General features: G+C 66.5%; 102 protein-coding genes and 10 tRNA genes. 38 read left to right on the top strand and 74 right to left on the bottom strand.

The window, feature by feature from the left end; genetic code table 11:
• Positions 1-89 precede the first annotated feature (89 nt).
• Positions 90-368, bottom strand: a complete 279-nt coding sequence (locus AC3WVS_RS24115) for a hypothetical protein (protein WP_010814264.1) — start codon at positions 366-368, stop codon at positions 90-92.
• A gap of 443 nt (positions 369-811) precedes the next feature.
• Between AC3WVS_RS24115 and trxA the strand changes: the two genes are divergently transcribed.
• The 6 genes from trxA to AC3WVS_RS24085 all read left to right on the top strand — a co-directional run bounded on the left by trxA (position 812) and on the right by AC3WVS_RS24085 (position 7519).
• Positions 812-1138 (top strand): thioredoxin TrxA, encoded by a 327-nt coding sequence (trxA, locus tag AC3WVS_RS24110; RefSeq protein WP_010814265.1) that lies wholly within the window; start codon positions 812-814, stop codon positions 1136-1138.
• A gap of 179 nt (positions 1139-1317) precedes the next feature.
• Complete coding sequence (gene rho / locus AC3WVS_RS24105; RefSeq protein ID WP_010814266.1) at positions 1318-2580, top strand: transcription termination factor Rho; 1263 nt, start codon at positions 1318-1320, stop codon at positions 2578-2580.
• A 126-nt stretch (positions 2581-2706) separates the two neighbouring features.
• The gene (locus tag AC3WVS_RS24100) at positions 2707-3558 is read left to right on the top strand and encodes a M90 family metallopeptidase (protein WP_492320621.1); all 852 of its coding nucleotides are present in this window, start codon (positions 2707-2709) and stop codon (positions 3556-3558) included.
• Between the two features lie 201 nt (positions 3559-3759).
• Complete coding sequence (locus AC3WVS_RS24095; RefSeq protein WP_010814268.1) at positions 3760-4020, top strand: type B 50S ribosomal protein L31; 261 nt, start codon at positions 3760-3762, stop codon at positions 4018-4020.
• Between the two features lie 246 nt (positions 4021-4266).
• A complete protein-coding gene (locus AC3WVS_RS24090) occupies positions 4267-6054 on the top strand; it encodes an ArnT family glycosyltransferase (protein ID WP_011615638.1) in 1788 nt (595 codons plus the stop codon).
• A gap of 112 nt (positions 6055-6166) precedes the next feature.
• Entirely contained in the window at positions 6167-7519 is a 1353-nt protein-coding gene (locus tag AC3WVS_RS24085; RefSeq protein WP_492320620.1) for an MATE family efflux transporter, read from the top strand.
• A gap of 86 nt (positions 7520-7605) precedes the next feature.
• On the opposite strand, the gene AC3WVS_RS24080 is transcribed toward AC3WVS_RS24085, so the two are convergent.
• From AC3WVS_RS24080 to gltX, 7 genes are all read right to left on the bottom strand, one after another.
• Positions 7606-7682: transfer RNA gene (locus tag AC3WVS_RS24080), tRNA-Asp, on the bottom strand.
• A gap of 63 nt (positions 7683-7745) precedes the next feature.
• Positions 7746-7821 (bottom strand) — tRNA-Glu (locus AC3WVS_RS24075).
• A 105-nt stretch (positions 7822-7926) separates the two neighbouring features.
• Positions 7927-8002: transfer RNA gene (locus AC3WVS_RS24070), tRNA-Ala, on the bottom strand.
• Positions 8003-8200: 198 nt separating this feature from the next.
• Positions 8201-8277, bottom strand: a tRNA-Asp gene (locus AC3WVS_RS24065).
• A gap of 63 nt (positions 8278-8340) precedes the next feature.
• Positions 8341-8416 (bottom strand) — tRNA-Glu (locus AC3WVS_RS24060).
• 66 nt (positions 8417-8482) lie between these two features.
• Positions 8483-8558: transfer RNA gene (locus AC3WVS_RS24055), tRNA-Ala, on the bottom strand.
• Positions 8559-8831: 273 nt separating this feature from the next.
• Positions 8832-10232, bottom strand: a complete 1401-nt coding sequence (gene gltX, locus AC3WVS_RS24050; RefSeq protein WP_492320619.1) for a glutamate--tRNA ligase — start codon at positions 10230-10232, stop codon at positions 8832-8834.
• A gap of 246 nt (positions 10233-10478) precedes the next feature.
• Between gltX and AC3WVS_RS24045 the strand changes: the two genes are divergently transcribed.
• Positions 10479-11399: a patatin-like phospholipase family protein gene (locus tag AC3WVS_RS24045; RefSeq protein WP_058697198.1), complete on the top strand. Its 921-nt coding sequence runs from the start codon at positions 10479-10481 to the stop codon at positions 11397-11399.
• A gap of 73 nt (positions 11400-11472) precedes the next feature.
• On the opposite strand, the gene AC3WVS_RS24040 is transcribed toward AC3WVS_RS24045, so the two are convergent.
• The 5 genes from AC3WVS_RS24040 to AC3WVS_RS24020 form a co-directional block, all read right to left on the bottom strand.
• Positions 11473-12153, bottom strand: a complete 681-nt coding sequence (locus AC3WVS_RS24040) for a C40 family peptidase (protein WP_492320618.1) — start codon at positions 12151-12153, stop codon at positions 11473-11475.
• 388 nt (positions 12154-12541) lie between these two features.
• The gene (locus AC3WVS_RS24035) at positions 12542-14203 is read right to left on the bottom strand and encodes an ABC transporter ATP-binding protein (RefSeq protein ID WP_492320617.1); all 1662 of its coding nucleotides are present in this window, start codon (positions 14201-14203) and stop codon (positions 12542-12544) included.
• Positions 14200-15336, bottom strand: a complete 1137-nt coding sequence (locus tag AC3WVS_RS24030) for an ABC transporter permease (protein WP_492320616.1) — start codon at positions 15334-15336, stop codon at positions 14200-14202. Before AC3WVS_RS24030 ends, AC3WVS_RS24035 begins: the two co-directional genes overlap by 4 nt.
• Complete coding sequence (locus tag AC3WVS_RS24025; RefSeq protein ID WP_010814276.1) at positions 15333-16382, bottom strand: microcin C ABC transporter permease YejB; 1050 nt, start codon at positions 16380-16382, stop codon at positions 15333-15335. The genes AC3WVS_RS24030 and AC3WVS_RS24025 overlap by 4 nt, the downstream gene beginning before the upstream one ends.
• Positions 16383-16421: 39 nt before the next feature.
• Positions 16422-18323, bottom strand: coding sequence for an extracellular solute-binding protein (locus AC3WVS_RS24020; protein WP_492320615.1), 1902 nt, complete (start codon positions 18321-18323; stop codon positions 16422-16424).
• Between the two features lie 211 nt (positions 18324-18534).
• On the opposite strand from AC3WVS_RS24020, the gene fabI reads away from it, so the two are divergent.
• Complete coding sequence (gene fabI / locus AC3WVS_RS24015) at positions 18535-19323, top strand: enoyl-ACP reductase FabI (protein WP_010814278.1); 789 nt, start codon at positions 18535-18537, stop codon at positions 19321-19323.
• A 97-nt stretch (positions 19324-19420) separates the two neighbouring features.
• On the opposite strand, the gene AC3WVS_RS24010 is transcribed toward fabI, so the two are convergent.
• From AC3WVS_RS24010 to AC3WVS_RS24000, 3 genes are all read right to left on the bottom strand, one after another.
• Positions 19421-20671, bottom strand: coding sequence for an MFS transporter (locus AC3WVS_RS24010; RefSeq protein ID WP_492320614.1), 1251 nt, complete (start codon positions 20669-20671; stop codon positions 19421-19423).
• Between the two features lie 160 nt (positions 20672-20831).
• Positions 20832-21002 carry a hypothetical protein gene (locus AC3WVS_RS24005; RefSeq protein WP_492320613.1) on the bottom strand — a complete coding sequence of 57 codons (171 nt, stop codon included), beginning with the start codon at positions 21000-21002 and terminating at the stop codon, positions 20832-20834.
• The gene (locus AC3WVS_RS24000) at positions 20999-21133 is read right to left on the bottom strand and encodes a hypothetical protein (protein ID WP_013957262.1); all 135 of its coding nucleotides are present in this window, start codon (positions 21131-21133) and stop codon (positions 20999-21001) included. The genes AC3WVS_RS24005 and AC3WVS_RS24000 overlap by 4 nt, the downstream gene beginning before the upstream one ends.
• Positions 21134-21359: 226 nt before the next feature.
• Here AC3WVS_RS24000 and AC3WVS_RS23995 point away from each other — a divergent pair, with 226 nt between their 5' ends.
• Positions 21360-21611, top strand: a complete 252-nt coding sequence (locus tag AC3WVS_RS23995) for a DUF1488 family protein (protein WP_010814281.1) — start codon at positions 21360-21362, stop codon at positions 21609-21611.
• A gap of 135 nt (positions 21612-21746) precedes the next feature.
• On the opposite strand, the gene AC3WVS_RS23990 is transcribed toward AC3WVS_RS23995, so the two are convergent.
• The 7 genes from AC3WVS_RS23990 to AC3WVS_RS23960 form a co-directional block, all read right to left on the bottom strand.
• Complete coding sequence (locus AC3WVS_RS23990; RefSeq protein WP_492320612.1) at positions 21747-22196, bottom strand: potassium channel family protein; 450 nt, start codon at positions 22194-22196, stop codon at positions 21747-21749.
• An 11-nt stretch (positions 22197-22207) separates the two neighbouring features.
• Positions 22208-23257, bottom strand: coding sequence for a DUF2955 domain-containing protein (locus AC3WVS_RS23985; protein ID WP_492320611.1), 1050 nt, complete (start codon positions 23255-23257; stop codon positions 22208-22210).
• Positions 23247-24374 (bottom strand): HlyD family secretion protein, encoded by a 1128-nt coding sequence (locus AC3WVS_RS23980; RefSeq protein ID WP_492320610.1) that lies wholly within the window; start codon positions 24372-24374, stop codon positions 23247-23249. The genes AC3WVS_RS23985 and AC3WVS_RS23980 overlap by 11 nt, the downstream gene beginning before the upstream one ends.
• Before the next feature lie 20 nt (positions 24375-24394).
• Positions 24395-25939: an efflux transporter outer membrane subunit gene (locus AC3WVS_RS23975; RefSeq protein WP_492320609.1), complete on the bottom strand. Its 1545-nt coding sequence runs from the start codon at positions 25937-25939 to the stop codon at positions 24395-24397.
• A gap of 17 nt (positions 25940-25956) precedes the next feature.
• Positions 25957-27060, bottom strand: a complete 1104-nt coding sequence (locus AC3WVS_RS23970; protein ID WP_492320608.1) for an AI-2E family transporter — start codon at positions 27058-27060, stop codon at positions 25957-25959.
• A 254-nt stretch (positions 27061-27314) separates the two neighbouring features.
• Positions 27315-27391, bottom strand: a tRNA-Arg gene (locus tag AC3WVS_RS23965).
• 51 nt (positions 27392-27442) lie between these two features.
• Positions 27443-28702: a GGDEF domain-containing protein gene (locus AC3WVS_RS23960; RefSeq protein WP_492320607.1), complete on the bottom strand. Its 1260-nt coding sequence runs from the start codon at positions 28700-28702 to the stop codon at positions 27443-27445.
• 409 nt (positions 28703-29111) lie between these two features.
• On the opposite strand from AC3WVS_RS23960, the gene AC3WVS_RS23955 reads away from it, so the two are divergent.
• A tRNA-Pro gene (locus AC3WVS_RS23955) sits at positions 29112-29188 on the top strand.
• A 97-nt stretch (positions 29189-29285) separates the two neighbouring features.
• Here the strand turns inward: AC3WVS_RS23955 and AC3WVS_RS23950 are convergent.
• A complete protein-coding gene (locus AC3WVS_RS23950) occupies positions 29286-30029 on the bottom strand; it encodes an exonuclease domain-containing protein (RefSeq protein WP_492320606.1) in 744 nt (247 codons plus the stop codon).
• A gap of 177 nt (positions 30030-30206) precedes the next feature.
• A complete protein-coding gene (locus AC3WVS_RS23945; RefSeq protein WP_492320605.1) occupies positions 30207-30725 on the bottom strand; it encodes a hypothetical protein in 519 nt (172 codons plus the stop codon).
• A 612-nt stretch (positions 30726-31337) separates the two neighbouring features.
• Between AC3WVS_RS23945 and infA the strand changes: the two genes are divergently transcribed.
• From infA to AC3WVS_RS23930, 3 genes are all read left to right on the top strand, one after another.
• Positions 31338-31559 (top strand): translation initiation factor IF-1, encoded by a 222-nt coding sequence (gene infA, locus AC3WVS_RS23940; RefSeq protein ID WP_008641674.1) that lies wholly within the window; start codon positions 31338-31340, stop codon positions 31557-31559.
• A 245-nt stretch (positions 31560-31804) separates the two neighbouring features.
• Positions 31805-32281, top strand: coding sequence for a SixA phosphatase family protein (locus tag AC3WVS_RS23935; RefSeq protein WP_492320604.1), 477 nt, complete (start codon positions 31805-31807; stop codon positions 32279-32281).
• A 341-nt stretch (positions 32282-32622) separates the two neighbouring features.
• On the top strand, positions 32623-33465 hold the full coding sequence (locus tag AC3WVS_RS23930) for a GNAT family N-acetyltransferase (protein ID WP_492320603.1): 843 nt from the start codon (positions 32623-32625) through the stop codon (positions 33463-33465).
• 57 nt (positions 33466-33522) lie between these two features.
• On the opposite strand, the gene ppx is transcribed toward AC3WVS_RS23930, so the two are convergent.
• The gene (gene ppx, locus AC3WVS_RS23925; RefSeq protein ID WP_492320602.1) at positions 33523-35055 is read right to left on the bottom strand and encodes an exopolyphosphatase; all 1533 of its coding nucleotides are present in this window, start codon (positions 35053-35055) and stop codon (positions 33523-33525) included.
• A gap of 154 nt (positions 35056-35209) precedes the next feature.
• Here ppx and ppk1 point away from each other — a divergent pair, with 154 nt between their 5' ends.
• Complete coding sequence (gene ppk1, locus AC3WVS_RS23920) at positions 35210-37336, top strand: polyphosphate kinase 1 (RefSeq protein WP_081050189.1); 2127 nt, start codon at positions 35210-35212, stop codon at positions 37334-37336.
• A gap of 96 nt (positions 37337-37432) precedes the next feature.
• On the opposite strand, the gene phoR is transcribed toward ppk1, so the two are convergent.
• The 11 genes from phoR to AC3WVS_RS23865 form a co-directional block, all read right to left on the bottom strand.
• Entirely contained in the window at positions 37433-38815 is a 1383-nt protein-coding gene (phoR, locus tag AC3WVS_RS23915; protein WP_492320601.1) for a phosphate regulon sensor histidine kinase PhoR, read from the bottom strand.
• A 133-nt stretch (positions 38816-38948) separates the two neighbouring features.
• The gene (gene phoB, locus AC3WVS_RS23910; protein ID WP_492320600.1) at positions 38949-39656 is read right to left on the bottom strand and encodes a phosphate regulon transcriptional regulator PhoB; all 708 of its coding nucleotides are present in this window, start codon (positions 39654-39656) and stop codon (positions 38949-38951) included.
• A gap of 27 nt (positions 39657-39683) precedes the next feature.
• Positions 39684-40388 (bottom strand): phosphate signaling complex protein PhoU, encoded by a 705-nt coding sequence (gene phoU, locus AC3WVS_RS23905; protein ID WP_018309301.1) that lies wholly within the window; start codon positions 40386-40388, stop codon positions 39684-39686.
• Positions 40389-40435: 47 nt separating this feature from the next.
• On the bottom strand, positions 40436-41224 hold the full coding sequence (gene pstB / locus AC3WVS_RS23900) for a phosphate ABC transporter ATP-binding protein PstB (RefSeq protein WP_013957282.1): 789 nt from the start codon (positions 41222-41224) through the stop codon (positions 40436-40438).
• Between the two features lie 52 nt (positions 41225-41276).
• Complete coding sequence (pstA, locus tag AC3WVS_RS23895) at positions 41277-42176, bottom strand: phosphate ABC transporter permease PstA (protein ID WP_492320599.1); 900 nt, start codon at positions 42174-42176, stop codon at positions 41277-41279.
• Positions 42173-43141, bottom strand: coding sequence for a phosphate ABC transporter permease PstC (gene pstC / locus AC3WVS_RS23890; protein WP_011615657.1), 969 nt, complete (start codon positions 43139-43141; stop codon positions 42173-42175). The genes pstA and pstC overlap by 4 nt, the downstream gene beginning before the upstream one ends.
• Before the next feature lie 118 nt (positions 43142-43259).
• Positions 43260-44291, bottom strand: coding sequence for a phosphate ABC transporter substrate-binding protein PstS (pstS, locus tag AC3WVS_RS23885; protein WP_492320598.1), 1032 nt, complete (start codon positions 44289-44291; stop codon positions 43260-43262).
• A gap of 231 nt (positions 44292-44522) precedes the next feature.
• Positions 44523-45866, bottom strand: a complete 1344-nt coding sequence (glmM, locus tag AC3WVS_RS23880; protein WP_492320597.1) for a phosphoglucosamine mutase — start codon at positions 45864-45866, stop codon at positions 44523-44525.
• Positions 45867-45924: 58 nt separating this feature from the next.
• Positions 45925-46791, bottom strand: coding sequence for a dihydropteroate synthase (folP, locus tag AC3WVS_RS23875; RefSeq protein WP_492320596.1), 867 nt, complete (start codon positions 46789-46791; stop codon positions 45925-45927).
• Positions 46792-46922: 131 nt separating this feature from the next.
• Positions 46923-48809: an ATP-dependent zinc metalloprotease FtsH gene (ftsH, locus tag AC3WVS_RS23870; protein ID WP_492320595.1), complete on the bottom strand. Its 1887-nt coding sequence runs from the start codon at positions 48807-48809 to the stop codon at positions 46923-46925.
• Positions 48810-48962: 153 nt separating this feature from the next.
• Positions 48963-49628 carry an RlmE family RNA methyltransferase gene (locus tag AC3WVS_RS23865; protein WP_010814316.1) on the bottom strand — a complete coding sequence of 222 codons (666 nt, stop codon included), beginning with the start codon at positions 49626-49628 and terminating at the stop codon, positions 48963-48965.
• A 297-nt stretch (positions 49629-49925) separates the two neighbouring features.
• On the opposite strand from AC3WVS_RS23865, the gene AC3WVS_RS23860 reads away from it, so the two are divergent.
• Positions 49926-50429 carry a YhbY family RNA-binding protein gene (locus AC3WVS_RS23860; RefSeq protein WP_010814317.1) on the top strand — a complete coding sequence of 168 codons (504 nt, stop codon included), beginning with the start codon at positions 49926-49928 and terminating at the stop codon, positions 50427-50429.
• An 87-nt stretch (positions 50430-50516) separates the two neighbouring features.
• On the opposite strand, the gene AC3WVS_RS23855 is transcribed toward AC3WVS_RS23860, so the two are convergent.
• From AC3WVS_RS23855 to gloB, 15 genes are all read right to left on the bottom strand, one after another.
• Positions 50517-51020 carry a DUF4149 domain-containing protein gene (locus AC3WVS_RS23855; protein ID WP_010814318.1) on the bottom strand — a complete coding sequence of 168 codons (504 nt, stop codon included), beginning with the start codon at positions 51018-51020 and terminating at the stop codon, positions 50517-50519.
• Positions 51021-51074: 54 nt separating this feature from the next.
• The gene (greA, locus tag AC3WVS_RS23850) at positions 51075-51551 is read right to left on the bottom strand and encodes a transcription elongation factor GreA (RefSeq protein WP_492320594.1); all 477 of its coding nucleotides are present in this window, start codon (positions 51549-51551) and stop codon (positions 51075-51077) included.
• Between the two features lie 248 nt (positions 51552-51799).
• A complete protein-coding gene (gene carB / locus AC3WVS_RS23845; RefSeq protein WP_492320593.1) occupies positions 51800-55048 on the bottom strand; it encodes a carbamoyl-phosphate synthase large subunit in 3249 nt (1082 codons plus the stop codon).
• Positions 55049-55137: 89 nt separating this feature from the next.
• Complete coding sequence (gene leuE, locus AC3WVS_RS23840) at positions 55138-55809, bottom strand: leucine efflux protein LeuE (RefSeq protein ID WP_439670747.1); 672 nt, start codon at positions 55807-55809, stop codon at positions 55138-55140.
• A gap of 38 nt (positions 55810-55847) precedes the next feature.
• Complete coding sequence (gene carA / locus AC3WVS_RS23835; protein WP_492320592.1) at positions 55848-56984, bottom strand: glutamine-hydrolyzing carbamoyl-phosphate synthase small subunit; 1137 nt, start codon at positions 56982-56984, stop codon at positions 55848-55850.
• A gap of 334 nt (positions 56985-57318) precedes the next feature.
• Positions 57319-57729: a RidA family protein gene (locus AC3WVS_RS23830; protein WP_010814323.1), complete on the bottom strand. Its 411-nt coding sequence runs from the start codon at positions 57727-57729 to the stop codon at positions 57319-57321.
• A gap of 48 nt (positions 57730-57777) precedes the next feature.
• Positions 57778-58203: an acyl-CoA thioesterase gene (locus tag AC3WVS_RS23825; RefSeq protein WP_492320591.1), complete on the bottom strand. Its 426-nt coding sequence runs from the start codon at positions 58201-58203 to the stop codon at positions 57778-57780.
• Positions 58200-59888 carry an AMP-binding protein gene (locus AC3WVS_RS23820; protein WP_492320590.1) on the bottom strand — a complete coding sequence of 563 codons (1689 nt, stop codon included), beginning with the start codon at positions 59886-59888 and terminating at the stop codon, positions 58200-58202. The genes AC3WVS_RS23825 and AC3WVS_RS23820 overlap by 4 nt, the downstream gene beginning before the upstream one ends.
• Before the next feature lie 59 nt (positions 59889-59947).
• Positions 59948-61117, bottom strand: a complete 1170-nt coding sequence (locus AC3WVS_RS23815) for an acyl-CoA dehydrogenase family protein (RefSeq protein WP_492320589.1) — start codon at positions 61115-61117, stop codon at positions 59948-59950.
• 6 nt (positions 61118-61123) lie between these two features.
• Positions 61124-61975, bottom strand: coding sequence for an enoyl-CoA hydratase family protein (locus tag AC3WVS_RS23810; RefSeq protein ID WP_316150529.1), 852 nt, complete (start codon positions 61973-61975; stop codon positions 61124-61126).
• A 32-nt stretch (positions 61976-62007) separates the two neighbouring features.
• Positions 62008-62811, bottom strand: coding sequence for an SDR family NAD(P)-dependent oxidoreductase (locus tag AC3WVS_RS23805; protein ID WP_492320588.1), 804 nt, complete (start codon positions 62809-62811; stop codon positions 62008-62010).
• The gene (locus tag AC3WVS_RS23800) at positions 62808-65162 is read right to left on the bottom strand and encodes a bifunctional salicylyl-CoA 5-hydroxylase/oxidoreductase (RefSeq protein WP_492320587.1); all 2355 of its coding nucleotides are present in this window, start codon (positions 65160-65162) and stop codon (positions 62808-62810) included. Before AC3WVS_RS23800 ends, AC3WVS_RS23805 begins: the two co-directional genes overlap by 4 nt.
• Positions 65163-65333: 171 nt before the next feature.
• Positions 65334-67226: a propionate--CoA ligase gene (locus tag AC3WVS_RS23795; RefSeq protein WP_492320586.1), complete on the bottom strand. Its 1893-nt coding sequence runs from the start codon at positions 67224-67226 to the stop codon at positions 65334-65336.
• A gap of 186 nt (positions 67227-67412) precedes the next feature.
• Positions 67413-69104: a transglycosylase SLT domain-containing protein gene (locus tag AC3WVS_RS23790; RefSeq protein ID WP_492320585.1), complete on the bottom strand. Its 1692-nt coding sequence runs from the start codon at positions 69102-69104 to the stop codon at positions 67413-67415.
• 141 nt (positions 69105-69245) lie between these two features.
• Positions 69246-70046, bottom strand: a complete 801-nt coding sequence (gene gloB / locus AC3WVS_RS23785) for a hydroxyacylglutathione hydrolase (RefSeq protein WP_492320584.1) — start codon at positions 70044-70046, stop codon at positions 69246-69248.
• A 12-nt stretch (positions 70047-70058) separates the two neighbouring features.
• Here gloB and AC3WVS_RS23780 point away from each other — a divergent pair, with 12 nt between their 5' ends.
• The 7 genes from AC3WVS_RS23780 to AC3WVS_RS23750 all read left to right on the top strand — a co-directional run bounded on the left by AC3WVS_RS23780 (position 70059) and on the right by AC3WVS_RS23750 (position 74695).
• Entirely contained in the window at positions 70059-70859 is an 801-nt protein-coding gene (locus tag AC3WVS_RS23780) for a methyltransferase domain-containing protein (RefSeq protein ID WP_010814333.1), read from the top strand.
• 78 nt (positions 70860-70937) lie between these two features.
• Positions 70938-71375, top strand: a complete 438-nt coding sequence (gene rnhA, locus AC3WVS_RS23775; protein ID WP_010814334.1) for a ribonuclease HI — start codon at positions 70938-70940, stop codon at positions 71373-71375.
• Positions 71376-71424: 49 nt separating this feature from the next.
• Positions 71425-72165: a DNA polymerase III subunit epsilon gene (gene dnaQ, locus AC3WVS_RS23770; protein ID WP_492320583.1), complete on the top strand. Its 741-nt coding sequence runs from the start codon at positions 71425-71427 to the stop codon at positions 72163-72165.
• A gap of 88 nt (positions 72166-72253) precedes the next feature.
• Positions 72254-72328, top strand: a tRNA-Val gene (locus AC3WVS_RS23765).
• A 273-nt stretch (positions 72329-72601) separates the two neighbouring features.
• Positions 72602-73306, top strand: a complete 705-nt coding sequence (locus AC3WVS_RS23760) for a hypothetical protein (protein WP_492320582.1) — start codon at positions 72602-72604, stop codon at positions 73304-73306.
• Position 73307: 1 nt separating this feature from the next.
• Positions 73308-73952, top strand: coding sequence for a hypothetical protein (locus AC3WVS_RS23755; protein ID WP_492320581.1), 645 nt, complete (start codon positions 73308-73310; stop codon positions 73950-73952).
• 113 nt (positions 73953-74065) lie between these two features.
• On the top strand, positions 74066-74695 hold the full coding sequence (locus AC3WVS_RS23750; RefSeq protein WP_492320580.1) for a hypothetical protein: 630 nt from the start codon (positions 74066-74068) through the stop codon (positions 74693-74695).
• Here AC3WVS_RS23750 and AC3WVS_RS23745 read toward each other — a convergent pair.
• Complete coding sequence (locus tag AC3WVS_RS23745) at positions 74692-75297, bottom strand: cysteine hydrolase family protein (protein WP_492320579.1); 606 nt, start codon at positions 75295-75297, stop codon at positions 74692-74694. The two genes, AC3WVS_RS23750 and AC3WVS_RS23745, sit on opposite strands and share 4 nt — an antisense overlap.
• Before the next feature lie 320 nt (positions 75298-75617).
• On the opposite strand from AC3WVS_RS23745, the gene AC3WVS_RS23740 reads away from it, so the two are divergent.
• The gene (locus AC3WVS_RS23740; RefSeq protein ID WP_492320578.1) at positions 75618-77618 is read left to right on the top strand and encodes a sensor domain-containing diguanylate cyclase; all 2001 of its coding nucleotides are present in this window, start codon (positions 75618-75620) and stop codon (positions 77616-77618) included.
• A gap of 113 nt (positions 77619-77731) precedes the next feature.
• Here the strand turns inward: AC3WVS_RS23740 and AC3WVS_RS23735 are convergent, their stop codons facing one another.
• The 6 genes from AC3WVS_RS23735 to AC3WVS_RS23710 form a co-directional block, all read right to left on the bottom strand.
• Complete coding sequence (locus AC3WVS_RS23735) at positions 77732-79459, bottom strand: ABC transporter substrate-binding protein (protein ID WP_492320631.1); 1728 nt, start codon at positions 79457-79459, stop codon at positions 77732-77734.
• 120 nt (positions 79460-79579) lie between these two features.
• Entirely contained in the window at positions 79580-79888 is a 309-nt protein-coding gene (locus AC3WVS_RS23730) for a DUF2160 domain-containing protein (protein WP_492320577.1), read from the bottom strand.
• Positions 79889-79929: 41 nt separating this feature from the next.
• Complete coding sequence (locus tag AC3WVS_RS23725) at positions 79930-80760, bottom strand: carbohydrate ABC transporter permease (protein WP_414217155.1); 831 nt, start codon at positions 80758-80760, stop codon at positions 79930-79932.
• Positions 80753-81637 (bottom strand): carbohydrate ABC transporter permease, encoded by an 885-nt coding sequence (locus AC3WVS_RS23720; protein WP_492320576.1) that lies wholly within the window; start codon positions 81635-81637, stop codon positions 80753-80755. The genes AC3WVS_RS23725 and AC3WVS_RS23720 overlap by 8 nt, the downstream gene beginning before the upstream one ends.
• Positions 81634-82740 (bottom strand): ABC transporter ATP-binding protein, encoded by a 1107-nt coding sequence (locus AC3WVS_RS23715; protein ID WP_492320575.1) that lies wholly within the window; start codon positions 82738-82740, stop codon positions 81634-81636. The genes AC3WVS_RS23720 and AC3WVS_RS23715 overlap by 4 nt, the downstream gene beginning before the upstream one ends.
• A 1-nt stretch (position 82741) precedes the next feature.
• The gene (locus AC3WVS_RS23710) at positions 82742-83872 is read right to left on the bottom strand and encodes an ABC transporter ATP-binding protein (protein ID WP_492320574.1); all 1131 of its coding nucleotides are present in this window, start codon (positions 83870-83872) and stop codon (positions 82742-82744) included.
• Positions 83873-84030: 158 nt separating this feature from the next.
• Between AC3WVS_RS23710 and AC3WVS_RS23705 the strand changes: the two genes are divergently transcribed.
• Positions 84031-84801, top strand: a complete 771-nt coding sequence (locus AC3WVS_RS23705; RefSeq protein ID WP_492320573.1) for a DeoR/GlpR family DNA-binding transcription regulator — start codon at positions 84031-84033, stop codon at positions 84799-84801.
• Between the two features lie 91 nt (positions 84802-84892).
• On the opposite strand, the gene purU is transcribed toward AC3WVS_RS23705, so the two are convergent.
• Entirely contained in the window at positions 84893-85759 is an 867-nt protein-coding gene (gene purU, locus AC3WVS_RS23700; protein ID WP_492320572.1) for a formyltetrahydrofolate deformylase, read from the bottom strand.
• A gap of 96 nt (positions 85760-85855) precedes the next feature.
• A complete protein-coding gene (locus AC3WVS_RS23695; protein WP_492320571.1) occupies positions 85856-86755 on the bottom strand; it encodes an NUDIX hydrolase in 900 nt (299 codons plus the stop codon).
• A gap of 56 nt (positions 86756-86811) precedes the next feature.
• Here AC3WVS_RS23695 and glpK point away from each other — a divergent pair, with 56 nt between their 5' ends.
• From glpK to AC3WVS_RS23675, 4 genes are all read left to right on the top strand, one after another.
• A complete protein-coding gene (gene glpK / locus AC3WVS_RS23690) occupies positions 86812-88383 on the top strand; it encodes a glycerol kinase GlpK (protein WP_492320570.1) in 1572 nt (523 codons plus the stop codon).
• Positions 88384-88423: 40 nt separating this feature from the next.
• Positions 88424-90028: a glycerol-3-phosphate dehydrogenase/oxidase gene (locus AC3WVS_RS23685; RefSeq protein ID WP_492320569.1), complete on the top strand. Its 1605-nt coding sequence runs from the start codon at positions 88424-88426 to the stop codon at positions 90026-90028.
• A gap of 78 nt (positions 90029-90106) precedes the next feature.
• Positions 90107-90484, top strand: a complete 378-nt coding sequence (locus AC3WVS_RS23680) for an MliC family protein (RefSeq protein WP_492320568.1) — start codon at positions 90107-90109, stop codon at positions 90482-90484.
• Positions 90485-90553: 69 nt separating this feature from the next.
• Positions 90554-90934: a hypothetical protein gene (locus tag AC3WVS_RS23675; protein WP_492320567.1), complete on the top strand. Its 381-nt coding sequence runs from the start codon at positions 90554-90556 to the stop codon at positions 90932-90934.
• A gap of 55 nt (positions 90935-90989) precedes the next feature.
• Here AC3WVS_RS23675 and AC3WVS_RS23670 read toward each other — a convergent pair whose 3' ends face one another.
• The 6 genes from AC3WVS_RS23670 to AC3WVS_RS23645 form a co-directional block, all read right to left on the bottom strand.
• Positions 90990-91271, bottom strand: coding sequence for a hypothetical protein (locus AC3WVS_RS23670; RefSeq protein WP_010814354.1), 282 nt, complete (start codon positions 91269-91271; stop codon positions 90990-90992).
• Positions 91272-91348: 77 nt separating this feature from the next.
• Positions 91349-91573 (bottom strand): hypothetical protein, encoded by a 225-nt coding sequence (locus tag AC3WVS_RS23665; protein ID WP_010814355.1) that lies wholly within the window; start codon positions 91571-91573, stop codon positions 91349-91351.
• A 113-nt stretch (positions 91574-91686) separates the two neighbouring features.
• Entirely contained in the window at positions 91687-92109 is a 423-nt protein-coding gene (locus AC3WVS_RS23660; protein ID WP_492320566.1) for a YXWGXW repeat-containing protein, read from the bottom strand.
• Between the two features lie 110 nt (positions 92110-92219).
• Positions 92220-92423 (bottom strand): hypothetical protein, encoded by a 204-nt coding sequence (locus AC3WVS_RS23655; protein ID WP_010814357.1) that lies wholly within the window; start codon positions 92421-92423, stop codon positions 92220-92222.
• Between the two features lie 67 nt (positions 92424-92490).
• Positions 92491-92895 carry a lysozyme inhibitor LprI family protein gene (locus tag AC3WVS_RS23650; protein ID WP_492320565.1) on the bottom strand — a complete coding sequence of 135 codons (405 nt, stop codon included), beginning with the start codon at positions 92893-92895 and terminating at the stop codon, positions 92491-92493.
• A 59-nt stretch (positions 92896-92954) separates the two neighbouring features.
• Entirely contained in the window at positions 92955-93416 is a 462-nt protein-coding gene (locus tag AC3WVS_RS23645; RefSeq protein WP_492320564.1) for a CopD family protein, read from the bottom strand.
• Between the two features lie 306 nt (positions 93417-93722).
• On the opposite strand from AC3WVS_RS23645, the gene yfiR reads away from it, so the two are divergent.
• Genes yfiR through yfiB form a run of 3 tightly spaced genes read left to right on the top strand, consistent with a single transcriptional unit; the run spans position 93723 to position 96114 of the window.
• The gene (gene yfiR / locus AC3WVS_RS23640) at positions 93723-94322 is read left to right on the top strand and encodes a regulatory sequestration protein YfiR (protein ID WP_492320563.1); all 600 of its coding nucleotides are present in this window, start codon (positions 93723-93725) and stop codon (positions 94320-94322) included.
• Positions 94319-95584 carry a diguanylate cyclase DgcN/YfiN gene (dgcN, locus tag AC3WVS_RS23635; protein WP_492320562.1) on the top strand — a complete coding sequence of 422 codons (1266 nt, stop codon included), beginning with the start codon at positions 94319-94321 and terminating at the stop codon, positions 95582-95584. Before yfiR ends, dgcN begins: the two co-directional genes overlap by 4 nt.
• Before the next feature lie 8 nt (positions 95585-95592).
• Positions 95593-96114, top strand: a complete 522-nt coding sequence (gene yfiB / locus AC3WVS_RS23630; RefSeq protein ID WP_492320561.1) for an outer membrane lipoprotein YfiB — start codon at positions 95593-95595, stop codon at positions 96112-96114.
• A 16-nt stretch (positions 96115-96130) separates the two neighbouring features.
• On the opposite strand, the gene AC3WVS_RS23625 is transcribed toward yfiB, so the two are convergent.
• From AC3WVS_RS23625 to acs, 6 genes are all read right to left on the bottom strand, one after another.
• Entirely contained in the window at positions 96131-96406 is a 276-nt protein-coding gene (locus AC3WVS_RS23625; RefSeq protein WP_010814363.1) for a hypothetical protein, read from the bottom strand.
• A 51-nt stretch (positions 96407-96457) separates the two neighbouring features.
• Entirely contained in the window at positions 96458-97306 is an 849-nt protein-coding gene (locus tag AC3WVS_RS23620; protein ID WP_492320560.1) for a D-amino acid aminotransferase, read from the bottom strand.
• Between the two features lie 125 nt (positions 97307-97431).
• Positions 97432-97923 carry a GNAT family N-acetyltransferase gene (locus AC3WVS_RS23615; RefSeq protein WP_492320559.1) on the bottom strand — a complete coding sequence of 164 codons (492 nt, stop codon included), beginning with the start codon at positions 97921-97923 and terminating at the stop codon, positions 97432-97434.
• 350 nt (positions 97924-98273) lie between these two features.
• Positions 98274-98364, bottom strand: a tRNA-Ser gene (locus tag AC3WVS_RS23610).
• Positions 98365-98449: 85 nt separating this feature from the next.
• Complete coding sequence (locus AC3WVS_RS23605; RefSeq protein WP_492320558.1) at positions 98450-100501, bottom strand: VC_2705 family sodium/solute symporter; 2052 nt, start codon at positions 100499-100501, stop codon at positions 98450-98452.
• A gap of 102 nt (positions 100502-100603) precedes the next feature.
• Entirely contained in the window at positions 100604-102586 is a 1983-nt protein-coding gene (gene acs / locus AC3WVS_RS23600) for an acetate--CoA ligase (protein ID WP_492320557.1), read from the bottom strand.
• A 293-nt stretch (positions 102587-102879) separates the two neighbouring features.
• On the opposite strand from acs, the gene AC3WVS_RS23595 reads away from it, so the two are divergent.
• From AC3WVS_RS23595 to murI, 4 genes are all read left to right on the top strand, one after another.
• The gene (locus AC3WVS_RS23595; protein WP_492320556.1) at positions 102880-103839 is read left to right on the top strand and encodes a DMT family transporter; all 960 of its coding nucleotides are present in this window, start codon (positions 102880-102882) and stop codon (positions 103837-103839) included.
• A gap of 105 nt (positions 103840-103944) precedes the next feature.
• Entirely contained in the window at positions 103945-104487 is a 543-nt protein-coding gene (locus AC3WVS_RS23590; protein ID WP_340521633.1) for a TIGR00645 family protein, read from the top strand.
• A gap of 200 nt (positions 104488-104687) precedes the next feature.
• Positions 104688-106211 (top strand): fumarate hydratase, encoded by a 1524-nt coding sequence (locus AC3WVS_RS23585; RefSeq protein WP_010814713.1) that lies wholly within the window; start codon positions 104688-104690, stop codon positions 106209-106211.
• 98 nt (positions 106212-106309) lie between these two features.
• Positions 106310-107119: a glutamate racemase gene (gene murI / locus AC3WVS_RS23580; RefSeq protein ID WP_340521636.1), complete on the top strand. Its 810-nt coding sequence runs from the start codon at positions 106310-106312 to the stop codon at positions 107117-107119.
• A gap of 27 nt (positions 107120-107146) precedes the next feature.
• Here murI and AC3WVS_RS23575 read toward each other — a convergent pair whose 3' ends face one another.
• A complete protein-coding gene (locus AC3WVS_RS23575; protein ID WP_492320555.1) occupies positions 107147-109447 on the bottom strand; it encodes an AAA family ATPase in 2301 nt (766 codons plus the stop codon).
• 485 nt (positions 109448-109932) lie between these two features.
• Here AC3WVS_RS23575 and AC3WVS_RS23570 point away from each other — a divergent pair, with 485 nt between their 5' ends.
• From AC3WVS_RS23570 to AC3WVS_RS23560, 3 genes are all read left to right on the top strand, one after another.
• Positions 109933-110592, top strand: coding sequence for an energy transducer TonB (locus AC3WVS_RS23570; RefSeq protein ID WP_492320554.1), 660 nt, complete (start codon positions 109933-109935; stop codon positions 110590-110592).
• A 62-nt stretch (positions 110593-110654) separates the two neighbouring features.
• Positions 110655-111383 carry a MotA/TolQ/ExbB proton channel family protein gene (locus AC3WVS_RS23565; protein ID WP_492320553.1) on the top strand — a complete coding sequence of 243 codons (729 nt, stop codon included), beginning with the start codon at positions 110655-110657 and terminating at the stop codon, positions 111381-111383.
• 21 nt (positions 111384-111404) lie between these two features.
• On the top strand, positions 111405-111818 hold the full coding sequence (locus tag AC3WVS_RS23560; protein WP_010814707.1) for an ExbD/TolR family protein: 414 nt from the start codon (positions 111405-111407) through the stop codon (positions 111816-111818).
• Positions 111819-111942 lie beyond the last annotated feature (124 nt).

Here is a 111942-nt window from a genome sequence, read left to right as displayed (position 1 = left end):
CGAAAGCGTCAGGATGCAACGGAAACAATACGGGCGCCGCCGGCCTGGGCGGCTGGCGGCAAGTGTGATGCAGGGGCAGGCGGAACGGCTCAGTCCGAACCGCCTTCCAGCCGGGCGCGGATCTCGCGCGCGGTCTCGAGCAGGCCCTCATAGCCGGAGCGCGCATGCTCGGGCAGGTCCGGGTCGCCCACCAGGGTACCGAGGGTCTCGATGATGCTGTAGACCAGGCCGCGTGCGGCACCGCTGGCGATGCTGTTGGTCTCCACGGCGCTGCTGATATGGTCCAGCGCATCGCTCAGGTGGTCCACGTCCGGCGCCTGGCCGGGCTCGGGCTCGGGCTGCGAAGGCTTGCGGGGATCGGTGTTCATGTCGATGACCTAGTCAGTGGCGCAGGATGCAAGATTGGTCCGCTGGCGCCGCCCGCGAACCGCTTTCTATTCTACGCGCACGCCACACGCAATCGGCACCGCGCGGCGCGCACAAGTGCATTCTATGACACACCCTCCCGCACGCCGCAAGCGATTACCCGAATCTCTCGGCGCCATAGAAAATAAGCATTTCAATGAATCCCCCGCTTGCAGCAGAATCATTTCCGTGCCGGCGCGCTTTCGAGTGTTTGCCAGGCCGGTCTTGAAAATCGGCAAACTGGTAACATATCGGCAGCACCGGGCGCGGCAGCGGCCCCCACAGCCTGTTTGCGGGCTGCGGAGGCAGCCCGACGGGTCCGCGCAATCTCGTGTAAGGTAACGGTTCGGCCCTCCGAAGTCTCCAGCCTTCAACATAAACAGAGCGAAACCAGAGGTTTTCCGCCATGAGCGAACAAATCAAGTATGTGAGCGACGCCTCCTTCGATGCTGACGTCCTCCAGTCCGACAAACCCGTCCTGCTCGACTTCTGGGCGGAATGGTGCGGCCCCTGCAAGATGATCGCGCCGATCCTGGACGAAGTCGCCAAGGACTACGGCGACAAGCTGCAGATCGCCAAGATCAACGTCGATGAAAACCAGCAGGTGCCGGCCAAGTTCGGCATCCGCGGCATCCCGACGCTGATCCTGTTCAAGAACGGCGCAGTCGCGGCCCAGAAGGTCGGCGCGCTGTCCAAGTCGCAACTGACCGCCTTCCTCGACGGCAACCTGTAAGCTGCGCGCCGGGACCTGACCCACGGTCCCGGTTTTGTCACGATCCGACGTGCGTGCGCCACATCCTGGCGCGCCGGTCGGATTGTGCTAAGATGCCACCAACAACTCCCCGAGCGTTCGCTCATTTCCCCCCTTCCCTTTAGGTCTCGCCCGTCCGGGCCCATCTGTACCCCTCGTCTATGCACCTGACAGAACTCAAATCGCTTCACGTGTCTGCGCTTCTCGAAATGGCGGCTACGCTCGAGATCGACAACGCACAACGGATGCGCAAACAGGAACTGATGTTTGCGATCCTGAAGAAGCGCGCCAAGATGGGCGAAACCATCTTTGGAGACGGCACGCTGGAGGTGCTGCCCGACGGCTTCGGCTTCCTGCGCTCGCCCGAAACCTCGTATCTGGCCAGCACGGACGACATCTACATCAGTCCGTCCCAGATCCGCCGCTTCAACCTGCACACCGGCGATTCGATCGAGGGTGAAGTGCGTACGCCCAAGGACGGCGAACGCTACTTTGCACTGGTCAAGGTGGACAAGGTCAACGGGCAGCCGCCCGAAGCGGTCAAGAACCGCATCATGTTCGAGAACCTGACGCCGCTGCACCCGAACCGGCCGCTCACGCTCGAACGCGATATCAAGGCTGAAGAGAACATCACCGGCCGCATCATCGACATGATCGCGCCGATCGGCCGCGGCCAGCGTGCGCTGCTGGTGGCATCGCCCAAGTCCGGCAAGACCGTGATGCTGCAGCACATCGCCCACGCGATTGCCAACAACCATCCGGAAGCGGACCTGTTCGTGCTGCTGATCGACGAACGCCCGGAAGAAGTGACCGAGATGATGCGATCGGTGCGCGGCGAAGTGGTTGCGTCGACCTTCGACGAACCGGCCATCCGCCACGTCCAGGTTGCCGAAATGGTGATCGAGAAGGCCAAGCGCCTGGTCGAACTGAAGCGCGACGTGGTGATCCTGCTGGACTCGATCACCCGCCTGGCGCGGGCCTACAACACCGTGGTGCCGGCCTCGGGCAAGGTGCTGACCGGTGGCGTGGACGCCAACGCGCTGCAGCGCCCGAAGCGCTTCTTCGGTGCCGCGCGCAACCTGGAAGAAGGCGGTTCGCTGACCATCATCGCCACCGCGCTGATCGAAACCGGCAGCCGCATGGACGACGTGATCTATGAAGAGTTCAAGGGCACCGGCAACATGGAAGTGCACCTGGAACGCCGCCTGGCCGAGAAGCGCGTCTACCCGTCGATCAACCTGAACAAGTCGGGCACGCGCCGCGAAGAGCTGCTGATCAAGCCGGAAATCCTGCAGAAGATCTGGATCCTGCGCAAGTTCATCTCCGACATGGATGAAGTGCAGGCGATGGAATTCATCATGGACAAGATGAAGGCCACGAAGAACAACGCCGAGTTTTTCGATATGATGCGCAGAGGCGGCTGAGCCCTCGCTGCAGCGTCAACGCAGCATCGCCGCAAGGCGGACAGGAAGGCGTGCCACGGCACGCCTTTTTTTGTTGCCCGACCTTTTTTGTTGCCGGACCATTTCACAGCGCACCGCGCTACGCCCATGCTCGGCAAACTGACCTCATTCCTGCGCACCCGCTCGCGGGCCCGCAAGCTGGAGCACTACGCCATCCCCGATGCGCTGTGGGCGCGCACGGTCGCCACGCTGCCGTTCGTGCAACGCTACGGCAGCGAAGACCTCGCGGCGCTGCGCGAGCTGGCCACGCTGTTCATCGCTGACAAGGAATACTCCACCGCGCACGACCTGCCGCTGGCCGACGACATGGTGGCCAGCGTTGCCGTGCAGGCCTGCGTGCCGATCCTGAAGCTGGGGCTGCCTTGGTACCGGGGCTGGCACGGCATCGTGCTCTACCCGGGCGAGTTCATCATCCGCCGGACCGTGCAGGACGAGATCGGCCTGGTGCACGGCGTGGTCGAGGAAGCCAGCGGCGAGGCCTGGGAGCACGGGCCGGTGATCCTGTCCTGGCCCGACGTGCACACCCCCGGGGCCGGCATCGACAGCGACCACGAACTGCCGGCCGATACCTACAACGTGGTCATCCACGAGTTCGCCCACAAGCTGGACATGCTCGACGGCGAGCCCGACGGCGTGCCGCCCTTCTCGCGCGTGCTGCACCCGGACATCGACGCGGAAGCCTGGGCCGAGACCTTCCTGACCGAGTACGACCGCTTTGCCGAGGCCTGGGAGGCACGCGACGAGGCCGACTGGGAGCACCCGGAGCGGCTGCCGCCGGCACTGCGCATCATCGACCCATACGGGACCGAGGCGCCGAGCGAGTTCTTTGCCGTGACGTCAGAGGCATTTTTTGTCGAGCCGACCGGGCTGGCGCGGCACTGGCCGCTTGTATACCAGTCGCTGGCCGTCTTCTATCGCCAGGACCCGGCCTCCATGTGATGCTTTTGCCATATTCCTGCGCAACACTTTCTGTGCCGCGCGTGGCGCTGCCTCTTCCCCAAGTATTTGTTTTTCTGCCATAATCCCGGTTTGCCCGTTACCGGCAAGTGGTTCGTTCGTCGCCGCGCCATGCACGCTCTCGCCCTCGGCGGAGAACAGCGGATTGCAACGGACTGGCTACCCAACCAGAAAGGACTCATCATGAAAGAAGGCATTCACCCGAATTACCGCGAAGTCGTGTTCCAGGACATGTCCAGCGACTTCAGCTTCATCACCCGCTCGACCATCCAGACCAAGGACAAGATCGTGAAGGACGGCAAGGAATACCCGCTGGCCAAGATCGAAGTCTCGTCGGAATCGCACCCGTTCTACACCGGCACCCAGAAGATCATGGACACGGCCGGCCGCGTGGAAAAGTTCCGCCAGAAGTTCGGCAACAAGCTGGGCAAGGCTGCGAAGTAAATCGCTTTCAGCGAACCCCGCTTCGCAAGGCCTGCGGACAGATGCTCCGGGGCCTGTGCGAAACAGCAAAGAGGCAGCATCGGCTGCCTCTTTGCTTTTATGCCGGACCACGACCGGTACCGCCGCATTCATTGGATTTACCCCACACCCCGTGAGGCTTCCACGCCATGCCACGGCCCGCGCGGCCGCCGCATGCGCGATACTGTGGCCTTCGCGCCATTGCGCCACGGCCCGACCTGAGCATCGATGCGTCAAGCCAATACCTCCCCCGTCCAGTTGACCGCTGCCGCGACCGGCGCCCTGCCGCGCGCGCTGCTGCTGGCGATCTGCATCATCTATGGCCTGGTCGGCCTGTTCGGCCGCGACCCGTGGAAGAACGAGGACGCCGCCGGCTTTGGCGTGATGTGGCAGCTGGCCACCGGCAACCTGCACGACTGGCTGATGCCGAATATCGTCGGCCGCCCGTACAGCGAGGACGGCCCGCTGGTGTTCTGGATCGGCGCGCTGATGATCCGCGGCTTCGGCAGCTGGCTGGGCGCGGCCGACGCCGCGCGGCTGGCCACGGCGCTGTTCTTCTTCGCGACCTGCGCCTGCATCTGGTACACCACCTACCTGCTGGGCCGGCGCGACGAGGTCCAGCCATTTGCCTACGCCTTCGGCGGCCAGCCCAACGCGCGCGATTACGGCCGCACGCTGGCCGACGGCGCGCTGCTGATCTTCCTGGCCTGCGTGGGCCTGGCCATGCGCGGGCACGAGACCACGCCGCAGGTCGGCCAGGTCGCCTTTATCGCACTGGCCCTGTACGGCATGGTGCGCAGCCTCGACAAGCCCATCCAGGGCAGCCTGGTCTATGGTGCCGCGCTGGGCGGGCTGGCGCTGGCCAGCGGGCCCCTGCTGCCGCTGGCGCTGCTGGGAGGCAGCGCAGTCTGCGCACTGGTGTGCAAGCCGCTGCCGTGGCGGCGCCTGGCCGCCATCGGCATTCCGCTGGCGCTGCTGATGGTGTCGGCGTGGCTGGCGGCCGCCTACTTCGGCGCGGCCGACCGCGACGAGGCGGTGACCTTCATCCGCGAATGGTCGCGCTATGACCGCCGCAGCTACGGCTCGCCCAATGTGGCGACCTTCGGCTTCAACGTGCGCAACCTGTTCCTGTACACGTGGCCGGTCTGGCCGATCGCGGGCTGGGCCTGGATCGCATGGACCGGCATGCGCCGCGCCCCCCATGTGGCGGCGCCGCTGGCGCTGCTGCTGCCGGTGCTGGTGCTGCTGTTCCTGCAGCGCAGTGCCGGCGACGTGCAGTTCATCCTGCTGCTGCCGCCGATGGCCGTGCTGGCCGCATTCGCGCTGCCCACGCTGGCGCGCGGCGTGATCAACGCGATCGACTGGTTCGCGCTGCTGTTCTTCACCATCTTCGGCGGCACGGTCTGGTTCATGTGGATCGCCAAGACCACCGGCTGGCCGCCGCGCATCGCACGCAACGTCTTCCGCCAGCTGCCCGGCTACCAGCATGAGTTCACCATCGCCGCGGTGGTGTTCGCGCTGGCGGCCACGGTCGCGTGGGTGCTGATCGTGCGCTGGCGGCTGTCGCGCGCGCCCAAGCAGATCTGGCGCCCGGTGGTGATTTCCGCCGCCGGCACCACCCTGATGTGGGTCATGGCCATGACGCTGTGGCTGCCCTCGATCAACTACGGCAAGACCTACCGCGACGTGGCCCAGGCTGCGGCGATGGCGCTGCCGCCTGCCTACCAGTGCGTCCAGCCGATCCGCATGGGCGATGCGCAGCTGGCGTCGTTTGCCTATTTCGGCCATATCCGCTTTGGCGGCCCCAACGACGGCTGCGACGTGCTGCTGCGCCATGACGCGGTCGACTATGGCGAGCCGGGCAATATCTCGCATTTCGAGTGGCGGCTGATCTGGGAAGGCCGCCGCCCCGCGGACCGCGACGAGCGCTTCCGCATGTACCGGCTGGTCGATACCGCGCGCGCCGTCCATCCGCGCCCCGACCTGCCGCGGCGCCGCCTGCCGCGCCAGCCCTGAGCCCTTTCCGGCGTCACTACCACCGCAGCGCCTGTCGCGCCATCGAACCATTCCGGCCGCAGGCGGCTGCGGGGCTGACCATCCAGCCCTGACCAAGCCTGCCGAGCCCTGAATGACCCTGTTCCAAGACCTTCGCCGTATCGCCAGCCTGGCCGGCCCAGTGCTGGCCGGCCAGCTTGCCGTTATTGCCTTTGGCGTCATCGATACCGCAATGGCCGGGCGCGCCTCGGCGACCGACCTGGCCGCCGTGGGCCTGGGCGGCTCGATCTATGTCACCATCTATATCAGCCTGATGGGCGTATTGCAGGCGCTGTCGCCCATCGCCGGCCAGCTCTATGGCGCCGGCCGCATCGAGGCGATCGGCGCCGAGGTCCGGCAGGCCGCATGGCTGGGCGCCGCGCTGGCGATTCCGGGCGTGCTGCTGCTGGCCTTCCCGGCCCCGCTGCTTGCTTTCGCCAAGGCGCCGCCCGAACTGGTCGAGAAGGCCACTGCCTACCTGCACTTCGGAGCCTTCGGGCTGCCGGCGGCGCTGGGTTTCCGCATCTACTCGGCGCTGAACAATGCGCTGTCGCGCCCGATCATGGTGACGGTGCTGCAGATCGGCGGGCTGGCGCTGAAGGTGCCGCTCAATGCCTGGTTCATCCACGGCGGCCTGGGCGTGCCGGCCATGGGCGGCCCCGGCTGCGGCCTGGCCTCAACGCTGATCAGCTGGGCCTGGTGCATCGCCGGGCTGCTGATCCTGCGCTATGGCAGCGCCTATCACCCGCTGCGGATCTTCAGTATGTGGAGCTGGCCGGCTGCCGCCCCGCTGCGCGCGCTGCTGCGGCTGGGCCTGCCGATGGGCCTGACCTACCTGATCGAGATCACCTCGTTCACGCTGATGTCGATCTTCATCACGCGCCTGGGCACGGTGACGCTGGCCGGGCACCAGATCATCGCCAACCTGGGCGCGGTGGCCTACATGCTGCCGCTGTCGCTGGGGATTGCCACCTCGACGCTGGTGGCACAGCATCTCGGCGCGCGCGACCTGGCCGGCGCCAGCCGCCTTGCCTGGCGCGGCATCCGCATGGCGGTGACGCTGGCGGTGCTGACCGGGGTCCTGCTGTGGCTGCTGCGCAAGCCGGTGCTGCATGCCTACGCGAGCGATCCCGCGGTGGTCGCGGCAGCGCTGCCGCTGGTGCTGTTCGTGGCGTTCTACCAGGCCTTCGACGCGGTGCAGGTGATGACGGCGTTTATCCTGCGCGCGTACAAGATCGCGCTGATTCCGACGCTGATCTACGCCGGCTCGCTGTGGGGCATCGGACTGGGCGGGGGTTATGTGCTGGGCTTCGGGCTGATCGAGGGCATGCCGGCCTTCACGCGCGGCGCCAGCGGCTTCTGGCTGGCCAACAGCATCAGCCTGGCGATTGCAGGCGTGCTGCTGGTGCGGTATTTCAGCCGGGTCAGCAAGGATCCGGAAAACTGACTCTGGCACTGGCCGCCCGCAAGGGCGGCGGCCGCGATTTCAGCAGCCGGAAAAGAAAAACGCCCGCTTGCGCGGGCGTTCTAATTTGGCGGAGTGGACGGGACTCGAACCCGCGACCCCCGGCGTGACAGGCCGGTATTCTAACCGACTGAACTACCACTCCTTAGTCGGCGTCTTCCGAAGCTTCGCTTCAGTCGACTGGGCGTCTGATTACGCCCTGTTGTTATGGCGTCCCCTAGGGGATTCGAACCCCTGTACTCACCGTGAAAGGGTGATGTCCTAGGCCTCTAGACGAAGGGGACAGAAACTTGTTTTACAACGCGTTTTCTGTCTTGCGCTGGAAAGACCGCCATCATAGCAGGCTTTTTCGCGCCTGGGAAGCTTCTTTTCAGACGCTTCCCAAATTCTGGTGGAGCTAAGCGGGATCGAACCGCTGACCTCTTGCATGCCATGCAAGCGCTCTCCCAGCTGAGCTATAGCCCCGTATCCGGTACGGCTGGACGGTTACTGCTGGAACCACCTTCGCTGCCTGCCGCTTACCGCAGCATTTGCAGCGAAGACAGGATTATATAGCGAATTTCGCAACGAATGCAACATTTTTTATTGCGTTTGCAGCGATTAACGACATAATCCCTCACCCAAAGAAAAACCCGCATGGTGCAAACCATGCGGGTTCAGTTTTGGCGGAGTGGACGGGACTCGAACCCGCGACCCCCGGCGTGACAGGCCGGTATTCTAACCGACTGAACTACCACTCCTTAGTCGGCGTCTTCCGAAGCTTCGCTTCAGTCGACTGGGCGTCTGATTACGCCCTGTTGTTATGGCGTCCCCTAGGGGATTCGAACCCCTGTACTCACCGTGAAAGGGTGATGTCCTAGGCCTCTAGACGAAGGGGACAGAAACTTGTCTTTCAACACGTTCCGTCTGGCGCCACCCCAAACAACCTGGATGACACCTAAATCTTGGTGGAGCTAAGCGGGATCGAACCGCTGACCTCTTGCATGCCATGCAAGCGCTCTCCCAGCTGAGCTATAGCCCCATGGTACTGCCATTTACTGCAACTTGCTGCGCTTTCGCCTGAATTAACTACCGTTTCAGGCGAAGCCAAGATTATATATCAACCATTAATCTTTGCAAGCTCCCGTTTCAGCTTTTTTCGCTTTCCCGTCACTTCAAAAATCAGTTCGGAGATTGCGAAGATCCTTGCGGATCCACCAGCCAGCTTGGTCAGGGACCGCGCTGCAGGGAGAAAGAGATTATGCGCAAGTCCGGCCCGGAGCGCAAGCCCCCGGCGCGGACTTTTTACGACTTTTTATGCAGCTGCCGCCAGGCGGCGCAGCACCGTGTCGCGGCCGAACAGTTCCAGCACCGCATCGATGCCCGGCGTCTGCAGCTGGCCGGCCACCAGCAGGCGCACCGGCATGGCCAGCTTGGGCATCTTCAGGCCGAACTCGGCGAGCACGGCCTTGAAGGTGGCGCTGATGGCTTCGCGCTTCCATTCCGGCAGCGCGGCCAGCTGGGCGGCCAGCACCGCCAGCGCGGGCTGGATTTCCGGGGTCAGGTGCTCGGCCTTGAGCGCGGCTTCCGCCTGCGGCTCGCCGCGATAGAACAGCAGCGCCGCCTGCGCGACCTCCTTCAGCGTATTGGCGCGGTCCTTCACCAGCGCCACCACGCCGGCCAGGTCCGCCCCTTCCACCTTGCCGCCGAGCGCCTCGATAAACGGCTGCGTCAGCGTGGCCAGGCGCTGGTTGTCGCCGACCTTGATGTAGTGGTTGTTCAGCCAGGCCAGCTTCTCGGGGTTGTACTGGGCGGGCGACTTACCCAGGTGCTCCAGGTCGAACCATTCAACGAACTGCTCGCGCGAGAAGATCTCGGCGTCGCCGTGGGCCCAGCCCAGGCGCGCCAGGTAGTTCAGCACGGCTTCGGGCAGATAGCCCTCGTCGCGGTAGCCGGTCACGGCCATCGCGCCATGGCGCTTGCTCATCTTCTCGCCCTGCTCGTTAAGCACGGTCGGCAGGTGGGCGTAGACCGGCGGCGTGCCGCCCAGCGCGCGGATGATGTTGATCTGGCGCGGGGTGTTGTTGACGTGGTCGTCGCCGCGGATCACGTGGGTGATCTTCATGTCGAGGTCGTCCACCACCACGCAGAAGTTGTAGGTGGGGGTGCCGTCCGGGCGCGCGATCACCAGGTCGTCGAGCTCGTCGTTGGAGATCTCGATGCGGCCCTTGACCGCGTCATCCCACACCACGCTGCCGCCGATCGGATTCTTGAAGCGGATCACCGGATCGACCCCTGCCGGCGGCTCGGGCAGAACCTTGCCCGGCTCGGGACGCCAGAAGCCGTTGTAGCGCGGCTTCTCGCCGCGCTCGCGCTGGGCTTCGCGCAGGGCATCCAGCTCTTCGGTGCTCATGTAGCAGCGGTAGGCCAGGCCGGACTCGACCATCTGCGCGACCACTTCGCGATAGCGGTCCATGCGCTGCATCTGGTAGAACGGGCCTTCGTCGATATCCATCTCCAGCCAGGCCATGCTCTCGAGGATCACGTCGACCGCTTCCTGCGACGAACGCTCGACGTCGGTGTCTTCGATGCGCAGGATGAAGTCGCCCTTCATGCGGCGGGCGAAGGCCCAGGGATAGAGCGCGGAGCGGATATTGCCGAGGTGGATAAAACCGGTCGGGCTCGGCGCAAAGCGGGTGCGGACGCGTTGGGTCATGGTCAGGGGCAGAAACAAGAAAGCCCGCGCGCAGCGGCGCGCAGGCTGGTGTATGTGCAGGCCTTGCATTATACCAACGCGCATCCCTCGCCCCGCCCGGCGTGCCGGCGCCGCGCGGAATCATTTATGCTTGCGCCGGTCTGAGGTGATGCCGCTGATTCAGGCTATGCGATGCCAGCCTCCCTGGAGGAGCGCCCGCATCACATCCCGTATCCGCCGGTCCCACCTGATTACTGATCCCGCTTCATGCAACGACGTCATTTCCTCGGCATCTCCGCGGCCGCCCTGCTGGCGGGCTGCTCGTTCGGCCCGCGTCCCGCGCCGCCGCTCGCCACTACCCCGCCCGCGCCGCGGCCCGTCAAGATCGGCCTGGCGCTGGGCGGCGGCGCGGCGCGCGGCTTTGCCCATATCGGCGTGATCAAGGCGCTCGAAGCGCAAGGCATCCATGCCGACCTAGTCACCGGCACCAGCGCCGGCGCAGTCGTGGCGGCGCTTTACGCCAGCGGACTGAATGGCTTCCAGCTGAACAAGCTGGCGCTGACCATGGACGAGGCTGCCATCGCCGACTGGGCCCTGCCCTTCGGCACCCGCTTCGGCGGCTGGCTCAAGGGCGAGGCGCTGCAGAACTACATCAACCGGCTGGTGCAGAACCGGACCATCGAGGCCATGAAGCTGCCGCTGGGCATTGTCGCCACCGATCTCAAGAGCGGCGAGAAAATTCTGTTCCGCCGCGGCAACACAGGCCAGGCCGTGCGCGCGTCGAGCAGCGTGCCCGGGGTGTTCCAGCCGGTGTCGATCCAGGGTCACGACTATGTCGACGGCGGCCTGGTCGAGCCGGTGCCGGTGGATTCCGCGCGCGGCATGGGCGCGGACTTTGTCATCGCGGTCAACATCTCGGCCGACCCGTCGGCGCAGAAGAACGCGGGCCAGAGCGGCGTGCTGCTGCAGACCACCGCGATCATGGGCCAGTCGATCAACAAGATGGCACTGGCGCGCGCCGACGTGGTGATCCGCCCCGAGCTGCCCGATATGGGCGGCAGCGACTTCAACGCCCGCAACCGGGCCATATTGGCCGGCGAACAGGCCACCACGGCGGTGATGGCAACGCTGCGGCAGCGGCTGGAACAGGCCCGCCTGGCACCGGCCGGAACGGTCGCAGTGCAATAGCCGGGAGAGCACGCCTCGCCAAAGCAAAAAGGACTACCGCAGCAGTCCTTTTTGCTTGAAGCGTGCCGGAACCTCAGCCGCCGTACATCGATGCGCGGACGACCTTGGGGTCGTAGCGCTTGAGCGTCTCGACCATGTCGCCGAGGCCATCGGCGCCGCCCTCCTTGCCATCCTCGATGCGGCGGGCGCCGTTGTAGCGGGTCACCCAGTAAGACGCACGCATGTCGTCGACACGGATCTTGCTGCCCGTGGACGGGGCATGCACGAACTTGTTGTCGCCGATATAGATACCGACGTGCGAGAAGGTCTGGCGCATGGTGTTGAAGAACACCAGGTCGCCCGGACGCAGGTCGGTGGCCGCCACGGTGGTGCCGACACGGCTGATTTCGACAGAGCGGCGCGGCAGCATGAAGCCGAAGGTGTCCTGGAACACGTAGCGGACGAAGCCGCTGCAGTCCAGGCCGGATTCGGGGCTGTTGCCGCCGAAGCGGTAACGCACGCCAATCAGGCCCAGCGCATTCATGACCAGGTCGCCAGCCTTGCTGGCAACGTTGCTGGTGGAATTCACCACCGACGACAGCAAGCCCCGCTTGCCTTCCGCATGCGAATCCGCGGCGTGGGCCGTGGCATCGATACGGGCGTCGGCATCCTTGAATACCGTATCCGCCAGCACTCCATTCGACACAGTCGCACCGCAGGCAATGGCAATTCCGACGGCGGCACGCGCCAGGGAATGAAGTACCGATCGCTGCATTGGTTCTCCCGTTGATCGTTCCACAGCAAGCCCCGGCACAAGTCCGGGGCAGCTGGGTATTTGTGAAATTCGCGTGAACTTCGCGAGAAATTCATGTGAACCTGCGGGGTGAACCCTATGCAACATCCGCACCAGGCTTACCGGGCCTGTTTTGCACCGCAATCGTGCCATGCACGATCCAATGCGTCGGACGGACCACCCCAAAACTAGTTCTCGCGGGATGGTAAAGGGTTGTCATTCACATGTCAAAGTTCGTTACAAATTCGCCGGATTTGACTGGCGAATCAAGGATATAGGCGGGAATTCGCACCTTGTTTATCGGATTGATCCGAACCACCGGATGCTAGCCAGGCGGGGCCGCGGCGTTGCTGCGCCGCACACCTGCGGGTCAGCCAGCGCCGACCTGCGCCGCCGCCATCAGCTTGCGCGTATAGGGGTGCTGGGGTGCGCCCAGCACCGCTTCGGTGTCGCCGGCCTCGACCACCTCCCCTGCCTTCATCACGAAAACCCGATGCGCCATGGCGCGGATCACCGCCAGGTCATGGCTGATGAACAGGTAGGTGAGGTTGTACTTGTGTTGCAGCTGGGACAGCAGCGCCAGCACCTGCTGCTGGATCGACACGTCCAGCGCCGAGGTGGGCTCGTCCAGCACCAGGATCTGCGGCTTGAGGATCAGCACCCGGGCAATCGCGATGCGCTGCCGCTGCCCGCCCGAGAATTCGTGCGGATAGCGGCCCAGCGCGGTGCGGTCCAGGCCGACCTCGCGCAGGGCTTCGATCACGCGCTGGCGCGTGCCCTCGTGCGACAGGCCGGGCTGGTGCAGCGCCAGGCCTTCTCCGACGATCTGCTCGATGGTCATGCGCGGCGCCAGCGAGCCGAACGGGTCCTGGAACACCACCTGCATGCGCGCGCGCAACTGGCGGCGATCGTCGCGCGTCGCGGTGTCGAAGCTGCGGCCGAGGAAATGGATGGTGCCGCCGCTCTTGCGCTGCAGCGCCAGCACGGTATGCGCCAGCGTGGTCTTGCCCGAACCGGACTCGCCGACGATGCCGACGGTCTCGCCCTCGCGCAGCTGGAAGTCCACGTCCTTGACCGCCGCAAACTGGTCCTTGCCGAACCAGCCGGCCAGCCCGCGGCGCTTGCGCGCGTAGTTGACGCTCAGCTTGCGCGCTTCCAGCAGCACCGGCGCCAGCGGCACCAGCGGCAGCACCTCGCGCCTGGGGCGGCTGTCGATCAGCTTGCGGGTGTAGGGGTGCTGGGGGGCGGCAAACAGCTGCGCGGTCTCGCCGGTCTCGACCAGCACGCCCTTCTCCATCACGCCCACGCGCTGGGCAAAGGAACGCACCAGGTTGAGGTCATGGGTGATCAGCATCACCGCCATGCCGAACTCGGCCTGCAGGTCGCGCAGCAGGTCCATGATCTGGGCGCGGATGGTTACGTCCAGCGCCGTGGTCGGCTCGTCGGCGAGCAGCAGCTTGGGGCGGCAGGCCAGCGCCATGGCAATCATGGCGCGCTGGCGCTGGCCGCCCGAGAGCTGGTGCGGGAAGCTGTCGAAGCGGTGCGCGGCGTCGCTGATGCCGGTGCGCTCCAGCAGCGCGATGGCGCGCTCGCGCGCGGCGCGGCGGTCCAGGCCCTCGTGCAGCGCCAGCGTCTCGACGATCTGGTTGCCGATGGTGTACAGCGGATTGAGCGCCGTCATCGGCTCCTGGAAAATCATCGCGATCTCGGCGCCGCGGATGCCGCGCATCTCGCGGTCCGACACCTCCAGCAGGTTCTTGCCCTCGAAGCGGATCGCGCCGTCGTAGTAGGCGTCTTCCACCAGCCGCAGCATCGCCAGCGCGGTCACGGTCTTGCCCGAGCCCGACTCGCCCACCAGCGCGTAGCGCTCGCCCGCGCGCAGGTCGAAGCTGACTTCACGCACGGCACGGGTGGCATGCTCGCCGTGGCCGAAGGTGACGGAAAGCTTGTCGACGCACATCAGCGTGGAACCGGGCGCCGGCGCCGCGGCCGGCGCCTCGGCCGGCTGGATCACGGGAGACACCGCGGTCATGGCGTGGCCTCCGGTGCCGCCCCGGTCGGCGCGCCGGCCGGGATCTTGGGTTCGACCCGGCCGCGCAGCGCCGCCAGGCCCAGGCGGGTATCGAAGGCATCGCGCAGCGCGTCGCCCATGAAGGTCAGCAGCAGCAGCGTGACCACCAGCACCGCGAAGGTCGACAGCGAAATCCACCACGCATCCAGGTTGGCCTTGCCCTGCGCCAGCAGCTCGCCCAGGCTGGGCGTGGTCGGCGGCACGCCCATGCCGAGGAAGTCCAGGCTGGTCAGCGCCAGGATCGCGGCGCTCATGCGGAACGGCAGGAAGGTGATCACCGGGGTCAGGCTGTTGGGCAGGATATGGCGCCACATGATCTGCACATTGGACAGGCCCAGCGCGCGCGCGGCCTTGACGTAGTCGAGCGAGCGGTTGCGGTAGAACTCGGCGCGCACGTAGTCGGACAGGCCCATCCAGCCGAACAGCGACAGCAGGATGATCAGCAGCGCCAGGCTGGGTTCGAAGATCGAGGCAAAGATGATCAGCAGGTACAGCTCCGGCATCGAGCTCCAGATCTCGATGGCACGCTGCGAGAACAGGTCGAAGCGCCCGCCGAAGAAGCCCATCAGCGCCCCGCTCAGCGTGCCCACCAGCACCCCGATCACGGTCAGCGCCAGGCTGAACAGCACCGACACGCGGAAGCCGTACAGCAGACGGGCCAGGATGTCGCGGCCGCGGTCGTCGGTGCCCAGCCAGTTCTCTGCCGACGGCGGCGCCGGGTTGGGCTCCTTGGCAAAGTAGTTGAGCGAGTCGTACGAATAATGGTTCAGCGGGAACACCGCGAAGTTGCCGTTGGTGGTGATGCGGTCGCGGATATACGGATCGAGGTAGTCCGCGGGCGTGGCGAAATCGCCGTCGAAGGTGGTTTCCGGGTAGACCTTGACGATGGGGAAATACCATTCGCCCTTGTAGTGCACCACCAGCGGCCGGTTGCTGGACAGCAGCTCGGCGCCCAGGCTCAGCACGAAGATGACCACGAAGATCACCAGGCTCCAGTAGCCGCGCCGGTTGCGGCGAAAGCGCTGCCAGGCGCGCTGGCGCGGCGAAGGCGAATGCGGCAGCCCGTTGGGGGCCGCGTGCGTGAACAGTTTCATCGGTGCAAGCCCTCGAAATGGATGCGCGGATCCACCAGCACGTAGCAGACATCGGAGATCAGGCGCGTGACCAGCCCGATCAGCGTGAACAGGTAGAGCGTGCCCAGCACCACCGGATAGTCGCGCCGCAGCACCGCCTCATAGGACAGCAGGCCCAGCCCGTCGAGCGAGAACAGTGTCTCGATCAGCAGCGAGCCGGTGAAGAAGGCGCCGATGAACGCGGCCGGGAATCCCGTCACCAGCGGGATCAGCGCGTTGCGGAACACGTGCTTCCACAGCACGCGGCGCTCGCCCAGGCCCTTGGCGCGCGCGGTCAGCACGTATTGCTTGCGGATTTCCTCGAGGAAGGCATTCTTGGTCAGCATGGTGACCACCGCGAAGCTGCCCACCACCGATGCCGTGATCGGCAGCACCAGGTGCCACAGGTAGTCCATCACCTTGCCCATCAGCGAGAGCTGCTCCCAGTTGTCGGAGGTCAGCCCGCGCAGCGGGAACCACTGCACGAAGGTGCCGCCGCCGAACAGCACCAGCAGCAGCACGCCCAGCACGAAGCCGGGGATGGCATAGCCCACCAGCACGATGATGCTGGTCACCACGTCAAAGCGGCTGCCCGCGCGGATGGCCTTGGAAATGCCCAGCGGCACCGATATCAGGTAGGTCAGGAAGAAGGTCCACAAACCCAGGCTGACCGACACCGGCAGCTTGGACTTGACCAGCTCCCACACGCTGCGGTGCTGGAAATAGCTCTGGCCCAGGTCGAACTGGGCAAAGCGCTTGAGCATCAGGAAGTAGCGCTCCAGCGGCGGCTTGTCAAAGCCGTACAGGGCCTGGATCTCCTTGATCTTCTCGGGGTCGACGCCGCGCCGCCCGCGGTATTCGGCGCCGCCGCCGCTGGCTTCGCCGGCACCGCCCCGCCCTTTCAGTTCCATCATCATCTGCTCGACCGGGCCACCCGGCACGAACTGGATCACCACGAAGGTCAGCGTGATGACCCCGATCAGCGTCGGGATCATCAGCAGAATGCGCTTGAGCAGGTAGGCAAGCATCGGCCGGTCCTCTTCCTTGTCTTGGTCGCGGCGGGCGCGTCAGCGCGCCTGCGGCTGCAGGTCCGTGCGCCACCATTGGCTCAGGATCCAGCCTTCGGCCGTGTAGTAATAGGGAAGGCGCTCCGGGTAGGCCAGCGTCTTGCGGTATGACACGCGGTGCGATGCGCTGTACCAGTTCGGCACGATGTAGTAGCCATGCATCAGCACCCGGTCCAGCGCCCGCCCGGCGGTGACCAGCTCCTGCCGGGTATGGGCGTGCAAGACGTTGTCCACCAGCTTGTCGACCACGGGCGACTTCAGCCCGAACAGGTTGTCCGAGCCCGGCGTGCCGGCCGCCTCGCTGGAAAAGCGGTCGCGCAGCTCGTTGCCGGGGCTTTGCGAGTCGGGAAAGCGGATCGACACCATGTCGAAGTCGAAATCCTCCAGCCGCTTCTGGTACAGCGCAAAGTCCGTGGTGCGCTGGTTCACCTGGATGCCAAGCTTCTCCAGGTTGCGCACATAGGTGGTGATGACGCGGCTCATGGCGCCGCCGTCGTCGAGGAACTCGAACACCAGCGTCTCGCCCTTGGCGTTGCGCAGCGCGCCATCCGTATAGGTCCAGCCGGCCTGGGCCAGCAGGCGCCGTGCCTGGCGCAGGTTGTCGCGCAGCGAACGCGGCGCCGCAGTGCTGGGCTGGACCACGTCCGGGCCGAACACCTCCGGCGGCAATTCCGCGCGCAGCGGCTCAAGCAGCGCCAGCTCGCCCGGGCCGGGCCGGCCATCGAAGGTGGCGCTGGCGGCCAGCTCGCTGTTGGAGAACCAGCTGTCCAGCCGCCTGTAGGCGCCGTAGAACAACTGCCGGTTCAGCCATTCGAAGTCCAGCGCAAGGATCAGGGCCTGGCGCACGCGCACGTCCTGGAACACCGGCTTGCGCATATTCATCACGAAGCCCTGCATGCCGGCACCGTTGCGGTGCGGGAACTCGGTCTTCAGCAGCTCGCCGTTGCGAAAGCGGGTGCCCTGGTAGCTCTTGGCCCAGTTCTTGGCCTTGTATTCGACGATGGCGTCGAACTCCCCTGCCTTGAAGGCCTCGAGCTTGGCGGTCTCGTCCTTGTACAGGCGGTAGGCCACGCGCGCGAAATTGAAGGTGCCGCGGCGCACCGCGAGATCCTTGCCCCAGTACTTCGGGTCGCGCTGGAAGATGATGCCGCGGCCGGCGTCATAGCGCTCGATCAGGTAGGGGCCGCTGGTGACCGGCGGCTCGAAGGTCAGCTTCTCGAACGGGACCTTGGCCGTCCATTTCTTCGAGAACACCGGCAGCGAGCCTACGATCAGCGGCAGCTCGCGGTTGCGCTGCTTGAATTCGAAGCGCACCGTGCGCTCGCCGGCGACGATCACCGCCTTCACATCGGTACACATGCTGCGATAGCCCGGACTCGAGGCCTTGCTCATCAGCATGTCATAAGAATATTTGACATCCGACGCCAGCACCGGGTCGCCATTGGAGAAGCGCGCCTGGGGCCGGATGGTGAACGTGACCGACAGCTCGTCCGGCGCCACCGTGACGTCCTCGGCGAGCAAGCCATAGGCGCTCGCGCTCTCGTCGGCGCTGCTGATCAGCAGCGACTCGAACATCAGCGCGTTCAGGCCGGGCGCCGACGTGCCCTTCAGCGTGAACGGATTGAACTTGTCGAAACTGGTGCGCCGGTCCGGATTGGCGAGTGTCAGCGTGCCGCCGGCGGGTGCATTGGGATTGGCATAGTCGAAATGCCGGAAATCCGCCTGGTACTTCAGGTCCCCGTGCAGCGCGAAGCCATGCGCCGCCAGCGCCGGATTGGAAAAGAGAGAGACCCCCGCCGCCAGCGCCATGGCCAGCCCGCTTGCAACCCAACCGCGCAGTACCGCATCCCGCCGGAAGCACTGCCATGCCGCCTGAAGCGGCCAACGTGCTTGAATAGGCATCCCGTTGGATTCCTCCACTATGACCTGTGGGGCCCGGCATTCTGTGGCCGGGCCAAGTATGAGACAATTTTACATGCGTCCGGGGTGGCGCCAGCCATCCGGACATTCCCTCTGCGCGGCGCAATAAAAACGACCGCAAGACAGCAAAGGCACGCACACGGCCGCACGGCGGACGCACGAAGCGTGCCTGATACACCACCTTGGAGAACTTATGGGATTTCTGGCAGGTAAGCGGATCCTGATCACCGGCTTGCTCTCTAACCGGTCGATCGCCTATGGCATCGCATCGGCGTGCAAACGCGAAGGCGCCGAACTAGCCTTCACCTATGTCGGCGAACGGTTCAAGGACCGGATCAGCGACTTTGCCAAGGAATTCGGCAGCGACCTGGTGTTCGAATGCGACGTCGGCAGCGACGAGCAGATCGCCGCGACCTTCGCCGCGCTGGGCCAGCGCTGGGATAAGTTCGACGGCCTGGTGCACTCGATCGGCTTCGCGCCGCGCGAGGCGATCGCCGGCGACTTCCTGGAAGGCCTGTCGCGCGAAGGTTTCCGCATCGCCCATGACATCTCCGCCTACAGCTTCCCGGCGCTGGCCAAGGCCGCGCTGCCGCTGCTGTCGGACAAGGCCTCGCTGCTGACGCTGACCTACCTGGGCGCCGAGCGCGTGGTCCCCAACTACAACACCATGGGCCTGGCCAAGGCCTCGCTGGAAGCCAGCGTGCGCTACCTGGCCTCGTCGGTCGGTCCGCGCGGCATCCGCGCCAACGGCATCTCCGCCGGCCCGATCAAGACCCTGGCCGCCTCGGGCATCAAAGGCTTCGGCAAGCTGCTCGGCCACTTCGAGCAGGCCGCGCCACTGCGCCGCAACGTCACCATCGAAGAAGTCGGCAACGTGGCCGCCTTCCTGCTGTCCGACCTGGCCAGCGGCGTGACCGGCGAGATCACCTATGTCGACGGCGGCTTCAACGTGGTCGGCGCCAGCGTCGCGGACGCAGAGTAAGCCCGTCCCGCCAGCGGATGCATGAAAAAGGGGTGCCCGATGAGGCACCCCTTTTTTGTTCCTTGCAGACCTGGTGCGCACACCAGGTCCGCCTGCATCACGCTTGCGCCGCGGCTGGCGCGCCCTGCCGACCCATGCTCAGCATCGACCACGCATAGACCACCAGGCCGCCCAGCGCCAGCAGCAGGCCGACCCAGCCGGTGGACTCCCAGCCGTAGCCGGCGGCAATGGTCACCCCGCCCAGCCACGCGCCGAGCGCGTTGGCCATGTTGAAGGCCGAGTGGTTGAGGGCCGCGGCCAGCGTCTGCGCGTCGCCGGAGACATCCATCAGCCGGATCTGCAAGGCCGGGCCCAGTGCCACCGTGGTGCCCACCAGCAGCACATTGATGGCAGCCAGCCAGGGATGCGACGCGGTCAAGGCGAAGGCGCCCAGCACCAGCGCCGCCCACACCAGCACGCCGCCGATGGTCGGCATCAATGCCTTGTCGGCCAGCTTCGCGCCGGCAAGGTTGCCCGCCACCGTGCCGATGCCGAACAAGGCCAGCACCACCGGGATGCCCGCCGCCGGCATATGCGCCAGCTCCAGCATGGTCGGCTTGATATAGCTGAACACCGAGAACATGCCGCCGAAGCCGATCGCGCCGATACCGAGCGTCAGCCAGACCTGCTTGCGCTTGAGCGCCGACAGTTCGCGCAGCGGGCTGGCGCACCGGTCGGCCGGCACGAACGGGACCCACCGCCACACCAGCAGCGCCGTCAGTGCGCCGAGGGCACCGACAATCAGGAAGGCCGAGCGCCAGCCCAGCCAGGTGCCGACCGTGGCGGCGATCGGCACGCCCACCAGCGTGGCAGTGGTCAGGCCCAGCATCACCAGCCCCACCGCCTGCGCGCGCCGTTCGCGCGGGACCAGGCTGGCGGCCACCAGCGCCGCCACGCCAAAGTACGTGCCATGCGGAAAACCCGTGAGCAGGCGCGCCACCATCATCGACAGATAGGAAGGCGCCAGCGCGCTGGCGATATTGCCGGCGGCAAACACCGCCATCAGCGCGATCAGCAGGTTGCGCCGCGGCCAGCGCGCGCCCAGCACCGCCAGCAGCGGCGCGCCGATGACCACGCCCAGCGCATAGGCGCTGATCAGGTGGCCGGCTTGCGGGATGGAGATGGCGAGGTCGCTGGCGGCATCGGGCAGCAGGCCCATGATGACGAATTCGCCGGTGCCGATGCCGAAGCTGCCGACCCCGAGCGCCAGCAGCGGCAGGCGGCCGGATGGATTGCGATCGCGGGAAGAAACGGAAGCGTCTGCGCCGCGGACGGGATCCGCGGCGGAATGTGCATGTGGGGCGGCCATGTACAGGATTGCAGGATGTTCAACAAAATGCCGCCCGCTGACGGGCGAGGTCAGTGCCCTCGCCTCTGATCGATCCAGCGTGCTCCTGTGCGGCGCGCAGGCTGTATTGTGCGGCAAAACCGCAAATCTTGCCCGCGCCGGCCTGACTGGCCGGCGTTGCTTACTTGGTCACGTGGACCAGCCGGTGCCACCAGTACCGAAGCGAGTGCTTCGCTATGCCGAACACCGGCTTGTGGTGGATGCCCACCCGGATGATGTAGCCGTAGACCCCGACCAACACGGCCAGGAACACAAGGGACCAGACGATCCCTGCACTGTCGGTCTCAGTCATTTCTTCTTCTTGGCGACCTCATCGTGCCCGCGAAACTGGACCGTGCTGAAGGGTGAGGCCGGCACGGATGGCTTCTTCGGTTGCTTGGGTTTCTTGGCTTCGCGGCTGCTGCGTAGTTGACTCTTGGCCATGATGGGCTCCTGAATGGCTTGCCTGGAGATAATGGCAATCCCAGCATACGCGCTAAATCGCCGGCGAAAGAAATATCTTTCGCGAAGACCGCGGCCATGCGCTCCAGCAGGCCGCGGGGACACATGCCCAGCTCGCGGGAAACAGGCGCATACTAGGGGCGGCAGCACCGGCTGGCGCCAGCAAGCCCAACACGCACGGCGTACCGTGACCGGACAGGAGTCTGCAATGGCACTGAATTTTCCCAATCCCAGCCGCAGCTACGATGCGGCGCGGCACTGCGTTTGCTTCTGGGGCTACGACAACGCGCGCGAAGTGGCCTTTCAGGTCACTGACGAAATCCTTCTGCGCCTGAGCCACCAGGGTGCCGCGGAAGAATCCGCCCTTCTCGCCACCTTCGACCATCATCGGGACCAGATCCTGCAACTGGCCAGGGACCTCTACAACCCCGGGGAACGTACCACCTACACGATTTCCTGACCGGAAAAACGCAGCGCGGCGGGCCAGCTTTCGCAGAGATCGGGATGCATCGATTGCCCAGCCCCGCCCGCGATTCGGCATCCGATATTAGAACCGTCCCAGTCCCGGCCCGGGCTGCGCCCGACGCCCCCATCCCTATGGCCGCTCGTCCTGCCGCAGCCTGGCCGGGTTGCGCTTGATCACGTCCAGCACCGCCGCGGTCATCACTGCGGTGGAGACGCCGAACATCAGGATGCCGTTGGCCGCCTCGAGCGGCCCCAGCAAGCGCCGGGCTTCGGACATGACGATATCGCCGTAGCCCAGCGTGGCGAAGTTCACGCCCGAGTGATAGAGCGCGGTAGCGAAATCGCCGAACTCGCCCAGCAGCATGAACAAGACGGCCCAGATCGCCATCTGCACGAAATTGCCAAGCAGCATCAGCATCATCACAACCGACAACAGCAGGACGTCCTGCCACAGCGATTCGCGGCCTTGCCGGGCATGCTTGAAGCGCACGTAGTAGCGCAGGCAGATGGCCACGAAGAGCGCCTGCAGCAGCAGGCACAGCAGCATTACGGGAAGGCCGATCAGCAGGTTGCTCAGCACGACCGGCCTCTTCAGCGGGCGCGCCGTCGTGCGCCGCGCGGCTGGTCGAGCAGCTCGATCATCAGCCAGGCATACAGCGTGACGCCGATAAACAGGCCCATGCGCACGGCGAAGGCGGTATAGACATCCTTTCCGGCCGCGCTGTCCTGCACGGACTGGCCCAGCAGGATGATCAGCGTCACGAGAGTGTTCACCCAGAAGCCTGGCGGGTACCGCGACGGGCTGAGGCCATACAGCTTGCGCGCCGCCAGCAGGCCGAACAGCAGCATCCACAGGAAGTACATCCACAAATGCACGAACAGGCTGAGTGCACACCAGAACACGATGGCCAGCACGCCGCCGAACATGGTCGAGCCAAGCAGCTCCCGCCCGGCGCCGCGTGCCGTGGTGGTGCAGCTTTGCCGGCCGAGGCTGACCGCTTTCATGATGATCGGGATGTACGCGGCCGGATCGTTCAGCGCCAGCAGGAAGGCCGGCATCACCACCAGCGCCGCGCGCAGCGCAATCCAGGCGGCCTGGTCATCCGGCAGAGCCTTGGCCGCAGGCCGCGCCTGCGCGCCGGACGGTTCGGGAAACAGCCAGTGGCCAAGTGTCAGCACCGCGACCGCGACGAGCAGTCCCTTGACCAGGGCATCGATGACCATGACCGCCAGCCCGAAATCGATGGTGCCCGCCGCCGAGATCATGGTCAGGCCGACCACCAGCAAGGTGGAGACCAGGTTATTGCCGCCGCGCAATCCGTAGCGAAAGGCCAGGAACAGGCACAGGCCGATCATCAGCACGCCGCTGACGGGATAGTAGCGCAGCAAGGGGATCAGCAGCAGGCCGGTGCCGGTGGTCAGCATCACGACCAGCACCAGGCCCAGCCCGGCCTTGGCCGACATCGGCTGGTTGACGCTGGCCAGCAGGAATACGCCGAGCACCGGCGCGAGCATGGGGATCGGCAGGCCCAGGCCGAAGCTGGCCGCCAGGCACAGCGCGGTGCCGCTGGCCAGGCGCAGCGAACGCTGGGCGCGTGGATCGCGCGCGGGCAACGGCAGCGCCGGGCTGTCAGTAGACATAGGAAAGCCAGCTCATCAGGTACAGGAATACGCGGCCGAGCGGATTGAGCGGGTTGCCCTGGGTGGGAAACGCCATGACTTCGGCCTGCCCGCCCACGCGAATGCCCCGCATCGAGGCGAGTTCGCCCTGGGCAAACTCGACCACCACCGGGAAGCGTTGTGCCGGACGCAGCCAGTCTCGGCTGTTCTGCACCGTCGGCAAGCTGCCCGGCGGCGTGCTCGGGCCGACGTTGACGCCATAGCCAACGCTGCGCACACGGCCTTCGAAGATCCTGCCCGGCAGCGCATCCAGCACGATGGCAACCGGCGTGCCGGGTTCGACACGGCCCAGGTTGTTCTCGGTCATCTCCGCGCTGATCCACAGATCGTGGATCGCGATCAGCGTCATGACCGGGTTGCCGGCTGCGGCAAACTGGCCGGCGTCGGTGCGCAGGTCGGTGACCAGCCCGGCGGCGCGCGCCCGCACCCGCGTATTGGCAAGATCCAGTTCGGCCTTTTCCAGGGCGGTGGCGGCGCTGCGCAGCTTGGCGTTCTCTTCCTCGCTGCCCCCCTGCTGTTCGCGCGCACGCTGGACCTCGGCCTTGGCGGCGGCGACCTGGCTGACAGCCTGCTCGAGGCTGGCCCGCGCCACCTCCAGACGGCGCAGGGAGATGGTGCCGGGATCATCGCTGTACAGGCGCTCCAGGCGATCGCTGTCCTGGCGCGCCTTGAGCTCGTTGGCGCGTGCTGCGCGCAGCGATGCCTGCGCCGATTCGATGCCGGCGGTGCTGGCGCCGATCTGCCGGCGTGTCGACTCCAGATCGGCGCGGGCGCGGTCCACGGCAATCTTGTAGTGCTGGGGATCGACCTCGAACAGGACAGTGCCTGCCGCGACGTCCTGGTTGTTGCGCACATGGACCTTGGTCACGCGCCCGGACACTTCCGCCGCAACCGGCACCACGAAAGCCTGTACCCGCGCCTGCTGCGTGTACGGGGTCAACCGGTCGGCAAACAGGTACCAGGCCAGGCTGATGACGATCAGCAAGAGCACCCAGCGCACGCCCTTCCTTGCCGGGTCGGCGGCGGGCGGCGGTGCGCTGGGCGCTGGGGCTGCGGGGGGTTGCGGGGCATCGCTCATCGGCACTCGCTCAGGGAGATCTACCTCTGCTTCACAGGGAGGCTGGCACCGGCGGACGGCGGGCCTGGTTCATCCAGCAGGTTCCCCCAGTCGGTGCGGTGCTGCATCTGCTCACGGGTGGCCGGGTCCACCAGTGGCTGCTCGCTGTGCCAGCCGCCGCCGAGCGCCTTGTACAACGCGATCAGGTTGCTGACGGCATTGCTGCGGTTGACCAGGTAGGTGTCCTGCTGGGCGGCCAGCGCACGCTGGGAATCCAGCACGCGCTGGAAGTCCGAGTAGCCTTCGCGGTAGAGCGCGTTGGCCAGCGTCAGCGAACGCCTGGCGGCCAGCGCGCTGTCGCGCAGGATCTGCTCGCGCTCCAGCGCCTTGATCAGGGCACTGGCGGCATCGTCGGCCTCGCGCGCCGCCTGGCGCACGGCATCCTGGTAGGCGACGATCAGCTGCTGCAGGCGGGCGTCCTGCACGCGCACGGTGTTCTTGATGCGGCCATAGTCGAACACGTTCCAGCGCAGGCTGGGGCCGCCGATCAGGGCCAGGCTGTTGGGCGTACCGGCCAGCGTGCTGGCAGACCAGACAATGCTGCCCAGCAGCGTCAGCGACGGATAGAGATCGGCTTCGGCCACGCCGATCAGCGCCGATTGCGCGGCGATCTGCAGCTCGGCGGCGCGGATGTCCGGACGGCGCGAGAGCAGGCTGGCGGGCACGTCCTGCAGTACCGCGCGATCGATCAGTGGAATCACCCCTTCCTTGCCCGCCAGTTCCGGCAGCTCCGGCAACGGGCCTGGCGGGCGGCCCATCAGCACCGCCAGGGCATTGCGGGTGCGCATGATCTGGCTTTCAAACTCAGGGATGGTGCTCAGGGTGCCCAGGTACTGCGTCTTCGCTTGCTGCAGGTCGAGCTCGTCGGTCTCGCCGCTCTTGAACAGCCGCTCGGTGATTTCAAGGCTGCGCTTTTGCAGCGCCGCGTTTTCGCGAGCGATGCGCAGCCGTGCCTCGGCCGTGCGCAGCGCAAAGTAGGTCTCTGCCACCTGGGCGCGCAGCAGCACCAGCACATCGTCGCGGTTGGCGCGGGCGGCAAAATAGACAGCATCGGCAGACTCGATGGCGCGGCTGAAGCGGCCCCAGAAATCGAGTTCCCAGCCGATATCGAAGCCCGCGCTGTATTGCCAGAAGCGGCTGTTCTGCGGGTTGAGGCCGCCGGCCTGCCGGCGGTCCGTGTACAGGGCATCGGCACTGGCCTGCTGCAGTTGCGGGAAGCGCCCGCTCTGGGCAATGCCCAGTTGGGCGCGCGCTTCCATCACGCGCAGGCCGGCAATCCGCAGGCTGGCATTGTGCGCGTCGGCTTCGGCGATCAGGCGTTCGAGCGTCGGGTCGGCAAAGACCTGCCACCACTCGCGGATGTCGGGCTGGGCCCGCTGCTCGGTCGCCTGCTCAAGCGCCGGGCTGTGCCACTGCTGCGTCCAGGGTTCATGCTGCGGCTGGAAATCGGGCCCCAGGCGCGCGCAGCCGCCAAGGCAGCAGGCGCCGGCCAGCAATGCGCGCAATGGATGATTCCAGCGCGACATGGGCGGCCCGGACCACTTCAGGTCTGTTGCTGGTTGCCGGGATCCGCCTGCAGCGGCGGGTCTTCCACCCATTGCCAGAACAGCTGATACCCGACCGCAAGCACCACCGGACCGATGAACAGGCCGATCACGCCGCCTGTCACCATGCCGCCCAGGGCACCGATCAATACCACCGGCATCGGCACATCGACGCCGCGCCCGAGCAGCAGTGGCTTGAGCACGTTGTCGGCCAGTCCCGCAACGAAGACGTAGATGGAGAAGACGATGGTGGCAACGCTGGCACCTTCCGTGGCAAAGACATAGATGATTACCGGCACCGTGATCAGCGTGGCCGGCAACTGCGCGATGCCCAGCAGCAGCACTGCCATGGCCAGCACGCCCGCGGCAGGAACCCCCTTGATCACAAAGCCTATGCCGATCAGCAGCATCTGGATGAAGGCGATGCCGACCACACCCTGCGCCACCGCGCGGATGGTCGCCGTGCATAGCGTGGCGATGCGCTGGCCCCGCTCCAGGCCGAAAATGCGCGAGGCAATCTGCACGGCGCTACGGTTGCCGGCCTCGCCGTAGGCCATGAAAATGCCCCCGATAATCAGCGCGAAGACGAAGATCAGCAGCCCCTTGCCGATGCCGGCGGCTGCGGCCAGCACGGCCAGAGTGATTGCCTTGAGCTGAGGCGCCAGCGTCTGCATCAGGCCGGCCAGGTCCGAGGCGGCTTGCAGCCAGAAGTCATACAGGCGCTGGCCAACCAGCGGCCAGCTGGCTACCGACTCATGCGGTGGCGGAATATGAATGCCTTCGCTCTTGACGATGGCGATAGCATGCTCCATCGAGTCGATCATGGCAGCGCCCAGCAGGTAGGCTGGCAGCGCAATGATGGCAATGGCGGCCAGCACGATCAGCGTGGCGGCGCGGCCGTCCTTGTTGCCCAGCCGGCGCCTGAGCCTGACCTGCAGCGGGTAGATGGTCACCGCCAGGATCACGGACCAGACAATGAGATCAAGGAAGGGGCGGAATATCCGGAAGCAGAAGATGGCCAGCACCGCGATCAGCCCGGCACGGATCAGGACATCGAGTAGTCCGCGGGACAGCGCTCTCTCTGAAGTGGGCGTGGGCAACATCGCTGGTCTCCCTGCAGATCACCGCAAAGGTATCGGATCGGCAGCCTCACCGCCGGCCCTCACCAAGCCGGGTTAAGTACCGGTCTCTTGGGAAGGTGAAATCCAGTCTAGACGAGTGACCCGGCCGGAACAACCTCAAGACGTATGCCAATCGCTACATGGGAAGGACGTCGGTGCCACGAGCGTGACAGACCAGGCGGGGAATCGCCCGGCGGGAATCAGTAACCTGAATCCATGGGATGACCCCAAGGGGCTGGCGCGTCCTAGAGGATTCGAACCTCTGACCGCTCGCTTAGAAGGCGAGTGCTCTATCCAACTGAGCTAAGGACGCGAAGGCGTGCATTCTACCGCAGCGCCGCTGCGCAGTGACAAGCGGCGCATATCAGGAGGCGGCACGCGGCTGTCCGCGCGTGATGTAGTGGCCATCGTCCGCGCCGCCATCGGCGCCCGCCTCGCTGCCTGCCGGATGCAGGGACACGCAGTTGCGCCCTTTCAGCTTGGCGTCGTATAGCGCACGGTCCGCGCGTCGCATCAGCGCATCGGCGCCTTCGCCCGGCTGCCGCGCCGCCAGGCCGATGCTGACGGTATAGGCAATCGGATCGGGTTCAGACGGGCATGGCGTGGCGCGCACCGCCGTGGCCAGCCGCAGGCAGGCCAGCCGGCCCTGCTCCAGCGCCGTATCCGGCATCAGGATGGCAAATTCCTCGCCGCCCAGGCGCCCCGCCACCTCGAGCTGGCCAAAATTCTTGCGCAGTTGCCCGGCGAAATGCCGCAGCACGCTGTCGCCCGCCAGGTGGCCGTAGACATCGTTGATTGCCTTGAAGTGATCGAGGTCGACAAAGGCCACCGTCAGGGGCTTGCGCTGCCGCTCGGCGCGCAGGCAGGCTGCCTCCAGCTCTTCCCAGAACGCGCCGCGCAGCAGCACATCGGTCAGGTCGTCATGGCGCGCGCGCCGCTCCAGCATACGCCGCAGCCGGTCGTGTGCCATCAGCGCAAAGCTGACCGACACGCCCACCAGTGCAAAGACGTTGAGCATGGCGAGTTCGCCGTCCCACGGCATCGGCCGCGGCCAGGCGCCGCCCTGCATGACTGCCGCCAGCGGCAGCGCCACGGTCCATGCGTTGATGGCCGCCACGGCGATGACGATCAATACCAGCGACAACGCCGCCAGCCGGCCGGTGCCGCGCGTGGCCGGCACCGACGGCAAGGCGCTGCGGGCCAGGTCCAGCAGCAGTGCGATATGGCACATCGTCAGCAGCGGTGGCATCTCCGGCATCAGCGCCGGCACGGCAAGATACTGCGGCGCCAGGTCGTGCCAGGCCACCGCCGCTGCGGCCGCCAGGTTGAGCGCCAGCAACGGCGCGGCGCGGCCGGGCCGGCCAGCGAAATGCCGCGCGCCCACGGCCATGACCGAGAGCGCCGCCAGCAGCGCCAGGTCGCTCGATTCCAGTACCAGCCACAGCGGGCGCAGTTCCTGCACCGCCGCCAGGGTCGCTGCCATTGCGGCCAGCACGCTTCCCAGCGCCCACGACGTCAGGCCGCTGCGATCCATGCCCGCCGAGCGGCGCAATACCACGCAAACCACAGCCATCTGCAGGGCGAACAACCCCGCGATGAGCACAACTATGTGCGACTGAAACATCTTCATTCCCGTCCAAGGCGACCAGCGGTGCACCGCATGGCGCCGCTGTTACCTGCTCTTTACCGGTCCTGTGTCGGACCGTTGTTATCAAAGCCGCATACCCGTTTTCAGGCCGGCTGGCGCCGCCAGCCGGCAGACGCAAACACGCCGAGGCGCCCGCCGCGGGCGGGAGCGCCGTTATTGTTGTGGTGATCAGGTCAGTCCGGAAGGAATAGGCAAACCGGGCGTTCCCAAAAGCACGCCGGTCGGACTGGTGCGGTGTGCGGATTATCCCAGCGCGCAAACCCAAGTCAAGCCAAAGCGTCCCCGCCAGAAGGGGGAGCAGGCCGGCAAGGTTGAGTGCGCCAGAGCGGCGCATCATCACATTAGATTGACCGCGATCGCGGGGGCCGGCTACAATGGCCGGCTTCGGAGCGTAGCGCAGCCTGGTAGCGCATCTGATTTGGGATCAGAGGGTCGTAGGTTCGAATCCTATCGCTCCGACCAGAAATACCCAATGGAAACAACGGCTTGGATCGAAAGATCCAGGCCGTTTTTCTTTTCTGCCAACCGCGTCCAATAGCCGGACAGGCACGATCTGTTCTCACCACCGCAGCAAGTCCGGCCAGATCAGCGCCCCCGCGAACAGCATCAGCATCACCGCGACGATGACCAGCCGCCGGCTTGGGCCAGCATGGCCGGTCTCGACCTTTGGCATCCACGACTGGCCTGCCTCGGCCGGGACCGCAGGTGACGGCGGCGGCGCGGGCGGCGCAGGCACGATGAATGCAACCCGCGGCACAAAGTCGGACTCGGCCAGCAGGAAGCCCATGGGCGTGGCCTGGCCGGCTGCACCCATGTGCTGGAACAGCAGCTTGGACAGCGCCAGGCAATCATCCAGCGCAACCTGCGGACGGGGCCGGAAGATGCGCAGGTGCTCGCACAGCGTATCGAGCTTGTGGTTAGGGACGTGGAAGTACTGGGACCAGCGGACCTGGCGCACCGAGCAGCGCCAGCGCTTGTGCTGGATGTCGGGAAGCACTTTTCCCAGCATCCGCGCATCGAATTCGGCGCCGTGGGCGACCAGCACATCCGCGTCGTCAACGATGGCACGGATGGCATCGACGTCAAAGCGTCGCCCGCGCAGCATCTCCGCGGTCAGCCCGTGCGTGCCGGTGGCCGCTTCGCTGATCGGCACGGTGGGCTCCTGCGAACCGTAATAGTCGGTGATCTCGCGCAACAGCGTGCCAGCCCGCGGCGCCACTTCGACAAGCAACAGGCCGATGCTGACGGGCTCGTCCGCTGGCGTGAGCCCGGTGGTTTCGGTACTGACGATGGCGACCCGCATGGGCTCGGTACTCCGGTGTAGCCGTCCGCGGGCATGGTTGGCGGCGGCCGCTCTGATTGTTTGCCTTTAGGTTAGTGCGAGCGCGTTAAACGTCATATCAACCAGATGGGCTAGCTGGAGGCGCCGGCCGGGAGGGTGCCGGCTGCCGCCGGTCCTCCCTCATCCCCACCACGTGGTTCAGGCAGGCTGCTGTTCCGCCTCGCCGCGCCGTCGCTCGAGATTGCAGTAGACGTCGGCCGCCACCAGCCCGAAGAGCGCGTGGGCAAACAGGCTTTCCCAGCCGCGGGCCTCGTCGAACCAGTTGAAGTAGGTTCCCAGCAGATAGAAATTGACCAGGTAGACCACCACGCCAAACACGATCCCGACCACCGAGGCCAGCCACAGGCTGGAATCGAAGCGGAATGACGACAGGATCATCGCCAGCACCGCCGCCAGGATGATCGACAGCGCGAAGTGCACCGTCCCCGCCGAAAGCACGACTGTCCAGTTGAAGGCATCGGCAGACAGGGCTTCACGCCCGAGGATGATGGCCGCGACCATCTTCACGGTGCCCCAGGCCCCCTGATACAGCAGGAAGCGCGCCGTCAGCAGTTCCAGCACCATGTAGACCGCGCCGGCAATCAGCCCCGCCACCACTGCGGCCCGCCAGTCCGGCCGGCAGCGAACGTAGCGGTGCGATTCCAGATGGAGTTCCATGGCAGTCTCCTTGCGAGATCCGGCCCGGCAAGGCCGTACGAGTTAGTTCTAGCTCATACGGGGCAAATACCAAGCCGGCCAGGCCGCAAGACACGCCTTTCAAGGCACATGAATTGCCGACCTGCCCGGCACGGTGCAACCGTCGCGGCCGGCGATCTGCCGCAACGTGCCGGTCATGCTGCAACTGCGTACGTGATACAATGTCAAAGTAGCCCCCGGGGTGTCCGTGCATCCCTGTAACCGGGCGTTCTCACCAGCGCGCTCTTCGCGAGCGAACAGCAGCCGCCGGCGCGGGCCTTCCGCGACGACACCAAACTGGCGAACCACCGGGTACAACCTGCCCGCCTGCTCCGCAAAGCACACGGTCTCCCCGGCCGTCAGCGGCCAGGCCGTCGCCCAAGCCATCCGCGCCCGTTGGGCGATACCGCTGACAGGACCGAGCATCAGGCGCCGCGCGCCGCAGTCCGCGTGAGCTTGCCCCGAACAACCCAAGGCGCGCTTCGCCGCAACCGGCGAAACATGCCGCGGTTCCGCGCCGTGCCGGGCGAACCGAACAGGATTTTTGAAATCGCAACCACGCAGCCTTCACGGGCTGCCGAAAAGGAAGACAGATTGGCTAAGGAAGAACTCATTGAATTTGGCGGCGTGGTGTCGGAAGCCCTGCCTGACAACCGCTATCGTGTCACGCTGGAAAACGGTGTCGAAATCTGGGCATACGCTTCGGGCAAGATGCAGAAGCACCGCATCCGCATCCTGGCCGGCGACCGTGTCACCCTGGAAATGTCGCCCTATGACCTGACCAAGGGACGCATCAACTTCCGCCACAAGTCCTGAGTTTCTGCACGGCCCCGGCGATACCGCATACGCGGCTGTCGCCCGCGCCGCGGCCGTTGTGCGCCGACGCGCTGTCACGCCGCTGACACCGCGCCCGGACACACTTGCGGGCTGCCCGACAGGCAGCCTGCTTCCGTTTACGCGCCGCGCGCAGCCTGGCCTGCGCCATCGGCGCGGGCCAGCTGGCGCTTGCACCGGTCGGGCCGCTTCACCATACTCGAAGCTCGCTCATTGCCCTGCCCGACATGAACCTGATCCTGTGGCGCCACGCCGAAGCCGAAGACCTCCCCGACGCGCTCAGCCTGAGCCGCCATGCCGACCTGCAGCGCCCGCTGACACGCCGCGGCCGCAAGCAGGCGGAGGTATCCGCCAAATGGCTGCGCGCGCATCTGCCGGCCGACACCCGCGTCCTTTGCAGCCCTGCGCTGCGCACCCGTGAAACGGCGGCCGCGCTGTCTGCCGAGGCGGAGATCATTGACGCCCTTGCGCCCGGCGCCGACGTCAGCGCAGTGCTTGCAGCAGTCGAGTGGCCGGAACGCCCCGAGCACGTGGTGGTAGTCGGGCACCAGCCCTGGATCGGCCGCGTCGCCAGCCTGCTGCTGGCCGGCTCGGAGATGAACTGGAGCGTGCGCAAGAGCGGCATCTGGTGGCTGACCGGCCGCACCCGCGAAAGCGAGGCGCAGACCGTGCTGCGCGCCGTCATCAACCCCGAATTCCTCTGAGCCCCCCGGCGTGCCAGGTGCCGCCTGACGGCACCTGGCCCATTTTGTCCCGTCAAAATCAGAAATAGCTGATGGCGGGCGGAATCTACCGTTACTAGAGTGGCCTTGGCGCCTCTTCCGGTGCCGATTAGCAGTTGTCACGGAGATTCCCCATGAATGGCCCGGCTGATCGTCATATTGCTGTCCAGGATCGCAACGCACACCCTGACCCATCTCGCGAAAGCGCCCGACCGTCCGCCCTGGCAGCGGACGTCACGGAACCGTCATCCCCGGGTCACGGCACTGTCACCCGCTCTCACTACATTGCATCGCAACAGTTTCGTCACCAAAAGGACATACTGATGCGAGATCTGCCGACGCCCACCCAGCCGCTTTTCGACTCTCTGCCCAATGGCCTTGGTGGCCAGACGGCGCGGAGCCGTCTTCATCGCCAATCAGATACACCGGCACATGAATCGCCTGTTCTCAGCGTGGCGTGGGCGCGCCACCAGGACGAAGTAGTCGAAGCCCAGCGCCTGCGCTACAAGGTCTTTGCCGAGGAAATGGGCGCGCGCCTGACCTCTTCGGTGCCGGAGCTGGACATCGACATGTTCGATGCCTACTGCGACCACCTGATCGTGCGCGACATGGCCAGTCTGCGCGTGGTGGGCACCTACCGCGTGCTGCCGCCGCACCAGGCCAAGCGCCTGGGCTGCCTGTACGCGGAATCTGAATTCGACCTGGTGCGCCTGGCCCACCTGCGCCCCAAGATGCTGGAACTGGGCCGCTCCTGCGTGCACCGCGACTACCGTTCGGGCAGCGTCATCATGGCGCTGTGGGGCGGCCTGGGCGAGTACCTGCAGCGCTGGGGCATCGAATCGATGCTGGGCTGCGCCAGCGTGCCGATGAACGACGGCGGCCACTATGCGGCCAGCCTGCACCGGCTGTTCAGCGAGCGCTCGCTGGCGCCGATCGAATACCACGCCTTCCCGCGCGTGCCACTGCCGGTCGAGGACCTGAACCAGCAGCTGGATGTCGAGCCGCCCGCGCTGATCAAGGGCTACCTGCGCCTGGGCGCAAAAATCTGCGGCCAGCCGGCCTGGGATCCGGACTTCAACGTGGCGGACTTCCTGACGCTGCTGCGCGTGAACGACATGAACCCGCGCTACGCCCGCCACTTCCTCGGCCTGAACAACGGCGCCTGAGCGGCACCAGGCGCCTGTCAGCGGCCGCCGCCCTGGCGGCCGCCCTCCGCCCTGCGCTCAGTCGTAGATGACCTTGTAGCGCTTGCCAATCCGCTGCCATTCGTCAGCCTCCTGTGCCAGGCTGTATTCGATCAGCGGATTGGCCTCGATCCACACCTTCGGCAGGCGCACGGTGAAGCCTTCGTCCAGCGCCTCGGCCAGCTGGCTCACGCGGATATCGGGCAAGGCCACGTCCGAGCGGCGGCGGCACAGCACAAAGGCCAGGCGCAGGCTGAACAGCATGCGCCAGTCGACGAACCTGCCGCTGCCCGACAGCTTGCCGAGCTTGCCCGCATGGCCCAGCAGCAGCGTCGCCAGCCGCGCCTGGTCGGTCTTGGAGAAGCCCGGCATGTCGGCATGGGTGGCGATATAGGCCGAATGCTTGTGGTAGCCGCTGTGCGAGATCGACATGCCGGTCTCATGCAGGCTGGCGGCCCAGCCCAGCAGCGCCAGGTTGTCCTCGCGCCGTTCGTTGGCCGGCTCCGGGAACTGTGACAGCAGCGTCTGCGCGGCACGGCGCACGCGGCCGGACTGGGCCCGGTCCACGCCGTAGCGGCGCATGAACTGGTCCACCGTGACGGTGCGCATGTCCTCATGGTGGCTGCGTCCGAGCAGGTCGTACAGCACGCCCAGCCGCAGCGCGCCGTCGGTGACATCCATGCGCTCGATATCGAGTTCGGCAAACACGCCCAGCATGATCGACAAGCCGCCCGGCAGCACCGGGATGCGGTCCGCCTTGAGGCCGGTCAGCTTGACGCGGTTGGTGTTCTCGGCCTTGATCAGCGCGCGCTTGAGGCGCTCCAGCCCTTCGCGCGTGATACCGTGCTCGGCGGTGCTGTCGTTCATGCCATTGAGTTCGATCAGCTCGGCCAGCGCGCGCGCCGTGCCCGACGAGCCGACCGCCTGCTCCCAGCCCGCGGCGCGGTACTGGCGCACCAGCACCTGGATCTCGCGGCGCGCGGCCAGCTCGGCCTGCTTCATCGCGTATTCGTCGACGTTGCCGCTGGGGAAGAACTGGCGGCTGTGCGATACGCAGCCGATATACAGGCTTTCCATCAGCTTGGACTGGTAGCCGTTGCCGATGATGAACTCGGTCGAGCCGCCGCCGATATCGACCACCAGGCGGTTGCCCTGGCAGGCCGGGGCGTCGTGCGAGGCCCCGAGGTAGATCAGCCGCGCTTCCTCGCGCCCGGCGATCACTTCGATCGGGAAGCCCAGCGCGCTTTCGGCCTCGATCAGGAACTCGGACGCGTTCTTGGCCACGCGCAGTGTATTGGTGGCGACGGCACGCACCTGGTTGGGCGCGAACTCGCGCAGCCGGTCGCCGAAGCGCCGCAGCGCATCGATGCCACGGCGCCGCGCGGGCTGGTCCAGGTATTTGTCGGGAGTCAGGCCGGCGGCCAGGCGCACCGGCTCGCGCAGCGCGTCGACCTGGAAGATCTGGCTGGCCGGGCCATTGGCCGTGGGGGTCTCGTCCACCCGCCCGATCATCAGGCGGAAGCTGTTCGAACCCATGTCGACGGCAGCCAGCAGGCGTGGGGTGTTGTTCATCGTGTGCTAGGAGGGCTGGTTCGCGTTGGCGTTGCGTGGCGCGGCAGGTGCACTCTGGTGCCTGGGCCTGCCGGCGTTCGCGCCCGGGAAAAATATGTCCTGGTCATGTCTGCATCATGACAAAATCAAACTGTCATAAAAGTGACACGTTTTTATGAAAAAGTCGCCACATTACCAAAAGAAGGTCATGCTCATGTCGACGACTCCGTCCAGTACGCTGCTCAACCGCGAACTGGGCATCCTGGAATTCAATGCCCGCGTGCTGGCGCAAGCGGCGGACCCGAAGGTCCCGCTGCTGGAGCGGCTGAAATTCATCTGCATCGTGTCCAGCAACCTGGACGAGTTCTTTGAAATCCGCATGGCGGGCCTGAAGGAACAGATGCGCGACAACGCTTCGGGGCTGACGCCGGACGGCCTGTCATTCCAGCAGACCTACCAGCTTGTCACCGAGCGCACGCAACGGCTTGTGGCTTCGCAGTATGACATGCTGCAGAACACCATTTTTCCACTACTTGAAAAAGAGGGGGTCTTTTTCCACCTGACCACCACCTGGACCGACGCCCAGCGCGAATGGGCGCGCGAATTCTTCCAGCGCGAACTGGGGCCGGTGCTGACCCCGATTGCACTGGATCCCGCCCACCCCTTTCCCCGCGTGCTCAACAAGAGCCTGAACTTCGTGGTGGAATTGTCCGGCAAGGACGCCTTCGGCCGCGAGGCCGACCTGGCCATCGTGCAGGCGCCGCGCGCGCTGCCGCGCGTGGTGAAGATGCCGGAGAAGCTGTCGGGCTACCCGTATGGCTTCGTGATGCTGTCGTCGTTCATGCAGGGCTTCGTGCATGAGCTGTTCCCGGCGATTGCCGTGCACGGCTGCTACCAGTTCCGCGTCACGCGCAACTCCGACCTGTTCGTCTCGGAAGACGAGATCACCGACCTGCGCGAGGCGCTGCAGGGCGAGCTGCCCACGCGCCATTTCGGCGATACCGTGCGCCTGGAAGTCTCGTCGGACACGCCGGCACCGCTGGCGCGCCGGCTGCTGCTGGAATCGGGCCTCGCCGAGCAGGACCTGTATCGTGTTTCCGGCCCGGTGAACCTGGTGCGGCTGATGCAGATCCCCGACATGGTGGACCGGCCCGCGCTGAAGTTTGCGCCGTATGTGCCCGCCCCGGTCAAGGCCTTCTCCGCCGGCGCGTCGATGTTCGACGTGATGCGACAGCAGGACGTGCTGCTGCACCACCCGTACGAGAGCTTCAGTTCCGTGCTCGACCTGCTGCAGCTGGCCGCGGCCGACCCCAACGTGGTCGCGATCAAGCAGACCGTCTATCGCACCGGCAATGAGTCGCTGGTGATGGAAGCGCTGATGACCGCCGCGCGCAACGGCAAGGAAGTGACCGTGGTGGTGGAGCTGCTGGCGCGCTTTGACGAGGAAACCAACATCAACTGGGCCGAGCGCCTGGAATCCGCGGGCGCACACGTGATCTACGGCGTGGTCGGCCACAAGTGCCACGCCAAGATGCTGCTGATCGTGCGGCGCGAGCCCACCGGCCCCAAGGCCAAGCAGGTCAAGCTGCGGCGCTACGCCCACCTCGGCACCGGCAACTACCATCCGCGCACCGCCCGCCTCTACACCGACTTCGGCCTGCTGACGGCCAACGAGGAGATCTGCGAAGACGTGCACCACGTGTTCCAGCTGCTGACCGGCACCGCCGGCACCATCCGGCTGAACCACCTGTGGCAGTCGCCCTTCACCATGCAGAGCAACCTGGTCGACCATATCCGCGCCGAGGCCCGCAACGCGCGCGCCGGCAAGCCCGCGCGCATCATCGCCAAGATGAACGCGCTGCTGGAGCCATCGATCATCGACGAGCTGTACAAGGCCTCGCGCGCGGGGGTGAAGATCGACCTGATCGTGCGCGGCGTGTGCGCGCTGATGCCGGGCGTCCCGGGCATGTCCGAGAACATCTCGGTGCGCTCGATCATCGGCCGCTTCCTGGAACACCACCGGGTCTACTACTTCCACGCCGGCGGCGAAGAGGTGCTGTACCTGTCCAGCGCCGACTGGATGGACCGCAACCTGTTCCGCCGCGTGGAAGTTGCCTTCCCGGTGCTGGACAAGGCGCTGAAGGCACGCGTCATCAAGGAAAGCCTGCAGGTGCACCTGCGCGACAACGCCTCGGCGTGGATCATGCAGCCGGACGGCAACTATGCACGCAAGCAGACGCGCTCGAAGCGTCCACATGTGAGCCAGAACGATATGCTGGTGATGTTTGGGGGGATGCCCTGAGCGGGCTTCTGTTGCCCACCTTGCGCCAGGAGCCGAGGAGGCTTCCCTGAGGCATAACATGCAAAACCCCGCCGCGGCGGGGTTTTCCTTTCCGGCTCAGGCGGCGCGCCGCGAGGTGTCCGGCGACTGCGGCGGCGCGGTCGGGCCGCTGCCTGGCGCTGGCATGTCCGCGCCCTCCACGGCCGAACGCAGGCTGCGTTCAAGCGGGAAGATCACGCGGAACACGCTGCCCCGGCCCTCTTCGCTGGTCACGCGCAGGTCCGCATGGTGGCGTGACAGCACGTGCTTGACGATGGCCAGCCCCAGCCCGGTGCCGCCGGTGTCGCGCGAGCGGCTGCGGTCCACGCGGTAGAAGCGCTCGGTCAGCCGGGGAATATGCTCGGGAGCGATGCCCAGGCCGGTATCGGCCACCGAGAACACGGCATGACCCTCTTCCCAGGCCAGCTTGATGGTGATGCGCCCGCCGTCCGGCGTGTAGCGCACGGCGTTCGACACCAGGTTGCCCAGCGCCGACAGCAACTCGGTCTCTGCGCCGCGCATGCCGACGGTCGGGTCGATCTCGGCCGAGACCTGGTGCCGTCCCTGCGACAGCGCCTCGGCGTCGTGGGTCAGGTGCGCCACCATGGCACGGATCGGCACGATGTCATTGCCGGGCGGCTGCGCATCGCTTTCCAGCTTGGCCAGCGCCAGCAGGTCTTCGACGATGCTCTGCATGCGCACCGACTGCGCCAGCATCATGTCGATGTAGCGGCGCCGGTCGTCTTCCGATACCGGCAGGTCGCGCACGGTCTCCAGGAAGCCGGTCAGCACCGTCAGCGGCGTCTTCAGTTCGTGCGACACGTTGGCAACGAAGTCGCGCCGCATCGCCTCGGTGTTTTCGAGCTTGGTGATGTCCTGCGTGATCACCAGCTTGCGGTTGTCGCCATAGGGCAGGATCTGCACCGCGATCACGCTGTGCTTGTGTTCGCCCATGTCGCGCATCACCAGCGGATCGTCAAAACGCTGCCGGGTCAGGTAGTGGACGAACTCGGGCCGGCGGATCAGGTGGGTGATGCGCTGGCGCACGTCGCGCCGCGCGTTCAGGCCGAAGTGCTGCTCGGCCACGTCGTTGCACCACTCGATCTGGTCGGCGTCGTCCAGCATCAGCACGCCGTTGGGCGAAGCCTGGATGGCCTGGATAAAGCGCGTGTGCTGCTGCTCGACCTGCAGCACCTGGGTGCGCCAGCGCTTGACCAGCCGGTGCAGCCGGTAATACACCTCGCCCCAAAGTCCGAGTGCACTGGGGATCTCGCCGTAGACCGGCGCATCGAGCACCTTCCACAGGCGGTTGATCTGGTACAGGTAGTAGAACAGCAGCCCGAGCAGCGATACGCATGCCAGCGCCAGCGCCGGCACCGGGCCCACGGCCAGGTAAACACCGGCGGACAGCACCAGCAGGCTGATCAGGATGGCCACGGAACGGGCCCAGATGACATTCATGCGCAGGGTTCAGGCTCGCAGCCAGGGAAGGCTGCAGGGTTGCGACGGAGTGTGCCACGAATTCCCCGCGCCCTGCCAGCAGCGTGGGCTCTGGCAGGGCAGCACGTCAAGCCGCCCTCCCGTGTCCGGCGCGTCAGGCGCCGGGCGTGCGCGCCAGGCGGTAGCCACTGCCGCGCACGGTTTCGATCATATTGCTGTAGCCGCCGGGGGTGAGCGCGGCGCGCAGGCGCTTGATATGGACGTCGACGGTACGCTCCTCGACAAAGACATGGTCGCCCCAGACCTGGTCGAGCAGTTGCGAGCGGCTGTGCACGCGTTCCGGATGCGTCATCAGGAAGTGCAGCAGGCGGAACTCGGTCGGACCCAGCTCCAGCTTGATCGCGCCGCTCTCGTCCTGGCCGGTGACGCGGTGCGTGGCCGGGTCCAGGCGCAGGCCGTTGATGGCCACCACATCGTCGGTCAGCTGCGGCGCACGGCGGCGCAGCACCGCCTTGATCCGCGCCAGCAGTTCCTTGGGCGAGAACGGCTTGGTGACGTAGTCGTCGGCGCCGGCCTCAAGCCCCATCACCTTGTCCTGCTCCTCGCCGCGGGCGGTCAGCATGATGATGGGGATCTGGCGGGTGCGGTCGTTGGCCCGCAACTCCTTGGCGAAGTTCGCGCCCGACTTGCCCGGGAGCATCCAGTCGAGCAGCACCAGGTCGGGCAGCACATCGCTCATCAGCGACAGCGCCTGCTCGGCGTTATAGGCCCGGATCGGATAGTGCCCCGCGTGCTGCAGGTTCACGGCGATCAGTTCGGCGATCGCCGGTTCGTCTTCGACAACGAGAATACTGCTTGGCATGTAATTGTTCTCCGTGGGCGGCTGAGTTCAGCTCAGCGCTTCGCGCTCCATGTCCTCGCGCGAGACATGGCGGACGTCCGTCCCCTTGACAATGTAAATGATAAATTCCGCGATGTTCTTGGCGTGATCGCCGATGCGCTCGACGGCCTTGGCGATGAACAGGAAATCCAGCGCGACCGAGATCGTACGCGGGTCTTCCATCATGTACGTGATCAGCTTGCGCACGAAGCCGCGGAATTCCTCGTCGATGGCCTTGTCGTCCTTGACGATGCGCGCCGCCGCCACGGTGTCCAGGCGCGCAAAGGCGTCCAGCGCCTGGCGCAGCAGCGAGATCGCCATCTCGCCCGAGAGTTTGACCTCGGCGTAGTTGATGCTGTGCGCCGACGCGTCTTCCATGATGTGCTTGGTGCGCTTGGCGATCTTCTCGGCTTCGTCGCCGGCGCGCTCCAGGTTGGTGATGGTCTTGGAGATGGCCATCACCAGGCGCAGGTCGCGCGCGGTCGGCTGGCGCCGGGCAATGATGTTGCCGCAGTCGGCATCGATCTCGACTTCCAGCGCGTTGAGCTGGATCTCCCGGGCGATGACCTGGTCGGCGGTCTCGCCATCGAAGTCGGCCAGCGCGCGCATGGCGAGCTCGATCTGCGACTCGACCAGGCCGCCCATCTGCAGCAGCTTGGTGTTGATCGCGTTGAGGTCGGCGTCGAACTGGGTCGACAGGTGCTTGTCTGGCATGGGATTCTCCTGGCCGCTTATGGATATGCTACGCCCTGCGGTAACGATCAGCCGAACCGGCCTGTAATGTAGTCTTCCGTTTCCTTGCGGTGCGGCTTGATGAAGATCTTCTCGGTCTCGCCGAACTCGATCAGCTCGCCCAGGTACATGTAGGCGGTGTAGTCCGAGCAGCGCGCCGCCTGCTGCATGTTGTGGGTAACGATCACCACGGTGTACTCATCCTTCAGTTCCGCGATCAGCTCTTCGATGCGGCCGGTGGAGATCGGGTCAAGCGCCGAGCATGGCTCGTCCAGCAGCAGCACTTCCGGGCGGATGGCAATGCCGCGCGCGATGCACAGGCGCTGCTGCTGGCCGCCGGACAGGCCGTAGCCGGACTGGTGCAGCTTGTCCTTGGCCTCGTTCCACAGCGCCGCCTTGGTCAGCGCCCATTCCACGCGGTCGTCCATCTCCGAGCGCGACAGCTTCTCGAACAGGCGCACGCCGAAGGCGATGTTGTCGTAGATCGACATCGGGAACGGCGTCGGCTTCTGGAACACCATGCCGACCTTGGCGCGCAGCAGCGCGATGTCCTGGCGCGCGGTCAGCAGGTTTTCGCCGTCCATGTTGATCTCACCCTCGGCGCGCTGCTCGGGGTACAGCGCATACATCTTGTTGAAGGTGCGCAGCAGCGTCGACTTGCCGCAGCCCGACGGCCCGATAAAGGCCGTGACCTTGCGGTCCGGGATCGACATGTTGATGTCTTTCAGCGCATGGAACTGGCTGTAGTAGAAGTTCAGATTGCGCACGTCGATCTTGGCGCGTACCGAATCGGGAATGTCGATGACGGTGGAGGTCATTGCGTTTCTCGCTTGCAGTCTTTAGGGCGGGACGGATTACCGGCCGCGCCGCTTATTTCTTGAACAGGATGCGCGCCAGGATATTCAGGGCCAGCACGCCAATCGTAATCAGGAACACACCCGCCCAGGCCAGTTGCTGCCATTCGGTGAACGGGCTCATGGCAAAGCGGAAGATCGTCACCGGCAGGTTGGCCATCGGCTTGTTCAGGTCGCTGGTCCAGAACTGGTTGGACAGCGCGGTGAACAGCAGCGGCGCGGTCTCGCCGGCGATACGGGCGACGGCCAGCAACACCCCGGTCACAATGCCGGCGTAGGATGACTTCACCGTGATCGACAGCACCATCTTCCACTTGGGAGTGCCGAGTGCGAAGGCCGCCTCGCGCAGCGCGTTGGGCACCAGGTTCAGCATGTTCTCGGTGGTGCGCACCACGATCGGCACCTGCAGCAGCGCCAACGCGCAGATCCCGGCCCAGCCCGAGAAGTGGCCCATGCGGGTCACCACCAGCGCGTAGACAAAGAGCCCGATCACGATCGACGGCGCCGACAGCAGGATGTCGTTGATAAAGCGGATAAAGCTGGCCAGCGGCGAGCTCTTGCCGTACTCGGCCAGGTAGATGCCGGCCAGGATGCCCAGCGGCGTGCCAAACAGCGTGGCCATGCCGACCATCACGAAGCTGCCGAAGATGGCGTTGGCCAGGCCGCCGCCGGCGGTATTCGGCGCCGGGGTCATCTGCGTGAACAGGTCCAGCGACAGGCCGCCCACGCCCAGCGTGACGGTAGTCCACAGGATCCACGCCAGCCAGAACAGGCCGAAGCCCATCGCCACCAGCGAGGCGGTCAGTGCATACAGGTTGGTGCGGCGGCGGCGCGCCTGCAGCCGGGTGCGGATGGCATCCGCGTCGGGGCGGACCGCCGGGATCGATACGGTAGACACGGCTTGACTCGCGCTCATTTGGTTCCCTCATTCTTTGCCAGTCGCAGCAGCAGCAGCTTGGACAGCGCCAGCACCACAAAGGTAATGAAGAACAGGATCAGGCCCAGTTCCATCAGCGCGGCGGTGTGCAGGCCGGCGCCGGCTTCGGCGAATTCGTTGGCGAGCGCCGAGGTGATGCTGTTGCCCGGCGAGAACAGCGAGGCGCTGTCCAGCAGGTTGGTGTTGCCGATCACGAAGGTGACGGCCATGGTCTCGCCCAGCGCGCGGCCCAGGCCCAGCATCACGCCGCCGATGACACCCGCGCGGGTATAGGGCAGCACCACGTTCCACATCACTTCCCAGGTGGTGCAGCCCACGCCGTAGGCGGATTCCTTGAGCAGCACCGGGGTGACTTCAAACACGTCGCGCATCACCGAAGCGATGTACGGGATGATCATGATCGCCAGGATCACGCCCGCGCACAGCAAGCCGATGCCCAGCGGCGCGCCCTGGAACAGCTTGCCGACCACCGGCAGCTGGCCCACCGTGGCGGCCAGGGGCTTCTGGAAATACTCGCCGAAGATCGGCGCGAACACGAGCAGGCCCCACATGCCGTAGACGATCGACGGCACCGCGGCGAGCAGTTCGATGGCGGTGCCCAGCGGGCGGCGCAGCCAGGCCGGCGACAGCTCGGTCAGGAACAGCGCGATGCCGAAGCTCACCGGCACCGCGATGATCAGCGCGATCAGCGAGGTCACGATGGTGCCGTAGATGGGCACCAGCGCGCCATAGACATCGGCGGGAGGATCCCACTCCGCGGTCCACAGGAAGCGCGCGCCGAAGGTCTGGATCGACGGCCAGGCGCTGATCGCGAGCGAGACGATGATGCCGCCCAGCAGCAGCAGGGTCACGATCGCGGCGCCCCGCGTCAGGCCGCCGAACAGGATGTCGCCCATGCGGCTCGGGGGCTGGACGTTGCGGATCTCGGAGGGGGTAGTCGCCATGTCGGGAATTCAGGGTGGATCGCCGCTCCCGCCTGGGCGGGAGCCCGGTGTCCGGGCCAGTTTCGGGCAGCCCGGCCACCGGCCCCGCACTCGCGCGGGGCCGGCGATGCCGTCAGGATCAGTACAGCGCCTTGCCCGAGGCGTCCTTGACGCTGGTCTTCCAGGTCGAACGGATCTGGTTCACAACGTTTTCCGGCAGCGGCACGTAGTCGAGGTCGGCAGCCATGTTGGCGCCGCTCTTGTAGGCCCAGTCGAAGAACTTCAGCACTTCGGCACCCTGCGCGGCCTTTTCCTGGTTCTTGTGGACCAGGATGAAGGTGGCGCCGGCGATCGGCCAGGCTTCCTTGCCCGGCTGGTTGGTCAGGATCTGGTAGTAGGTCTTGCTCCAGTCCGCACCGGCGGCGGCAGCCTTGAAGGCATCGTCGCCCGGCTTGACCACGGCACCCGACGCGTTCTTCATGTTCACGTGGGTCATCTTATTCTGCTTGGCGTAGGCGTACTCGACGTAGCCGATCGCACCGTTCAGGCGCTGCACGAAGGCGGCGACGCCCTCGTTGCCCTTGCCGCCGGTGCCGCCGCCCGGCCAGTTGACCGTGGTGCCCTCGCCCACCGCGCTCTTCCAGTCCGGGCTGACCTTGGACAGGTAGTTGGTGAAGATGAAGGTCGTGCCCGAACCGTCGGCGCGGCGCACCGGCAGGATGTCCTGGCTCGGCAGCTTGGCCTGCGGGTTCAGCGCCTTGATCGCGGGGTCATCCCACTTCTTGATCTTGCCCAGGTAGATGTTGGCCAGCACTTCGCCCGTGATGGTCAGTTCGCCCGGCTTCACGCCCTGCAGGTTGATCACCGGCACCACGCCGCCGATCACGGTCGGGAACTGGACCAGGCCCTGCTTGTTCAGGTCCTCGTCCTTCAGCGGCGCGTCCGAGGCACCGAAATCGACCGTCTTGGCGCCGATCTGCTTGATCCCGCCCGACGAACCGATGGATTGATAGTTGACCTTGTTACCCGTTGCTTTTTGGTATGCGTCGGCCCACTTGGAATACACGGGCGCGGGGAAAGAAGCGCCTGCACCGGTAATTTCCGCCGCGAACGCAGTGCCCGCCACCACCATCGAAACGATGCCTGCCACGGCAGTCTTGACCAGCTTCATATGTCCTCCAGAGAACATTGGTTGGGAATGACAAATTTTTGACAAGACGAACTCTATGCTCCCTGTATGACAATTCCGTGACATCTTTAAATCTTCTTGGAACCGGCCTCCAGCAAGGGATCGCCGCTACCATCCGGCAGTCATGGTGACGCAATATGACGGCGGTTAATTGCGTTATGGAATAAAAAAACGCCGGGACTGGCCCGGCGTTTCTGGTCAGGGGGCGGCGTATCAGGCGCTCAAGGCATCGGCCAGCCGCCTGGCCGCGCGCTCGGCCATTTCGGCCTGCTCGGCCTCGACCATCACGCGCACCACCGGTTCGGTGCCGGAGGCACGGATCAGCACCCGGCCGCGCCCCTCCAGTTCAGGCTCGACCGCCGCGCGCGCGGCCTGCAGGCCGGCATGCGACTGCCAGTCGAAGCCTTTCTGCACGCGCACGTTGATGAGCGTCTGCGGGAACAGCCTTACGCCCTCGAGCAACTGCGCCAGCGTCTTGCCGCTGCGGCGCAGCGCGGCCAGCACCTGCAGCGCCGACACGATGCCGTCGCCGGTGCTGTGGCGGTCCAGGCACAGCAGGTGGCCGGAGCCCTCGCCGCCAAGGGTCCAGCTGCGCTTGTTCAACTCTTCCAGCACATAGCGGTCGCCTACCTTGGCGCGCACGAATTCCACGCCCTGGCGCTTGAGCGCCAGCTCCACCGCCATATTGGTCATCAGCGTGCCCACGGCACCCGGCACCGCCTGCCCAGCGGCCTGGCGGTCGCGCACGATCAGATACAGCAATTCGTCGCCGTTGTAGAGACGGCCGTCGGCATCCACCACCTGCAAGCGGTCGGCGTCGCCGTCAAAGGCCAGGCCCAGGTCGGCTCCATGTGCCTTGACCGCCTCAACCAGCTTGCCCGGCGCCGTGGCGCCGTAGCCGTCGTTGATATTGCGGCCGTCCGGCTGGTTGCCGATCGAAACCACGTCGGCGCCCAACTCATGGAACACGTGCGGCGCGATGTGGTAGGCCGCGCCATGGGCGCAGTCGACCACCAGCTTCAGGCCGTACAGGTCCTGCTCATGCGGGAAGGTACTCTTGCAGAACTCGATATATCGGCCGGGGGCATCGTTGATGCGGCGCGCGCGGCCCAGGTCATCGGACGGCGCGCACACCATCGGCTCTTCGATGGCAGCCTCGATCTCCGCCTCGACCGCATCCGGCAGCTTGTCGCCGTCGGCCGAAAAGAACTTGATGCCGTTGTCGTAGTAGGGATTGTGGCTGGCCGAGATCACCACGCCCGCGGACAGGCGCAGCGCCCGCGTCAGGTAGGCGATGCCCGGCGTCGGCAGCGGGCCGGTCAGCAGCACGTGCACGCCGGCCGAGGTAAAGCCGGCTTCCAGCGCCGCTTCCAGCATATAGCCGGAAATGCGCGTGTCCTTGCCAATCAGCACGGTCGGCTTGCCTTGCCCGGTCTTGGCGCCGTGGGCCAGCACCTTGCCGGCCGCATGGCCCAGGCGCATCACGAAGTCCGGCGTGATCGGCGCCTCGCCGACCCTGCCCCGCACGCCATCTGTCCCGAAATACTTGCGTGTCATTCGCTGATTCCCTTTCTTTACTCTGGTCGTTGATCTGTCTGCGGTGGCCGCGGCTGATTCAGGCCGCGCCAACGGACTCGTTGCGCACCGCCCACCAGGTCTTCACGGCATCCACCGTCTGCTCCACATCATGCACGCGCACGATAAATGCTCCGCGCTCCAGCGCACACACCGCGGCGGCAATGCTGGCCGCAACACGCTGCTGCGGCGGCCGGCCACCGAGGACCGCGCCCAGCGTGGACTTGCGCGAGATGCCCGCCAGCACCGGCAGGCCCTCAAGTGCCAGCCGCGGCAGTTGGCCGAGCAGGCGCAAATTATGATCGGGTGTCTTGCCGAAGCCAAACCCCGGATCGAGGGAGATGCGCGCATCGTCGATGCCGGCAGCGCGCAGCACGGCAATGCGCTCGGCAAGGAACCCGGCCACCTCGGCGACCACGTCATCGTAGTGCGGGTCTTCCTGCATGGTCTGCGGATCGCGCTGCATATGCATCACGCACAGGCCCGCCTGCCCCGCCGCCACGGCCTCGACCGCGCCCGGCATACGGAAACCCCAGATATCGTTGATGAGATCGGCTCCGGCCGCAAGCGCGGCGCGCATGACCTCGGGCTTGTAGGTATCGACCGAGAGCGGCTTGCCGCAGTCGCGCAGCGCTTCCACCACCGGGATCACGCGCGCCAGTTCGTCTTCCAGCGGCAGCGCCGCCGAACCGGGCCGGCTCGATTCCCCGCCGATGTCGATGATGTCCACACCCTCGGCGATCATCTGCCCGGCATGGCGCAGCGCCGCGTTCCGGCTGGCATGCTGGCCGCCATCGGAGAAAGAATCGGGCGTGACGTTGAGGATACCCATCACCAGCGGGCGCTGGTCCAGGGCAAAGCGAAAACGGCCGCACTGGAAATACCGGGTCTGAGAAGTCTGCTGCAAGGTAGGAATGCTTGATTCAATCCGGGCGCCGCGGATGCCGCGCAAAAGGAAAAGCCGGTGCACCAGGCACCGGCTTCAGGGACAGGCACTACACAGCCATCACTACGGCGTCGTCTGTGAACGAACCAGGATCAGGCCGTGGCGGGCGCGTTGGTCGGCGGCGCCACCGGCGAGCCGCCCGGAGGCGTGCTGCCGCCGCCGTTCGGGCCCGACGCGCTGCGCGGCGGACGCGGCGGCTTGCCGGCCATGATGTCGTTGACCTGGTCGGCATCGATGGTTTCCCATTCCATCAGCGCGTTGGTCATGGCTTCGACCTTGTCGCGGTTCTCTTCGAGCAGGCGCTTGGCCAGCGCGTATTGCTCGTCGATGATGCGGCGGATCTCGGCGTCGACCTTCTGCTGCGTGGCTTCCGACACGGTCTTCGACGACAGCTTGCCGAACATGCCATCCTGCTCGGTATCCACGTAGACCATGGCACCCAGCGAATCGCTCATACCGAAGCGGGTCACCATGTCGCGGGCAAGCTTGGTGGCGCGCTCGAAGTCGTTGGAAGCACCGGTGCTCATGGCGTTGAGGAAGACCTCTTCCGCCGCGCGGCCGCCGAAGAGGATGGCAACCTCTTCCAGCATGCTGTCCTTGTACTTCGAATACTTGTCATGCTCCGGCAGCTGCCAGGTCACGCCCAGCGCCCAGCCACGCGGCATGATGGTGACCTTGTGCACCGGATCGGCCTTGGGCAGCAGCTTGGCCACCACCGCATGGCCCGACTCGTGGTAAGCCGTGGCCCGGCGCTCTTCTTCGCGCATGACCGTCGACTTGCGCTCCGGACCCATATAGATCTTGTCCTTGGCATCTTCGAAGTCCTGCATATCGACCACGCGCTTGCTCCGGCGGGCGGCAAACAGTGCGGCTTCGTTGACCAGGTTGGCCAGGTCCGCGCCCGAGAAGCCCGGGGTGCCGCGCGCGATGATCGAGGCGTCGACATCGTTGCCGATCGGCACCTTGCGCATATGGACCTTCAGGATCTGCTCGCGGCCGCGGATGTCCGGCAGGCCCACGTAGACCTGGCGGTCGAAACGGCCCGGACGCAGCAGCGCCTTGTCCAGCACGTCGGCACGGTTGGTCGCGGCGATCACGATCACGCCCGAGTTGGCCTCGAAGCCGTCCATCTCGACCAGCATCTGGTTCAGGGTCTGCTCGCGCTCGTCGTTGCCGCCGCCCATGCCGGCGCCACGATGGCGGCCAACCGCGTCGATTTCATCGATGAACACGATGCAGGGTGCCTGCTTCTTGGCGTTCTCGAACATGTCGCGCACGCGGGCCGCACCCACGCCGACGAACATTTCCACAAAGTCGGAACCCGAGATGCTGAAGAACGGTACCTTGGCCTCGCCGGCAATGGCGCGCGCCAGCAGCGTCTTGCCGGTACCCGGAGGGCCGACCAGCAGCACGCCGCGCGGGATGCGCCCGCCCAGCTTCTGGAACTTCTGCGGGTCCTTCAGGAAGTCGACCAGCTCGACCACTTCTTCCTTGGACTCGTCGCAGCCGGCCACGTCCTGGAACGTGACGGCGTTCTGGTTCTCGTCGATCAGGCGCGCACGCGATTTGCCGAATGAGAAAGCGCCGCCTTTGCCGCCCCCCTGCATCTGGCGCATCATGTAGAACCAGAACACGATGATCAGCAGGGTCGGCCCGAGGTAATACAGGGCCTGGACCAGCACGTTGGGTTCGTCGTCCGCCTTGCCGGTCACCTGGACGCCGTACTTCATCAGGTCGCCAACCATCCAGATGTCGCCCGGCGAGATGATGGTGTACTTGGCGCCTTCCTTAGGCGAGACCACCAGGTTGCGGCCCTGCACGTCGACACGCGACACCTTGCCATTCTTGGCGTCATCCATGAACTGCGAATAGGTGACGCTGTCCTGCGCACGGGGCTTGTCGAACTGCTTGAAGACGGTAAACAACACCAGCGCGATCACGAGCCAGATTGCCGCCTTTTGAAACAGGTTGTTATTCAAGGCCGAACTCCTTTGCAATTGCCTTGCCAACGGATAGCTGCATTGTAATGCAGCGCCCGCCCTCGGGGGGAAACAGAGAAACTATGATGCCGATAGCACCGGGTGGGGCACTTTCCACGCTTCTTTTTTCGCCCTGGCTTGTATCGAGACCGGTCAATCCACTGCCTTGAGGTAGCGCCCAAGGATAAAGGTTTCGGAAGACTTGTCGCGAGACGCCTTGGGCTTGCGTTTCGCAACCACTTTGAAATGCCGTTTGAACTTCTCCACGATCTGGCTGTAGCCGCTCCCGTGGAAGCACTTTACCAGCAATGCCCCCTCCGGCTTAAGGTGGGCCTGCGCAAATTCCAGCGCCAGGTCGCACAGGTACTCGATCCGTGCTGCATCGGCGAAGGCCACACCGGACAAATTGGGGGCCATGTCCGACAAAACAAGGTCAATCTTGTTACCGCCGGAGGCGTCCAGCACCACACTTTCCAGTTCGCGGAAGACCGATTCCTCGCGGAAGTCCCCCTGGATGAAAGTGACGTCGGCGACCGGTTCCATCGGCAGCAGGTCGATCGCGACCACGGCGCCATCGATCCTGCCGTCCTTGGCCCGGGGCGAGTCCGCCAGCTTGTTGCGGGCGTACTGGCTCCAGCTGCCCGGCGCCGCGCCCAGGTCGACGATCACCTGCCCCGGGCGGATCAGCTTGTCCTGCTCGTCGATCTCCTTGAGCTTGTAGGCCGCGCGGGCGCGATAGCCCTCGCGCTGGGCCATTTTCACGTACGGATCGTTGATGTGGTCGTGCAGCCACGAATGATTGAACTTGTTTTTTGCCATGCCAGTTACCAGCCTGTTCCCTGCCCCGCCCGCCGCTCAATGCCGCCCGCGAAGGTTTTCCTACTGTTTTGATGATTTTGCTGCCCGACAGTGCCGGATTGACGGATAATACGCGCCAATCCGCATACCGACCGCCGGCTCGCCTTATCAGCTGCCGGCTTGCCGCCCCCGGGCGGCCGTCGGCAGCCTGTCCTTGCCCGACCCGCCGTGTCACGACCGGCGCGGGCTGCAGCGCCCGATTTCCAGCGCCCACGCGCTCTATCACTATTTCAAGCGCCTAATAATCAGCGCCAACCTATGCCCGCTCTACAACTAGTCCCTGCCCAGCGCTCTGACCTGCGCTCCCGTGCCCATGCCCTGAACCCGGTCGTGATGGTCGGCGCCGAAGGCCTGACCCGTGCCGTACTGGCCGAGATCGACCGCAGCCTGGCCGCCCACGACCTGATCAAGATCCGCGTGTTCGGCGACGATCGCGACGCGCGCATCGCCATCTACGAGGAAATCTGCGACCAGCTCAGCGCCGCGCCGATCCAGCATATCGGCAAGCTGCTGGTGGTCTGGCGTCCGGGCGAAGCGCGCCTGAAGGAAAACCAGGCCGAAGACCTGGGCCGCCACACCCCCGCCCGCCGTGGCGGCGCGGCCCCGCGCACGGTGACGGTCAAGAAGCCCAGCGCCGCGCCGAACCGCCGTCCGACCCGCAAGGAAGTCACGGTGCTTGGCAACGAGCGCGTCACCGCCGGCGGCAATGTGAAGCGTTCGCGCGCACGCCCGACCAGCCAGAAGAAGAAGGCGCTGGGCTGAGCACGATCAGCTGAAGCATGACGGGGTCGCTGCCAGGCGACGCCCGATGCCGGCACGCCACGCCCGTGGCCGTGCCGGCGGCCGGCCTCACTCCCCGGCCGAACGCGGCGCCGAAGCGCGCCACACCAGCACCAGCGCCAGCAGGCTTTGCAGCAGGTAGAAGGCGCTCGACACGCCGTGCAGCATGCCGAACTGCGCCTTGTAAGGCGATTCCGAAACGCCGACACCCAGTGCCAGCGCCTTTTCCTTCAGGCCGGCCATGAACGGCTGGGTGCCGAAGTAGCCCGCCAGCACGCAGCACAACATGCCCAGCACCAGCCAGCGCAGGCCGCGATAGCGGTGGGCACCGCGCCGGATCATCACGTTGCACAGCACCAGCTGCAGCACGCCGATGGTGACCCCGACGATGGCCTCGGTATGGAACAGGTGCCCGGCGATCATGCCCGCCATCTCGCGGCTGGGCAGCACCGAAAACAAAGTCGGCGCCACCATGTAGCCGACGGTCCAGAGGCTGCCCGCCCACACCACCGTCAGCAGCAGGAAGATGCGGTGCGGCAGCGGCGGCAGATTGTTATAGGAATTGGAGAACACGTGCCGGTCTTTCCGGGGGCCGGGCCAGGTGCAAGCCTGCCGGCCGGGCCGGCGTCAGATATAGCGTACGGTAATGACTTCGTACTCGCGCTCGCCGCCAGGGGCCAGCACGGTTGCGACGTCGCCTTCGAACTTGCCGATCAGCGCACGCGCGATGGGCGAGCTGACCGAGATCTTGCCGACGTCGATGTCGGCTTCGTCATCGCCCACGATCTGGTAGCTGACGGGACTGCCGGACTCCAGGTCTTCCAGGTCCACAGTCGCGCCAAAGACGATGCGGCCGTCGGTGTCCAGCTGGGTCGGGTCGATGATCTGCGCGGCCGACAGCTTGGCCTCCACTTCCAGGATGCGGCCTTCGATAAAGGCTTGCTTTTCCTTGGCGGCGTCGTATTCGGCGTTTTCAGACAGGTCGCCCTGTGCGCGGGCTTCCGAGATCGCATTGATCACCGACGGACGCTCGACAGCCTTCAGGCGCTGCAGTTCCTCCTTCAGGAGCTCTGCGCCACGCTTGGTAATCGGAATGGTGCTCATGTCTTCGTTCAACAAAAAAATGAGCCGCAGCGGAGCTGGAGCCATCCCTGGCCAATGCTGCCAGGGCACTTCCGCTCAACCGCGGCTTTCAGACAGGACCGAATGCGGGCACGCCGCATCGATCGGCGAATTTGACGTAGTTTAGGCCAGGAAGCCCGCCGGCAGCAACTCCGGCGGGCTTCCTGGACTTGACCGGGCACAACCCGCCCGGCCAGTGGCAATGTGCCGCTTGCCTTACCTGCGGGGCTTCAGGCCAGCGAGGCGTGCAGGCTCTGCAGGTCGTAGACCTCCAGGCTCTGCATGTGCTTCAGGCCCTCCACCGCGGCGCGGGCGCCGGCGATGGTGGTGTAGTAAGGAATGCGGTGAGCCAGCGCCGAGGTCCGGATCGAGCGCGAATCGGCAATCGCGGTGCGGGTTTCGTCCACAGTGGTGAACACCAGCGCCAGTTCGCCGTTCTTGATCATGTCCACGATATGCGGACGGCCGTCCTTGACCTTGTTGACGGTCTTGACCGGGATGCCGGCGGCCTCGATGGCCGAGGCGGTGCCGCGGGTGGCAACGATCGGGTAGCCCATGTCGTGCAGCATGCGAGCCACGCCAACGGCGCGCGGCTTGTCGCTGTCCTTCACGGTGATCAGCACGGTGCCCTTCTCCGGCAGGCGCGAACCCGCGGCCAGCTGGCTCTTGAACAGCGCCTCGCCGAAGGCCTTGCCCACCCCCATCACTTCGCCGGTCGAGCGCATTTCAGGTCCGAGGACCGGATCGACGCCCGGGAACTTGTTGAACGGGAACACCGCTTCCTTGACGCTGTAGTACGGCGGGATGACTTCTTCGCCGATGCCCTGCTCGTCCAGCGACTGGCCCGCCATGCAGCGCGCGGCGATCTTGGCCAGCTGCAAGCCGGTGGCCTTGGACACGTACGGCACAGTACGCGAGGCGCGCGGGTTCACTTCCAGCACATAGACGGTATCGACGCCGTCGTTCTGCTGGATCGCGAACTGCACGTTCATCAGGCCGATCACGTTCAGCGCCTTGGCCATCGCGGCGGTCTGGCGCTTCAGTTCAGCCACGGTCTCGGCCGACAGCGAGTACGGCGGCAGCGAGCAGGCGGAGTCGCCCGAGTGCACGCCAGCCTGCTCGATGTGCTCCATCACGCCGCCGATGAAGACGCGCTTGCCGTCGGAGATGGCATCGACGTCGCACTCGATGGCGTCGTTCAGGAAGCGGTCCAGCAGCACCGGGGAATCGTTCGAGACCTTGACGGCCTCGCGCATGTAGCGCTCGAGGTCGCGCGGCTCATGCACGATTTCCATGGCGCGGCCGCCCAGCACGTACGACGGGCGCACCACCAGCGGGTAGCCGATCTCTTCGGCCAGGCGCAGCGCCTCGTCCTCGGCACGCGCGGTGCGGTTGGGCGGCTGGCGCAGGCCCAGCTCCTGCAGCAGTTTCTGGAAGCGCTCGCGGTCTTCGGCCGCGTCGATCATGTCGGGGCTGGTGCCGATGATGGGCACGCCGTTGGCTTCCAGGTCCAGCGCCAGCTTCAGCGGGGTCTGGCCGCCGTACTGCACGATCACGCCGACCGGCTTCTCGAGCGCGACGATCTCCAGCACGTCCTCCAGCGTCAGCGGCTCGAAGTACAGGCGGTCCGAGGTGTCATAGTCGGTCGACACGGTTTCCGGGTTGCAGTTGACCATGATGGTCTCGTACCCGTCTTCGCGCAGCGCCAGCGCGGCGTGCACGCAGCAGTAGTCGAACTCGATGCCCTGACCGATCCGGTTCGGGCCGCCGCCCAGCACCATGATCTTCTTCTTGTCGGTCGGCTGCGCCTCGCACTCGCCATGCTCGGCCTCGTAGGTCGAGTACATGTAGGCGGTGTTGGTGGCGAACTCGGCCGCGCAGGTGTCCACGCGCTTGTAGACCGGGCGCACGTTCTGGGCGATGCGCGCTTCGCGCACGGCCTTGGCGTCGGTCTTCAGCAGCTTGGCCAGGCGGCGGTCGGAGAAGCCCTTCTGCTTCAGGAAACGCAGCTCGGCGGTCGACAGGCTTTCCAGCGTGCGCGTCTTGACCAGGCCTTCGGTCTTGATGATGTCTTCGATCTGGGCCAGGAACCAGGGGTCGATGTCGGTCTCGGCATAGACCTCTTCCAGCGACATGCCCAGGCGGAAGGCGTCGCCCACGTACCAGATGCGGTCGGGGCCGGCTTCGCCGATTTCCTCGACGACCTCGTCACGGTCCGACGACTTTTCGTCCAGGCCGTCGACGCCCACTTCCAGGCCGCGCAGGGCCTTCTGGAACGATTCCTGGAAGGTGCGGCCCATCGCCATCACCTCGCCCACCGACTTCATCTGGGTGGTCAGGTGGCTGTCGGCCTGCGGGAATTTCTCAAACGCGAAACGCGGCACCTTGGTGACCACGTAGTCGATCGACGGCTCGAACGAAGCCGGGGTCGCGCCGCCGGTGATCTCGTTCTTCAGCTCGTCCAGCGTGTAGCCCACGGCCAGCTTGGCCGCGACCTTGGCGATCGGGAAGCCGGTGGCCTTGGAGGCCAGCGCCGACGAACGCGACACGCGCGGGTTCATCTCGATGACGATCATGCGACCGTCCTTCGGGTTGATCGAGAACTGCACGTTGGAGCCGCCGGTGTCGACGCCGATCTCGCGCAGCACGGCCAGCGACGCGTTGCGCAGGATCTGGTATTCCTTGTCGGTCAGGGTCTGGGCTGGAGCGACGGTGATCGAGTCGCCGGTGTGGATGCCCATCGGGTCCAGGTTCTCGATCGAGCAGATGATGATGCAGTTGTCCTTCTTGTCGCGAACCACTTCCATCTCATACTCTTTCCAGCCCAGCAGCGATTCTTCGATCAGCAGCTCGCGCGTCGGCGACAGGTCCAGGCCGCGCTTGCAGATCTCTTCGAATTCTTCGCGGTTGTAGGCGATGCCGCCGCCGCTGCCGCCCAGCGTGAACGACGGGCGGATCACGATCGGGTAGCCGCCGGTGCCGGTTTCCTGGGCAATGCGCGACTGCACGGCCATGGCTTCGTCCATCGAGTGGGCGATGCCCGACTTGGCCGAACCCAGACCGATCTTGGTCATGGCGTCCTTGAACTTCTGGCGGTCCTCGGCCTTGTCGATGGCTTCCGGCGAGGCGCCGATCAGCTCGACCTTGTATTTCTCCAGCACGCCGTGACGGTGCAGGTCCAGCGCGCAGTTCAGCGCGGTCTGGCCGCCCATGGTCGGCAGGATCGCGTCCGGGCGTTCCTTCTCGATGATGCGCTCGACCACTTCCCAGGTGATCGGCTCGATGTAGGTCACATCGGCCGTGTTGGGGTCGGTCATGATGGTCGCCGGGTTCGAATTGACCAGGATGACCTTGAAGCCTTCCTCGCGCAGCGCCTTGCAGGCCTGGGCGCCGGAGTAGTCGAACTCGCACGCCTGGCCGATGATGATGGGGCCCGCGCCGATGATCAGGATGCTCTTGATGTCTGTGCGTTTTGGCATTGCACGCTCTCTTTATGGGCCGGCCCGCCTTGCCTGCGGACCGCGCCGGTAATCAGGGAATCCGTCAGGATTCAAAAATATCGTCTTGCTCAGTTCATCGTGGCCGTCGCCAGCTTGGCGCCGAAGCCGATGAACATCGCGCCCACCCCGCTCGACATGCCCGCCGACAGGCGCCGGCGGCGCCGGAATGCGTCGGCCAGCTTCGCGCCCACGAAGATGATCGTGGTCAGGTAGGCAAAGCTGCAGAACTGGGCGACCAGGCCCAGCACGGAGAACGACAGCACCGGGTAAGCGAAGGCCGGGTCGACAAACTGGATGAAGAACGAGATGAAGAACAGGATCGCCTTCGGGTTCAGCAGGCTGATCAGCAACGCCTTGCGGAACGGGTCGGACTGGTCGGCCTTGCTAACCGGCGCGGTGGCGGCGGCATCGCCGCGCGCGGCCCAGTTGCGCAGCGCGCCGCGCAGCATGCTGAAACCAATCCACGCCAGGTAGGCCGCGCCAACGTACTTCACCACGTAGAACAGCGCCGGGCTGGCCTTGAGCAGCGAGGCCACGCCCGCCGCCGACAGCACCATCAGCACGAAGTCGCCCAGGAACACCCCGCACGCGCCCTTGTAGCCGGCGCGCACGCCGCGCTGCGCCGCCACCGACAGCACATACATCGAGTTCGGCCCCGGCAGCAGCACGATAAAGATCGTGCCCAGCACATAGGTCCAGAAATCGGTGATGCCGAAAGCGGTATGCATGAAGGCGTTCATGGGATGTCCCTGAGGTCTGCGCTGTTCTTCTTGCCCGCTTACTTGCGCGCGTCCGTCATCAGCTTGATGAAGCGGTCGAACAGGTAAGCCACGTCGTTCGGACCGGGCGACGCCTCCGGGTGGCCCTGGAAGCAGAAAGCCGGCTTGTCGGTCAGCGCGAAACCCTGCAGCGAACCGTCGAACAGCGACTTGTGCGTCACGCGCACGTTCGACGGCAGCGTGTCCGCATCGACCGCGAAGCCGTGGTTCTGCGACGTGATCACCACGCGGCCATCGTCCAGGTCCTTGACCGGGTGGTTGGCGCCGTGGTGGCCGAACTTCATCTTCAGGGTCTTGGCGCCAACTGCCAGCGCCATGATCTGGTGGCCCAGGCAGATGCCGAAGGTCGGGATGCCGCGCTCGATGAACTCGCGCGTGGCGGCGATGGCGTAGTCGCACGGCTCGGGGTCGCCGGGGCCGTTGGACAGGAACACACCGTCCGGATTCAGCGCCAGCGCGTCGGCGGCGCTCGCCTGCGCGGGCAGCACCGTGACCTTGCAGCCGCGCTCGGCCAGCATGCGCAGGATGTTGTACTTGACGCCGTAGTCATAGGCGACCACGTGGAATTGCGGCTTGTCCTGCTTGCCGTAGCCTTCGCCCAGCTTCCATTCGGACTGGGTCCACTCGTACGGTTCCTTGACCGAGACCACCTTGGCCAGGTCCATGCCGGCCAGGCCGGGGAACGAGCGGGCCAGGTCGATGGCCTTCTGGACATTGTCTTCGCCGGCCAGGATGCAGCCGTTCTGGGCACCCTTTTCGCGCAGGATACGCGTCAGCTTGCGCGTATCGATGCCGGCGATGGCCACCACCTTTTCCTGCTTCAGGTAGTGGGCAAGGGTGTGCTCCTTGCGGAAGTTCGAGGCCAGGATCGGCAGATCCTTGATGATCAGGCCGGCGGCATGGACTTTCGTGGCTTCGACATCCTCAGGATTGACCCCGTAGTTACCGATATGCGGATACGTCAGCGTGACGATCTGCCGGGAGTAACTCGGGTCGGTGAGGATTTCCTGGTAACCGGTGATGGCGGTGTTGAACACCACTTCACCGATGGTATGGCCGGAAGCGCCAATGGAATAGCCACGAAAGACCGTGCCGTCTGCAAGCGCGAGAATGGCGGACGGAAAAGACGGTAACACGGGTAGGCTCCTGCTGGACTCACCCCGTGACCGACCAATCGACGCCTCGTGCCTCCCAGGCTGGATCCGTGACGGCGGCAGCGGCATTGCGCCGATGCGGTCGGATCCGGTTGCGACATGCTCCTTGCGTCACATTGAATGCGGACAGCAAAGGCGGCGCGGCTGGGGGCGGCGGAAGGTGGAAAGCGGTAGGCGCTAGGGTGAAGGGTTCTGAAAGCGAAACTTTCGAATTATATCCCGCGCAACCCAATTTCTCAAGTTTTCAAGGACTTGCACGCGGCAGGCGCCGGCTGCGCCACGCCGCCGGCCACCATCCAGCCCTGTGCCTGCTACGTTACGCCCGCGGCGGCACGACCGCCGTGACCTCGATTTCCACCTTGGCGCGCGGCTCCACCAGGTCCGCGACCTCGACCGCCGTCATCGCCGGAAAGTGGCGGCCGATGATGGCCCGGTAATGCTGGCCGATCGCCCCATAGGCGCCGACATATTCCGCCTTGTCCTTCACATACCAGGTCATGCGCACGATATGCTCGGGCAGCGCGTCGCCGGCCGCCAGCACGGCAACCACGTTGCGCAGCGCCTGCGCCACCTGCAGGCCGAAGTCGTCGGTCTCGAATTCACATTTGCCGGTCCAGCCGATCTGGCCGCTGACAAAGAGGAGGCGGCTGCCGACCTGCATTTCGGTCATGGTGCCGTTGGCGTAGCCACGCGGGGGCGCCCAGTCGGGCGGCTGCAGGATGTTCATGGTGCGTTTTCCTGTTGGTATCTGTATGAGTAGATGGAATTCGGGGATTCAGGCCGTCGCGACCAGGTAGGACGACATGGCCTGGCGCACGGCATCGGGCAACGGCTGCGGAGCAATCGAGCCGGTATCGACGCAGACCAGCCGCTGCGTCACTTCCATGCGGGTATCGTCATGCGGGCCGGCGAAGCGGATCGCGAGGGTAAAGCTGGACTGGCCCAGCTTCAGCACGCGCAGCTCGCGCGTCAGCACCTCGCCCAGCCGGCTCGGAGCCAGGAAGCGGCACTCCAGCTCGGCGGTCGGCACGCCGGCGCGGCCCTCGCCATGCATGGCATCGAAGGGCCAGCCCAGCGCCTCGCTGAACCAGTCTTCGATCAGGTCGTTGAGCATCTCGAAATAGCGCGGGTAGAACACGATGCCCGCGGCGTCGCAGTGCTTGAAGCGCACCAGGACGGTGCTGCGGAACACGGGGCTCATGGCTTCCCCGCCTGGTTGACGCCGCCATTGCCGCCGCCATTGCCCTGCTCCGCCATCTGCCGCAGCCGGAAGCGCTGCAGCTTGCCGGTCTCGGTGCGCGGCAGCGCCGGCACGAACACAATGCGGCGCGGGTACTTGTAGGGCGCGATCTGGCGCTTCACGTAGTCCTGCAGCGCGGTGCGGGTAGCGTCGTCCGCCGCCACGCCCTCGCGCAGCACCACATAGGCCATCACCACCTGGCCGCGCCCGTCGTCGGGCGCGCCGACCACACCGCATTCGGCCACTGCCTCGTGCTGCATCAGTGCGCTTTCCACCTCCGGCCCGGCGATGTTGTAGCCGGCCGAGATGATCATGTCGTCCGAACGCGCCTGGTAGAAGTAGTAGCCGTCCTCGTCGACGAAAAAGGTATCGCCCGGCAGGTTCCAGCCCGCCTTCACATAGTTGGACTGGCGTGGATCGTCCAGGTAGCGGCAGCCGGTCGGCCCCTGCACCGCGAGCTTGCCGACCTGCCCCGGCGGCAGGGGCTGCATGTTCTCGTCGACGATCTGCGCGACATAGCCCGGCACCACGCGCCCGATCGCGCCCGGCCTGACCTCGGCGCCGGCGCTGGAGATAAAGATATGCATCATCTCCGTGCCGCCGATGCCGTCGGTCATCTCGATGCCGGTGGCCGCCTTCCAGCTCTGGCGCGTGGCGTCCGGCAGGGCTTCGCCGGCCGACACGCTCTTCTTCAGGCTGGACAGGTCGTAGCGCCGCGCCAGCGCTGCCATCTGCCGGTAGAAGGTCGGGGCGGTAAAGACAATGGTGGCGCGGAAATCCTGGATCAGCCCGAGCAGCGTCTCTGGCGTCAGCTTCTCGGCCAGCACGGCGCTGGCGCCGATGCGCAGCGGGAAACACAGCATGCCGCCCAGCCCGAAGGTGAACGCGATCGGCGGCGTGCCGCAGAACACGTCGTCGGGCCGCGGGCGCAGCACGTGGCGCGGGAACAGGTCGCACATGGCCAGCACGTCGCGATGGAAGTGCATGGTGCCCTTGGGCTGGCCGGTGGTGCCGCTGGTAAAGGCGATCAGGCAGACGTCGTCGCTGGCGGTGTCGCAGGCCTCGAAGGCATCCGGCTTGCCCGCCATCGCCGCCTCCAGCGAACCCTCGCCTTCACCGTTGAAGTACAGCGTGCGCGCCAGGCTCGGGCAATGGAATTCGCCGCCGGCCTGCAGGTTGGCATCGAGTTCCTCGCGCAGCCGCGCATCGCACAGCGCGGCGCCGACCTGGGCCTTGTCGATGATCTGCTTCAGTTCCTTGGCGCGCAGCAGCGGCATGGTCGGCACCGCGACCAGGCCCGCCTTGAGCGTGGCCAGCCAGCTGGCGGCCATCATCAGGTTGTTGGGCCCGCGCAGCAGCACGCGATTGCCGGGCACCAGCTGCATGTCCTCGACCAGCACATGGGCGACGCGGTTCACCAGCGCCGCCAGCTGCGCATACGTGACCGTCTCGATCTGTCCGTCCCGGCGATGGCGGATGGCGATGCGCTCGCCGCGGCCTTCGCGCACATGGCGGTCTACCAGTTCCACCGCAGCATTCATCCGCTCCGGGTAGTCGGTATCGGCATTGAAGCGGAACACCGGCCACATATCGGGCGGCGGCAGGCGGTCGCGCGCGAAGGTATCGAGGTGGGCTGTGGTCGCCATGGCTTGTCTCCTGTCTGCTCTGTATCGGTACGGCAGTTCGTGGGTGGCACGCGGGCGCGTCAGGCTTTGCGCCCGGCCAGCGTCTCGCGCGCAATGATCAGCTTCTGCACTTCGGTGGCGCCTTCATAGATGCGCAGCGAGCGGATCTCGCGGTACAGGCTTTCCACCCGCGTGCCGACCTTGACGCCCAGGCCGCCGAACATCTGCACCGCACGGTCGATCACCTGCTGCGCATTCTCGGTCGCCACCATCTTGGCCATGGCCGCCTCGCGCGTGGTGCGCTGGCCCTTGACATCGCGCAGCCAGGCCGCGCGGTAGGTCAGCAGCGCCGCGGCGTCGATCGCGGTGGCCATGTCGCCGATGGCGGCCTGCGTCAGCTGCAGGTCGGCCAGCACGCCGCCGAACATCGGGCGCGCGCAGGCGCGCGCCAGTGCATCGTCCAGCGCGGCGCGGCCAAAGCCCAGCGCCGCCGCCGCGACCGAGGCACGGAAGATGTCGAGCGTCATCATCGCCACCTTGAAGCCCTGCCCCGCCTCGCCCAGCCGGTTGCCCACGGGCACGCGGCAGTTGTCGAAACGCAGCGTGGCGAGCGGGTGCGGCGCCATCACGTCGATGCGCTCGGCGATGGTCAGGCCCGGCGTATCGGCGTCCACCACAAAGGCGGAGATGCCGCGCGCGCCCGGCGCCTCGCCGGTGCGCACGAACACGCAGTAGAAGTCGGCAATGCCGCCGTTGGAAATCCAGGTCTTGGCGCCATCGATCACATAGTGGCTGCCGTCGTCCGACAGCCGTGCGCTGCACTGCATGGCGGCCACATCGGAACCGGCCTCCGGCTCGGACAGCGCAAACGCGGCAATCGCCTCGCCGCGGGCCACGCGCGGCAGGTAATGCGCGCGCAGCGCATCGCTGCCGGCCAGCGAGATCGCGCCCGAGCCCAGCCCCTGCATGGCAAAGGCAAAATCGGCCAGGCCGTCATGGCGCGCCAGGGTCTCGCGCAGCAGGCACAGCGAGCGCGAATCCAGCGCCGGCAGCGCGCCGCCGTGCGCGGCCGGCACGCAGTAGCGCAGCCAGCCGGCCTCGCCCAGCTGGCGCACCAGCGCGCGGCAGGCGGCGTCGGTATCGCTGTGGTCGACATGGAGGTGTTGCGCGCACCAGGCGTCCAGTTCGCGCTCCAGTGCGCGGTGCGCGTCGTCGAACAGCGGCAGGTCGAGATAGGTCTTGTCGGACATGGCGCTTCAGTCCCCTTCGAACACCGGCTTGGTCTTGGCGACGAAGGCCTCGTAGGCGCGGCGGAAGTCGCGCGTCTGCATGCAGATGGCCTGGGCTTCGGCCTCGGCCTCGATGGCCTCGTCCAGCCCCATGTTCCATTCCTGGTGCAGCAGCTTCTTGGTCACGCCGTGCGCAAAGGTCGGGCCGGCGGCCAGTTGCGCGGCCAGCGCCTGCGCCTGCGCCAGCACCGCTTCGGACGGATGCAGCGCATTGAAGAAGCCCCACTGCAGGCCCTCTTCCGCGCTCATCGAGCGGCCGGTGTAGAGCAGCTCGCTGGCACGCCCCTGCCCGATCACGCGCGGCAGCAGCGTGCACGCGCCCATGTCGGCGCCGGCCAGGCCGACGCGCGTGAACAGGAACGCGGTCTTGGCCTGCGCCGTGCCCAGGCGCATGTCGGAGGCCAGCGCCATCATCGCGCCGGCGCCGGCGCAGATGCCGTCGACCGCGCTCACCACCGGCTGCGGGCAGGCGCGCATGGCCTTGACCAGATCGCCGGTCATGCGCGTGAAGTCGAGCAGCTCAGGCATGGTCATGCGCGTGAGAGGCCCGATGATCTCGTGCACGTCGCCGCCCGAGCAGTAGTTGCCGCCCGCGCCCGTCACCACCACCGCCTTGATGTCGCTGGCATAGCACAGGCCGCGGAACAGATCGCGCAGCTCGGCGTAGGAATCGAAGGTCAGCGGGTTCTTGCGCTCCGGCCGGTTCAGCGTCACGGTGCCGACCTTGCCGTCGCCGGACACCGACCACAGGAAGTGCTCCGGCTGGTAGCCGGCAAAGCTGCGCTTGTGGTGGCGCATGTCGAGTGCGATCTCTGTCATGGGTTCTCTCTCAGGTCCTTGTGCTGTCGTTGTCAGCCGGCCATCACCTCGCCGCCGGCCACCGGGATTGCCTGGCCGGTGATCGCCGCGGCGGACGGCTGGCACAGCCAGGCCACGGCGTCGGCCACTTCCTCGGGCTGCACCAGGCGGCGCTGCGGATTGCGCGCGGCCAGTTCAGCGCGGGCCTCGGCTTCAGTGCGGCCGGTCTTGCCGACGATATTGGCCACCGCGTCGCGCACGATGTCGGTTTCGGTATAGCCCGGGCAGACCGCGTTGACGGTCACGCCCTTGGCCGCGGTTTCCAGCGCCAGCGCGCGCGTCAGGCCGATCACCCCATGCTTGGCCGCGCAATAGGCACTGACATAACCATAGCCGATCAGGCCGGCCGTGCTCGCCACATTGACGATACGGCCCCAGCCCGCGTCGAGCATCGCCGGCAGCGCCGCCTGCGTGCACAGGAAGGTGCCGGTCAGGTTCACGTCCAGCATGCGCTGCCACAGCGCGGCGTCGGTCTTCAGGAACGGAGCGCTGTGCGCCTGGCCGGCATTGTTGACCAGCATCGACACCGGGCCGGCCTGTTCCGCGGCGGCGGCGAAGGCGCGTGCCACGCTGTCGGCATCGGCAATATCGGCCGTGACAAAGGAGACTACGGCGCCTGCGGAAGCAAGCTCACGCAGCGCTTGCACGGTCGCCTGCAAGGCGCCGGCATCGCGGCCCAGCAGTGTCACGCTGGCGCCGTCGGCCAGCAGCCGGCGCGCGATGGCCGCGCCGATGCCGCGCCCGCCGCCGGTGACCAGCGCGTGGCGCCCTGACAGTGAACCCGTGCTGCGCGTCATCCCTGCTTCTCCTGCGCCGCGGCGCGTTCCAGGTTGGTTTCAAGTTGCCGCTTGCCGGCCTGGTACTGCTTGGGCCAGGCGATATCGCGATAGCCGATGCGCGCCGCTTCCTGCAGCGTCCAGGCCGGGTTGGCCAGATGCGGCCGCGCGATCGCGCACAGGTCGGCACGGCCCGCGGCGATGATCGAGTCGACGTGGTCGGCCTCGAAGATCGCGCCCACGGCAATGGTGGCGATGCCGGCTTCGTTGCGGATGCGGTCGGCAAACGGGGTCTGGTACATGCGGCCGTAGACCGGGGCCTGGTCCGGGCTGACCTGGCCCGACGAGCAGTCGATCATATCGGCGCCGGCGGCCTTGAAGGCGCGTGCGATCTCGATCGCGTCGTCGGGGGTGATGCCGCCTTCGACCCAGTCGTGCGCCGAGATGCGCACCGACATCGGCTTGTGTTCCGGCCACACCTCACGCACCGCGGCAAACACCTCCAGCGGGTAGCGCAGCCGCGCGGCCAGCGAACCGCCGTATTCATCTTCCCGCGTATTGGTCAGCGGCGAGATAAAGCTCGACAGCAGGTAGCCGTGCGCGCAGTGTAGCTCCAGCCAGTCGAAGCCGGCCTCGGCGGCGCGGCGCGCGCTGGCGACGAAGTCATCGCGCACACGGTCCATGTCTGCGCGCGTCATCTCGCGCGGGGTCTGCGACTCGCCCGGCAGGTAGGGCAGCGGCGAGGCCGAGATCACCGGCCAGTTGCCGTCCGGCAGCGGATGGTCCATTGCCTCCCAGCCGAGCTGGGTCGAACCCTTGCGGCCCGAGTGGCCGATCTGCATGGCGATGCGCGCATCGCTGTTGGCATGCACGAAGTCGACGATGCGGCGCCAGGCATCGCGCTGTGCGTCGTTCCACAAACCCGGGCATCCCGGCGTGATGCGCGCATCGGGCGACACGCAGGTCATCTCCGCCACCACCATGCCGGCGCCGCCCAGCGCGCGCGAACCCAGGTGGACCAGGTGGAAGTCGCCGGGCACGCCGTCGGTGCATGAGTACATCGCCATCGGCGACACCACCACGCGGTTCTTCAGCGTGACGCCGCGCATGCGGAACGGCGTGAACATCGGCGGCAGCGGCTGATGCTCGCGCAGTTGCAGGCTTTCCGGTTGCACGCCGGCCTGCCGCGCCAGCCAGTGCTCGAACTGCGCCACGTAGTCCGCATCGCGCACGCGCAGGTTCTCATGCGAGATGCGCTGCGAGCGGGTCAGCAGGGAATAGGCGAACTGCTCCGGCGGCAGGCTGCCCGCGTAGCGCTCGACGTTCTCGAACCATTCGGTCGAGTTGCGCGCCGCGTTCTGGATCTTCAGCACTTCGACGCCGCGCGTGGCTTCGTAGCGCGACAGTGCATCGGGCAGGCCGTCATGACCCCTGCCACGGATTTCCTCGGCCAGGTCAATCGCATCTTCCAGCGCCAGCTTGGTGCCCGAACCGATCGAGAAGTGCGCGGTGTGCGCGGCATCGCCCATCAGCACCACCGGCACGCGGCGGCCGTCGGGCAAGGTGTTCCAATGCACCCATTGGCGGCAGATCACGCGCGGGAAGCGGATCCAGATCGCCGAGCCGCGCAGGTGCGCCGCATTGGTGATCAGCTTGTTGCCGTCGAGGTAGCGCGCGAACAGGCGCTCGCAGTAGGCCACGCCCTCTTCCTGGCTCATCTGCTCGATGCCCGCGGCGCGCCAGACCGACTCCGGGGCCTCGACGATAAAGGTCGAGGTGGTGTCGTCAAAGCGGTAGGCGTGCGCCTGGAACCAGCCGTGCTCGGTCTTCTCGAAGGCAAAGGTGAAGGCGTCGAACAGCTTGTGCGTGCCCATCCAGACAAAGCGGCACTGGCGCGTGTCGATGTCAGGCTGGAAGGTGTCGGCGTAGCGGGTGCGGATGCGGCTGTTCAGGCCGTCCGAGGCGATCACCAGGTCGGCCTGGTATTGCATCGCCAGCGCCTGGTCGTCGGACACATCGATCTCGAACACCAGCTTCACGCCCAGCGCCTCGCAGCGTGCCTGCAGGATATTGAGCAGGCGCTTGCGGCCGATGCCGATAAAGCCATGGCCGCCGGAGCGGATGGTGCGCCCGCCGATATGGATGTCGATATCGTCCCAGTGGTTGAAGGCCGCGTTGATCTCGGCCGCGCTGACCGGGTCGGCTTGCTTCAGGTTGTCCATGGTGGCGTCAGAGAACACCACGCCCCAGCCGAAGGTGTCGTAGGGCCGGTTGCGCTCGACCACGATGACCTCGTTGGCCGGATCCTGCAGCTTCATCAGCAGCCCGAAGTACAGGCCTGCCGGGCCACCACCAATACAAAGCACTCGCATCTGTCGCCTCCTGCCGGCTGCGCCGGGCACCTTTGCCCAGGATCACACCGCCATCTAGATGATGTCTAAATATTTTATACTTCAAATATTAGACTGCATCACGGCCGATGGCAAGGGCGGGATGCGGAGTGCCCCGCACGGCACCCGCATCCCACGCCCTCAGCCCGCCATCTAGCCTTTCAGCGCTGCCTGCAACTGTTCCAGCGCACCCGGGTCCTCGATCGTGGTCAGGTCGCCCGGATCGCGTCCTTCGGCCACCGCCTGCATGGCGCGCCGCAGCAACTTGCCGGAGCGCGTCTTGGGCAGCGCATTGACAAAGAATACGCGCGCCGGCCGCGCCACGGCACCCAGTTGCTGCTCCACCGTCTTCATCAGCTCGCCCTCCAATGCCAGCCGCGCTTCGGCCGTGGCCGTGCGCGCCGGATCGCGGGCGATGCAGAAGGCCATGGCCACCTGCCCCTTGAGCGCGTCCTGCACGCCCACCACCGCCACCTCGGCCACGGCGGCGTTGGACGACAGGCTTTCCTCGATCTCGCGGGTGCCCAGCCGGTGGCCGGCCACGTTGATCACGTCGTCGGTGCGGCCCAGGATAAAGACGTAGCCGTCGGCGTCGCGCACGCCCCAGTCGAAGGTCGAATAGCACAGCCGGTTCGGCACCGCCTGCCAGTAGGTGCGCACGAAGCGGTCGTCGTCGCCCCAGACCGTGCTCATGCATCCCGGCGGCAGCGGGCCGTCGATGGCGACCACACCCTTCTGCCCCGGCGGGCATTCAGCGCCGGTGTTCTCGTCGACGATCTTCAGGTCATAGCCATAGGCGGGCACGCCGGGCGAGCCCAGCTTGGGCGGCAGCGCCTCGATGCCGCGCTGGATCGCGAGGATCGGCCAGCCGGATTCGGTCTGCCAGTAGTTGTCGACCACGGGCTTGCCCAGGCCGTCCTGGATCCAGCGCGCGGTGGGCTCGTCCAGCGGCTCGCCGGCCAGGAACAGCAGGCGCAGGCTGGACAGGTCATAACGCGTCAGCCAGGCCGGGTCCTGCTTCTTCAGCACGCGGATCGCGGTCGGCGCGCTGAACATCAGGTTGACCTGGTATTGCTCCACCAGCCGCCACAGGATGCCACCGTCGGGGCGGATCGGCGTGCCTTCATACATCAGCGTGGCCATGCCGGCCAGCAGCGGGCCGTAGACGATATAGCTGTGCCCCACCACCCAGCCGATGTCCGACGCGGTGAACATGGTGTCGCCGGGCTTGCCGCAGAAGATGTATTCCATCGAGGTGGCCAGCGCCACCGCGTAGCCGCCGGTATCGCGCTGCACGCCCTTGGGCTTGCCGGTGGTGCCGGAGGTGTAGAGCACGTACGACGGCTCGCTCGATTCCAGCCACACGCACGGCACCTGCACGCCGGCCACGCGTTCGCGCCAGGCGGCGTAGTCCTCATCGCGGCCCTCGGTACGGGGCATTTGCGCCAGTTGCCGGTCCACCAGCAGCACCTTCCCGGGCTGGTGCGACGAGAGCCGGATGGCCTCGTCCAGCAGCGGCTTGTAGGGCACCACCTTGCCGGCGCGCGAGCCGGCGTCGGCGCTGACCACCACGCGCGGCCGGGCATCCTCGATGCGCGCGGCCAGGCTGACCGAGGCAAAGCCGCCGAACACCACCGAATGGATCGCGCCGATGCGCGCGCAGGCCAGCATGGCAAAGGCGGCTTCCGGGATCATCGGCATGTAGATCAGCACGCGGTCGCCCTTCTGCACGCCCAGGCCCTGCAGGATCGCGGCCATGCGGCTGACTTCGTCGTGCAGCTCGGCGTAGGTAAAGGTGCGGGCCTGGTCGGTCTCGCTCGAGACCCAGTGCAGCGCCGGCTGGCTGGCGCGGGCCGCCAGGTGGCGGTCGACCGCGTTGTGGCACAGGTTGGTGCGCCCGCCGGCGAACCAGCGCGTAAAGGGCGCGCGGCTGTTGTCGAGCACCTGGCCGAACGGGGCTTCCCAGTCGATGCGCGCCGCCTGTTCGGCCCAGAACCCCTCGGGGTCGGCCAGCGAACGGGCATGCACGGCATGGCTTGCCGTCATGTCTGTCTCCTCCGCGTCTGCGGTCATTGTGATGATGACCGTAGTTTGCCACCGGCGCGGGTGCGCGTGGACACAGATTCGGAGAGGGGCGCGCGGGCCCCGGGGGCCGGCACATGAAAAAAGGGGCGTGCCGACGGCATCGCCCCTTCTTGCGCCATGCGGCGGACCAGCCGGCGCCCGCATTCGTCAGCGGGCCTTGGCCCCCTTGGCGCCGGCCTTGGCCGACGCCTTGACGGTCGGCCCCGGCTTGGACTCGCGCACCACGCGCGCCGGCGCCGCCTTGACTGCCGTTCGCCGCGAGGCCGCCTCGACGGTGACGCGCTTGCGCGGCTCCGCCTTGCCCGCCTTGCCCTTGGCCGAGACCCGCACGATGCCGCCCTTGCTGCTTCGCTCGGAACGCTCCGCACGGTCGGCGCGCTCGGCACGGTCAGCCTGTTCGGCACGTGCCGCCCGCACCGCGCCGGCGCCGCGCACCGGCACCATCAGCACCAGGCTCTGCCCGGCGACCAGCTTGGTGCCGGAGAGCTTGTTCCACGACTGCACCTGCCCCGCCGAGACGCCATAGCGCCGCGCCACCGAGGCCACGGTGTCGCGCCGGCCGGCTCGCACCACCACGCGGCGCGCATCCGGCAAATCAGGCTCCATCGCCAGCATGGCGCTGTCGGCCAGGGTCGCGCTGATATCCTGGTCGTGGCGGCCCGAGCGCGGGATCATCACGGTCGAGCCGGCCTTCAGGCGCATGCCCTTCGGGATGCTGTTGATCTCGCGCAGCGTATCGGCGTCGACGTTCAGCCGTGCCGCCAGCGCTTCGATACGCTCGCGGCTGTCCACCGTCACCGCCGACCAGCTCGACAACCCGCCGCGGTAGGTGTTCAGGTTGTACTGGAAGCGCTCGGCGTTATCGAACGGCAGCAGGATCTGCGGGTTGGACGCGCCCAGGATCACGGGCCGGTTGAACGACGGGTTGAGCGCCTTGAATTCCTCTACCGACATGTCCGCCAGCTTGGCCGCCAGGTTCACGTCGATATCGCGCGAGGTGGTCACCGTGACAAAGTACGGGTGGTCCGGGATCTCGGGCAGCTTGACGCCATACGCGGCCGGGTTGGCGATGATGTTCTTGACCGCCTGCAGCTTCGGCACGTAGTAGCGCGTCTCGTTGGGCATGGGCAGGCTGGCGTAGTCGGTCGGCAGCCCTCGCGCCTGGTTGCGTGCGATCGCGCGCGACACCGCGCCCTCGCCCCAGTTGTACGCCGCCAGCGCCAGGTGCCAGTCGCCGAACATGTCGTAGAGCCGCGCCAGGTAGTCCAGCGCGGCGTCGGTCGAGGCCAGCACGTCGCGGCGCTCGTCGCGGAACATGTTCTGCTTCAGGTTGTACGACTTGCCGGTGCTCGGGATGAACTGCCACATGCCGGCCGCCTTGGCGGTGGACTGGGCCTGCGGGTTGAACGCGCTCTCGACGAACGGCAGCAGCGCCAGCTCGGTCGGCATCTTGCGCCGTTCCAGCTCTTCTACGATGTGGTACAGGTAACGGCTTGAGCGCCCGACCATCCGTTCCATGTATTCCGGCCGCTGCGCATACCACTGGGTGCGGTCATCGACCAGCGTGCCCTCCAGGTCCTGCATGGCAAAGCCGCGCCGGATGCGGTCCCAGATGTCGCTGGACGGGCCGCGCAGCCAGTCCAGGCCAGCCTGGTCGACATTGATCGTGGATGCGGAAGAAAGCGCCGATTTGTCGCTGAGCGAGTTGAGCGGGTCCTGGCGCTTGGCGGTCTGGGCGGTCGCGGCGCCGTTGGCGCCATCAGGCGGCGTGGGGGTGCTGGCGCACGCTGCAAGCAGCGCGGCGCACGCGACCACCGCCAGTAATCGACCAATTTTCATTAAGTTCTCGAATCGTGACGCCAAAAGGATGCGTGATGCTAAAAAAAACCGCGTATCGCGTCAATCAGATTTTCCATATAGCCAATATCCGCCGGGCAGCCGGAAAGCCTTGCGGCGCAAGGCGCGCAGGCCAGGCAGGGCTCAGCGGAAATTGTCCTTCCAGCCGCGCAGCGCACCGAAAGCCTGCGCATCGCCCGTGGCGGCCCCGCCCTGCGCCGCCACCGCCGCGCGCACCGCGGGCTCGCGCGAGCGCAGGAAGGGATTGACCTCGCGCTCATGGGCGATGGTGGTCGGCAGCGTCGGCTGGTCCGCCGCGCGCAGCGCGTCGACCCGCTGCGCCCACGCCGCCAGCGCGGCATTGGCCGGTTCCACCGCCCGTGCAAAGCGCACATTGCTGCGCGTATATTCGTGCGCGCAATAGACGCGGGTATCGCCCGGCAGTGCCGCCAGCTTGTCGAGCGAGTCCAGCATCTGTGCCGGCGTGCCTTCGAACAGGCGCCCGCAGCCACTGGCAAACAGGGTATCGCCACAGAAGACCGCCGGGCCGGCTTCGCCCAGGTCACCCACATAGGCGATATGGCCGGCGGTGTGCCCGGGCACGTCCAGCACGTGCAGCGTCAGGGCCGGCGTCTCCAGCGTCACGACATCGCCTTCGCGCAGGGCCCGGGTGCGCCCGCCAATGCGTTCGCCGGCCGGCCCCAGCACCGGCATCGGCGCGCCCGACGGGGTGCGCGGGTGCGCCGCCAGCAACTCGGCCACCCCGCCCTGGTGATCGCCGTGGTGATGGGTGATTACAATAGCGCCCAGAGCCAGACCGCTTTGCGCCAGGAAGCGCTCCACCGGCGCGGCCTCGCCGGGATCGACCACGGCGGCGCTATGCCCGTCGTGGATGGCCCAGATATAGTTATCCTGGAACGCCGGGATCGGCTCAACCTTCAACATGCGCATGCTCCTATGTCCAATCGTCCCAATCATCCGATTGTAAGCTGGGAAGACTGGCTGGCCTCGCCGCCCGGTGAGTACATGCTGCGCTGGGAAGCGCAGCAGTACGACCGGATCGTGACCGACATCTTCGGCTACCACGCCGTCCAGTTGGGCCTGCCCTTTATCGACACCCTGCGCGAGAACCGGATGCCGTTCTCGGCGCTGGCGCTGGACCCTTCCAGCGGACCGCACGGGCCGCGCGCCGCACATCCCGACGCGCGCCAGCTGCTGTGCCGTTTCGACGAGCTGCCGTTCGACACCCAGAGCATCGACCTGGTCACCCTGCCCCACATCCTGGAATTCGCCGAAGACCCGCACGAAGTGCTGCGCGAGGTCTCGCGGGTGCTGATGCCCGAGGGGCGCGTGGTGGTCACCTGCTTCAACCCGATGAGCCTGTGGGGCGCGCGCCAGGGCATGAACCGGCTCGGCGCCACGCCCTTCCTGCCGACGGACGCGCAGCAGATCGGCTTCGTGCGCATCAAGGACTGGCTCAAGCTGCTGGGCTTCGATATCATCCGCGGCCGCTTTGGCTGCTACTGCCCGCCCTACCGCACCGACCGCTGGCTGCAGCGCGCCGCCTTCATGGAAAAGGCCGGCGACCGCTGGTGGCCGATCTTCGGCGCGGTCTATATGATCTCGGCGATCAAGCGCGTGCGCAATATCCGCCTGGTCGGCCCGGCCTGGAAGAGCAAGCCGGCGCTGGCTCCGGTGTCATCGCCCGTGGCCACGCCTACCGGCACCCACGGCAAGACCCCCGGCGAAGAGCGCTGACGCCGGCGCGCGCCCGCGCTCTCACCCAATTCGCCCTCAAAGCGCCACCTGCCCGGCGGGTGGCCACCTTGGAATCACATGCAAGAAGTCACGATCTACTCCGACGGCGCCTGCAAGGGCAATCCCGGCCGCGGCGGCTGGGGCGCGGTGCTCGTCGCCGGCACCAGCGAGAAAGAAATGTTCGGCGGCGAGCCCAACACTACCAACAACCGCATGGAAATGACCGCCGTGATCGAAGCGCTGCGCGCGCTCAAGCGGCCCTGCGTCGTGCGCGTCTATACCGACTCGCAGTATGTCCAGAAGGGCATCAGCGAATGGCTGCCCGGCTGGAAGGCCCGCGGCTGGAAGACCGCCGACAAGAAGCCCGTCAAGAATGCCGACCTGTGGCAGGAACTGGACACCCTGGCGCAGCCGCACCAGATCTCCTGGCACTGGGTGCGCGGCCACAACGGCCACCCCGGCAATGAGCGCGCCGACGCACTGGCCAACCGCGGCGTCGAATCGATCGGCCGCTGATCCCTCTCCCTAACAAGAAACCGCGGAGCGCCCGCGCCGCTCCGCTAGAATGCCCGCCATGCGACAAATCGTTCTCGACACCGAAACCACCGGCCTGAGTGCCGCCACCGGCGACCGCCTGATCGAAATCGGCTGCGTCGAGCTGATGAACCGCCGCCTGACGGGGCGCCACCTGCACTTCTACGTCAACCCGGAACGCGATATCGACGAGGGCGCGATCGCCGTGCACGGCATCACGGTCGAGTTCCTGGCCGACAAGCCCCGCTTTGCCGAAGTCGTCAACGACATCCGCGAGTTCATCCAGGATGCCGAGCTGATCATCCACAACGCGCCGTTCGACCTGGGCTTCCTCGACATGGAATTCCAGCTGCTGGGCCTGCCGCCGTTCCGCCAGCATGCCGGCAATGTGATCGACACCCTGCGCGAAGCCCGCCAGATGTTCCCCGGCAAGCGCAACTCGCTCGACGCCCTGTGCGACCGCCTGGGCATCAGCAACGCCCACCGCACGCTGCACGGCGCCCTGCTGGATGCCGAGCTGCTGGCCGAGGTCTACCTGGCCATGACGCGCGGCCAGGATTCGCTGGTGATCGACATGCACGACAGCAGCGCAGGCAACGGCGGCGCGGTTGCCGTGGCCGACCTGTCGCGCCTGGCCCTGCCCGTGCTGCGCGCCACGGACGAAGAGCAGCAGGCCCACCTTGCCCTGCTCAAGGGCCTGGACAAGGCCAGCGGCGGCAAGACAGTGTGGCAGGAGGCCCCCGCGGCAGAGTCCGGAAGCCTCGCCGCCTGACAAAAATCAAAAAAGGGCTTTACAAGATACAAGAACCTCTGCATAATCTCATTTCTCCGCTGCACGACGGCAACGACGACGCAGTAAGGGGTGGTTAGCTCAGCGGTAGAGCACTGCCTTCACACGGCAGGGGTCACAGGTTCAATCCCTGTACCACCCACCAGACAAATGGCCAGCAACTGCCTAAGTTGCCAGGAAACCCAGACAGCGCAAGCTCTCTGGGTTTTTTGTTGCCCGGCGTTTGCCCACGTTTTCTACCCTCCCCGGAAAACCGTGGTTCATCACGCCAATCAAGGAAAGCTGGCCTGGCATATTTGCGCCTGGCACGCATACTTGTCCACAGGACGACGGGCCAGGCAGGCACAGTCGCCCTCGCTCCCACGGGCACAGCCCCTATCGCCCATCCGATCATCGACGCAGCTTTCGGGAGTCCGCCATGCCCGATTCACCCAGGACGACGATCCATGCCGGCGCGACCGTGCCGCCGGAGGATGCCCAGACACGGGAGCCGGTGCTGGACGTAGTGGATCGCGTCTCCGAGATGTGCTTCGGCCTGTTCATGGCGCTCACTTTTGTCGGCGCGGTGTCGAGCGGCACGGGCGGCCCGGATGCCAGCCGCACCATGATGCATGCCGCGCTGGGCTGCAACCTGGCCTGGGGCATGGTGGACGCGGTCATGTTCCTGATCCGTACGCTGGCGAGCCGCGGCCAGCGGATCTCCCTGGCACTTGCCGTCAGGAATGCTAGCGACCAGGCCACGGCGATCGGCCTGATTCGCGATGCGCTGCCTCGCGCAACGAAGTCGCTGGTCACCGACAAGGAACTGGAAGCCATGCGGGCACGGCTTGCCGCCGCCCCGGCACTGCCGCCCCGCCCCCGCCTGAACATGGCCGACCTGCTCGGTGCCGTGCGCATCTTCTTTATCGTTGTACTGGCCACGTTTCCGGTCGCACTGCCGTTCGTACTGCTGGACAATGTCAAACTGGCGCTACTGATCTCGCGCGGGCTGACCCTGGCCATGCTGTTCGCCGCCGGGTGGGCGCTGGGCCACTATGCCGGCTTTGGCGGCTGGGTCACTGGCGCAGCCATGACTGCGCTGGGCGTGGTCATGACCATCGCCATCATCGCGCTGGGCGGCTGAGATGCGAGGCGCGATCCTGCTGCTTGCCGCCGCCCTTGGCGCGGGCACGGTCCAGGCACAGGAGCCGCCCCAGCCCGCGCCGGATGCCGCCGGGCAGGCGGCCGGCTCGCCCTGGACCTTCTCGGCAACAGGCTACTGGAACATGCCGCGCCAGAGCGGCGACTACCTCTCCGGCATCTTCATCGCCGAAAGGAAGCAGCTTCACCTCGAGGCAAGAAGCAACTACGAAGCAGTCCACTCGCAGTCAGCCTTCATCGGCTGGACCTTCTCGGGCGGCGAAACCATCCAGTTCAAGGCGACCCCCATCGCTGGCTTCGTGGGAGGCTCCACCCACGGCCTGATCGGCGGGATCGAGGCCAGCGTCGCAGTGAGCAAGTTCGACTACTACATCGAAGCCGAATACCTGGACGCGCGCGGCGAAGAGCCGGGCTATCTCTACGCCTGGAGCGAACTTGGCTTCCGCCCGGTCGAATGGCTGAGGCTGGGCCTGGTCGCGCAACGTACCCGGATCTACGCGGAAGACCGCGAACTCCAGCGAGGCGGCTTTTTCCAGGTTACGGTGCGCAGGTTCACGGCGGGCTTCTACTGGTTCAACCCGGGCTCGACGGACCAGGTCGCGATCCTTTCGCTGGGCGTGAGCTTCTAGGCCGTAGCCACGTCGCGACGCAACCTTTCCGTTGCCGGCGATAAGGCTTATCTCATATCCACCCACTCATTCGCCGGCTACCTTGACCGCTCCGACCTGTACCGGAGCACGACTTGCCATCCGCCTGCCTCCCCACCGCGACCGAAACAGAACCCGCCCTACCCTGGACCGGCCGCAACCCGGTCAGTGCCGGCTGGTTCGAGATGCGCCCGGCGCGCGTGCCGCGTGATGCGCGGCCGGTCTATGACGAAGACATGGATTGCATCATCGGCTATCACCGCAGCTTTGCCTCGGTGGCTTCCACCTATGACCTGACGGGCGCGGTCGTGGCGCTCGATGCATACGTGGATGAAGCTGGCGCGGGGCGCGCACCGCTGCTGGTTGCCGGCACGCTGTGGCAGCCGCGCGTGCGCGGCATGACGCGCAGCGGCGCCGAGGGCGAAGGGCTGGCGGCGCCCGCGGCGACGCTGGCGCGGCTGCGCGGGCGCTTCATCGCACTGGCCCGGCAGCCACTGCATTTCACGCTGGCAGCGCTGGCAGACATGCAGGAGCCGGAGCGGTTCGTCCCGCTGCATATCCTGCGGCTGGCGATGCGCTGCGGCACGCGCCTCGCTGCGGCAGCGGACATGACACGCTTTGTCGCGCCAATCACGCGGCGGGGCGTGCCGACCGCACTGGAATTGACGCTGCGCCCGCGCGACCATACCGTGCTGCGCGTGCGCACCTGGCCCGTCGCTGGTTAGCCGTGCCAGACCCCTGCGTCCGCGACGACCGTGGCGAAGCGGTCGTTCAACGCAGCCAGCGTGCTGCGGTGGAGATCGGCCGCAGGCACGGCGGGGCCGCCCAGCGGGTCAGGCAGGTCGCGCGTGGCGCAGGCCGCGGCCACCACGGTGCTGCGATAGCCGTGGTCGAGCGCGGAGCGCACCGTGGCGCTTACGCACATATGCGCCTGGAAGCCGGCCACGATCAGCTCCTTGCGGCCTAGCCTGGCCAGCTCGTCGGCCAGGGTGGTGCCGGCGAAGCTGTTGGGCAAGCCCTTGGTGACGGTAATCTCACCGGCCTGCGGCCCCACCCCTTCAATGAAGGCGGCATACGGCCCGGTCGGATCGAACGCCATGCTTCCCGGACGGCCGTGGTGCGCGACATGGATCACCGGCGTGCCGTGGCTGCGCGCCAGCGCCAGCAGCTGCGCGCAGGCAGTCACGGCCGCGGGCATGCCGACCAGCGGCAGGCGGCCGTCGACATATTCGCGTTGATGGTCGATCAGGATCAGGACGGCGGCATCCCAGGCGGAAGGTGTGCGGCTGGCGCCGGCCAGGTCGAGCAGCGTAGTCGGTAAGGTCATTGGCGTTTGGACTGGAAGGAATCGGGAACGGCAATCAGGAACCGCGAGACGGGCCCGCCACATCGCGGGCCATCCCGCATGCTAATGCCAAGCCGGAATCCATGCATGAGTGCGCGTGGCGATCTCGCCACCGGCCGCGCCCTTCGCTGTAGCGCGGCAGGCACGCTGCGCTTGCACGATGGGCGCGCTGTTGCAAACAGTTGCGAATTTCATCTTGACATCTGCTAATCTTGGTTTCGCGTCCCGGACAGAATCTCGGTCGGCAACACAATGCGCCGGGGACGGGATACGGGTCAGTGCGCACAAGAAACAAGTCAATCATGCAGCACTCTTTGAAGTACCGGATGGCGTTCGCCACGGCGGGTGTGGTGACGCTGATCATCGTGCTGCGCGCGCTCTACGCGCAGTGCTACGCATACGACGGCCTGAAGACTTTGCAGCAGACGCAGCAGGACACGCTGGTCAAGATGGTGGCCGAGCAACTCGATGAAAAGCTGCAGGGCCGGGCCGCCGTCCTGCGGCGCGTGGCACGCCAGCTCTCCCCCATGCTTTCGGCAAAGCCGGCCGAGCTGCGCCGGGCCGCGGAGGGCCTGGTGGAAGTGCCCGAGACCTTCAACGCCGTCTTCCTGGCCGCGCCCGACGGGCACCTGGTGTTCAGCACCGCCGTGCCGGACGGAGTGCGCCTGCGCGTCGACGACCGCGACTATTTCCGCGATATCCAGCAAGGCCAGCCATTTGCGGTGTCGGACCTGGTCCAGGGCAAGCAGACCAATGCCCCCGGCGTGGTGCTGGCAGTGCCGCTGCACGGTCCGGGCGGCGAGCTGCGCGGCGTGGTCGGGGGCGTCCTGAACCTCGCGGACAGCAACTTCCTGCGCGAGCTTGCGCACAGCCGCGTGGGCACGACCGGCAGCTTCTGCCTGGTTTCCGCCGGCACCAATCCCCGCTATGCAATGCACCCGGACGTTGCCCGCGTGCTGAGCCCCGCACGCGCGATCGGCGAAGCCTGCGGCGCCGATCATGCCCCCGCCTTCCTGGAAGTCCTGACGCCGACGCAGCCGATCGTGGCGCGCCATCTGCTGGCATCCAACGGCTGGGAGTTGGTGGCGGTCCTGCCCGCAGCCGAAGCCTACGCGCCGCTGCTCGCGGTGCGTCAACGGACCCTGGTCATCGGCGCCATCACCATGCTGCTTGCCGCCGCGATGATGTGGCTGGTCATGCGCCGGCTGCTTGAACCGCTGCAGCGGCTGCACCGCGCCGTGCGCCAGATCGGCACCAACCCGGCCGCGGTGGCAGACCTGCCCGCCGGCCGTGCCGACGAGATTGGCGAACTGGCCGTGACCTTCGCCGAAGTGGTGGCGCAGCTGTCCGAGCGCGAAGCCGCGCTGAAAACGGCCAAGGACCGCGCCGCCGAAAGCGAGAAGCGCATCGAGGCGATCGCCAACCATGTGCCGGACTTTGTCTCGTTCATCGACATGCAGCAGCGCTATGTCTTCGTCAACCAGGCCTATGCGCAGCGCTACGGCGTGCCGGCGCAGCAGATCGTGGGACTGTCGCTGCGCGAACTGTGGGGCATGCAGGAATACCTGGCTTGCCAGCAGTACCTGGAACAAGCCCGGGCCGGGCGCTCAGTGACCTTTACGCGGGAAAGCGCCGACGGCACCGAGTGCATCGAGATCACCTGCCAGCCGGCCTGGAACGATGCCCAGGACACCGTCCTCGGACTGCACATGTTCGGGCGCAACGTCACCCATGAGCGCGAAAAACTGCGCAGCCTGGAAGCGCAAACCATCTCCGACTACCTCACCGGCCTGCTCAACCGCAAGGGTTTCGACCGGCGCCTGGCCGAATGCATGGCCCGCGCCAGCGCCGACGGCCGCTCGCTGGCGCTGCTGCTGGTGGACCTGGACGACTTCAAGGGCGTCAACGACAGCCTTGGCCACCCGGTGGGCGACCAGTTGCTGGTCGCCTTTGCACAGCGGCTGCGCGCCTGCGTGCGCAAGGGCGACGCGGTCGCGCGCATCGGCGGCGATGAGTTTGCGGTGATCCTGGACGGCGTTGCCGACCGCCAGGCCATGGCATCCATCGCCAATACCATCGTGCAGGCCGCGCGCATGCCCTTCGTGATCGATGGCCACACGCTGGCGGCCTCGGCCAGCGTCGGCTCGGCCATCCATGACGCGCGCCATGCCATGACCGCGAGCGAGCTGTTCATGCACGCCGACATAGCGCTGTATGAGGCCAAGCGGCATGGGAAGGCGCGTTATGCGGTGCAGTCAGTGGCGAACGAGCCCCACTCGGAAACATCGGACTTGGCCACGTAGAGAGCGAGCGCCGAAGTCAGGGCCGGATGACCTGTTGAGTGCCCCCCTCTCCCGCATGCGGGAGAGGGGGGCAAACCAGCGGCATTCATTCATTGCCGGCAGCCTCAAACGCCTCAGCGCACCTTCCCTTCCTTCCACGCCTGCAACAGCTTGTCGTAAGGAATGGTCTCGCCCTTCGGCTTTTCGTTGGCCAGCTTCTGCCACGGCGCATGGTCGTTCGACAGCCACTTGCCCGGGTCTCCCTTCGGGTTGAGCTTGGGCGCGCAGTTGCTCATGCCGGCGCGTTGCAGCCGCGCCATGACCTGGTCCATCTCTTCGGCCAGCGTGTCCATGGCGGCTTGCGGCGTCTTCTCGCCGGTCACCGCGGTGGCCACGTTCTTCCACCACAGCTGGGCCAGCTTCGGATAGTCGGGTACGTTGGTGCCGGTCGGCGTCCAAGCCACGCGCGCGGGGCTGCGGTAGAACTCGACCAGCCCACCGTACTTGGCCGCGTTCTTGGTCAGGTACTCGTGGTGGATGTCGCTGTCGCGGATAAAGGTCAGTCCGGTCAGCGACTTCTTCAGCGAGACCGTCTTGGACGTCACGAACTGCGCATACAGCCAGGCGCCCGCCAGCTTGTTGGGATCGGTGTTCTTGAAGAAGGTCCAGGAGCCCACGTCCTGGTAGCCGTTCTGCATGCCCTGCTTCCAGTACGGGCCGTACGGCGACGGCGCCATGCGCCACTTGGGCGAGCCGTCGGCGTTGACCACCGGCAGGCCCTTCTTGGTCATGTCCGCGGTGAAGGCGGTGTACCAGAAGATCTGCTGCGCCACCTGGCCTTGCGCGGGGACCGGGCCGGCCTCGGAGAAGGTCATGCCCATCGCCTGCGGCGGCGCGTACTTCTTCATCCAGTCGATGTACTTGGTCAGCGCATAGACCGCCGCCGGGCTGTTGGTGGCACCGCCGCGCGACACTGAGGCGCCGACCGGCGTGCACTTGTCCTCGGCCACGCGGATGCCCCACTCGTCAACCGGCATGCCGTTGGGAAGGCCCTTGTCGGCGGTGCCGGCCATCGACAGCCAGGCGTCGGTGAAGCGCCAGCCCAGCGACGGGTCCTTCTTGCCGTAATCCATGTGCCCGTAGACCTTCTTGCCGTCGAGCTCCTTCACGTCGTTGCTGAAGAAGTTGGCGATGTCCTCATAGGCTGACCAGTTGGTCGGCACGCCCAGGTCGTAGCCGTACTTGGCCTTGAACTTGTCCTGCAGGTCCTTGCGCGCGAACCAGTCGGCGCGGAACCAGTACAGGTTGGCAAACTGCTGGTCGGGCAGCTGGTACAGCTTGCCGTCCGGCGCAGTGGTGAACTTGGTGCCGATAAAGTCCTTCACATCCAGCCCGGGGTTGGTCCACTCCTTGCCGGCGCCGTTCATATAGTCGGTCAGCGGCAGGATGGAGCCATAGCGGTAGTGCGTGCCGATCAGGTCCGAGTCAGAGATCCAGCCGTCGTAGATCGACTTGCCGGACTGCATCGAGGTCTGCAGCTTCTCGACCACGTCGCCTTCCTGGATCAGGTCGTGCTTGACCTTGATGCCGGTAATCTCCTCGAACGCCTTGGCCAGCGTCTTGGATTCGTACTCGTGCGTGGTGATGGTTTCGGACACCACGCTGATCTGCGTGACACCCTTGGCCTTGAGCTTGGCGGCGGCGTCGATGAACCACTTCATTTCGGCCTGCTGCTTGTCCTTGGCCAGCGACGAGGGCTGGAACTCATTGTCGATCCACTTCTTGGCCTCAGCCTCGCCCGCCGAGACGGACCCACAAGCCAGCGCAGCCGCGCAGGCAAGGGCTGACATCCCCAACTTCACGTGCACTTTCATCAGTGTCTCCTCAAGATTTCCCCTCCCCGGCTATGGTCGTGGTGGCGGCCCCGGGGCAGGGATAAGCCGCAAACCTTCCATCCAACCCTGATGCTTACGAATAAACGGCTAGCCCTTGCGCATGATCAGCGCCAGCACCAGCATCGATACCCCGAAGCTGATCCAGACCGACGGCTCTTCGGGCAGCGACAGCCAAGCGGTGATTTTCTCGCCCAGTCCTACCCACGCCAGGTTGACCCAGGCGGCGCACATCAGCCCGATAAACAAGCGGTCGCCACGCGTGGTCGCGATCGGCAGGAAGCCCTTGCGCAGCACCGAAGGCGCGCGTATTTCCCAGATAGTCATGGTGATCAGCATGACTACGATGCAGCCGAAGAACACCGCCACCGGTGTCGTCCAGACCATCCAGCTCAGCATTGCGCCGTCTCCTTCCGTTGCGGTTAGGTTGCGTCGCGCGCTTACACGCGCCCCATCGCAAAGCCCTTCGCGATGTAGTGCCGCACGAACCAGATCACGATGCCGCCGGGCACGATGGTCAGCACGCCGGCCGCGGCGAGCACGCCCCAGTCCATTCCCGATGCCGACACCGTGCGCGTCATGGTGGCGACGATGGGCTTGGCATTGACCGAAGTCAGCGTGCGCGCCAGCAGCAGCTCGACCCAGCTGAACATGAAGCAGAAGAACGCCGCCACGCCCACGCCGGCCTTGATCAGCGGCAGGAAGATGGTCAGGAAGAAGCGCGGGAACGAGTAGCCATCGACATACGCGGTCTCGTCGATCTCGCGCGGCACGCCCGACATGAAGCCCTCCAGGATCCACACCGCGAGCGGCACGTTGAAGACCAGGTGCGCCAGCGCCACGCCCAGGTGGGTATCCATCAGCCCGATGGTGCTGTAGAGCTGGAAGAACGGCAGCAGGAACACCGCGGGCGGCGTCATGCGGTTGGTCAGCAGCCAGAAGAACACATGCTTGTCGCCGATGAACTGGTAGCGCGAAAAGGCATAGGCGGCCGGCAACGCCACGCTGATCGAGATCACCGTGTTCATCGCCACGTAGATCATCGAGTTGACGTAGCCCGAATACCAGGATGGGTCGGTGAAGATGGTCTTGTAATGCTGCAGCGTGAATTCCGCGGGCCACAGCGACAGCGTGGAGACGATCTCCTCGTTGGTCTTGAACGACATGTTCACCATCCAGTAGATCGGCACGATGGCGAACAGCAGGTAGACCAGCAGGAAGCCGGCGCGCCACCAGGTGGCGCGGTTGGCGGGGGTGCGCATCTCAGCCATGGGGCATGTCCTCGCTGCCGGCGGTGCCCGCGCGCTGCATCCAGTTATAGAGGATGAAGCACATGAGCAGGATGATCAGGAAATAGACGATGGAAAACGCCGCCGCCGGGCCCAGGTCGAACTGGCCCACGGCCTTCTGCGTCAGGTACTGCGACAGGAAGGTGGTGGCGTTGCCCGGCCCGCCGCCGGTCAGCACGAACGGCTCGGTATAGATCATGAAGCTGTCCATGAAGCGCAGCAGCACCGCGATCATCAGCACGCCGCGCAGCTTGGGCAGCTGGATATAGCGGAACACCGCCAGGCGCGAGGCGCCGTCGATCTGCGCGGCCTGGTAGTAGGCGTCGGGGATGGCGCGCAGGCCGGCGTAGCACAGCAGCGCCACCAGCGGCGTCCAGTGCCAGACGTCCATCACCAGCACCGTGACCCAGGCATCGAAAGCGCTGCCAGTATAGTTGTAGTCGAATCCCATCGCCTCGAGCGCGGCACCGAGCAGGCCGATATCGGTACGCCCGAAGATCTGCCAGATGGTGCCGACCACGTTCCACGGGATCAGCAGCGACAGCGCGATGATCACCAGCACCGCCGACGCCTTCCAGCCCCTGGCCGGCATCGACAGCGCCAGCAGGATGCCGAGCGGGATTTCCACCAGCAGCACCGCCAGCGAGAAGCCCAGCTGCCGCAGCAGCGCGTCGTGCAGCTCGCCGTCGCGCAGCACGGTGCGGAACCATTCGGTGCCGACAAAGACGCGCCGCTCGGGCGAGATGATGTCCTGCACCGAGTAGTTGACGATGGTCATCAGCGGCAGGATCGCGGAGAACGCCACGCACACCACCACCGGCAACACCAGCAGCCAGGCCTTCTGGTTGACGGGCTTCATGGCACCAGTTCCTCGTTGACGTAGTAGCAGGTATGGCGGTTGAACACCGACAGCCAGGCCGTGTCGCCCAGGCGCAGATCGGCCGCCTCGATACCCAGCCGCGCGCGCAGCGTACCCGCCAGTGCGCCCGCCTCCTGCACGCCGCCGGTCAGCAGCCAGTAAGTGCCGATGTCCTGCGCGCGCTCGACCCGCACCGGCACCGCCTGCGCGTCGCTCTCCGGCGCCAGGCGCAGGTACTCGGGCCGCACGCCGATGCGGAAGCTGCCGGCCTCGCGCAGCGCCGCTTCGACTGACGGCGACAACTCCGGCATGTAGCGGCGACCCGCCAGCTCGATCGCGCCGTCGCGCCACTGCCCGGTCAGGAAATTCATGCCCGGCGAGCCGATGAAATGCCCGACGAAGGTATGCGCGGGACGCTCGAACAGCGCATCCGCCGGCCCCACCTGCACCGCCTTGCCGCGCGACATCACCACCACCTGGTCGGCAAAGGTCAGCGCCTCGGTCTGGTCGTGCGTCACGTAGATCAGCGTCAGGCGGAATTCGTGGTGGATTTCCTTGAGCTTGCGCCGCAGCTGCCATTTGAGCTGCGGGTCGATCACCGTCAGCGGCTCGTCGAAGAGGATGGCCAACACGTCCTGGCGCACCAGCCCGCGCCCCAGCGAGATCTTCTGCTTGGCGTCCGCGGCCAGGCCGCTGGCGCGGCGATCGAGCGTGGCCGACAGGTCCAGCATCTCGGCCACGCGTCCTACCCGCTCGCGCACCTGGGCTTCCGGCACGCCGCGGTTGCGCAGCGGGAAGGCCAGGTTCTCGCCGACGGTCATGGTGTCGTAGATCACCGGGAACTGGAACACCTGGGCGATATTGCGCGCCTGCGGCGTGGCAGCGGTCACGTCGCGGCCATCGAAGGCAATGGTGCCGTGCGAGGGCCGCAGCAGCCCGGAAATACAGTTCAGCAGCGTGGTCTTGCCGCAGCCCGACGGGCCCAGCAGCGCATAGGCGCCGCCGTCTTCGAACGTGAATTGCAGTGGCAGCAGCGCGTAGTCCTCGTCGGTACGCGGATTGGGCACATAGGAGTGCGCCAGGTCCAGGTCGATGCGCGCCATCTCAGGCCCCTGCCCCGGCAGCCGCGGCCGCGCCGCCGGGCACGTCCGCCGCCAGCCCGCCCGGCCGGCGCGGCGCATGGATGCGGCGCCCGTCGGCGTCGAACAGATAGATCTGCTCGGGCAGCAGGTGCAGTGACACCGGCTCGCCCAGCGCCAGGTCGAGCACGCCGGCGAACTGCGCCACCAGGTTGCCCACCGGGGTATCGGCGTGGACGAAGGTGTCTGAGCCTGACAGCTCGGCCAGCGCTACGCGCCCCGGCACCGCCACCGCGCCCGGCTCAGCGGCCAGGCGCAATGCCGACGCGCGCACCCCCACCGTGACCGGGCCGTCGTGCCCGCCCGCGCCGGGCACCGGCACGGAGATATCGCCAGCCAGCGTGACCCAGCCGCCCTGCAGCCGGCCCTCGACCAGGTTCATCGGCGGATCGTTGAACGCACGCGCCACGCGCAGCGAATCGGGATAGTGGAAGACCTGGGGGGTGGGGCCGTACTGCAGCAGTTCGCCGGCGTCCAGCACCGCGGTATGGCCGCCCAGCAGCAGCGCTTCGCCGGGCTCGGTGGTGGCATAGACCACGGTGGCGTCGCCATGCGCGAACAGCTGCGCCAGTTCCTCGCGCAGTTCCTCGCGCAGCTTGTAGTCAAGGTTGACCAGCGGCTCGTCCAGCAGCATCAGCGGCGCCTCCTTGGCCAGCGCGCGCGCCAGTGCCACGCGCTGCTGCTGCCCGCCGGAGAGCTCGGACGGATAGCGGTCCAGCAGGTGGTCGATATGCAGCCGCCCGGCCAGCTCGCGCACGCGCGCGGCAATCTCTGCGGCCGGCGCCTTGCGCCGCAGCCGCAGCGGCGAGGCGATGTTGTCGAAGACCTTGAGCGACGGGTAGTTGATGAACTGCTGGTAGACCATCGATACATTGCGCTCGCGCACCGGCATGCCGGTCACGTCGTGGCCGTCGACCAGCACGCGGCCGGCGCTGGGCCGGTCCAGCCCGGCCATCAGCCGCATCAGCGAGGTCTTGCCCGCCTGCGTGGCGCCCAGCAGGATGGTCACGGCGCCCGGAACCGGCGCGAGCGTCATCGGATAGAGATACGCCTGCGAACCTGCCTGCTGTGCGACGCCTTCCAAACGTAGCTGCATCCGGTCTCCATGTTCGATATGCTTCCCGCATCACAGCTTTGGCGCGCGATGCAGGCACACAAGTCTTGGCTTGACGTTCGTTTTAGCAACAAAACGAACGTAAAACAATAGTGCACTGCATCATTTGTTTTCGTTTCTGTTTGAACTAGAATCCCGGCATGACCCTGAATCCCCGCCAGACGGCCCTGCTCGAAGAAGTCCGCACCCAGGGCTTTGCCTCCATCGACGAACTTGCGCGCAAGTTCGGCGTCACGCTCCAGACGGTGCGCCGCGACGTCAACCTGCTGGCCGGGAATGGCATGCTGGCGCGCTTCCATGGCGGGGTTCGGGTGGAGGGCTCCACCACCGAGAACATCGCCTACCGGCAGCGGCAGGTGCTCAACGCCGAAGGCAAGGCGCGCATCGCGCGCGCGGTGGCCGCCGCGGTGCCCGAGGGCTGCTCGCTGATCCTGAACATCGGCACCACGGTGGAAGAGATAGCGCGCGAACTGATGCACCACCGCGGGCTGCGCGTCATCACCAACAACCTGAACGTGGCCAATATCCTTGCCGACAACCCCGATTGCGAGGTCATCGTCGCCGGCGGCGTGCTGCGCTCACGCGACCGCGGCATCGTGGGCGAGGCCACGGTGGAGTTCATCCGCCAGTTCAAGGTGGATATCGGGCTGATCGGCATCTCGGGCATCGAGACCGACGGCACGCTGCGCGACTACGACTTCCGCGAGGTCAAGGTGGCGCGGACCATCATCGAGCATTCACGCGAGGTGTGGCTGGCGGCGGACGCCAGCAAGTTCAACCGCCAGGCGATGGTGGAGCTGGCGCATGTGTCGCAGGTCGACCGGCTCTTTACCGACGAGCCGCTGGCAGCGCCGTTCGACCAGATCGTGGCCGACAGTGGGGTGAAGTGTGTGGTGGCGGAGCGGGACTGACCCGCTGGCCCGGCATCCCCGCGCCGGCGGGGATGCGGCAGCCGTGAAGCGGCAGGATTCCCGCGGGCGCGGGAACCGGGGGACGGCGAGCTTACTTGAACACCACGGTCTTGTGGCCGTTCAGCAGGATACGGTGTTCGGCATGCCACTTGACCGCGCGCGCCAGTGCCACGCATTCCACGTCGCGGCCGACGGCGGTCAGTTGCTCGGGGTCCATGCTGTGGTCCACGCGCTCGATCTCCTGCTCGATGATCGGGCCTTCGTCCAGGGCGGCGGTGACGTAGTGCGCGGTCGCGCCGATCAGCTTCACGCCGCGGTCATGCGCCTGGTAGTAAGGCTTGGCGCCTTTGAAGCTGGGCAGGAACGAGTGGTGGATATTGATCGCGCGGCCGGCCAGCTTGCGGCACAGGTCGTCGGACAGCACCTGCATGTAGCGCGCCAGCACCACCAGGTCGATCTTCTGCTCCTGCACCACATCGAACACGCGCGCTTCCTGCGCGGCCTTCTGCTCGGCCGAGGCGTTCATCAGCGGCAGGTGGAAGAACGGCACATCGTACGACGCCGCCAGCTGGTAGAAGTCGCGGTGGTTCGAGACGATGGCCGCGATCTCGACCGGCAGGCCGCCGACCTTGGCGCGGAACAGCAGGTCGTTCAGGCAGTGGCCGATCTTGGACACCATGATCATCACGCGCGGCTTGACCGCGGCGTCGTTCAGCTCCCACTGCATGCCGAACTGGTCGCCGACCGGCACGAACGCGGCCTTCAGCGTGTCCAGGTCCGGGCCGCCGGCGGCCGGCGTGAAATGCACGCGCATGAAGAAGCGGCCGGCGTACTCGTCACCGTACTGGTCGGAATCGACGATATTGCAGCCGTGCTGGAACAGCAGGCCCGAGACGGCATGGACGATGCCCGGCTGGTCGGGGCAAGAGAGGGTCAGGATGAATCCGGTGTTGCTCATGGTGTGTTGTTCTGTCGGAGTGGCGCGGCGCAAGGCCGGGAAAATCAGGTCAGCGAGGTCGGCAAGACCGGCACAGGCGGAACCCGCGGCGACGGCTCAGGGGCGATGGTCAGGACCGAGCCAGCCGCGTCGCCCAAGGGCATCCAGCGTCACCAGTGTCGCATCGACCGTCATGGCGCCGGCCGACATGATAGCAAGCAATGCGGCCAAGTCGACGCGCCGGTGCTCGCTGACCTCGCCATCCTGGTTGCGCGGCGTGAAGCCCGGCGGCAGCAGCAGGTCGTAGACATAGATCTGCTCCCACTGTACGCCTTCGGGCAGGTCGCGCAGCACCTCGATCATGCCGTGGGCCTGCACGCCCTGCGCCAGCGCGGGCGGGATGCCGGATTCTTCCTCGCATTCGCGCACCAGCGTCGCCAGCGGATCGCTGCCGTGCGGCATGCCGCCGGCGACCAGGTTGTCCCACATGCCGGGGTCGACCGACTTGGCCAGGCTGCGCCGCGAGATCCACAGAGCGGGACCACCGTCCACATCGCCATCGACAATGCCGTTCATGTGCGAGGCAAAGGTCAGCAGCCCGAGAAAGCGCGCCGCCGCACGTTCCACCACGGCGAGTGCGGGCGCGTCCAGCGCGGGCGTGACCGCGAACAGTTCGTCGCGCCAGCCGCGCACATGGCCGGCATCGGCCAGCTGGCGGGCCAGCGCCTGCAGCGCGGCGCTGCGCGCGTCGAAGTCATTGCGCCCGGGCAGCAGTTCAGCCGCCGTGGTGCCATCGGCCAGGCGCTCGTCCGGGCCGAGGATGGCGCCCATGCCGCGCAGGATTGCCGCATGGGCACGCGGCAGCCAGCCAACCTGCTGGCCTGCCGCCATCAGGCGCAGCTTGGCGGCGGCGTCGAAGCCGCTGCGCGCCGCCAGCGAGGCGGCGATCTGCGCAGCGGGACCGGCGGCGAGGTTGCCCGCGGCGTCCGCGGGCGGCAAGGAAGACGTTTCAGCCATCAGGAATCCATGCGCCGGCCGGGCCGGCGCGCTTTGTCATTGTCAGGATTGAACGCATGAACCAGCCAGCCGCGCAGGCCCAGCGCCCTGCTTCGTCCCAGCTTCCCACCGAGCCGCAATATGTGCTGGCGCTCGACCAGGGCACCAGCAGTTCGCGGGCCATCCTGTTCGACCATGCCGGCAACGTGGTGCGGCTCGCGCAGCGAGAGTTCCGCCAATATTACCCACATCCCGGCCATGTCGAGCACGACCCCTACGAGATCTGGCAATCGCAGCTGGCGGTGGCGCACGCGGTGCTGTCCGACGCCGGCATCTCGGCCGCGCAGGTGCGCGCCATCGGCATCACCAACCAGCGCGAGACCACCGTGCTGTGGGACCGCAAGACCGGCGAGCCGGTCGGGCGCGCGCTGGTCTGGCAGGACCGCCGCACCGCGCCCATGTGCGAGGCGCTGCAGGCCGCCGGCCACGGCGAGCTGTTCCGCGACAAGACCGGCCTGATCATCGACGCCTACTTCTCCGGCACCAAGCTGCGCTGGATGCTCGACAACATCGAAGGCGCGCGCGAACGCGCCCAGCGCGGCGAGCTGGCCTTCGGCACCGTCGACAGCTGGCTGATCTGGCAGCTGACCGACGGCGCGCGCCATGTCACCGATGTGTCAAATGCCTCGCGCACCATGCTGTTCAATATCCACAGCTTCGAGTGGGACGATGCGCTGCTGGCGCTGCTAGACATCCCGCACGCGCTGCTGCCCGAGGTGGTGGCGTCCAGCGGCGAGGTGGCGCGCACCTCGGCGCGGCTGTTCGGCATGCAGATCCCCATTGCCGGCATCGCCGGCGACCAGCAGGCCGCCACCTTCGGCCAGGCCTGCCTGTCGCCCGGCATGGCCAAGAACACCTACGGCACCGGCTGCTTCCTGCTGATGAATACCGGCTCGCAGCCGGTCGCGTCGCACAACCGGCTGCTGACCACGATCGGCTGGCAGATCCGCGGCCAGACGCAATATTGCCTGGAAGGCGGCGTGTTCATGGGCGGCGCCACCATCCAGTGGCTGCGCGACGGCCTCAAGCTCATCAACAGCGCGCCCGAGGTCGAGCCGCTCGCGCGCCAGTGCGACGACACCGGCGGAGTGGTGCTGGTGCCCGCCTTTGCCGGCCTGGGCGCGCCGCACTGGGACCCGTTTGCACGCGGCACGCTGGTCGGCATGACGCGCGGCACCGGCCGGCCGCAGATCGCGCGCGCGGCGCTGGAATCGATCGCGCTGCAGAGCGTCGACGTGCTGGAAGCCATGCAGAAGGATGCCGACATCTCGCTGGCCGAGCTGCGCGTGGACGGCGGCGCCTCGCGCAGTGACCTGCTGATGCAGATGCAGGCCGACCTGCTCGGCACCCCGGTGGTCCGCCCGCGCGTGACCGAAACCACCGCGCTGGGCGCCGCCTACCTGGCGGGACTGGCCACCGGTTACTGGAGCGATCCGGCGGAGATCGCGCAGCAATGGCAGGTGGAGCGGCGCTTTGAGCCGAACCTGTCGGCTGACGCGCGCGGCCACCGGCTGGCGCGCTGGCATCGCGCAGTCGACCGCGCGCGCGACTGGGCGCGCGAGGATGAAGCCAACGGCAGCCACGCCTGAGCGCCGCCCCCCCCCGAACACACCCCCCAAAAAAAGCGTCATGCAGAGAGTCTCCACCCCGATCCAGCCCCCCGGCCGCGCCGCCCTGCTTGCCACCCTGGAGCGCGAGCCGCGCTGGGATGTGATCGTCATCGGCGGCGGCGCCACCGGCCTGGGCACCGCAGTCGACGCCGCCTCGCGCGGCTACCGAACGCTGCTGGTCGAAGCCGCGGATTTTGCCAAGGGCACCTCCAGCAAGGCCACCAAGCTGGTGCATGGCGGCGTGCGCTACCTGGCCCAGGGCAATATCAGCCTGGTGCGCGAGGCCCTGCACGAGCGCGGCCTGCTGGCGCGCAACGCGCCGCACCTGGTGTGGCCGCTGGGCTTCGTGGTGCCGGCCTACCAGCTGTTCGACCAGCCCTTCTACGGCATCGGCCTCAAGGTCTACGACATGCTGGCCGGCGACCTCAACCTGGCCGGCAGCCGCTGGCTGAACCACCGCGAGGTGCTGGCCGCGGCGCCCAACCTGGCCGAGCACGTCGGCGGGCGTCCGCTGCGCGGCGGCAACCTGTATTTCGACGGCCAGTTCGACGATGCGCGGCTGGCGGTGGCGCTGATGCGCACGCTGTTCGACGTGGGCGGCACCGCGGTCAACTACATGCGCGTAACCGGCCTGAGCCAACAAGGCGGCGTGATCAGCGGCGTGACCGTGCAGGATGTGCTGGGCGACGCCACCTTCCACCTGCGCGCCGACTGCGTGATCAACGCCACCGGCGTATGGGTCGATGCGATCCGGCAGATGGAAGACGGCCACGCGCGTGCCATGGTCGCGCCCAGCCAGGGCGTGCACCTGACGCTGCCGCGCAGCTTCCTGCCGGGCGAGCGCGCCATCCTGATCCCCAAGACCGACGACGGCCGGGTGCTGTTCGTGGTGCCCTGGAACGGCCACACCATCGTCGGCACCACCGACACGCCGCGCCGCGACCTGCCGCTGGAACCAGACGCCGGCGCCGACGATGTCGACTTCATCCTGGAAACCGCGTCGCGCTACCTGGCCAGGGACCCGACCCGTGCCGACGTCACCAGCGTCTGGGCCGGCCTGCGGCCGCTGGTGCGGGCCACCGGCGAGGCCTCTACCGCATCGCTGTCGCGCGAGCATACGATCCTGGTGTCCAAGGCCGGGCTGATCACCGTCACCGGCGGCAAGTGGACCACTTACCGCAAGATGGCCGAAGACGTGATCGAGACCGCGATCCAGCGCCAGATGGTGCGCGCGGCCCCGTGCGTGACCGCCGAGCTGCCCCTGCACGGCGCGGCGGGGCTGCCGGCAGGGCTGCCGCCGCCGGATTCAGGCTCGCCGGACCGCTACTACGGCAATGAACTGGACCTGCTGCGCGCGCTGCCCGGATATGACCGGATGCTGGCACCGGCGTCGGGCCTGACCGAGGCGCACGTGCGCTTTGCGGCCCGGCACGAACTGGCGCGCCGGGTCGAGGACGTGCTGGCCCGCCGCAACCGCGCGCTGTTCCTGGACGCGCGCGCCGCCGTGGACGCCGCGCCGGCCGTGGCCGCGGTCCTGGCCGAGGAGCTCGGCGAGAACGGGGCCTGGCAGGCGCGCGAAATCGAGAGCTTCCGCACGCTCGCCGCCGGCTACATGCTCGGCTGACCCGGACGCCGCCGGAACCACCATCGGCGCCGCCCCCTCTCAACTGGCTGGCAACCCCCCATCGACCAAGGCAAACCCATGACCACTCGTCCGATCCTGTCCTGCGCCCGCGCCGTGGCCCTGCTCGCAACCGTCGGCGCCTGCGCCGCCGCGCACGCCGCCCGCGCGCCCGGCATCGACGACGTGCGCTTCCCGGACGTGCGCACCGTGCGCTACCAGTGCGACGGCGGCAAGACGCTTTCCGTGCGCTATTTCAACAGCCCGGACAACCAGGCGGCAGTGTTCCGCATCGACGGCAAGCCGGTGCTGGCGGTCAGCACCGTGTCGGCCTCCGGCGCGCGCTATGTCGGCGGCCGCTACGAATGGTGGACCAAGGGCGAGGAAGGCACGCTGCGCGACCTGATGCAGGCCGGAAACGCCGCGCCGGCGCTGGCCAACTGCCAGGCAAAGCCCTAAGCGCCACGTCAACGTTTGAGGTGGCGGCGTTCCGGGCGATAATGCGGGGATTGAATCAGGGAGAACACCATGGACGAGATTGAAGATCTGTCCGATCTGCCGATGCCCCGCTTTATCTGGGGCTTCGCCGTTATCGCAGGCAAAGGCGGCGAGGTCATGCACGACGAGTTCGAGTATCTGACCCATACCCGCAGCCCGCGCTTCACCTGCCGCGTGGTCGAGCTAGAAGACATGCCGGCGGAAAGCGAGGAAGACGCCATCGATGGCCGCATCGTCCATGAAGACGATCCGAGCCGGATGTTCTATATCACCGATGCCGGCATGGCGCTGGTCAATTTCCAGCTGTTCGACAAGGTGCCGGACAAGCAGAAATTCAAGCGTATCTGCGACGAAGCCATCGCCAACTGGATGCTGCGCCGCGAATTCCTTGACGAAGAAGAAGAGGACTGACCCGCTCGTGGCCTGATGGGGTCAGGCAGGTGGCCGCGGGCGCGGCCACCATATTTCAGCTCTGGCCCTGCTCCGGCGGCAACGCGCCCGCCAGCAGTTCATTGAGCAGCCCGGTCATGCCACCCGGGTGATCGACGGCAAGCGCCTGCAGGCGCTTGACCAGCGTGCCGTCCAGCTTGCACGCAAAGGGCACCAGACCTTGCTCCTGGTCGAGCCGGCGCTGTTCGCGCCGGTCCGGGCGCGCCGCGCCGCCGGGAATACCCCGCCCCGCCGAAGCCTGCTTCAGGCTGTTGGCGATCTTCAGGCCCTTGTTTTTTTCCAGGTCCGTTTTCTTCACGGCATTATCCGAAAGTCTGTAGAGGCCGGTATTGTACGCACCTGCGGCATCCACCGGCCGCAAGGCGACCGGCGCCGCTATTCGTTGCCGACTTCGATCAGTTCGGCAGCCACCCGCTGGATTTCCGCATAGACCGGAATGGCCTCCATCGGCCCGGTGCAGCCCACGGCCGTGGCCTGGCTGGCATCGGCGCCAGGCGGCAGGAACACAAAGGCCATGCCGGGCTGCCAGCCGGGATGCTTGCGCAGGCTGTCATTGAGGATGTCGAGATACTGCGCGCGCGTGAAAACGTGCTTTGCCATTGCTACCTCCGGTATCCGCCGCCGATGTGCCGCGCGGGCGCGGTTGTCATGGCGGCGATCGTAGCATGGCAAGGCCACCCGGCGTCACCGTGCGGCGCCGGGTGGCCGGCACCTCAGCACTCGCCCTTCTTGGCGTGGCCGGGCGGGCAGTGATAGCCCTTGTCCTTGTGGCCCTTATCCTTGTGCCCCTTGTCCTTGTACCCGCCCTGGTCCCAGCGACCTGGCACCAGCACCCAGCCGTCGCGCGACTGGATCCAGCGCGGCGACTCATAGACATAGCCGGGGCGTTCACGTTCCCAGCGCCCCTTCTTCCAGGCGTGCTTGTGGTGGTGATCATCCCAGTCCCAGTAGCCCGGCATCCAGACATAGCCGGAGCGCGGCGCGGGCACGACCTCGTAGATCGGGGCCGGCGGTGGTACGCCGATGGCAATATTGACCGACACCTGAGCCATCGACGCCGCACTGAACGTCAGGCCGGAACCCAGCAGGGCCGCCAGCAGGAGGGCCTTGGCCGGCCGGAGCGCGCGATGTGTCATGGGAGTCCTTTCTTGTGGAGGAACATGCCCACAGTCTAGCGCGCACCGATCCCGGCGCAATGTAAGAAACGGTATCCGCTGGTCACAAAGATGCCGGCGCGCAACACTCGCTAGTGGTCTTCTGCCATCGCCTTGAGCTGGGCCTCGCCCGCTACCCGCGCGGCATCCGAGGTGGTGAAGGTGTCGTCCGAAACGATGGCGCGCCGGATCTGCTGCGCGCCAAAGTCCACCAGCGCGATGACCCACACATAGCGCCCCGCCTGGGGCGCGGTCTGCACGAAAGCCTTCAGGTTGTTGCGCGATTCACTTGCCATGATCCATCTCCTGTTGAGACGTGCCGCAGCACAGGTGTCTGGGAACTCTAGCACATGGCTCGCCCGCTCACCGGGTGGCGGCATCGGTGGCGAAGTCACGCAATTCGCGCGCCCGCCCGGCCGTCATCCGCGCCATGCAGGTCGCCCCGGCCACGCGCGCGGCCGTGCCGCCGGCCGGATTGGCCACATAGGTGCAGTTGGCCTGGCGAAACTCCAGCCAGACCCGCTGCGCGACCCGCAGCTGGCCGGTGCGCGGCGCTTCCAGCCGCCGCAGCAAGGCTTGATAGGCGCTGTTCAGCGCCACGTCCTGGACCCGTGCTTCGGCCGAGGCGCAGCCGAGCATGTCGGCAGTCGACGTGGCCTTGGCCATGCAGCGTTCATATTCGGCGCTCAGGCCATTGCCTTGCTCGGCGCGCGCCGGTGTGCCCGCCGCGGCGAGAACAAGGACGGCAAGACATGCGATGACGCGCATAACGGCTCTCCTTTTGCCTGGTGGTGACATGACGACGCCATGCCGGGGCATCGGGACGCTCAGGCCAGCCAGCGCCCCAGCGTGGCCACGGCGATATTGACCAGCCCGAGCACCAGGTTGGTCCCCACCGCCTGCCGGATGCGGTTCAGCGCGGCACCGGCGCCCGGCCAGTCCTGGGCATCCACGGCCCGGCCCAGCGCGCGATACGGCCCAAACCACACGTAGCAGAAAATCACCGTCATGACGAGGCCGATCCCCATCATCAGGTGCCAGCTGCGTGGGGCAGCGGACATGCCCACTGCAGCCAGCATCGCTGCGCCGCTCAGCAGGATCGCAATCACCGCCGCCCATACCCACGGGAAGAAGCGGGCAAACACGCCGCGCCAGAGCCGCAGCCGCGGCGGCGGTTCCAGCACGGTGCCGGCCACGGGCCGCAGGCACAGGTAGGCGAAGAACATACCGCCCACCCAGACGGCAACGCCGGCAACGTGCAGGAAGCGGAAAAGCGGGTCGGCAATCATGGCGGCATGCGGCGGCGAGGCGCGCGTTGGGGACGATGGACCCATTCTAAGTGTTGTGCCCGCCACGGCGAAGCGCTGCGCGCGTTCCCGCCTGACTTCAGGAAAACGACCCAAAACCGTTAAACATTCCGTATCACGCCGCGTCGCAAACAGGCCCCACGGAAGCATGCCCGCACAAGCGTGTTCCGGGGCCGGGCCCGCCCGTGCCGGACGCTTGACCGCCCGGAACCCGCCCCCGGACAATAACTGCGGCTGCGGACAGCCCACCACCCATTACAGGCCACACCGAACCTCCTTCCCCAGACCATGGCTCCTGCCCCAGCCAGCGCCCTTCCCAGTGCCGATTCCGCCCGACGTCCACCGCTGCTGCGCCGCGCCCTGCCGGCCCTGCTCGCCGTGACGCTGGCGGTGCTGCCGGCCATGCTGCCGCCGGCGGTAACGGCGCAGCCCGCGCCGCAGCGCACCGACCTGGTCGCGCGCGTGGTCTTCAGCCTGCTGGGGTATGCACGCTGGCCGATCGAGCGCGACCCGGTGCGGCTGTGCGTGGACAACACCAGCCGCTACTCCGCGCGGCTGATGGAAGGCGGCACGCTCGCCAATGGCCGCCCGGTGCGCGCGCGCCAGGTCGACGTGCTGGCCGACATGCTGCATCCGGCCTGCGATGCCCTCTACATCGGCGCCATGAACGAAGCCCGCCGCAAGCGGCTGTCAGGCGAGCTGACCGGCCGGCCGGTGCTGGTGATCGCCGAGGAAGACTTCGAGTGCGAGGTCGGCAGCATGTTCTGCCTGAACATCCGCGACCAGCAGGTCTCGTTCCGCGTCAACCTCGACACGCTCGCCCGCAGCGGCGTGCACGTGCACCCCGGCGTGCTGCAGCTGGGCCGCCGCAAGGGAGCGCCATCATGAGCGCCCACCAGCCGGCGCGCGGCAACGGCGCCCGCCCCACCCTCTACAGCGTGCTGCGCCGGATCCACCTGGGCGTGGCGCTGATCGCGGTATTCACTGCCGGGGTATCGCTGACCGCCCTTGGCCTGACCGCACTGCGCGTCTATGCCGACCACAACGTGCGGCTGGTGGCCCGCTCGATCGCCTACACGCTGGAAGCGCCAGTCGTATTCCGCGACCAGGCGGCCACCGGCGAGACGCTGGCGGCTATCGCCGCGTCCGAGGACATCGCGCGTGCCACCGTCTACGACCTCGACAACCACGTGCTGGCCGAATGGCAGCGCCCCGGCCAGGCGCCACTGACCGGCTTGCGCCACGTGCTGAGCGAGTGGCTGAGCATGGGTGTCGTGGAACAGCCGATCCTGCACCAGACGCAACAGGTCGGCATGCTGCGCGTCAGTGGCGACCCCCGCAACCTGCTGCATTTCCTGCTGCGCGGCGCGCTCGGCCTGCTTGGCTGCCTGCTGCTGACCGCCATCGGCGCCCACTACCTGGCCAGCCGGCTGCTGGTGCAGATCGTCGAGCCGCTGCGCAACCTGATGCGCGTGGCGCACGCGGTGCGTTCCAAGCGCGATTTCGCGCAGCGCACGCCGCCGGCCAGCATCGCGGAACTCAATGCCCTCAGCGAAGACTTCAACGGCCTGCTGGACGAACTGCAGACCTGGCAGAACCAGATGCAGCACGAGAACCGCTCGCTCGCCCACCGCGCCAACCACGATGCGCTGACCGGCCTGCTCAACCGCGCCGCCTTCGTCGAAGCGCTGGAGCACGCCGTGCGCCATGCCGCGGCCAACGACGAATACGCGGCCGTGCTGTACCTGGACAGTGACGATTTCAAGAACATCAACGACCGCCACGGCCATGCCGCCGGCGATGCCGTGCTGGTGGTCGTGGCCCAGCGCATCCGCGCCAGCCTGCGCGCCGGCGACACCGTGGCACGCATCGGCGGCGACGAGTTCGCCGTGCTGGCCGCAGCGCTGCGCGCGCCGCGCGACGCCATCCATATCGCCGAGCATATCCTGCAGGCAATGTCCGCCCCGATCGACCTGCCCGACGGCAGCACGGTGCAGGCCTCGCTCAGCATCGGCCTGGCCGTCTTCCCTGTCCATGCGCAAGGCAGCCAGGCGCTGCTGCACGCGGCCGACGCCGCCATGTACGGCGCCAAGCGGCGCTCCGGCGGCACCTGGCAATGCGCCGAGCCGCGCCTGGACGTCACGCAGTGAGAACCCGCATGCCCGAACGCCTGCCCCTGCCCTACTGGAAGTCCCTGTGGAAACTCTGGCTCGCCGCCGTCGTGCTGACGGGGCTGTCGCTGGCCGGCTGCCAAACCGCGCCGCCAGCCACCGGGCTGTCTCCGGCACAGGTCGCGGTGCTGAAGCAGGAAGGCTTCGCCCTGACCGATGAAGGCTGGGAACTCGGCTTGTCAGACAAGCTGCTGTTCGGATTCAATGAGGACCTGATCGACGCTGAGCGCGCCGCCAATGTGCAGCGCCTCGGGCGGGCGCTGAAGGGCGCGGGCATCGAGCGCCTGCGCGTGGATGGCCACACCGACGACGCGGGCTCGGCCGAATACAACCAGTCGCTGTCAGTGCGGCGCGCCGAAGCCGTGGCAAGGCTGCTGGCGGGCACCGGCTTTGCGCCGGAAAACATTGAAGTTCGCGGACGGGGCAAGAGCCACCCGGTGGCCGACAACCGCACCGCCGCCGGACGCAGCGAGAACCGGCGCGTCGCCATCGTCGTATCGGTCGAGTAGGACGACGGCAGGCGCGTCAGTCACCGAACGGATTGGGCGCGCGGTTCTCCGGCGCGTCGCTCAGGTCGAACTCGTCGCGCACCTTGTCGACCACCGCGCGGATGCTGGCCTCGTAGCCGGACGCATTGCCGAAGCCCGTCATGTTCCAGTTGCGCCCGCGCGCATCGCGCGCGTGCGGCACAGGCGCCGGCACCCGGACCTTGGCGCCGTCCTCGCCGATTTCATAGATTTGCTGGATGCGCCGGCTCACCTCGTCCTGCAGGGCACGCCGGCCACGCTCACGCTTGGCCATGGCTGACTCCTCGATCAATCCCGAGGCATCCTAGCACGCACGCAAATCTGCTCAAAGCGCAGCCTTGGCAGCCTGGTACGCAGCGTAAAGCCGGCCAAAGACCGGCCCCGGCACCCCCTTGCCAATGGCGCGGCCATCGATGGTCACCACCGGCAGCAGCTCCTTGCTGGCAGACGACAGCAGCACCTCATCGGCGGCGAACACCTCTTCCTTCGCGATGCGGCGCGCCTCCAGCGCAATCCCCATCGCGGCACAGACCTCTTCCATGAACCCGTAGCGGATGCCTTCCAGAATCAGGTTGTCCTTGGGCGGCGCCATCACGCGGCCGTCGCGCACCACCCACACATTGGACGCCGACGCCTCGGTCAGCCAGCCATCCCGGAACTGGATCGCCTCGATCGCGCCGTGCTCCACCGCATGCTGCGCCGCCAGCACGTTGCCCAGCAGCGACGTCGACTTGATCTGGCAGTTCAGCCAGCGCCGGTCCTCCATCGTCACGCACGCCACGCCCTGCTCAAGCATCTGCGCCGACGGCAACGCCATCGGGTTGGTCATGATCAGCACCGTCGGCACGACCTCCTTCGGAAACGCATGCGTGCGCTTGGCGACGCCGCGCGACACCTGGATGTAGACCAGCTGGTCCGACAGGCCGTTGGCCTCGACCACCTCGCCGACCAGCTCCAGCCACTGCCCGGCGCTGTACGGATCGGAAATCCCGATGCCCTCCAGGCTGCGGTGCAGGCGGGCCAGATGCTGCTCTGCGCGGAATGGCTTGCCGTTGTAGTAAGGGATGACTTCGTAGATGCCATCGCCAAAGATGAAGCCGCGGTCGAGGACGGGGATGCGGGCTTCGGAGAGAGGGGTCAGGGTGCCGTTGAGGTGGACGATGGGGTCGGACATGGGGGCAAGTGCTAGAGATTCGAAAAAGACGCCTGATTCTTTCACGGGCAGCCACGCAGGTTCATGCAATTTGCGCATGAGGTTGGCTACCCGTGCCAAGCCGGCGCCGGCGCCGGCGCGCACACTCAGGCTGGCGGCAGCGCTTTCGACAACAGCACAGTGGTAAAGCCACTGTCCCAGCTCTCGTCGGGATAGAAATCGATCTCGGCATAGCCATGGCGCCGGTAGAACGCGCGGCTTTGCACGTTGAACGTGTCCGTCTCCAGCCTCGCCTCGCGATGCCCGGCGCGGGCAATCGCGCCTTCGGCATGGGCCAGCAGCGCCCCGCCCAGCCCCATGCGTTGCCATGCCCGCCCGACATGCAGGGCCCAGATAAAGTTGTTCTCCCAATCCAGCATCGCGGCGGGCACGCCATCCACGCAGGCTACGCGGAATGCTTGCAGGCGCGCTTCGACGTAGCTTCGGGTCTTGCCTTGCCGTTCGAAGGCAGCTGCCGCGGCGGCTGTCAGTTGCGGCTTCCAGGTGCCGAGGTAGGTGTCGGTCAGGATGGCTTCCACCGCTTGCGCGTCTGCGGGCAAGGCGGGGCGGATTTCGAGTTCGAAGGTGAGTTTGGTCATGGCCGGGAGGATACCGGGCACCGGGTACATGGCGGAAGCCCTCTCATGGCCAGAACAACTGGATCGACGCGCTCATCCAATCCGGCGCGCCGAGAGGGAAGCCATGCCTTCGCCGCGATGGCTGGCATAGCATGTCGCCTTGCGGCAACACCTCTATTTAGAGGGATGCGCGATACAAGGTCCTATACGACCATCGCTCACGGGCGATCCCGCGACTCGCCCACTACTACTTCAGCCCTCGCCTACCCTGGCCGAGGGCTTTTCTTTGAGCCCTTCAGGCATTACGAAGCCACCAGGGACTGGAAACAAAAAAGCCGCCCAGACGGGCGGCTTTGCTGTGCATAGTGTTCTGGCGGAGAGAGGGGGATTCGAACCCCCGATAGGCTATTAACCTATACACGCTTTCCAGGCGTGCGACTTAAACCACTCATCCATCTCTCCGGGAAGTCCGAGATTATAGCAGAGTTGCCTGGCGAATCCAGTGCTTCGTCGCCGTATCCCGCCTTACTTGACAAGCCCATCCGCCCTACCCCTTGCGCAGGTAGCTAACCAACCGGTCGATCACCGGTGCATTGCGTGGTGTCAGCAGGCTGACGATGATGGCCACGGCGAAGCCCGCCGGCACGCCGAAAGCGCCGGAGGCGATCGGGTCGACGCCGAACCAGCGGTTGCCGAAGATGCCGGTCATGCGGGTGAAGAACGGATAGTTGACGATGATGTAGTAGACCGCCACGCCCAGCCCGGCGGCCATGCCGGCGACTGCGCCGGCGGCGGTGGTGCGGCGCCAGAAGATGCCGAGGACCAGCACCGGGAAGAAGCTGGAGGCGGCCAGTGAGAACGCGGCGCCGACCAGGAACAGGATATTGCCGGGGCGCAGCGATGTGACGTAGGAGGCAAAAAGCGCCACGCCCAGCAACACGATCTTGGCGGTGGTGACGCGGCGCTGGTGGCTCGCCTGGCGGTCGACCATGTGATAGAAGACGTCGTGCGAGAGCGCATTGGCGATGGTCAGCAGCAGGCCGTCGGCGGTGGACAGCGCAGCGGCCAGGGCGCCGGCGGCGATCAGGCCGGAGATCACGTATGGCAGGCCGGCGATTTCCGGCGCGGCCAGCACGATCATGTCGGGCTGCAGCAGGATCTCGGCCCATTGCACGATGCCGTCGCCGTTGACATCGCGGATGCCGAACACGGGTGGATCGACCTTGCGCCATTGCACCACCCACTGCGGCAATTCGGCGTAGGGGGTTCCCACCAGGTGCTGGAAGAACTCGTATTTGACCAGCGCAGCCAGCGTGGGCGCGGACACGTACAGCAAGGCGATGAAGAACACGGCCCAGGCCACGGAGTTGCGCGTTTCCTTGACCGACGGGGTAGTGTAGAGCCGCGTCAGGATGTGCGGCAGGCTGGCGGTGCCGACCATCAGGCAGAACACTAGCAATACAAAATTCAGCCGCTTGGTCTTGCGCTCCTGCTCCGATGCCGCGGGATAGGGCTCGGTCGATGACAGCGAATGGCGGCTGCGGGCCAGTGCGTCTGCCCGCTGCTGGTTCCACTGCTGCTGTGCCGCAGCAGGGTCGCGCGGGAATTCCAGCCGTTCGCGCTCCAGCGACTTGATGTCGCGCAGCGGCGCATTACGCGTGCGCAGGTCCTGCAGCCGCGCGTCGAGCGCGTCGCGCTCCTGAGCAAAGGAATCGGGCAACCGGGCGATGCGCTCCTGCAGCAGGATGGCCTGCTGCCGGTAGTACTCGCGCACGGCCTGCTCGGCCGGCTCGCGCTCCAGTTGCTGCTCGCGCGCGTCCAGTTGCGACAGCAGCGTGCCGTAGCTGAGCTGCGGCAGCGCTTCGTGGTGATGCTTCCACGCGATCATCGATACCGTGACCAGGAAGGCGACGATCATCATGATGTACTGCGCCACCTGCGTCCACGTGACCGCGCGCATGCCGCCCAGGAACGAGCACACCAGGATGCCGGCCAGCCCGAAGAAGATGCCGACGGCAAACTCCACGCCGATAAAGCGCGTCACCACCAGCCCCACGCCCTGGATCTGCGCCACCAGGTAGACGAAGGAGCAGAGCGAAGCCGCCAGCACCGCGATCGCGCGCACTGGCAGGTTGCCGCCGGGCTTGCCGTTGCCGTAGCGCGCCGCGAGGAAATCGGGAATGGTGTAGCCGCCGTACTTGCGCAGGTACGGCGCCAGCAGGAAGGCCACCAGGCAGTAGCCGCCAGTCCAGCCCATCACATAGGCCAGCCCTTCGTAGCCCGAGGAAAACAGGATGCCGGCCAGGCCGATGAAGGACGCCGCGCTCATCCAGTCGGCGGCAATCGCCATGCCGTTGAACAGCGCCGGCACGCGCCGCGAGGCAACGTAGTACTCGTTCAGGTCAGAGGTGCGGCAGATCAGCCCGATGCAGGCATAGATCGCGATGGTGATGAAGAGGAAGACGTAGCCGAGCCACAGCGCATCGGCGTTGGACTTTTCCAGCAGCCCCATCATGCCGACGAAGCCGAACAACCCTAGCGTGAACAGGCCGTAGTACAGCAGCAACCGTCGGCGAAAGCGCGACTGGGCTTCAGGCATGGGGGACGGTCCGTGGTCGGTGGGGGGCTATCGTAACAAACCCGCCGGCGCGCGGGAACGCGGCGGCGGGTTCAAGGGCTCGATCGGGCCGAAGCTAGGCGATCACTGTGCCTGCTTGAGCTGCTCCAGGATGGCCGGATTCTCCAGCGTCGAGGTGTCCTGCGTGATTTCCTCTCCCTTGGCCAGCGACCGCAGCAGGCGCCGCATGATCTTGCCCGAGCGCGTCTTGGGCAGGTTGTCGCCAAAGCGGATGTCCTTGGGCTTGGCGATCGGGCCGATCTCCTTGCCGACCCAGTTGCGCAGTTCCGTCGCGATCTTGACGGCCTCTTCGCCAGTCGGACGCGAACGCTTGAGCACGACGAAGGCGCAGATGGCCTCGCCGGTCATGTCGTCGGGGCGGCCCACCACGGCGGCTTCGGCCACCAGCGGGTTGGCCACCAGCGCTGACTCGATCTCCATCGTGCCCATGCGGTGGCCCGACACGTTCAGCACGTCGTCGATGCGGCCCATGATGGTGAAGTAGCCGGTGTCCTTGTCGCGGATCGAGCCGTCGCCGGCCAGGTAGAGCTTGCCGCCGAGCTCTTCGGGGAAGTAGCTCTTCCTGAAGCGCTCCGGATCGCCCCAGATGGTGCGGATCATGGCCGGCCACGGACGCTTGACCACCAGGATGCCGCCGTTGCCGTTGGGCACGTCATGGCCGGTCTCGTCGACGATGGCGGCCATGATGCCCGGCAGCGGCAGCGTGCACGAACCCGGCACCAGCGGCGTCGCGCCCGGTAGCGGCGTGATCATGTGGCCGCCGGTTTCGGTCTGCCAGAAGGTGTCGACGATCGGGCAGCGCTCGTTGCCGATGTTCTTGTAGTACCACATCCAGGCTTCGGGGTTGATCGGCTCGCCCACGGTGCCGAGCAGGCGCAAGCTGGACAGGTCGTACTGCTTCGGGTGGATCTTCTCGTCGGCCTCGGCGGCCTTGATCAGCGAGCGGATCGCGGTCGGCGCGGTGTAGAAGATGCTGACCTTGTGGCGCGCGATCATGTCCCAGAAGCGGCCGGCGTGGGGGTACGTGGGCACGCCCTCGAACACCACCTGGGTCGCGCCGGCGGCCAGCGGGCCATAGGCGATGTAGGTATGACCGGTGACCCAGCCGATGTCCGCGGTACACCAGAACAGGTCGTCGGGCTTGATATCGAAGGTCCACTTCATTGTCATCAGCGCCCACAGCAGGTAGCCGCCGGTGCTGTGCTGCACGCCCTTGGGCTTGCCGGTGGAGCCGGAGGTGTAGAGCACGAACAGCGGGTGCTCGGCGCTCACCGGCTCGGCTTCGCAGGTATCCGGCTGGCCGGCGCTGACATCTTCCATCCAGCGGTCGCGGCTTTCGGTCCAGGCAACCTTGCCGCCGGTGCGGCGGTAGACGATCACGTTCCTGACGGCCTCGCAGCCACCCAGCGCCAGCGCATCGTCGGCGATGGCCTTGAGCGGCAGCGCCTTGCCGCCGCGCATCTGCTCGTCGGCGGTGATCAGCGCCACCGCGCCCACGTCCACCAGCCGCTCCTGCAGCGACTTGGCCGAGAAGCCGCCGAACACCACCGAGTGCGTGGCGCCCAGGCGTGCGCAGGCCTGCATCGCGACCACGCCTTCGACCGACATCGGCATGTAGATCACCACGCGGTCGCCCTTCTTGATGCCGAGCGCCCTCAGGCCGTTGGCGAAGCGGCACACCTTGCCATGCAGCTCGCGGTAGGTGACGCGCGTCACGGTGCCGTCATCGGCCTCGAACACGATCGCGACCTTGTCCGCATTGCCGTTCTGCAGATTGCGGTCCAGGCAGTTGTAAGAGGCGTTGAGCTCGCCGTCTTCGAACCACTTGTAGAACGGTGCGTTGCTTTCGTCCAGCACCTTGGTGAAGGGCTTGGTCCAGTGCAGCAGCTCGCGCGCGTGGCGCGCCCAGAAGCCTTCATAGTCACGCTCGGCTTCGTCGCACAGCGCCTGGTAGGCCTCCATGCTGGGGATCGCGGCCTGGCTGGCGAAGCCTTCCGGCGGGTTGAACACGCGATGCTCTTGCATCACCGATTCGATGGCGGACATAAGTTTGTCTCCTGATTTTGGACTGGCTTTGGCTGCCACGTTACGCCCGACGGCTTACTTAAACCTGACGGTAAGACCTGACGGTGGGCCTGGGTGTGCCTGCAACTTGTTGCAATGCAGCGGGAAAAATCCACGCACGCGCAGCGAAAGTGCAGCCTTCTCCATTAGGCTAGCACAGCTATAATCCGCGAGTTCCATACTTGATCGCGGCGCTTACCCTTGCCGCTCCCGCCGGCTCAGCACCCGCCGCGCCAAGGCGCCGCGGCGCCCGCCGGACGACCAAGGCCGTACCCGTGCCCGCCAATCCTTCAGCATTCTCCCCGGTCTACGCCCTCTTCCTGGTTGCCTCGATGGCGCTGGTCGGCAGCAACGTGGGCCTCGGCAAATCGATCATCGCGCATGTGCCGGTGCTGCTGTTCGCGCTGCTGCGTTTTGTCATTGCCATCGTCTGCCTGGCACCCTGGTACCGGCCCGCGCGCATGCGCCGGGTCTCGCGCGGGGAATGGCTGAACCTGTTCCTGCAGGCGTTCTTCGGCACCTTCCTGTTTACCCTGCTGATGCTCAATGGCGTGCGGCTGACCAGCGCCATGGCGGCCGGCGTGATCACCAGCACCATCCCGGCCACGGTGGCGATCCTGTCGTGGCTGCTGCTGCGCGAGCGGCTGTCGCGGCGCACGGTGGCATCGGTGCTGCTGGCGATGACCGGCATCGCCGTGCTGAATATCGCCCGGGGCGACGCGCACGGTGCCGGCAGCGGCAGCCAAGCATGGCTGGGCAACCTGATGATCATGGGCGCGGTGGTGTGCGAATCGATCTACGTGATCCTGTCGCGGCGGCTCACGCAGACGCTGGCCGCGATCGAGATCTGTGCCTACACGCATTTGATTGGCGGGCTGCTGATGCTGCCGCTGGGGCTGGTGCCGCTGCTGGACTTCGATGCGTCGCCGGTGCCCACGCAGACCTGGCTGATGCTGCTGTGGTATGCGCTGTCGGCCAGCGTGTTCTCGTTCTGGCTGTGGATGAAGGGCATCCGCCATGTGCCGGCGCAGCTGGCGGGGGTGTTCACCTCGGTGCTGCCGGTGGCGGCTGCCACCTACGGCATCGCCTTCCTGGGCGAGCAGCCGGGCTGGCCGCATGGGGTGGCGCTGGCGTGCGTGCTGGCCGGGATCGTGCTGGCCAGCTGGCCGGGGCGGATCGCGCGCGGCGCGTGGCGCGGCAAGGCGGCCGGCGCCGATCCCGGCGCCGCGGCCTGAGCCACGCCGGCGACGAACGATTCGGTTACGGTCGGTAACAGCGCCCGGTCATCGGCGCTTGGTACAATCCACGCCGCCTTTCAACTCGCTGACACCGCCCCGCCCATGGCTTCCAATCCAATGACCAGGCCGCAGACCATGCGGCCGATCCCGAGCATCATCTTCGCGTCGCGCTGGCTGCAGTTGCCGCTTTACCTGGGCCTGATCGTGGCCCAGGGCGTCTATGTCTACCACTTCCTGGTCGAGGTCTGGCACCTGCTGGCGCATGTGACCGAGTTCGACGAGAACAAGATCATGCTGGTGGTGCTGGGCCTGATCGACGTGGTGATGATCTCCAACCTGCTGATCATGGTGATCGTGGGCGGCTATGAGACCTTTGTCTCGCGCCTGGGCATCGACAACCATCCGGACGAGCCGGAATGGCTGGACCACGTCAACGCCGGGGTGCTCAAGGTCAAGCTGTCGATGGCGCTGATCGGGATTTCGTCGATCCACCTGCTCAAGACCTTTATCGATGCCGAGCAACGGACCACGCACACCATCATGTGGCAGGTGGCCATCCATATTGCCTTCCTGCTGTCGGCGGTCGCCATGGCCTGGGTGGACCGGATGGTGTCGCACCCGGCCGGCGCACCTGCCAAGCACTAATCACATTCGTGCGCCATCGGACGCCTAGTCCCAGCCAGACCGCGGCCATGTGCCGCGGTTTTTGCTTTTGGGCCCGCCCCCGCGCAGGCAGCGGCGTTTGCCGCACATTATCGGTTGTAGACGGATGTATGCAGCCGGGCAGAGCGCCTCGGCTCAGTGTATGATTTCAGGCTGTGTTTCACCGCTGCCCTCCCCACAAAATGACTGTCATCAAGCAAGAAGACCTCATCCAGAGCGTCGCCGACTCCCTGCAGTACATCAGCTACTACCACCCGATGGACTACATCACCAGCCTGGGCCGCGCCTATGAGCTGGAGCAGAGCCCGGCGGCCAAGGACGCGATCGCGCAGATCCTGACCAACAGCCGCATGTGTGCCGAGGGCAAGCGCCCGATCTGCCAGGACACCGGCATTGTCACGATCTTCGTCAAGGTGGGGATGGACGTGCGCTGGGATGGCGCCACCATGGGCCTGACCGACATGATCAACGAGGGTGTGCGCCGCGGCTACACGCATCCGGACAACGTGCTGCGCGCCTCGATCGTCAGCCCGCCCGAAGGCGGCCGCAAGAACACCAAGGACAACACCCCGGCCGTGATCCACTACGAAGTGGTGCCGGGCAACACCGTCGACATCCAGGTCGCGGCCAAGGGCGGCGGCTCGGAGAACAAGTCCAAGTTCGTGATGCTGAACCCGTCCGACTCGATCGTCGACTGGGTGCTGAAGACCGTGCCGACCATGGGCGCCGGCTGGTGCCCGCCGGGCATGCTGGGCATCGGCATCGGCGGCACCGCCGAGAAGGCCATGGTGATGGCCAAGGAATCGCTGATGGAGTCCATCGACATCCAGGACATCATCGCCCGCGGCCCCAAGGACTGGGTCGAGGAACTGCGCGTCGAGCTGTACGAGAAGGTCAACGCGCTGGGCATCGGCGCGCAGGGCCTGGGCGGCCTGGCCACCGTGCTGGACGTCAAGATCATGGCCTGCCCGACCCACGCCGCGTCCAAGCCGGTCGCGATGATCCCCAACTGCGCCGCCACCCGCCACGTGCACTTCACGCTGGACGGCAGCGGCCCGGCCAAGCTGGAAGCGCCTGACCTGTCGCAATGGCCGAAGGTAGAGTGGGCCCCGAACACCGAGACCTCCAAGCGCGTCGACCTGAACACGCTGACGCCGGAAGAAGTCGCCTCGTGGAAGCCGGGCCAGACCCTGCTGCTCAACGGCAAGATGCTGACTGGCCGCGACGCCGCGCACAAGCGTATCGCCGACATGCTGGCCAAGGGCGAGAAGCTGCCGGTGGACTTCAAAAACCGCGTGATCTACTACGTCGGCCCGGTCGATCCGGTGCGCGACGAGGCCGTCGGCCCGGCCGGCCCCACCACCGCCACGCGCATGGACAAGTTCACCGAGATGATGCTGGCCGAAACCGGCCTGATCTCGATGATCGGCAAGGCCGAGCGCGGCCCGGTGGCGATCGAGGCCATCAAGAAGCACAAGTCGGCCTACCTGATGGCCGTGGGCGGCGCCGCCTACCTGGTGGCCAAGGCGATCAAGGAAGCCAAGGTGGTCGGCTTCGAAGACCTCGGCATGGAAGCGATCTACGAGTTCGACGTCAAGGACATGCCGGTGACGGTCGCCGTGGACAGCGAAGGCACCTCGGTGCACAAGACCGGCCCCGCGGAATGGCAGGCCAAGATCGGCAAGATCCCGGTCGCCGCGCTGTAAGCCTGGCAGGACGGTAGAATCTGCCGTCGCGCTCGAAAAAGAAGCCGGGTTCCGACCCGGCTTTTTTCTACCTTGTTTCTTGTCGTCCCCGCACCCCAGTGAACCCCGCACCCATCGGCGTCTTCGATTCCGGCCTTGGCGGCCTGTCCGTGCTGCGCGAGATCCGCGCGCTGCTGCCCCATGAATCGCTGCTGTACCTGGCGGATTCAAAATACGCGCCCTATGGCGAGAAGCCCGAGGCCTTTGTCGAGGCGCGCACGCTGCAGGCCTGCGAATGGCTGCTTGGCCAGGGTTGCAAGGCGCTCGTGATCGCCTGCAATACCGCCACCATGCATGCAGTGCAGACACTACGCGAGCGGCTGACGGTGCCGATCATCGGCGTCGAGCCCGGCCTCAAGCCCGCCGCCGCGGCCAGCCGCAGCAAGGTCGTGGGCGTGCTGGCCACCGCCAATACCCTCAAGAGCGCCAAGTTCGCGCGGCTGCTGACATCGCTGGAAGGCGAAAGCCGCTTCCTGTGCGAGGCGGGCCTGGGGCTGGTGTCGCTGATCGAGCAAGGCGAGACCGACGGCCCGGCCGTGCGCCAGCGCCTGGATGCCTACCTGACGCCCATGCTGGAGGCAGGCGCCGACACGCTGGTGCTGGGCTGCACCCATTACCCTTTTCTCTCCGGCACGATCCGGGCGATGGTTGGCGACCAGCTGGCACTGGTCGACACCGGCAGCGCCATTGCGCGCCAGCTGGCACGCAAGCTGGCCGAACACAAGCTGGCCGCCGCGCCCGATGCCACGCCGCACGACCGCTTTGCCTCGACCAAGGACGCCGCGCATCTGCGCGCGATGGCAGCCACGCTGTTGCAGGTGGAAGCGGATGCGGAAACCGTGGTGATCGAGCCGGCGCCGGCGCTCTGACCTCTGACCTCTGACCGGCGCCTTCCCCTACTGCAGGAAGCCCAGTGGCCGGTGCTCCCGCACCTCGGGCTTGATCGCGTGTTCCTGGCGCAGCTGTGCCAGGAACTCGTCCGGCGTCAGCGCCTCGCCCAACAGCACGCACTGGCGCTTGACCGTGGCGAAGTCGCCCGGCGTCAGGCAATCCATCGCATCCAGTTCACGGCGCATGCTGTCGGTCAGGCCGGCGGCATCGCCGTCGAGCGCCTCGTCGACAAACATCGCCACGCGCTGCGTGGGCTTGAGCGCCAGGAAGCGGATCTTGAAAGAGAAGCGGCGCAGCGCGGCCTCATCGATGCGGTCGAACAGGTTGGTAGTGCAGATAAAGATGCCGTTAAAGCGCTCCATGCCCTGCAGCATCTCGTTGACCTCGGAGATCTCATAATTGCGCACCGCCTGCTGGCGGCTCTGCATGAAGCTGTCGGCCTCATCCAGCAGCAGCACCGCCCCATCCTCTTCGGCGCGCGCGAACATGGCGGCGATCTGCTGCTCGGTCTCGCCCACATATTTGCTCATCAGGTCGGAGGCGCGGCGGATCATCAGCGGCAGGTCCAGCTCGGCCGCGATATGCTCGGCCAGCGCGGTCTTGCCGGTGCCGGGCGGGCCGTAGAAGCACAGCGTGCCGCGCTGGCGCACGCGCAGCGCGTCGACGATCTTGACCACCTCGTAGCGGGTTTCAAGGTGCAGGTTCTCCAGCCGGTAGTGCGTGACCACCGAGCGCGCCTCGGCCTCGGGGCGCAGCCCCATGGCGCGGTCGGCGTGTTCCAGCTGGCGCAGGATCAGCGCTTCCACCGGCTCTTCCACGTCGGGCCGCGCCAGCTCGACAAAGCGCGCGGCCGACTGCACCTGCGCCGGCGTCAGCGTCTTGCGCCCGGCCAGCCCGGTGATAAAGGCGTCGCTGACGTCCAGCCCGCCCAGGTGCTTGCGGATGATGTTCTCGCGCACCAGCGGCGGCGGGATCTTCAGCTCCAGGTGGAACTGGAAACGGCGCAGGTAGGCCGGGTCGATCTGCCGGATCGAATTCGAGATCCAGATCACCGGCACCGGGTTCTGCTCGAGCGTCTGGTTGACCCAGGCCTTGCCGTTGACCGAGGCGCGCGTGTCTTCCTGGCCGAACAGGCTCATCAGCTCGCGCGCGCTGCCCGGGAAGACGTCTTCCACCTCATCGAACAGCAGCGCGGTATGGGCACGCCCGCGCAGGAAGGCCTGCGACACCTGCAGCGAGCGGTAGCGGTCCTTGCCCGACAGGCTGTTGCCGTCGCGGTCCAGGCAATCGACTTCATACAGCTCGCAGCCCGCCTCGCGCGCCAGCAGCCGCGCAAACTCGGTCTTGCCGGTGCCGGGCGGGCCATAGATCAGCACGTTGACGCCGCTCGCATGCTGGCGCGTGGCATTGCTCAGCAGCGCGCACAGGTAGCGCGCGTCGGTCTCGACATGGGGATAGTCGGCCGTGGTCAGCGTGGGCGGCGCGGCCGGGCGCGTGAACACCGCCATCATCTCGGCTTCGTTGGCGTAGTTGCCCAGCAGCACGTGCAGCAGCCGGTCCGAGAGCCGCATCAGGTCGCCCAGGTCGGTCACGCTGTTTTCCGGCAGCGGCTGCTCGATCAGGTTCAGCGTCTCCAGCCGCGAGCCCGGCCGCAGCGAGGCAGCCACGTCGGCGGCGCCGGCGCCGGTCAGGCCGGCCAGGATCTGGAACGCCTCCTGGCTGTGCGCCACCTTGCAGTCGACCATCACCGCGCGCAGGTCGCGCTTGTACTTGGCCAGCGCCGCGTACAGCAGCAGCTTGCGCTCGTGCTCGGGCAGGTCCAGCACATGGCTGAGCATGTCGATATTGCGCACCAGCAGCACGCGCTCGCCTTCCAGGCGCTGGGCGATGGCAGCGGCGGACGCGTCGAACACGGCGAACATGTCCTTGGCGTGGTGCTTGACGTACTCGTCCAGGTAATAGAACAGCGCGCTCTCATCGAAAGCGCTGTTCCACTGTCCGTGGCGGTCCAGGAATTCCTCAGGGGTCAGGCGGGCGGTGCCCTTCCAGGCGGGCATGTCGGCGCAGCGCGCGGCCAGGAAGCGCTGCACGCGCAGCACCACGCCGTACGGCCACACCATCTCCTGCGCGCTGACGGTCAGGACATCGTTGATATTGCTGCGCAGGTTGAAGCGCGGACCCAGTGCGCACACCACGCGCAGGGCAAACTGGGCGCACATCCAATCCAATGCTGAACTGGACGATGTGCCAGGCATGGAGCGCAGAATCGTCGATCGGTCATCTTCAGCAAAACGTGTGAAGTCCATGGACGGGTCCCCGAGCGCGCTGTGCGCGATGGCGGGGCCGCGACCGGACACCGCCACGTCTGCAGTTTCTTCCTATGCTAGCGCGCTTTGGTACCAACCGCGCATGCCTGTGCGCAACGGGCGCCGCCGATTGTGGCTTGGGGCACCGAAGCACGGCAAAGTGCCAGAGCGCGCCAGCGCGCGTGCACCGCTGCATCACCTCCCGAAATGCTGCCTGGACTTGCCGGTATAACGTGCCGGGCCAGAAAATTCCAGTTGCGACGCACAAATCACAACAAATAAGAATCATTATCGTTTATACTAGCCCGCTGACACGCTGCCCCAGAGTGGCGCTCCCACGGCAACCCAGTTGAAGGAGCGTTTATCATGGAATTGCTGCTTAGCCTGCTGGTCGGTTGCGGCATCTCGCTGATCCTGTTTTATCGCAAGTGACGGCGCACAGCGCCGCCGCGGTGCCACCGCTGGCAGACTTTTGTTGTTGACACATGTTCGACCAACGCTTCTTCAAGATTACGCTCGCCGTACTGCTGTTCCACGTCGGCCTGCTCTACCTGATCCAAAGCGGCCTGGGCCGCAAGCTGACCGAGGCGGTGATCTCGCCGGAAATCGTCGCGCGCATCATCCCGCTGGAGCCTCCCAAGCAGGAAGCCCCGCCGGAGCCGCCCAAACCCAAGCCCAAACAGGAAACCCCGCCCAAGCAGGTGAAGGTGACCACGCCCAAGCCGACCCCGCCGCAGCCCAAGCCAACCCCGCAGCCGGTAGCCAGCCTGCCGCCGACACCGAACGCGCCCGAGGCTCCTCCCGCGCCGCCGGCACCCCCGGCACCGGCACCTGAGCCCGCCCCTGCACCGGTATCCGCCGCGCCGCGTGCAGTCGGCATCGGCGAAATCCAGTGCACGGCGCCGCAACCGAAGTATCCTTCCCAGTCACGCCGCATGGGCGAGACCGGCAAGGCCGTGGTGCGCCTGACCACCGACGAAAGCGGCAAGGTCGTGAAGACTTCCGTCGTATCCTCGAGCGGTTCATCGCGCCTGGACCAGGCCGCGGTAGAGGCCGTGCAGGCCATGCGCTGCAAGCCTTACATGGACAACGGCCGCGCCGTCGCCGTCACGGCGCAGCAGCCGATCGGCTTCGAACTGAACTGACCGCCCCAGATTTCCGATCTCTGATCTGACCTAAACCAAGCGAACTCACCAGGAACCAACACATGCAGGACCTCGGACTCTCCCACCTCTGGACGCAAGGCGACTTCGTCATGCGTGCGACCGCGATCATTCTGCTGATCATGTCGCTCGCCTCATGGATCGTGATCCTTACCAAGGCGTGGGATCTGGTGCGCCTGAAGAAGATGGCGCACGGCGCGGAAAAGCGCTTCTGGCACTCGGACGATTTCGACCACGCGCTCGAAACCCTGGGCGCCGGCGATTCCAACCCGTTCCGCACGCTGGCCATCGCCGGCAAGGAAGCCGCCCAGCACCACCGCGCCAGCCAGCCGCAGCTGCACGACGTGATGGACATCTCCGACTGGCTGACCCGCTCGCTCAAGAGCTCCATCGACGAGTCGGTGGCGCACATGCAATCGGGCCTGGCGGTGCTGGCTTCGGTGGGCTCGACCGCACCGTTCGTGGGCCTGTTCGGCACCGTGTGGGGCATCTACCACGCGCTGATCGGCATCGGCGCCTCGGGCGTGCCGACCATCGACAAGGTTGCCGGCCCCGTGGGCGAGGCGCTGATCATGACCGCCTTCGGCCTGGCCGTGGCAATTCCCGCCGTGCTGGGCTATAACGCCCTCACCCGCGGCAACAAGTCGGTGATCTCGAAGCTCAACCGCTTTGCCCACGACCTGCACGCCTACTTCGTCACCGGTGCGCGCGTGCGCCCCACCGGCGCCCGCGCCGAGGACGGCACCGTGCGCCTGGCCGCGGCACAGCGCTAAACCGCAAGCAAGGAAGTCATCATGGCATTCGGTACTCTCGACGGCGACGACGACGAGGTGATGAGCGAGATCAACATGACGCCGCTGGTCGACGTCATGCTGGTGCTGCTGATCATCTTCATCATCACCATCCCCGTGATCAACCACGCGGTGAAGATCGACCTGCCGCGCGCCACCAACACCCCGAACGACCCGAAGCCGCAGAACATCAACGTCTCGATCGACGCTGCCGGCAAGGTCTTCTGGAACCAGGTGGAAGTGGACCAGGCCACGCTGGCAAGCAATATCGCGTTGGCCGCGCAGCAGCAGCCGCAGCCTGAGCTGCACCTGCGCGCGGACCGCGAGGTGCGCTACGAGCGCGTGGCCGAAGTCATGGCCGCCGCGCAGCACGGCGGCCTGGGCAAGATCGGCTTTATCACCGAACCCAAGCAGTAAGCGCGCGCCGCCAGGCGCTCCGGAACGACAAAGGGCACCTCAGGTGCTAATGCCGTTCAGTTAAGACTGAACGGCATTTTTCATTGTTAGCCGCCGAAGCAGTTGTAAACCGCAAGCCGCAATG

This window comes from Cupriavidus sp. CPT47-8839-RL05A, from assembly GCF_058792255.1.
This window is presented reverse-complemented; position numbering and strand designations above follow the sequence as displayed.

What these genes read in the sequence shown, in the direction of transcription:
- AC3WVS_RS23590 (WP_340521633.1), top strand. Translation starts at nt 103,945, where the DNA reads ATGGCTTCCAATCCAATGACCAGGCCGCAGACCATGCGGCCGATCCCG.
- pstA (WP_492320599.1), bottom strand. Translation starts at nt 42,176, where the DNA reads ATGAGCGCGAGTCAAGCCGTGTCTACCGTATCGATCCCGGCGGTCCGC.
- AC3WVS_RS23820 (WP_492320590.1), bottom strand. Translation starts at nt 59,888, where the DNA reads ATGGCGACCACAGCCCACCTCGATACCTTCGCGCGCGACCGCCTGCCG.
- AC3WVS_RS23730 (WP_492320577.1), bottom strand. Translation starts at nt 79,888, where the DNA reads ATGCTGAGCTGGATGGTCTGGACGACACCGGTGGCGGTGTTCTTCGGC.
- AC3WVS_RS24090 (WP_011615638.1), top strand. Translation starts at nt 4,267, where the DNA reads ATGCGTCAAGCCAATACCTCCCCCGTCCAGTTGACCGCTGCCGCGACC.
- AC3WVS_RS23800 (WP_492320587.1), bottom strand. Translation starts at nt 65,162, where the DNA reads ATGCGAGTGCTTTGTATTGGTGGTGGCCCGGCAGGCCTGTACTTCGGG.
- AC3WVS_RS23715 (WP_492320575.1), bottom strand. Translation starts at nt 82,740, where the DNA reads ATGGCGCGCATCGACCTGGACCTGGCGCACTCCTATGTGCCCAATCCG.
- AC3WVS_RS23860 (WP_010814317.1), top strand. Translation starts at nt 49,926, where the DNA reads ATGCCCGCTCTACAACTAGTCCCTGCCCAGCGCTCTGACCTGCGCTCC.
- AC3WVS_RS23815 (WP_492320589.1), bottom strand. Translation starts at nt 61,117, where the DNA reads ATGTCCGACAAGACCTATCTCGACCTGCCGCTGTTCGACGACGCGCAC.
- AC3WVS_RS23795 (WP_492320586.1), bottom strand. Translation starts at nt 67,226, where the DNA reads ATGACGGCAAGCCATGCCGTGCATGCCCGTTCGCTGGCCGACCCCGAG.
- rho (WP_010814266.1), top strand. Translation starts at nt 1,318, where the DNA reads ATGCACCTGACAGAACTCAAATCGCTTCACGTGTCTGCGCTTCTCGAA.
- AC3WVS_RS23950 (WP_492320606.1), bottom strand. Translation starts at nt 30,029, where the DNA reads ATGCGGGTCGCCATCGTCAGTACCGAAACCACCGGGCTCACGCCAGCG.
- AC3WVS_RS24030 (WP_492320616.1), bottom strand. Translation starts at nt 15,336, where the DNA reads ATGAAACTGTTCACGCACGCGGCCCCCAACGGGCTGCCGCATTCGCCT.
- phoU (WP_018309301.1), bottom strand. Translation starts at nt 40,388, where the DNA reads ATGCCAGACAAGCACCTGTCGACCCAGTTCGACGCCGACCTCAACGCG.
- AC3WVS_RS23995 (WP_010814281.1), top strand. Translation starts at nt 21,360, where the DNA reads ATGGCACTGAATTTTCCCAATCCCAGCCGCAGCTACGATGCGGCGCGG.
- AC3WVS_RS23825 (WP_492320591.1), bottom strand. Translation starts at nt 58,203, where the DNA reads ATGAGCCCCGTGTTCCGCAGCACCGTCCTGGTGCGCTTCAAGCACTGC.
- AC3WVS_RS23830 (WP_010814323.1), bottom strand. Translation starts at nt 57,729, where the DNA reads ATGAACATCCTGCAGCCGCCCGACTGGGCGCCCCCGCGTGGCTACGCC.
- AC3WVS_RS23780 (WP_010814333.1), top strand. Translation starts at nt 70,059, where the DNA reads ATGTCCAATCGTCCCAATCATCCGATTGTAAGCTGGGAAGACTGGCTG.
- AC3WVS_RS23745 (WP_492320579.1), bottom strand. Translation starts at nt 75,297, where the DNA reads ATGACCTTACCGACTACGCTGCTCGACCTGGCCGGCGCCAGCCGCACA.
- ppx (WP_492320602.1), bottom strand. Translation starts at nt 35,055, where the DNA reads ATGAACAACACCCCACGCCTGCTGGCTGCCGTCGACATGGGTTCGAAC.
- purU (WP_492320572.1), bottom strand. Translation starts at nt 85,759, where the DNA reads ATGAGCAACACCGGATTCATCCTGACCCTCTCTTGCCCCGACCAGCCG.
- AC3WVS_RS23650 (WP_492320565.1), bottom strand. Translation starts at nt 92,895, where the DNA reads ATGCGCGTCATCGCATGTCTTGCCGTCCTTGTTCTCGCCGCGGCGGGC.
- AC3WVS_RS24000 (WP_013957262.1), bottom strand. Translation starts at nt 21,133, where the DNA reads ATGGCCAAGAGTCAACTACGCAGCAGCCGCGAAGCCAAGAAACCCAAG.
- AC3WVS_RS24005 (WP_492320613.1), bottom strand. Translation starts at nt 21,002, where the DNA reads ATGACTGAGACCGACAGTGCAGGGATCGTCTGGTCCCTTGTGTTCCTG.
- glmM (WP_492320597.1), bottom strand. Translation starts at nt 45,866, where the DNA reads ATGACACGCAAGTATTTCGGGACAGATGGCGTGCGGGGCAGGGTCGGC.
- AC3WVS_RS23695 (WP_492320571.1), bottom strand. Translation starts at nt 86,755, where the DNA reads ATGGCTGAAACGTCTTCCTTGCCGCCCGCGGACGCCGCGGGCAACCTC.
- AC3WVS_RS23575 (WP_492320555.1), bottom strand. Translation starts at nt 109,447, where the DNA reads ATGGACTTCACACGTTTTGCTGAAGATGACCGATCGACGATTCTGCGC.
- AC3WVS_RS23720 (WP_492320576.1), bottom strand. Translation starts at nt 81,637, where the DNA reads ATGAAGCCCGTCAACCAGAAGGCCTGGCTGCTGGTGTTGCCGGTGGTG.
- AC3WVS_RS23705 (WP_492320573.1), top strand. Translation starts at nt 84,031, where the DNA reads ATGACCCTGAATCCCCGCCAGACGGCCCTGCTCGAAGAAGTCCGCACC.
- AC3WVS_RS23710 (WP_492320574.1), bottom strand. Translation starts at nt 83,872, where the DNA reads ATGCAGCTACGTTTGGAAGGCGTCGCACAGCAGGCAGGTTCGCAGGCG.
- AC3WVS_RS23930 (WP_492320603.1), top strand. Translation starts at nt 32,623, where the DNA reads ATGCGAGATCTGCCGACGCCCACCCAGCCGCTTTTCGACTCTCTGCCC.
- AC3WVS_RS23970 (WP_492320608.1), bottom strand. Translation starts at nt 27,060, where the DNA reads ATGTTGCCCACGCCCACTTCAGAGAGAGCGCTGTCCCGCGGACTACTC.
- fabI (WP_010814278.1), top strand. Translation starts at nt 18,535, where the DNA reads ATGGGATTTCTGGCAGGTAAGCGGATCCTGATCACCGGCTTGCTCTCT.
- yfiB (WP_492320561.1), top strand. Translation starts at nt 95,593, where the DNA reads ATGCCCGAACGCCTGCCCCTGCCCTACTGGAAGTCCCTGTGGAAACTC.
- AC3WVS_RS23620 (WP_492320560.1), bottom strand. Translation starts at nt 97,306, where the DNA reads ATGTCCGACCCCATCGTCCACCTCAACGGCACCCTGACCCCTCTCTCC.
- yfiR (WP_492320563.1), top strand. Translation starts at nt 93,723, where the DNA reads ATGGCTCCTGCCCCAGCCAGCGCCCTTCCCAGTGCCGATTCCGCCCGA.
- AC3WVS_RS24115 (WP_010814264.1), bottom strand. Translation starts at nt 368, where the DNA reads ATGAACACCGATCCCCGCAAGCCTTCGCAGCCCGAGCCCGAGCCCGGC.
- gloB (WP_492320584.1), bottom strand. Translation starts at nt 70,046, where the DNA reads ATGTTGAAGGTTGAGCCGATCCCGGCGTTCCAGGATAACTATATCTGG.
- AC3WVS_RS23625 (WP_010814363.1), bottom strand. Translation starts at nt 96,406, where the DNA reads ATGGCCAAGCGTGAGCGTGGCCGGCGTGCCCTGCAGGACGAGGTGAGC.
- pstB (WP_013957282.1), bottom strand. Translation starts at nt 41,224, where the DNA reads ATGACCTCCACCGTCATCGACATTCCCGATTCGGTACGCGCCAAGATC.
- AC3WVS_RS23760 (WP_492320582.1), top strand. Translation starts at nt 72,602, where the DNA reads ATGCCCGATTCACCCAGGACGACGATCCATGCCGGCGCGACCGTGCCG.
- AC3WVS_RS24035 (WP_492320617.1), bottom strand. Translation starts at nt 14,203, where the DNA reads ATGACCGCGGTGTCTCCCGTGATCCAGCCGGCCGAGGCGCCGGCCGCG.
- AC3WVS_RS23725 (WP_414217155.1), bottom strand. Translation starts at nt 80,760, where the DNA reads ATGGCTGAGATGCGCACCCCCGCCAACCGCGCCACCTGGTGGCGCGCC.
- AC3WVS_RS23560 (WP_010814707.1), top strand. Translation starts at nt 111,405, where the DNA reads ATGGCATTCGGTACTCTCGACGGCGACGACGACGAGGTGATGAGCGAG.
- greA (WP_492320594.1), bottom strand. Translation starts at nt 51,551, where the DNA reads ATGAGCACCATTCCGATTACCAAGCGTGGCGCAGAGCTCCTGAAGGAG.
- AC3WVS_RS24085 (WP_492320620.1), top strand. Translation starts at nt 6,167, where the DNA reads ATGACCCTGTTCCAAGACCTTCGCCGTATCGCCAGCCTGGCCGGCCCA.
- pstS (WP_492320598.1), bottom strand. Translation starts at nt 44,291, where the DNA reads ATGAAGCTGGTCAAGACTGCCGTGGCAGGCATCGTTTCGATGGTGGTG.
- AC3WVS_RS24040 (WP_492320618.1), bottom strand. Translation starts at nt 12,153, where the DNA reads ATGCAGCGATCGGTACTTCATTCCCTGGCGCGTGCCGCCGTCGGAATT.
- trxA (WP_010814265.1), top strand. Translation starts at nt 812, where the DNA reads ATGAGCGAACAAATCAAGTATGTGAGCGACGCCTCCTTCGATGCTGAC.
- AC3WVS_RS23790 (WP_492320585.1), bottom strand. Translation starts at nt 69,104, where the DNA reads ATGAAAATTGGTCGATTACTGGCGGTGGTCGCGTGCGCCGCGCTGCTT.
- AC3WVS_RS23985 (WP_492320611.1), bottom strand. Translation starts at nt 23,257, where the DNA reads ATGTCTACTGACAGCCCGGCGCTGCCGTTGCCCGCGCGCGATCCACGC.
- phoB (WP_492320600.1), bottom strand. Translation starts at nt 39,656, where the DNA reads ATGCCAAGCAGTATTCTCGTTGTCGAAGACGAACCGGCGATCGCCGAA.
- AC3WVS_RS23740 (WP_492320578.1), top strand. Translation starts at nt 75,618, where the DNA reads ATGCAGCACTCTTTGAAGTACCGGATGGCGTTCGCCACGGCGGGTGTG.
- AC3WVS_RS24010 (WP_492320614.1), bottom strand. Translation starts at nt 20,671, where the DNA reads ATGGCCGCCCCACATGCACATTCCGCCGCGGATCCCGTCCGCGGCGCA.
- AC3WVS_RS23865 (WP_010814316.1), bottom strand. Translation starts at nt 49,628, where the DNA reads ATGGCAAAAAACAAGTTCAATCATTCGTGGCTGCACGACCACATCAAC.
- AC3WVS_RS23645 (WP_492320564.1), bottom strand. Translation starts at nt 93,416, where the DNA reads ATGATTGCCGACCCGCTTTTCCGCTTCCTGCACGTTGCCGGCGTTGCC.
- rnhA (WP_010814334.1), top strand. Translation starts at nt 70,938, where the DNA reads ATGCAAGAAGTCACGATCTACTCCGACGGCGCCTGCAAGGGCAATCCC.
- AC3WVS_RS24095 (WP_010814268.1), top strand. Translation starts at nt 3,760, where the DNA reads ATGAAAGAAGGCATTCACCCGAATTACCGCGAAGTCGTGTTCCAGGAC.
- AC3WVS_RS23980 (WP_492320610.1), bottom strand. Translation starts at nt 24,374, where the DNA reads ATGAGCGATGCCCCGCAACCCCCCGCAGCCCCAGCGCCCAGCGCACCG.
- leuE (WP_439670747.1), bottom strand. Translation starts at nt 55,809, where the DNA reads ATGAACGCCTTCATGCATACCGCTTTCGGCATCACCGATTTCTGGACC.
- AC3WVS_RS23810 (WP_316150529.1), bottom strand. Translation starts at nt 61,975, where the DNA reads ATGACAGAGATCGCACTCGACATGCGCCACCACAAGCGCAGCTTTGCC.
- AC3WVS_RS23605 (WP_492320558.1), bottom strand. Translation starts at nt 100,501, where the DNA reads ATGCCTGAAGCCCAGTCGCGCTTTCGCCGACGGTTGCTGCTGTACTAC.
- AC3WVS_RS23755 (WP_492320581.1), top strand. Translation starts at nt 73,308, where the DNA reads ATGCGAGGCGCGATCCTGCTGCTTGCCGCCGCCCTTGGCGCGGGCACG.
- AC3WVS_RS23615 (WP_492320559.1), bottom strand. Translation starts at nt 97,923, where the DNA reads ATGACCAAACTCACCTTCGAACTCGAAATCCGCCCCGCCTTGCCCGCA.
- AC3WVS_RS24045 (WP_058697198.1), top strand. Translation starts at nt 10,479, where the DNA reads ATGCAACGACGTCATTTCCTCGGCATCTCCGCGGCCGCCCTGCTGGCG.
- acs (WP_492320557.1), bottom strand. Translation starts at nt 102,586, where the DNA reads ATGTCCGCCATCGAATCGGTGATGCAAGAGCATCGCGTGTTCAACCCG.
- dnaQ (WP_492320583.1), top strand. Translation starts at nt 71,425, where the DNA reads ATGCCCGCCATGCGACAAATCGTTCTCGACACCGAAACCACCGGCCTG.
- AC3WVS_RS23585 (WP_010814713.1), top strand. Translation starts at nt 104,688, where the DNA reads ATGACTGTCATCAAGCAAGAAGACCTCATCCAGAGCGTCGCCGACTCC.
- AC3WVS_RS24025 (WP_010814276.1), bottom strand. Translation starts at nt 16,382, where the DNA reads ATGCTTGCCTACCTGCTCAAGCGCATTCTGCTGATGATCCCGACGCTG.
- pstC (WP_011615657.1), bottom strand. Translation starts at nt 43,141, where the DNA reads ATGGCGACTACCCCCTCCGAGATCCGCAACGTCCAGCCCCCGAGCCGC.
- AC3WVS_RS23685 (WP_492320569.1), top strand. Translation starts at nt 88,424, where the DNA reads ATGCAGAGAGTCTCCACCCCGATCCAGCCCCCCGGCCGCGCCGCCCTG.
- AC3WVS_RS23975 (WP_492320609.1), bottom strand. Translation starts at nt 25,939, where the DNA reads ATGTCGCGCTGGAATCATCCATTGCGCGCATTGCTGGCCGGCGCCTGC.
- AC3WVS_RS23805 (WP_492320588.1), bottom strand. Translation starts at nt 62,811, where the DNA reads ATGACGCGCAGCACGGGTTCACTGTCAGGGCGCCACGCGCTGGTCACC.
- gltX (WP_492320619.1), bottom strand. Translation starts at nt 10,232, where the DNA reads ATGACCCAACGCGTCCGCACCCGCTTTGCGCCGAGCCCGACCGGTTTT.
- AC3WVS_RS24100 (WP_492320621.1), top strand. Translation starts at nt 2,707, where the DNA reads ATGCTCGGCAAACTGACCTCATTCCTGCGCACCCGCTCGCGGGCCCGC.
- AC3WVS_RS23565 (WP_492320553.1), top strand. Translation starts at nt 110,655, where the DNA reads ATGCAGGACCTCGGACTCTCCCACCTCTGGACGCAAGGCGACTTCGTC.
- AC3WVS_RS23680 (WP_492320568.1), top strand. Translation starts at nt 90,107, where the DNA reads ATGACCACTCGTCCGATCCTGTCCTGCGCCCGCGCCGTGGCCCTGCTC.
- AC3WVS_RS23935 (WP_492320604.1), top strand. Translation starts at nt 31,805, where the DNA reads ATGAACCTGATCCTGTGGCGCCACGCCGAAGCCGAAGACCTCCCCGAC.
- AC3WVS_RS23945 (WP_492320605.1), bottom strand. Translation starts at nt 30,725, where the DNA reads ATGGAACTCCATCTGGAATCGCACCGCTACGTTCGCTGCCGGCCGGAC.
- AC3WVS_RS23660 (WP_492320566.1), bottom strand. Translation starts at nt 92,109, where the DNA reads ATGACACATCGCGCGCTCCGGCCGGCCAAGGCCCTCCTGCTGGCGGCC.
- glpK (WP_492320570.1), top strand. Translation starts at nt 86,812, where the DNA reads ATGAACCAGCCAGCCGCGCAGGCCCAGCGCCCTGCTTCGTCCCAGCTT.
- AC3WVS_RS23665 (WP_010814355.1), bottom strand. Translation starts at nt 91,573, where the DNA reads ATGGCAAAGCACGTTTTCACGCGCGCGCAGTATCTCGACATCCTCAAT.
- AC3WVS_RS23675 (WP_492320567.1), top strand. Translation starts at nt 90,554, where the DNA reads ATGGACGAGATTGAAGATCTGTCCGATCTGCCGATGCCCCGCTTTATC.
- phoR (WP_492320601.1), bottom strand. Translation starts at nt 38,815, where the DNA reads ATGAATGTCATCTGGGCCCGTTCCGTGGCCATCCTGATCAGCCTGCTG.
- AC3WVS_RS23960 (WP_492320607.1), bottom strand. Translation starts at nt 28,702, where the DNA reads ATGTTTCAGTCGCACATAGTTGTGCTCATCGCGGGGTTGTTCGCCCTG.
- AC3WVS_RS24020 (WP_492320615.1), bottom strand. Translation starts at nt 18,323, where the DNA reads ATGCCTATTCAAGCACGTTGGCCGCTTCAGGCGGCATGGCAGTGCTTC.
- carB (WP_492320593.1), bottom strand. Translation starts at nt 55,048, where the DNA reads ATGCCAAAACGCACAGACATCAAGAGCATCCTGATCATCGGCGCGGGC.
- AC3WVS_RS23570 (WP_492320554.1), top strand. Translation starts at nt 109,933, where the DNA reads ATGTTCGACCAACGCTTCTTCAAGATTACGCTCGCCGTACTGCTGTTC.
- AC3WVS_RS23655 (WP_010814357.1), bottom strand. Translation starts at nt 92,423, where the DNA reads ATGGCAAGTGAATCGCGCAACAACCTGAAGGCTTTCGTGCAGACCGCG.
- ppk1 (WP_081050189.1), top strand. Translation starts at nt 35,210, where the DNA reads ATGAAAAAGTCGCCACATTACCAAAAGAAGGTCATGCTCATGTCGACG.
- dgcN (WP_492320562.1), top strand. Translation starts at nt 94,319, where the DNA reads ATGAGCGCCCACCAGCCGGCGCGCGGCAACGGCGCCCGCCCCACCCTC.